The sequence below is a fragment of the Saccharothrix sp. HUAS TT1 genome, assembly GCF_040744945.1.
Lineage (GTDB): Bacteria > Actinomycetota > Actinomycetes > Mycobacteriales > Pseudonocardiaceae > Actinosynnema.
In genome coordinates this window covers 1,022,565-1,136,632 of sequence record NZ_CP160453.1, presented here as the reverse complement: position 1 = coordinate 1,136,632, position 114,068 = coordinate 1,022,565, and the positions used below count along the sequence as shown (strand labels likewise).

The window sequence follows — 114,068 nt, the reverse complement described above, 5'->3', positions numbered from 1 at the left end:
TCGTTCGCCACGGTGCCCAAGACGCCACCGCAGCTCGACGCGAACGACCCGGCCAAGCTCAAGGCCGACATGGGCGCGTACATGGGCCAGATGGCCGACGCCTTCACCCAGACCGCGACCGGGCTGCGCGGCGTCGGCCCGTCGCCGGTGGCGGGCGGTGACGAGCAGGTGGAGCAGATGGCGGTGACGTTCACCGGGATCGCGAAGAACTTCTCCGACGCCAAGGCCGCCATCGAGGCCGCGGACGCCAACGACCCGGTCGGTGGGCTCCAAGCCGCGGGCGAGGCCATCACTCGACTGGATGATTTCGTCGCGCCGCTGAAGCAGCTGGAGGCGTCGCCGGAGCTGTCCGAGGCGGCCGAGAAGGCCGAGTCCTGCCAGGGCCTGCGGACGCTGAGGCCGTCCGAGTCGGCCGCACCCACGTCGTAGTAGGTTGCCCCCTCACCTTTTTCACCATTGGGGGCATTCGTGAAGCACCGCGTCGCGCTTGCGGGCGTGTTCGCCGCCGTACTGGTCACCTCCGCGTGCGGCGGTGGCGGTTCGTCCTCGTCGGGGTCGTCCACCGCCGCCGCCACCACGACCACGACCGCGGCGGCGAGCGCTGACCCGGTCGAGTGGACCGGCACGTTCTGCGACGGCGTCGGGCCCACGGTCGAGGGCCTGATGACCCCTGCTCAAGACGATGTTCGAAGGCGGCGCCGAGGACACGGCGCTGCAGAAGACCGCGATGCTCGACTACACCGCGAGCGCGGGCAAGGCGTTGACGGAGTCCGGCGAGAAGCTGGCGGACCTGGGCGCGCCCTCGGCGGAGGCGCAGCAGCTGCACGACGAGCTGGTCAAGTTCTTCCAGGACTCCGGCGAGGAGCTGGGCAAGGCCAACACCGAGCTGGCCGCGCTCGACCCGAACGACCCGGAGTTCAGCACCAAGCTCGGCGAGCTGGGCGGCGACCAGGCCGAACCGTCGAAGCTCCAGGAGCAGATCAAGAAGCTCCAGGAGGACCCGAAGCTGGCCGAGGCGTTCCAGAAGGCGCCGCAGTGCGCCAAGATGGCGGAATCGCTGAAGTCCCTGGGCAGCTGACACCGGTGGGACGGCTGAGGCTGATGGGGTACGTGGTTCAGCCCTTCGGAGACTGGCCGTGGTCGAACGTGTGTTCTACGCTGCGTCTTCGTGGGGCAACTGTCCTTCTACTCGGCCGAGGCGCGCCAGCCTTGCGTCGGTGACCTGGCGGGCCTGCTGTGCGGGCCCGGCCAGGCGCTGGGCTTCGCCCGCGGACGTGCGGCCCGGGTGTCGGTGGGAGTCGACACCCGGGACCGGGCCGCCGCCGTGCTGGCCGTGCTGGCCGAGCGCGGGGTGCAGGCGCGCGTCGAGCTGGTCCGGGTGGCGCCGGCCCAGGACGAGCCCGCCGGGGAACCGCCCGCGGCCGAGGTCGCGCACGACCTGGTGGCGGAGGTCGAGGCCGAACCGCCGGACGAGCCGGTCGAGCCGGCCGACGACGAGTCGGACGGGTTCCAGCCGGTGGTGATCGGGTCGGGCCGCAGCGGACCGGCCGCCCCCGAACCAGACCCGACCGAACCAGACCCGACCGAACCAGACCCGACCGAACCAGACCTGGCCGAACCCGACCCGACCGAACCCGACTTGGTCGCGCCCGACCAGGCCGAAGCCGATCCGACCGAGGCCGAAACCCGGGTCGAACCCGAGGCGGAGGCCGAAGCGGAGGCCGAACCCGAGGTCGGGCCCGAAGCGGGACCCGAAGCCGGCGCGGAGCCGGAGGTCACCGAGTCCTGGCAGGTCATGACCCCCTTCCGGGCCGACCTGGCCGGGTTGGCCGGGCAGTGGTTCGACGGCTGCCGCAAGGTCGTCCCACCCGACTTCACCCTCGACGGCGGCGCGCTGCGGCTGTGGGCGCTGGCGGCCGGCCGGTGGGTGGAGTCCGGCTCCGGGTACCTCCTGGGCCTCGACCCGACCGCGCCCGACACGCACGAAACCCTCCGAAAAGCGTTGGCCACGTCGGGCCTGCCCTCGACACTCTTGTCCGACGGAGCCGGGGGACCGGCGCTGCGGGTGGTCGGCAGACGGCGGCTCGAACGGCTGGCGGAGCTGGTCGGACGGGCGCCGCGGGGCGTTGCCGAGCGCACCTGGCCGGCCGCGTAGCGCGTCCTCCTGGCGGAGGATCCGGCACAGTTGTGTCACCCTGTCCCGACCAGGGCTGCCCAGCGGCGACATAGGACAGTGCACACTGGCGGGTCGGGACACAGTGTTCGAAGAGAGCGGGACGGCGTGGCTGGATCGACACGGGCGAGGAAGACAAACGGGGGATCAGCGAGCGGCAACCGGCGGTTGGTGATCGTCGAGTCGCCCACGAAGGCGCGGAAGATCGCGTCCTACCTCGGCAACGACTTCGTCGTGGAGTCATCCAAGGGGCACATCCGGGACCTGCCCCGGGGCGCCGCCGACGTGCCCGCGAAGTACAAGGGCATGCCGTGGGCCCGGCTGGGCGTGGACGTGGACCACGACTTCGAGCCGCTGTACGTCGTCACGCCCGACAAGAAGGCGACCGTCGCCGAGCTGAAAGAGCTGCTGAAGGACGTCGACGAGCTCTACCTCGCGACGGACGGCGACCGCGAGGGCGAGGCCATCGCCTGGCACCTGCTGGACACGCTGAAGCCGAAGGTCCCGGTCCGGCGGATGGTGTTCCACGAGATCACCGAGCCCGCGATCCTCGCCGCCGCCGCGAACCCGCGCGACCTGGACCAGGACCTGGTCGACGCCCAGGAGACCCGCCGCATCCTCGACCGCCTCTACGGCTACGAGGTCAGCCCGGTGCTGTGGAAGAAGGTCATGCCGAAGCTCTCGGCGGGCCGCGTGCAGTCCGTGGCGACCCGGATCGTGGTCGAGCGCGAGCGGGAGCGGATGAAGTTCGTCACCGCCTCGTACTGGGACGTCTCGGCGACCATGGACGCGGGCGCCGACGCCTCGCCGCGCACGTTCGGCGCGCGCCTGGTCGCGGTGGACGGCACGCGCCTGGCCGCCGGTCGCGACTTCGGGCCCGACGGCAGGCTGAAGGCCGGGCCGGGCGGGGCCACCCCCGACGTCCGGGTGCTGGACGAGGCGCAGGCCAGGGCCATCGCCGAGGGCCTGGTCAACGCCACCATGACGGTGTCCTCGGTCGAGGAGAAGCCGTACTCGCGCAAGCCGTACGCGCCGTTCATGACGTCCACGCTCCAGCAGGAGGCGGGCCGCAAGCTGCGCTTCTCGGCGGACCGCGCCATGCGCACCGCGCAGAAGCTGTACGAGAACGGCTACATCACCTACATGCGCACCGACAGCACCACGCTGTCGGAGACCGCGATCGCGGCGGCGCGGGCGCAGGCCACCGAGCTGTACGGCTCGCAGTACGTGTCCAAGGAGCCCCGCCAGTACACCCGCAAGGTCAAGAACGCGCAGGAGGCCCACGAGGCGATCCGCCCGGCGGGCGAGGTGTTCCGCACCCCCGGCCAGGTCGCCCGCGAGCTGGAGTCCGACGAGTTCAAGCTGTACGAGCTGATCTGGCAGCGCACGATCGCCTCCCAGATGGCCGACGCCAGGGGCAACACGACGTCCGTGCGCATCACGGGCGCCACGGCGGCCGGCGAGGAGGTCACGTTCGCCGCGTCCGGTCGCACGATCACCTTCGCGGGCTTCCTCAAGGCGTACGTGGAGACGGTCGACTCCGAGGCCGGCGGCGAGTCCGACGACGTCGAGTCGCGCCTGCCGCAGCTGGCCAAGGACCAGTCGGTGTCGGCGGCCGAGCTGTCCCCGGACGGCCACTCGACCTCGCCGCCGCCGCGCTTCACCGAGCCCAGCCTGATCAAGACGATGGAGGAGCTGGGCATCGGCCGCCCGTCCACCTACGCCTCGATCATCAGCACCATCCAGGACCGCGGCTACGTGTGGAAGAAGGGCTCCGCCCTGGTCCCGTCGTGGGTGGCGTTCGCCGTGGTCGGGCTGCTGGAGCAGCACTTCGGCCGGCTGGTCGACTACGACTTCACCGCCGCGCTGGAGGACGAGCTGGACGGCATCGCCGCCGGTCGCCAGGAGCGCACCACGTGGCTGTCCGGGTTCTACTTCGGCGGCAACGTCGGCCCGGAGTCCTCGGTCGGCCGGTCCGGCGGGCTGAAGAAGCTGGTCGGCTCCAGCGTCGAGGAGATCGACGCGCGCGAGGTCAACTCGATCCCGCTGTTCTCCGACGTGGAGGGCCGCACGGTCTACGTCCGGGTCGGCCGGTACGGGCCGTACCTGGAGCGCGAGGTCGAGGGGCCGGACGGCGCGGCGAGCGCGCAGCGGGCGAACCTGCCCGACGACCTGCCGCCGGACGAGCTGAACCGCGACATCGCGGAGAAGCTGTTCGCCACGCCGCAGGAGGGTCGCTCGCTGGGCAACGACCCGGTCACCGGGCACGAGATCGTGGCCAAGGAGGGCCGGTTCGGCCCGTACGTGACCGAGGTGCTGCCGGAGGCGGCGGAGGGCGCGAAGAAGGCGCCGAAGCCGCGCACCGGCTCGCTGTTCAAGTCGATGTCGCTGGACTCGGTGACGCTGGACGACGCGCTGAGGCTGCTCTCGCTGCCGCGCGTGGTCGGCAAGGACCCGGAGACCGGCGCGGAGATCACCGCGCAGAACGGCCGGTACGGGCCGTACCTGAAGAAGGGCACCGACTCGCGGTCGCTGACCAGCGAGGACCAGCTGTTCACGGTCACCCTGGACGAGGCGCTGAAGATCTACGCCGAGCCGAAGAAGCGGGGTCGGGCGGCGGCCGCGCCACCGCTGAAGGAGCTGGGCGCGGACCCGGTGTCCGGCAAGCCGATGGTGGTCAAGGAGGGCCGGTTCGGCCCGTACGTGACCGACGGCGAGACCAACGCCTCGCTGCGCAAGTCGGACAGCGTCGAGGGCCTGTCCGACGAGCGGGCGGCCGAGCTGCTGGCCGAGAAGCGGGCCAAGGGGCCGACGACCAAGAAGAAGGCCCCGGCGGCCAAGAAGGCGCCCGCGCGGAAGAAGGCCCCGGCGAAGTCCAAGGGCTAGGGGAGGCGACGCGGTGGACGGTGGTCTGTTCGGCCGGGACGGGACGCAGGCCGCCCCGCCACCGCGGGTGTTCCCGGACCCGCTCGCCGGGTTGGTGACGGGCGAGCACCGCTACCGGCCGGCGGGGGCGCCGGTCGCGCCGCCGGTCGTGGCGCCGCCGCCCGCCCCCGTCCCGCCGGCGCCGCCGATCCGCCGCGCACCTGCTCGTCGGGCGGCCCGACCGGCGTCCGGGCACGTGACGGGCACGCCCGCCGCGCACGTCCCGCACGCCGGCCTGGCCCGCCACCAGCCCGACCGGGCCGACCGCCCCGACCCGAAGAAGGGCCGGGGCGCGCTGGTCGGGTGCCTGATCGCGCTGGCCGCCCTCGGGGGACTGCTGTTCACCGTGCTGCGCGAGATCGTCGAGGCAGTGGTCGACCTGGTGCGGTGATCCCGTTCCGGTCACCCGAACGGCCCAGGTGGTCGGTCGCGTGAATCGGTCCGGCTACCCTTACGTCCTGCACCATCGGCGGGGGTGAGCACCATCCAAGACGGCGGCACAGCGGCCTCGACCAGCCACCGGATTCGCAGCGTGTTGGCGATCCGGCCGTTCCGCAGGCTCTGGGGTGTCACCTTTCTGTGCAGCGTCGGTGACTGGTTGTCGTTGCTGGCCCTGACCGGCTTGGTCACCAAGATGATGGACAGCTACCAGTGGCAGAGCTTCTCGCTCAGCCTGGTCGTGCTGACCCAGCTGCTGCCCGGCATCCTGTTCGCGCCGCTCGGCGGCGTGCTGGCGGACCGGTTCGACCGCCGCAAGATCATGGTGGTCTGCGACCTGCTGCGGGGCGGCCTGTTCATCTCGATCGCGCTGGTCGGCACCGCGTGGTGGCTGTTCATCGCGAACTTCCTGGTCGGCTGCTGCGCGATGCTGTGGATCCCGGCCAAGGACTCGGCCGTGCCGAACCTGCTGCGCCGGCCCGACCAGGTGGAGACGGCCAACCAGCTCGGCCTGGTGATGACCTACGGCATCTCGGTCATCTCCGGCGCGGGCCTGTACTCGATCATCTCCGGCATCCCCGGCTACCTGGGCCTGCAGAACAGCGACCTGGAGTTCCGGATCGCGACCATCGCGGTCATGGTGAACGGCGCGCTGTACGTGACGTCGGCGATCATCGTCGCGACCCGCATCCCGGAGCTGTCCGGCCGGATCGCCGCGGTCAAGCGCACCCGGGAGGACGGCGAGGCGCCCGGCTTCTTCGCCATGCTGCGCGACGGCATGAAGTACGCGGCCCGCACGCCGCTGGTCCGCGGCCTGGTCATCGGCATGATCGGCGCGTTCGCCGCGGCCGGCGCGGTGATCGGCACGGCCACCCCCTACTCGCTGTCGCTGCTGGGCGGCGACTCCGCGTTCGGCCTGCTGTTCGTGGCCGTGTTCGCCGGCCTGGCGCTGGGCATGGCGACCGCGCCGCGGATGGCCCGGCGGCTGCCGTACGACCGGCTGTTCGGCGTGACGATCCTGGTCGCGGGCCTGAGCCTGCTGTTCGTGGCGTTCGCGCCGCACCTGTGGGTGGCGCTGATCGCGGTGGCGTTCGTCGGCGCGTCGGCGGGCATGGCGTTCCTGACCGGCCTGACCATCGTCGGCGCGCAGGTCGAGGACGCGATGCGCGGCCGGACCGTGGCGCTGCTCCAGTCGCTGCTCAAGGTGGTGCTGTTCGCCTCGTCGGCCACCGCGCCGCTGCTGGTCACCCTGGTGCAGAAGCGCACGATCACGATCTTCGACCACCCGATGCAGGTGGACGGCACCCGGCCGGTGCTGTTCGGCGCGGGCGTGATCGCCGCGCTGCTCGGGCTGATCGCCTACCGGCAGATGGACAACCGGCGCACCGAGCCGTTCCTGTCCGACGTGCTGGCCGCGCTGCGCGGTCGGGCCCGGCGGACCGGCGGTCTGCTGATCGCCGTCGAGGGCGACACCCGGCAGGACACGTCCGTGCAGGCCAGGAGGCTGGCCGAGGCGTTGCGCGAGACCGGGCGCGAGGTGGTGCTGGCCTCCGACCCGGACCTGGACGAGCAGCGGCTGCGCAACCTGCTGACCACCGCCGACCTGGCCGGGGTGCGGGCGCACGCGCTGGTGTCGGCGGCCGTGCGGGCGGACGTGGTCGAGCGCGAGGTGCGGCCGGCGCTGGACAACGGCGCGCTGGTCGTCATGGAGCGCTACGTCGACAGCCCGCTGGCGCACTTCAGCGCGGCGGGCAGCGTGGAGCCGCGCGAGGTGGAGGGCCTGGTCGACTGGGCCACCGGGCGGCTGCGGCCGGACGTGACCGTGCTGCTGGACCGGACGCCGTCGCAGGTCCGGGCCTCGGGCGGCACGCTGGACACGGTCGAGCACCACTGGCGGGTGCAGAAGCTGCTGACCGACATGGCGTCGGCCGACCCGGAGCGCTACGTCGTGGTCGACGCCGACGGCACCGAGGACGAGGTGGCCGAGCGGGTGCGGACCGCGGTGCTGCCGCTGCTGGCCCGGCGGACCAGGATGCCGGTCAAGCCGGTGGCGGGGACGTCCTGACGGATCGGTACGGTCGCCCGGTGAACCGTGGTGTGTGGGGCGACGTCGTCGGTCAGCCCGAGGCGGTCGCGGTGCTGTCGGCGGCGGCGGAGGCCGCCGCGTCGATCGTGGCGGGCGGCTCGCCCGCGCCCGGCGCGATGACGCACGCGTGGCTGTTCACCGGACCTCCCGGCTCGGGGCGCTCGGCGACGGCCCGGGCGTTCGCCGCGGCGCTGCAGTGCACCGCCGCGGACGACCGGCCCGGCTGCGGCTCGTGCGCGGGCTGCCACACGACGTTGGCCGGCACGCACGCCGACGTGCGGGTCGTCGCGCCCGAGGGGCTGTCGATCCCGGTGGCCGAGATGCGGTCGCTGGTGCAGGTGTCGGCCCGCCGGCCGACGTCCGGGCGGTGGCAGGTGGTGATCATCGCCGACGCCGACCGGCTCACCGAAGGCGCGGCGAACGCGCTGCTCAAGGCCGTCGAGGAGCCGCCGGCGCGGACCGTGTTCCTGCTCTGCGCGCCCTCCGACCACCCCGAGGACGTGTCGGTGACCATCCGGTCCCGGTGCCGGATCGTCTCGCTGGCCACGCCGCGCGCGGCGTCGATCGCGTCGGCGCTGGAGCACGAGGGCGTGGCGCCGGAGGTGGCGGCGTGGGCGGCCTCGGTGTGCGGCGGGCACGTCGGCCGGGCGCGCCGGCTGGCGACCGACGAGCAGTCCCGGGCGCGGCGCGAGGCCGTGCTGCGGATTCCGATGGCGCTGCGCCGACCCGCCGACATCTTCACCTGCGCCGACCAGCTCGTGTCGGCCGCCGAGGGTGACGCGCAGACCGCGAACGAGGGCCGCGACCAGGCCGAGCGCGAGGCGTTGGAGACCGCGATGGGCGGTGGTGGCACCGGCAAGGGCACGGCCGCCGCCACCCGCGGCGCCAAGGGCGCGTTGAAGGACCTGGAGAAGCGGCAGAAGTCGCGGGCCACCCGGACCCAGCGCGACTCGCTGGACCAGGCGCTGGTCGACCTGGCCGCGTTCTACCGGGACGTGCTGGTGACCGCGACCGGCGCGGCGGCCGTGCTCAACCACCCGGACCGGGCCGAGGACGCCAGGTCGGCGGCGGCGTCGTGGACGCCGGAGTCGACGCTGCGCCGGCTGGAGGCCGTGCTCGGCTGCCGGACCGCGCTGGAGCTGAACGTCAAGCCGCGGATCGCCGTCGAGGCGATGCTGACCACGCTCCAGCGGGGCTGAGGTCCGGCCCGCGCGCTAGGCCGAGGGCGGCGGCTCGGGCGACCGGGTCGTGGGGCGGGCGGCCGGGCGGCGGCGGGTCGGCAGGGCGCCGACCACGACGGCGCCGACCAGCAGCAGCGCGGTGCCGGTCCAGAAGATCGGGACGGTCTTGTAGGCGGCGTTGGTGTAGGCCAGCTGCCGGCCCTGCGGAGGTGGGGTGGCCTGGCCGCCACCGCCCGGCGGGGTCTGCGCCGGAGCGCACACCACGCCGCCGTTCGGGGCCGCCGCGCGCACGATCTGCTCACCCAGGGACACCTGCGCCAGCGCCGATGGCAGGTTCGGCAGACCGAGGACGTCGGTCGGCAGCAGCTGGAGGTCGAGCAGGCGCGCGGTGGCCCCGATCATGAACCCGTTGACGGTGGGGCCGCCCTGCTGGAGGGGGCCGTCGATGACCATGTCCTTCTGGTTGAGCTGCGCGACCTGGAGCCGCAGCACGCCGATGTCCAGCTTCGGCAGGCCGTCCGCCACCGCGCCGACGAGCGGCAGCCGCTGACCGGCCGCGACGCCGATCGGGACGTCCAGCTTCGGGTTGGCCGCGTCGATCGTGCCCAGCTCCCTGCCGCCCTGGCTGACCCGGAGGACCGGCGCGGTGTAGGTGACCTTCGAGGTGGCCTGGTCGCCGGTGGACAGCGCGACGAGGGTGGGTTGGCCGACGACGTCGACGCGGATCTCCGCCGGGGTGCCCGCGAGGAGCCGGACACCGGCCGCCTGGAGGGTGGAGGTCGAGCGGATGGCCTTGTTGGCGCTGCCCGGGATCTCGACCAGCTCGACCGTCGAACGGGCGCTGAGGGTGTCCGGCAGGCTGAGCAGCGAGCCCTGCGCGCCGGTGTCGGGGGTGCCGGAGAGCAGGCCGCCGAGGCTGCTCAGCGGCGCGGTCAGCTGCTTGACGTTGTCGATCAGCGACTGGCGCGCGGCGGCGTCGAGCTTCGGGGTGTCCCCGGTGAGCAGGCCGGTGAGGTCCGGGGTGCTCGGCAGGGTGGGGATGGCGTTGAGGACGCTGAGCGAGGCGACGGAGGTCCTGGCGTCCGCGAGCGGCTGCACGCACGGGCCCAGCTCGTCGTCCCAGCGGGCGTGCACGCTGCCGTTCAGCACACCGACCTTGAGCAGGGCGTCCAGCGGCGTGGCGGGCGGCGTGAGGCCGCCGGTGATCGGCTCGGCGTTGTCCGGTGACGCGGTCTGCACCAGCGTGCCCGGTGTCTGCGGCGCCCGGCCCCGCACCGCGAAGCCCAGCGGCGACGCCTGCGCCACCGACCGCTCGTAGGACAGGAACGCCTCGGTGTTGGCCTGCGCGGACGCCAGCCCGACGCCGAGCTCGGCCGCCGACTGCTCGGGCAGCCGCTCGCCGAAACCGGGCAGGATCGTGCCGGTGCCGGTCGAGTCCGGGGCGAGCCGGACCACCGCCAGCCCGGTGCCCGCGTCGCCGATCGCGTGCGCCCGCGGGGTCGGTCCCGCCGACACGGGCGGCTGGTTCGGGTCGCGCGGACCGGGGACCGGCGTCGTCGTCGGCTGGGCGAGGGCGGGCCCGGCGCAGAGCGCGACCAGCACGGCGGCGGCGGGCAGGGCCATCAGGCGCATGTGGGTCGGACCTCCGGTGCCGGCGGCGACGTCGTGCGACGGCACGTGAGCGCCGTCACTCCTGCTCCAACGACCCAACCCCCGTGCGGTGACGGTCCCGGCTTGGGCTATAGTTGTCGCGTCTCGCCGCCTTAGCTCAGTCGGCCAGAGCGGCTCACTCGTAATGAGCAGGTCATCGGTTCGATTCCGATAGGCGGCTCAGGTGAGATGCGGGTCAGGCCCGGTGCGCACCAGCGCACCGGGCCTGATCTGTTCCCGCACGTCCTTGCCGGCTGCGGCCCGTGTCCGTGATGCTGCTCCATCAGGGTGACGTTTTCCCCATTGGCGTCAGGTGTGGGCGACGGTGACGTTGCCACCGTGGAGGTGATGGCGATGGTGACGATGGTCGTGCTGACGGTGCTGGCCCTGCCGTTGGCCGTGCTCGCGGCGCGCGTGGGGCGTCGGTGCTGGGTCCGGCAGCGGGCCGTGGCGCGGGCGCGGGCGGAGCTGTTCCGGCACTGGGTGCGGGACGAGCCGAGCGGTCGGCACCTCATCCGGTCCTGATCACCGGCGCCGCGACCCTGGTGATCACGTCGCCGTAGCGGCGGGTCAGCTCGGCCCTCGCCTCGGCGGGCGTGCCCACGACGGCGAAGGCGGCCAGGACCTCGTCGGTGACGGCGGCGGCCATGTCGTCCCACAGCCGGCGCCGGGACAGCCGGTGCAGCTCCTCGTGCAGCTCGCCCCAGCCGTGCAGGTCGAGCACCTTGCGGTAGGCGGGCGTCGAGCCGTAGAACGCGATCTGCCGCCGCACGTCGGCGACGGCCGCCTCGTCGCACGCCACCAGCGACGGGCCGCTGACCTCCAGCCCGGCCACCGGCTTGCCCGCCCTGGCCCGACCGCGCGCCAGCGCGGGCAGCGTCACCTCGCGCAGGTAGCGCTCGGTGGTGAAGCTGTGGCACAGGAACCCGTCCGCCACCTCGCCCGCGACCTCGGTCATCAGCTCGCCGACGCCCGCCAGCCACACCTTCGGCGGTCCGTGCGGGTTGGGTCCCGGGTCGAAGAACGGCGTCATCAGCGTGTGCGTGTAGAACTCGCCCCGGAACCGCAGCCGCTCGCCGGTGGCCCAGGTGTGCCAGATGGCGCGCACCGCCAGCACGAACTCGCGCATCCGCGCGGCCGGTCGCGACCACGGCATGCCGAACCGCTTGGTGACGTGCGGCTGCACCTGCGAGCCGAGGCCGAGGTTGAACCGACCGCCCGACAGCAGCTGCAGGTCGTTGGCCTGCACCGCGGTGCTCATCGGGTTGCGCGCGAACGCGACCGCGATCGCCGTGCCCAGCTCGACCCGCTCCACCCGCCCGGCCACCTGCCCGAGCGCCAGGAACGGGTCGTGCCGCGTCTCCGCCACCCAGAACCCGTCGCAGCCGCCGGCCTCCGCCTCCCGCGCCGCGTCGAGCGCGGTCCGCGGGTCGAGGTCGATCTCCAGTCGGTCCACCTTCACGGCGGTCGAACCTACCCGGCGCCCGGCCCGCGCGAGGACGGGTCGGGGCGGCGGGGTGCTCAGCGGTTCGGGCGCAGGGTCCACACGACGGTCATCTGCCCGGTCGTCACGCCCGCCGCGTCGGTGATGGTCACGGCGACCGGGAACTCCGGACGGGCGCCCGCCGCCAACTCGGCCACCACCTCGGCCGCCGGGCGGCCCAGCACGGCCTCGGCGCGCAGCACGCCGAGCGCCAGCTTCTTGTAGGCGATCTCCGACCGCGCCACCAGCGGCGTCACCTCGGCCAGGTGCCGCGCGAACGCGGCCATCACCACGGCGCCGGACGCGGTCTCGGCCAGGCCGAACATCATCGCGGCGTGCGGGCCGCCGACGTGGTTGCGCAGTTCCTCGCGGTCGGGCAGCTCGGCGACCACCCGGTCGCCCGCGACCTCGGGGAACTCCACGCCCATCGTCTTGACCCACGGGACTGCCTGCTTCATCGCTTCGGCGACGAACGAGTGGTCAGCGCTCATGCGCCGGATGCTACCGGCCGGTAACCACGAGACGCGAGTCACCGGCAATTCATTTGCCGCGGCGCCGGCCGAGGTGCATGCTTGTACTCAGCAACTAGTTGGTTGATGCAAGCAAACGGAGTGTGCGATGGTGACCCCGGTGGGTGACGAAGTGCGGGTCGAGGAGCTCGCCCTGGCCGACCGGCTGGGCATGGCCCTGGTGCGCATGAACAAGATGCACGCCTGCGTCGCCGCGCACATGAGCAAGTCCGGTCTGGACAAGGCGTCCTTCGTGCTGCTCGCGAACCTCAACCACCTCGGCCCGTCACGGGCGGGCGCGCTGGCGGAGGCGGTGTTCTCCGACCCGTCCACGGTCAGCCGCCAGGTGGCGACGCTGGTCCGGGACGGCCTGGTGGAACGCCGGGCGGACCCGGTCGACGGCCGCGCGAGCGTGCTGGCCGTGACCGAGGCGGGCGCCCGGCTGCTGGCCGAGCGCCGCGCCCGGCGCAACGAGTTGCTGGCCCGGCTGTTCGCGGACTGGCCCGCGGCGGAGTGGGACCGGTTCATCGAGTACTTCGAGCGCTTCGTGGGGGACTACGAGAAGGCGCTACCGGATTTCATCGCTGAGAGCGGACTGGGGCCGCGCTCAGAAGGGGAGAAGTGATGTCGGAGACGACAACCCGAGCGGACGCGCCGCCACCCGGCGCCGCCCTGCTCACCCACCGGCAGATCCTGACGATCCTGTCGGGCCTGCTGCTCGGGCTGTTCCTGGCCGCGCTCGACCAGATGATCGTGGCCACGGCCATGAAGACCATCGCGGACGAGCTGCACGGCCAGACGTTGCAGGCGTGGGCGACCACCGCCTACCTGATCACCGCGACGATCTCCACGCCGCTGTACGGCAAGCTGTCCGACATCTACGGCCGCAAGCCCATGTACCTGACCGCGATCTCGCTGTTCCTCGCGGGCTCGCTGCTGTCCGGCATCGCGAACTCGATGTACGAGCTGGCCGCGTTCCGCGCGGTGCAGGGCCTCGGCGCGGGTGGCCTGATGTCGCTGGCCATGGCGATCCTGGCGGACATCACGTCGCCGCGCGAGCGCAGCCGCTACACCGGCTACTTCATGGCCGTGTTCGGCGTCTCCAGCGTCGCGGGCCCGGTCGTCGGCGGCCTGTTCGCCGGCATGGAGTCCTTCCTCGGCACGGCCGGCTGGCGCTGGGTGTTCCTGGTCAACGTGCCGATCGCGCTGGTCGCGCTGGTCGTGGTCGCCAAGGTGCTCAACATCCCGCACCAGCGGGTGAACCACCGGATCGACTTCGTCGGCGCGGGCCTGCTGACCACCGGCCTGGTGCCGCTGCTGATCGTGGCCGAGCAGGGCCGCGAGTGGGGCTGGGCGTCCGGCACGGCGATCGCCATGTACGTCGTCGGCGTGCTCGGCCTGGTCGGCTTCGTGTTCACCGAGAAGCGGATGGGCGACGAGGCGCTGCTGCCGCTGCGGCTGTTCAAGCGGCAGACGTTCTCGCTGGGCAACACGATCAACTTCGTCCTGGGCGTCGGCATGTTCGGCGCCATGGTGTCGCTGCCGCTGTACCTGCAGATCGTCAAGGGCTACTCGGCCACCCAGTCCGGCCTGATGATGCTCCCGCTGACGCTCGGCATCATGACCGCGGCGGGCACCAGCGGCAACATCACCGCGAAGACCGGCCGCTACAAGGTGTTCCCGGTCATCGGGTTCGGCCTGATGTCGGTCTCGCTGTTCCTGTTCAGCACGGTCGGCACGGACACGGCGATCTACCAGCCGCTGGTGCTGATGTTCTTCACCGGCGCCGGCCTCGGCCTGTGCATGCAGACCCTGCTGGTGGCGATCCAGAACGACGCCGAGCCGCGCGACATGGGCGTGGCGACCTCGTCGGCCACGTTCTTCCGCCAGATCGGCGGCACGGTCGGCACCGCGGTGTTCCTGTCCATCCTCTTCAGCACGGTCGGCGACAAGATCGGCAACGCGCTGCGCGCGGCGTCGGCCACGCCCGACTTCCAGGCCGCGCTGGCCCGGCCGGAGAACCGCGAGTTCGCCGCCGGGCTGCAGAGCGGCAGCGGCTTCGACCTGGACAACACCGAGTTCCTGGCCAAGCTCGACCCGGTGCTGGCCCGGCCGTTCCTGGACGGCTTCTCCAGCTCGATCGACCTGGTGTTCCTGGTCGGCGGCGTGGTGACGCTGATCGGCTTCGTGATCATCTGGTTCCTGCGCGAGATTCCGCTGTCCAGCCGGTCCGGCCTGGAGCGGGTGCAGGACGCGAACTCCGAGGGCGATCAGCCCGCGCCGGTCGCGATGCACTGACCCCGTGAACGCCGAGAGGCCCGCTCCCCGGACGGGGGCGGGCCTCTTCGCACGTCAGCTCAGTGGTCCTCGCCGCGCGCGACGGCGTCCTTGAGTCGCTGGTACGAGCGGATGATCTCGGCCTCGGCCTCGGTGCGGCCGACCCACGTCGCGCCCTCGACGCTCTTGCCCGGCTCCAGGTCCTTGTAGACCTCGAAGAAGTGCTGGATCTCCAGCCGGTAGAACTCGTTGAGGTGGTGGATGTCGCGCAGGTGCTCCGAGCGCGGGTCCTCGGCCGGGACGCACAGCAGTTTGTCGTCCCCGCCCTTCTCGTCGGTCATCCGGAACATGCCGATCGCGCGGGCCTTGATCAGGCAGCCGGGGAACGTCGGCTCCTGCACCAGCACGAGCGCGTCGAGCGGGTCGCCGTCCTCGCCGAGGGTGTCGTCGACGAACCCGTAGTCCGCCGGGTACTGAGTGGCCGTGAACAGGGTGCGGTCCAGCCGGATGCGCCCCGTCTTGTGGTCCATCTCGTACTTGTTGCGGACCCCCTTGGGGATCTCGATCGTGACGTCGAACTCCACTGCGCGGTCCTCGCTCGTCTTAGCCGTTCGTTACGCCACTAGTGTGGACTACGACGTCTCGTCAACCCCTTGCCGAGGGTGTGACGTTGCCCGTACTCGACCGCGGAGGACTGCGTGCCCGACGAGCCATCGTGGCCGACCGTTGACGGCGACGAGGTCGACCGCGAGCCGCCGACGGTGCAGGTCAGACGGCCTGACCCGCCCACGATGCGGATCGCCGTGCCGCCGCCCGCCCAGCCCGCGCGGGTGCGGCCGGAGCGCGTCCCGCCCGCTCCGGCGCCGCGGGCGGAGCCCACGACCGAGATCAAGTCGGAACCTGATCCGGCTCCTGAACCGATCACGGAACGTGAAGAACCGGCCTCTCCGCCACCTGCTCCGCCCACCCCTCCCACCACGTCCGCGACGCCTGCCGCGCCGGCGCGCCGGCGGAAGCGCCCGTTCGTGCTCGCCGCCGTGGCGCTGCTGGTGGTCGCGCTGGCCGGCGCGGCGGTGGCCGGCACCCGGATGGGCTGGTTCGACACGACGCCCGCGGCGACGACGGCCGCCCCGCCGCCGCCCGCGCCGGTGACGCTGTCGGTGCGCGGCATCGGCGTGGAGGGCGCCCCGCCGACGGCCGCCGGCGTGCGGGCCGTGCTGGCCGGCCCGGTGGCGAACGCCGTGCTGGCGCCCGTGTCCGGCTCGGTGGTCGACCCGGCGACCGGCACGCTGCTGTGGAACCAGGGCGAGACGACCCCGCTGACCCCCGCGTCCACGATCAAGGTCCTGACCGCGGCGGCGGCGCTGCTGACCCTCGACCACACCTCCCAGCTGTCGACCAAGGTGGTGCGCGGCGCGCAGCCGGGGTCGATCGTGCTGGTGGGTGGCGGCGACCCGACCCTGTCATCCCTGCCCGCGGGACAGCGGACGGTGTACCCGGGCGCGGCGACGATCGACGACCTGGTCGCGCAGGTGCGCGCGTCGGGCGAGCAGGTGACCCAGGTGCAGTACGACGTGACGCGGTACGCCGGACCGGGCACGGCCCCCGGCTGGGACCCCGGTGACGTGCCGGGCGGGTACGTCGCGCCGATCGAGCCGGTGATGGTGGACGGCGGGCGCGAGGACCCGACCAGGGACGAGGTGCGGCGCACGTCGACCCCCGCCGCCGCGGCCGCCGGTGCGTTGGCGCAGCGGTTGGGCGTGACTGCGGTGGCGGCGGGCGTGGCGTCACCGGGCGCGGCGGTGCTCGGCGAGGTCAAGTCGGCGCCGGTGGACCAGCTGGTCGAGAACCTGATGCAGATCTCGGACAACGTGCTGGCCGAGACGATGGCCCGCGAGGTGGCCAAGGCGCGCGGGCTGGAGCCGTCGTTCGAGGGCGCGGCCAAGGCGGTGCGGGACGTGCTGACCGAGAACGGGTTCGACCTGTCGGCGGTGACGATGGTGGACGCCAGCGGGTTGTCGCCGAACGACAAGGTGCCGACGAAGCTGCTGACGGACGTGCTCGCGGCGGCGGCCAAGCCGGACGCCTCGGACCCGAGGACGGCCAAGCTGCGACCGTTGCTGACCGCCCTGCCGGTGGCGGGCGGCAGCGGCACGCTGGCGGGCCGGTACGAGCAGTGGGGCGCCGACGGCCGCGGTTGGGTGCGGGCCAAGACCGGCACCCTGACCAGCCTGAACTCGCTCGCCGGCGTCGTCGTGGACGTGGACGGCCGGCTGCTCGTGTTCGCGTTCATCTCGACCAGCCCCCACCAGGACGTCCCGGTGGTCCGCGGCGCCCTGGACCAACTGGCCGCCGCCCTCCGCACCTGCGGCTGCTGACCCCCGAACGTAGAACTCGGGGTACGCGGGTGTTCGACTCGCGGGCCCTGAACGTTCGACTCGCGCGCGAGTCGAACGCCCGCGTACCGCGAGTCGAACGTTCGGGGTGCCCGAGTTCTACGTTCGGGCGGGTTGCGCAGGTAGCGTCAGGAGGGTGAACCCGGCGACGCAGGACCGCAGTGCCCCGGTCGATTGGGACCTGGCCGTCACCACGGCGACCAGGCTCGTCCGCCCCGGCCCGATCGTGCCCAGAGCCGAGGCGGACGTCGCCGTGCACCGCCTGCGGGAACTCGCCGTGGACGCCGAGGTGCACGTCCGCGAGCTGACCGGCCTCGGCCACGGCCTGCCGCTCAGGCAGGGCGAGGTGGTCGACCGGCCGGGGTGGGTGCGGGCCGCCGTGCAGGGCCTCGCCGCGCTGACCGACGGCGCGCTGCCCAAGCAGTCCGGCGCGCTCAGCGGCGTCCTCGCGGGCACGGCGGGCGTCCAGGCGGGCGTCGTCGTCGCGTTCCTCAGCGCCCGGGTGCTCGGCCAGTACGACCCGTTCTCCGACGGCGGCCGGCTGCTGCTCGTGGCGCCGAACATCGTCGGCGCGCAGCGGGCGCTGGACGTCTCCGGCGAGGACTTCAGCATGTGGGTCTGCCTGCACGAGGGCACGCACCGGCTGCAGTTCACCGCCGTGCCGTGGCTCGCCGAGCACTTCGAGGGCCTGGTCGCGACCCTGCTCGGCAGCATGGACGAGGGCTCGGCGCCACGCCTGCGCGACCTGCCGAAGCGGCTGCGCGAGGCGGGCGGCCTGATCGAGCTGCTGCAGAGCCCCGGCCAACGCGAGGTGCTGGACCGGCTGATCGCCCTGTCCACCCTGCTCGAAGGCCACGCCGACCACGTGATGGACGCCGTCGGCCCGGACGTCGTGCCGTCGGTCCGCACGATCCGCGAGCGCTTCACCGTCCGCCGCCAGGGCGGTGGCGTGCTGGACCGCGTGCTGCGCACGCTGCTCGGCGTCGAGGCGAAGGTGCGGCAGTACGCGGAGGGTGCGGCGTTCACCGGGCACGTGGTCGACGCGGTCGGCATGGAGCGCTTCAACACCGTCTGGACCAGCGCCGACACGCTGCCCACGCGCGCCGAGATCACCGATCCGGCCGGCTGGCTGCGGCGCGTCCAGCCGTAGGCGGGCGGGCGTGAACGGACCGGTGGCCGAGGTGCGCACGGCGGTCAGGCGGTACCTGGCCGAGCACCGGCCCGAGCGGGTGGCGGTGGCGGTGAGCGGCGGCGCGGACTCGCTCGCCCTCGCCGCCGTCACGGCCGGGCTGACCGACGCGCGCGCCGTCGTGGTCGACCACGGCCTGCAGCCGGGCTCCGCCGACGTCGCCGAACGGGCCGCGCGGACGTGCCGGGAACTGGGCCTGACGGCTGAGGTGCGCCGCGTCGACGTCACCGGATCGGGTGGACCTGAGGCGGCGGCGCGCCGGGCCAGGTACGCCGCGCTGCGACCGGACCGCGGCGTGGTCCTGCTCGGCCACACGCGGGACGACCAGGCCGAGACCGTGCTGCTGGGCCTCGGTCGCGGCTCCGGGCCGCGCAGCATCGCCGGGATGCGCCCGCACGACCCGCCCTGGGGCCGACCGCTCCTGCGCGTCTCCAGGGCCGTGACCAGGGCCGTGTGCGACGAACTCGGCCTGACGCCGTGGGACGACCCGCACAACGGGGACCCCCGCTACACCAGGGTCCGGCTGCGCCGCGAGGTCCTGCCGCTGCTCGAAGAGGTGCTGCAGGGCGGGGTGGCCGACGCCCTCGCCCGCACCGCCGCCCACCTGCGCGAGGACAACGACGCGCTGGACGAGCTGGCCGAGGCGTTCGACGGCGACTGCCGCTCGGTGGCCGACGTCGGCGTGCTGCCGACCGCGCTGCGCCGCCGCGTCCTGCGCCGCTGGCTGCTGCGCGAGAACGTGCCCGAGTTGTCCGACTCGCACCTGCGCCGGGTGGACGCCCTGGTGAGCGAGTGGCGAGGTCAAGGCGGTGTGTGGTTGCCGGGCGGCTTTGTGGCGCGCCGCGCGCATGGCAGGCTGCGAGTGGAACCAGTGCAGTCATGACAAAAGGGGAACCGTCCGTGTACGACGGCGACATCAGTTCCGTGCTCATCACCGAGCAGGAGATCAGCGACAAGGTCACCGAGCTGGCCAACAAGGTCGCGGCTGACTACCCGGCCGACGGTGGGAACGACCTGGTGCTGATCACCGTGCTCAAGGGCGCGGTGATGTTCATGACCGACCTGGCCAGGGCGCTGCCGGTGCCCGTGCAGCTGGAGTTCATGGCGGTCAGCTCCTACGGCTCGTCCACCTCGTCGTCCGGCGTGGTGCGCATCCTCAAGGACCTCGACCGGGACATCGCGGACCGCGACGTGGTCATCGTCGAGGACATCATCGACTCCGGCCTGACGCTGTCGTGGCTGCTCAAGAACCTGGCGTCGCGCAAGCCGCGGTCGCTGGAGGTGTGCACGCTGCTGCGCAAGCCGGACGCGGTGAAGGTCGAGGTGCCGGTCAGGTACGTCGGGTTCGAGATCCCGAACGAGTTCGTGGTCGGCTACGGCCTGGACTACGCCGAGCGCTACCGCGACCTGCCCTACATCGGCACGCTGGACCCGAAGGTCTACTCCAGCTGACGAGGTGGGGGCGGCTCGCGCGAGCCGCCCCCGGATCAGCAGTTCGGCCGGCAGCGGCGCTGGGAGATGCCGTCCAGCAGGACGCCGCGGATGTCCTCGGGCTCCATCGCCTGGTACGCCTTGCCGCCGGTGGCCTCGGCGATCTGCCGCAGCGCGTCCATGTCCGCGTCCGCGCCCAGCCCGACCATGATCATCGGCACCGGGCGGGCCGGGTCGGCCTCGCCGGCCAGCGTGGCCAGCAGGGCGGGCAGGTCGATGCTGGAGATGTCGTCGTTGCTGCCGTCGGTGATCAGCGTGACCGAGTTGATCTTCGACGGGTCGTAGGTCTTCTGGATGTGCCGGAACGCCGCCAGCGCCGTCTCGTTCAACGCCGTGCCGCCGCCGACCAGGGCGGGCAGGTTGCCCGCGCCCTTCTGCAGCTGCACCCGGCGCGGCGCGCCGCCGATCGGCTCGCCCAGCGGGCCGACCGGCACCAGCTCGATCCAGTCGTTCGGCGGCTTCTTGTCCGTCGAGAACGCCCACAGGCCGATCTCTGAGGTGTCGGGCAGCATGCCCAACGCGGTCAGCGCCGCCTCCCGGGCCGCCTCGACCCGGGTCTGGCCGTTGCTCATCTTCTCGGCCATCGAGCCGGACACGTCCAGCACGGCCAGCATCCGGGTGTCCAGGCTGACCGCGCCCCACGTGCGCAGCAGCTCGGAGACCTGGTCCGGGTCGGGCGTCCTCAGCCGGGCGACGTCGTCACCGCGCACGCCGTCCCGCTCGTTGGTCCACCCGCCGGGCGCGACGCCGTCGGCGGTGCGGAAGCCCGCTTCGGCGAACCGCTGGGCGGTCCGCTCGGTGCGCAGCGCCCGCACGAAGCCCTCGGCCGCCTGCGAGGTGCCCGCCTGCTCGCCCGCCCGGTTCACCCGCACCACCGGGTAGTCGAACGAGATGGTGCCCTCCTTGGGGTAGGAGGCGACGACCCGGCGCGAGCCGGCCGCCCGGTTCGCGGCCAGCACGGACTGCTCCGAAGCGGTGAACACCGGCGCGTCCTCGTCGCCCTGCACGACCTTGCCGAACGCGTCGCGCACGGACGGCAGCGCCTCGCGGCCGACCCGCAGCAGCGCGCCGATCAGCTCCGGCTTGGGCGTGCCGTCCGCGTTGCCGAGCTGCGCGCGGATGACCGCGAGCGTGGCCAGGCCCTCGGTGGACGTGGTCGGGTCGCTCAGCGTGACCTGCACCTTCGGGTCGACGACCCGCGCCCAGGTCACCGGCGCGATCGGCCAGCCGAGCGCGGTCATGGACCGCTCCGAGCCCGCGATGACCAGCGGCGAGCTGGCCAGCGAGCCGAGGTCGTCCAGCCTCGGCGCCTCGGCGCCCTGGTCGCCCGCCTGCCGCTGGGTCTCGGCGGCCCACATGGACGAGTCCGGCACCCACAGCGCGGGCGGGTTGATCTGGGCCGTCGGCAGCTCGTTGGCCACGTCCGCCGCGCCGCGCGCCTCCACCTGCACCTGCACGCACTTGCCGTCGACCATCGGCTGGGTGGCCTGGTGGTCGTCGGCCGCGCCGCGCACGACGTCCTCGACCGCCTGGGTGACCGCGATCTTGAGCGGGAGGGTGCCCTGGCACTCGGGGCCGCTGGTGGCCCGCAGCGCCACCACGGTCACGCCGGCGGCGGCGACCACGCCGAGCAGCGCGCCGACGGGCAGGAGTGCGCGGCGGAGGCGACCGGGGCCGTCCGGGTTGCGAGCTGACATGCTTCGTACCTTCGGTCGGTGTTCACCCTTTCGGGTGCGCGAAGAACACACAGTGTCGGCCGAGGATGACACGGCCCCTTCACGTGACAAACTCTCGTGTTCTATGTCACTCGAATGGCCCTCACGTTATCGCTACCTGCTAGTAACAGGACACCCCCAGTGAGCGTTACGGGGCGGAACACCTCCCGGTTCATGATCGAATCAGTCGACCGGTTGAACCCGATTGACCTGCGACGCGTGTTCGCGGTCACCGCGGGAACACCGGAGCCCTCTCACCCGTTGGTCCGGCAAGACGCGACAGGGCCCGCACGCGGAGCGCTCCGCCCGAGCCATGGGCGGTAGTCTGGTCGGACGGGTGTGCCCGTCTGCGCCCGTCGACAAGTCAGGGAGGGTCGAGGCCGCCCGCCGGCCGTAAGTGCATGGACCGCAAGCGCCTGCTTCGCAACCCGCTGCTGTGGATCGTGGCGGTGTTGTTGCTCTTTTACGCCTTCAACGTGCTCTTCGACGACAACCGGGGCTACACCCCGATCAAGACGTCCCAGGCACTGCAATCGATCCGGGACGGCCAGGTCAAGGAAGCCACGATCGAGGACAAGGAGCAGCTGCTCAAGCTCACCCTCAACGACGGGGTGACCGTCGAGGGCAGCAACCGCGTGCGCGCCCAGTTCCCGGCGAGCAGCACCGACGAGGTCTTCACCATCCTCGACCAGGCGGGCAACAAGCCGGTCGTCGAGACCAAGGTCACCCAGGACTCGTTCCTGATGCAGATGCTGCTGTACATGATCCCGCTGGGTCTGCTGCTGCTCCTGCTGATGTGGATGATGAACAACGCCCAGGGTGGCGGGAACCGCGTCCTGAACTTCGGCAAGTCCAAGGCCAAGCAGCTCTCCAAGGACATGCCCAAGACGACGTTCGCCGACGTCGCGGGCGCCGAGGAAGCCGTCGAAGAGCTGTACGAGATCAAGGACTTCCTGCAGAACCCGGGCCGCTACCAGGCCCTCGGCGCGAAGATCCCCAAGGGCGTGCTGCTGTACGGCCCGCCCGGCACCGGCAAGACGCTGCTCGCGCGCGCCGTGGCCGGCGAGGCCGGCGTGCCGTTCTACTCGATCTCCGGCTCGGACTTCGTCGAGATGTTCGTCGGCGTCGGCGCCTCGCGCGTGCGCGACCTGTTCGAGCAGGCCAAGCAGAACGCGCCGTGCATCATCTTCGTCGACGAGATCGACGCGGTCGGCCGCCACCGCGGCGCCGGCATGGGCGGCGGGCACGACGAGCGCGAGCAGACGCTCAACCAGCTCCTGGTCGAGATGGACGGCTTCGACTCGCGCGGCGGGATCATCCTGATCGCGGCCACGAACCGGCCCGACATCCTGGACCCGGCGCTGCTGCGCCCCGGCCGGTTCGACCGGCAGATCCCGGTGTCCGCGCCGGACCTCAAGGGCCGCAAGCAGATCCTGCGCGTGCACGCCAAGGGCAAGCCGCTGGCCCCCGAGACGGACCTGGACGGCCTGGCCAAGCGCACCGTCGGCTTCTCCGGCGCCGACCTGGCCAACGTGGTCAACGAGGCCGCGCTGCTCACCGCCCGCAAGAACGGCACCGTCATCACCGGCGTCGAGCTGGAGGAGTCGGTGGACCGGGTGATCGGCGGTCCGGCCCGCAAGAGCCGGATCATCTCCGAGAAGGAGAAGAAGATCACCGCCTACCACGAGGCCGGGCACGCCCTGGCCGCGTGGGCCATGCCGGACATCGACCCGGTCTACAAGGTCACGATCCTGGCCCGCGGCCGGACGGGTGGTCACACCCTGTCCGTGCCCGAGGAGGACAAGGACCTGATGACCAGGTCGGAGATGATCGCCCGGCTGGTGTTCGCGCTGGGTGGCCGCTCCGCCGAGGAGCTGGTCTTCCACGAGCCGACCACGGGCGCGTCCAACGACATCGAGCAGGCGACCAAGATCGCCCGCGCGATGGTCACCGAGTACGGCATGTCCGCCCGGCTCGGCGCGGTCAAGTACGGCCAGGAGCAGGGCGAGCCGTTCCTCGGCCGCACCGCGGGCCGGCAGGCCGACTACTCGCTGGAAGTCGCGCACGAGATCGACGAGGAAGTCCGCGAGCTGATCGAGGCCGCGCACACCGAGGCGTACGAGGTGCTGAACACCTACCGCGACGTGCTCGACGCGCTGACGCTGGAGCTGATCGAGAAGGAGACCCTGCACCAGAAGGACCTGGAGCGGGTCTTCGCCGGCGTCGAGAAGCGGCCGCGGATCACCAAGTTCAACGACTTCGGCCACCGCACCCCGTCGGACAAGCCGCCGGTCAAGACCCCGGCGGAACTGGCCAAGGAGCGCGGCGAGCCGTGGCCGCCCGCGATCGAGGACACCCTCGACGAGGAGCCGCCCCCGCTCGGGGACCCGACGCCGACGCCGCCCAACGGCACCAACGGCGCGCCGGTCCAGCCCTACCAGCAGCCGCAGCCCTACCAGCAGCCGCAGCAGCCGTACCAGCAGCAGCCGCAGCAGTCCTACCCGCCGCAGCCGCAGCACCCGTCGTCCGGCCCGCCGAACTACGGCGCGCCCCCCGGGTGGACGCCGGCCACCGTGCCCGGCGGCGCACCGCAGCCACCGCAGTGGCAGCCGGAGCCGACGGACGCGGAAGCGGGGAAGCGGTCCTTCGACACGGATCCGGACAACCGCAAGTGACCGAGCACTTCCCGCAGCTCGACCAGACCGGCCTCTCCGCCAACGGGGGGGCCGGTCTCGCGCGCCGGCCCTTCGACCAGAAGCGGGCCGAGGCGGCGGTGCGCGAGCTGCTGCTCGCGTGCGGCGAGGACCCGGAGCGCGAGGGCCTGCGGGACACGCCGGCCCGGGTCGCGCGGGCGTACCGGGAGCTGTTCGCCGGGCTGCACACCGACCCGGACAGCGTGCTGGCCAGGACGTTCGACGAGAGCCACGAGGAGTTGGTGCTGATCACCGACATCCCGATGTTCTCGTTCTGCGAGCACCACCTGCTGCCGTTCCACGGCGTCGCGCACGTCGGGTACATCCCGAACGAGCACGGCCGGGTGACCGGGCTGTCGAAGCTGGCCAGGCTGGTCGACCTGTACGCCAAGCGGCCCCAGGTGCAGGAGCGGCTGACGTCGCAGGTCGCCGACGCGCTGATGCGCCGGCTCGAACCGCGCGGCGTGATCGTCGTGGTCGAGGCCGAGCACCTGTGCATGGCCATGCGCGGCGTGCGCAAGCCCGGCTCGCGGACCACGACGTCGGCGGTGCGCGGGTTGCTGCGCGACTCGCCGCCGTCCCGCGCTGAGGCCATCGAGCTGATCAAGGGACGTTCGAGGTGAGCGTCCCCAGGCCGGGGCACTGCGTGGTGGTGGGGGTGCTGAACGTCACCCCCGACTCGTTCTCCGACGGTGGTCGCTACCTCGGGTTCGACGACGCCGTGGCGCACGGCGTGGCCATGTTCCGGCGCGGCGCGGACTTGGTCGACGTCGGCGGCGAGTCGACCCGCCCGGGCGCGGAGCGGGTGTCGGCGTCGGTCGAGGCGGGCCGGGTGGCGCCGGTGATCCGGGCGCTGGTCGCGGAGGGCGTGCCGGTCAGCGTGGACACCACGCGGGCCGAGGTGGCGCTGGCCGCGCTGGACGCGGGCGCGTCGATCGTCAACGACGTGTCCGGCGGGCTGGCCGACCCGGACATGGCGTCGGTGGTGGCCGAGGCGGGCGTGCCGTACGTGCTGATGCACTGGCGCGGGCACAGCAGGCGGATGGACCGGCTGGCCGTGTACGACGACGTGGTGCGCGACGTGCGCGACGAGCTGTGCAAGCAGGTCGACGCGGCGCTGGCGGCCGGTGTGGCCGCCGACGACGTCATCCTCGACCCCGGTCTGGGCTTCGCCAAGAACGCCACCCACAACTGGCAGTTGCTGCACGGCCTGGGCGCGTTGCTGGAGCTGGGGTTCCCGGTGCTGGTCGGCGCGTCCCGCAAGCGCTTCCTCGGCGCCCTGCTGAGCGACCCCCTGCTGGGTGACCGGGCGCCCGACGGGCGGGAGGACGCCACGGCGGCGGTGTCCGCGCTGGCGGCGTTCACCGGCGCCTGGGGCGTGCGGGTGCACGACGTGGAGCGCACCCTGGACGCGGTGGCCGTGGCGCGGGCTTGGAGGCTGGGACGTGCGTAGCGACGTGGGTGGTTCGGACCGGATCTCGCTGCGCGGCCTGCGGGTGCGCGGCTTCCACGGCGTGTTCGAGCACGAGAAGCGGGACGGCCAGGACTTCCTGGTCGACGTCACCGCGTGGCTCGACCTGTCCCGGGCGGCGGCCACCGACGACCTGCGCGAGACGCTGCACTACGGCGAGCTGGCCGAGCGGGCGGCGGCGATCGTGGCCGGCGGGCCGTACGACCTGATCGAGACGGTGGCGGGCAAGGTCGCCGACGAGGTGATGACCGACCTGCGGGTCCGGGCGACCGAGGTGACGGTGCACAAGCCGGCCGCCCCGATCCCGCTGGCGTTCGGCGACGTCTCGGTGACGATCAGGCGCACGCGTGACTAGGGCGGTGCTGTCGCTCGGCTCCAACCTGGGCGACCGGCTCGGGCACCTGCGGCTGGCGGTGGCCGGGTTCGCCGACGTGCTGGTGGCGGTGTCGCCGGTGTACGAGACGGCGCCGTGGGGCGTGACCGACCAGGACGACTTCCTCAACGCGGTGCTGGTCGTGTCCGGCGACGTGGACGAGTGGGGCTGGCTGCGGCGCGGCCAGGAGCTGGAGCGGGCCGCCGGGCGGGTCCGGGAGCGGCGCTGGGGGCCGCGCACGCTGGACGTGGACGTCGTGACGGTGGACGGCGTGCGGTCCGCGGACCCCGAGCTGCTGCTGCCGCACCCCGGCGCGCACGACCGGGCGTCGGTGCTCGTGCCGTGGCTGGACGTGGAGCCGGGCGCGGTCGTGCCGGGTCACGGCCCGGCGCGCGACCTGCTGGCGGGGCTGGACGTCGCGGGCGTGACGCGGCGGGACGACCTCGGGCTGGTCTGACGCGGCGCTCCCGCGCCGGCCCGGTCGCCGGTGTTCGGCGGGCGCGACTCGGCCCTGGTCGAGCGGATCGGGGACGATGGTGGGGTGAGGTTCACCCGACCCCGTGACCTGCTCGCCGCCGGCCTCGTCGCGGGCGTGCTCGCGCACCTGCTGATCAGGCTCTCCTACGACACGCTGCCGCCGCTGCCGACGTTCGCCGGGTTCACCCTGCTGGTGATCGCGGTGGTCAACCTGTGGCTCGCGGTCACCCTGCGGGCCCGCATCCTGCGCCGACCCGGCTCCCGGGCGGTCGAGCCGCTGACCGCGGCGCGGGCGGTGGCGTTCGCCAAGGCGTCGTCGCTGCTCGGCGCGATCATGCTCGGCGCGTGGGGCGGCGTGCTCGTCTACGTGCTGCCGGCGCGCGACGAGTTCGACGCGGCCGAGCACGACGTGGTCAGCGGCATGGTCGGCGCCGCGTGCTCGGCGCTGCTGATCGCCGCGGCCCTGTGGCTGGAGCGGTGCTGCCGGACGCCCGACGACCCGCACCGCGATCAGTGAATACCGAGGCGGAGGTCTCAATCGGGTAACTGACCGGTACGGTAGACGCCATGACCGGGCGAGGCGCGTCGGACGATGACGAGCAGCAGGACCACGGTCGTGGCTCCGGGCGCCTACTGCTGGTAGCGGCATTGGCGCTCGCGCTCGGCGCCGCGGCGGTGCTGGTGCTGAGCGACAACGCCCGCTGGCTGAGGTTGGCCGTGGTCGCCGCCCTGTGGGCCGCGCTGGTCGGCGCGTTCCTCGCGGCGCGCTACCGCAAGCAGATCGCCGAGCGCGACGACGAGGTGGCCGACCTGCAGTCGGTCTACGAGCTGGAGCTGGAGCGCGAGATCGCCGCGCGGCGCGAGTACGAGCTGGAGGTCGAGGCCGAGACCCGCAAGCGGGTGCAGGACGAGGCCAAGGACGACCTGGACGCGCTGCGCGGCGAGCTGCGGGCGCTGCGGGAGAACCTGGAGGCACTGCTCGGCGGCGAGGTGCTGGTCGAGCGGGTGGCGCTGCGCGCCGAGTCGACCCGGATGCGCGCCCTGTCCGACCAGTCCCGGCTGATGGCGGTGGGCGACAAGCGGATCATCAACGCCGGCCCGGTCGCGCCCGTCACCACGAAGGCCGCGGAGAAGCCGCAGGTCGACCGCACCGAGCTGATCGAGCGGGTCAACGTCGAGACGCCGCGCAAGGAGCAGGTCCGGCGCCCCGAACCCGCGCGCCCCGAGCAGCCCGCGCGGCGCGAGCCGACGCCGCCGGTGCGCCGGGAACCGGCCAGGGCCGCGGCGCAGCCACGCCCGACGCCGCCGGTGGTCGTGCGGCGGGAGGCGGCTCAGGTGGACCCGACGGAGCGGGTGAGCCGGGAAGCGGCGGCGCGGTCGACGCCGCCCGCGCCCGCCGGTCGACCGGCGGAACCCGCCGAGCGGTCCCGGCCGGCCGAGCCGTCGAAGACCGAGCACACCGTGCAGCGGCGCAGCCGGGTGGCCGAGCGGACCGAGATGATCAGCCGGGACGCGCTGGCCGAGGGCGCGGCGCGGCGGCCCGAGGTGACCGGTGGCGCCGTGCGGCGGACGCCCGGTCGGCCGGAAGCGCCCGCCGAACGGGCTGCCGGCGCTGCCGGTGAGGCGCGTCGGCCGTCGACCGCGCGGGCGGAGCTGACCGGCGAGCACCGGCCGGTGGAGGTGCGGCGGCCTGCGACGCGGGCCGAGTTGACCGGTGAGCACCGCCCGGTGGTGCGGGCCGAGCCGGTCGCCGACCAGGCCCGTCGACCCGCGGCACGGGCCGAGTTGACGGGCGAGCACCGCCCGGTCGAAGCGCGTCGGCCCGCGGCACGGGCCGAGTTGACCGGTGAGCACGTGCCGGTGGTCGTGCGGCCGGAACCGGTGGTCGGGCGGCCGGCGGAGCCGGTGCGCCGGACGGGTGGCGAGGACGTCGGCGGGTCGCGCCGGGCGGCCGAACCCGCCGGTGGGCACCGCCCCGTGGCGGGCAAGCCGGAGCCGACCGGTGGGCGGGCGGCCGACGCCGCCGTCGCGTCGAGCCCCGGGGCCGCCGGCGCGGCGTCGTCCGAGGGTCGTCGTCGGGCGGCCGAGGCGGCGGTGGTCGAGCCGGCGGGCGAGTCGGGCGGTCGTCGTCGGGCCGAGGAGCACTGGGACTCGTGGGAGGACGGCGCCAAGCCGGCCGGCAGGCGCAGCGCGCCGGAGCCGGTCGAACCGGCCGGGGCGCACGCGGACGGCAAGTCGGTCAGCGAACTGCTCGCCGCGTTCGGCGGGGCGGACTCACCGCGCCGCCGTCGCCGCCGCGACGACTAGCCCTACTTGTCGATGTCGCCGACGACCACGGCGAACGACCCGAGCACGGCGGGCAGGTCGGCCACCGCCGTGCCGGGCAGCAGGGCGGACAGCGCCTGGACGTTGTTGAACGACGGCGTGCGCAGCTTCAGCCGCCACGGCGTCTTCTCGCCCCGTGACGACAGGTGGACGCCGGACGTGCCCAGCGGGGCCTCGACCCACGTGTAGACCGAGCCCTCCGGCGCCTTGATCGCCTTGGGCAGCCGCAGGTTCACCGGACCGCCCGGCAGCCGGTCCAGGCACTGGCGGGCGAGGGCGACGGACCGGTGGACCTCGTCCACCATGCAGCGGACGCGGGCCAGGGCGTCGCCCTCGGTCCGCACCACGGGCCGGACGTCCAGGTCCCGGTAGCCGGGCAGCGGGTCGTCGCGGCGCAGGTCGAAGTCCACTCCGGACGCCCGCCCGATCGGACCGGTGACGCCGAACGCGAGCGCGGCGTCCCGGGTCAGCACCCCGATGCCCGCCAACGCCTCCGGCGCCACACCGGGGTCCACAGTGGACAGGACGTCGCGCACCCGGTCGGTCCAGCCGGCGGGGACGTCCTCGCGCAGGCCGCCGATCCGGTTGAACATGAAGTGGATGCGACCGCCGGACGCCTCCTCCAGCACGGCCTGCACGGCGTCCCGGTCGCGGGCGCCGGTGAGCGGCGCGAGGAACACCAGGTGCGCCATGATCCGGTTCAGCTCGCACAGCAGCACGCGCAGCGCCTGGGCGCGGGCCGGGACGTCCATGCCGGTCATCCGCTCGACGGCCAGGGCGACGGCCAGCTCGTTGCAGAACGCGGCGAGCCAGTCGTGCCGGTTGGCGAGGGTGAGCACCTGCCGGTAGTCGCGGACCTCGAACAGCTTCTCCGCGCCCCGGTGCAGGTGCCCGACCAGCGGTTCGGCGGCGGTGATCACCTCGTCGTCGCGGACGGTGAGCCGCAGCCGGTACGCGCCGTGCGCCGACGGGTGCAGGGGGCCGAGGTCGACCACCCGGTCGACCCCGAGGTGCCGCGCGCCCGCACCGACGCCAACGGTGATCTCCACCCGGCCATCGTCGCACGGTCGCGCCGTCGTGCCCGGTCAGGGCCGGTCGGCGGTGATGGCGAACAGGAAGCAGCCGTGGGAGGCGCTGCGCACCTGGACCTCGGCCACCTCGGGGTCGTCCAGCAGCGCGGTGACGCGGTCGGCGAGGTCGGCCGGCCGCGCGACCTCGCCGCCGCGGATGCGGCCGTCGGCGGTGTAGGCGCGCAGCGTCCTGGGCGCGTGGCGGAACGCCTCCGGGAACTCCGCCGTGCTCGCCGGCCCCTCGCACGGCTCGGCGTGCGCGAACACCGGACCCACCTCCTCGTACGGGCCGACGCCCGCGGTGGGGGTGTGGCGGAACAGGACGACCGGCTCGCCCGGAGCGGCTTTGCGCAGGCAGCAGCGCAGCGGCGCGCCGGGGGAGTCGGGGTGCAGCTCGTGGTGCTCGTCCGTGCCGGCGAGTCGGCGGGCGCGGTCGAGGACGTCGGCCGGCAGGGCGTGGATTCTCATGCGCTCGACCCTGGTGCGGGACGCGCGACGTCGCCGGCGGTCTTCGGCCGTCGGGGTCACCAGACCGGGCGGATGCCGCCCTCGGCGCCGGCCAGGTAGGTCTCCATGCCCTCGCGCAGGGCGGCCAGCCGCTCGGCGCCGACGAGGTCGGCGAACTCCTGCTCCAGCTCGGCCCACAGCTCGTCGGCGAAGCGGAGGTAGGAGCGGCCCTTGCCGGTCAGCCGCAGGGAGTGCGCGCGGCGGTCGGTCGGGTGCGGGGTGCGGTGGACGTAGCCCCAGTCGACCAGCTCGGCGACGGTCCTGGTCGCGGCCTGCTTGGAGACGCCCAGGTGCGCGGCGAGGTCGACGGCGGTGGCGGAGGGCTGGGCGGCGAGGTAGCGGAAGACGAAGCCGTGCGCGGGGCGCAGCGGTTCGAGGTCGCGCTCGGCCAGCCGGTCGTGGAACCGGTCGGTCATCGCGCGGAACGTCCTGGCCAACAGCATCGACACGGGTTCCACGGTCGCCTAGTCTGCAACTAGACAACCAAGTTGACTAGTTTGGAGAAGGATGTTCGAGCGCCACGGCTTCGTGTTCCACCCGCACGCCACCCCGTCCCGGGGTGGCAGCACGCAGATCGCCCTGTGGACCGTCGAGGTGCCGGCGGGGGCGGTGAGCGAGCGGCACCAGGTCGACAAGGAGGAGGTGTTCCACGTGGTGGCGGGTCGGGTGACCGTCAACGACGTGGAGGCGACCGCCGGTGACACCGTCGTGGTGCCGCCGGGCGTGGAGTTCCAGCTGGTCGGCGGACCGGCCAGGGTGCTGGTCGCCACGTCGGTCGGGATCACCGGGTCGGTGGGGGACCGGCGGATCACCCCGCCCTGGTCGCTGTAGGGCTCACGGCCGCCAGGGCGGCAGGGGCGGGAGCAGGGACGACACGGGCACGCCGACCCCGTGCAGCAACCACCCGAACGACCCCAACCCGCCCTCCGCCCGCAACTCCGCCACCCGTGAAGCCCTCTCCGCCGCCACCAGCCACGCCGCCCCGCCCGCCGGGCTCAACCGCACCCCCGATCCCGCCTCCGCCCCACCCCGAACCCCGACCATCTCTGTCCCGCCCCGAGCCCCGATCACCTCTGTCCCGCCCCGAACCCCGGCCGCCGGACTCGGCCCGCTCGACCTGCCAGGCCCGGCCGCCGGGTTCACCCTCCCGTCCAACCCCAGCGCACCCAGCGCGTCCCGCTGCGACACCAGCACCCACTCGCCACCAACCGCCTCGGCGCACGCGTCCAGCGCCACGTGCGCGGTCAGGTCGCAGCTCCCGTCGAACACCGGCTCCACCCGCCGCCCACCCCGGTAGGCCGCGAACGTCCCCGCCGCGTACCGCCCCGCGACCCGGTCCGCCCGCACGTGCCCGTAGTCCACCGCCAACGCCGCCCCGCGCACCACCCGCGCCACCGCGTCCGCCCAAGCCGCGTCCCGCGGCGAGCCGATCTCCGCCCTCTCCCCCTCCCGCACCGGCCACCACCGATCCAACCAAGGATCGGACAACGGCCCCGTGACCACCGGGCAAGGCACCGCGTCCAGCCACTCGTGCCCCACCAGCAGCCCGCACACCGACGACGGCAGGTCCGACCGCCACCGCACCCCCGCCACCGACCGCGCCGGCCCGACGTCCACCGCCGTCACCACCAGCCGCGCCCCCAGCGACCCCGGCCCCGACGACCCCGGCGCCAGCGACCGCACCGCCGCCGACAGCTCCCCACCGCCCGCCCCGACGTCCACGAAGTCCAGCCGCGCGGGCCGGCCGAGGGCGAAGTCCACCCGATCGAGCAGCACGAGCAGCGCTTCGGCCAGCTCAGGACCGACCAGCGGCGCGGTGCGGAAGTGGTCGGCGGGCACCTCGCCGCGGGTGAAGAAGCCCGACGGCCCGTACAACGCCTCACGCCACAGGGCTTCCGGGTCAACCATCGGTCAAGTGTCCCTTTAGAGTTCCCCTCCGTGACCACTCCCGCCCGCAAGCGCGTCGACCAGCACCGCTGGACGGTCCTGCTCCCGGTCTTCGGCCTGATCGCGCTGGGCGTGTGCGGACTGGTCCTCTTCGGGCTCGGCACGAGCCGGACCGGCCTGCTGCCGATCCTGGTGGGCGCGCTGGCCGCGCTGCTGCCGGTCCTCGCGGTGATCGGCGCCTACCTGTGGATCGACCGCTGGGAGCCGGAACCGGCGAGGATCCTGCTCTTCGCCTTCGCCTGGGGCGCGTGCGGCGCGACGGTCACCTCCCTGGTGTTCAACCAGACCGCGCACGTGCTCGGCCAGCTGATCAACGGCGGCGACGGCAGCACGTTCGCCGCCGTGATCGGCGCGCCGATCACCGAGGAGGCCGCGAAGGCGGCGTTCATCGTGTTCCTGTTCCTGCGCCGCAGGCAGGAGTTCGACGGCGTGGTGGACGGCGTGGTCTACGCGGGCGTGACGGCCGCCGGCTTCGCGTTCACCGAGAACATCTGGTACTTCGCCCGCGTCTTCTCCGACAGCGGCTTCGGCGACCTGAGCAGCGGCGTGATCGCGCTGTTCATCCTGCGCGGCGTGCTCTCGCCGTTCGCGCACCCGCTGTTCACGTCGATGACCGGCATCGGGATCGGCATCGCGGCCATGACCGCGAACCGCGGGCTGCGGGTCGTGGCGCCGGTCCTCGGCTACCTCGGCGCGGCCGGCCTGCACTCGCTGTGGAACTTCTCCACCACGGTCGGCACCGGCTCGACGTTCATCAACCTGTACTTCCTGATCATGGTGCCGATCTTCGCGGGCATGGCGCTGATGGTGGTCTGGCAGCGCCGCCGCGAGCAGCGGATCGTCGCCGGGCAGCTGCCCGCCATGGCCGCCAACAAGTGGATCGCCTCCAGCGAGGTCACCCTGCTGGCGAGCCTGCAGGGCCGCAGCCGGTGGCGCCGCACGGTCAAGCGCAAGGTCGGCGACCAGGCGGCCAAGGCGGTCGCGGGCTACCAGGTGGCCGCCACCGAACTGGCGTTCCTGCGCCACCGGATGGCCAACGGCACCGCGGGCCCCGGTGCGGAGGAACGTCACGCGAAGCTGCTCGCCGCCCTCGTCGCCGCACGTCAGGCCGCCGTCGAGGCGCCGGGCGCGCTGAAGGCCGCGGGTGGCGTTCGTCGCAGTTGACGGTCTGCCACAACGCACCGGATTACGCTCGCGGCCGTCGTCCGGTACCCGAGCATCGGGCCTGGAACGCCGCTCTGAAGGAGTACGTCGCATGGACGCGACCCCCCGCCCCGCGCGGTTGGCCGTGGGAGTGGTCTCGGCCGGCCGGGTGGGTTCGGTGCTCGGCGCCGCGCTGTCCCGGGCCGGACACGTCGTGAGCGCCGTCGCCGCCGTCTCCCGCGACTCGCTGCGCCGCGCCGAGGAACTGCTGCCGGACGTGCCCGTGCTGCCGCCGCCGGACGTCGCCGCCGCCGCCGACCTGGTGCTGCTGGCCGTGCCGGACGACGAGCTGCCGGGCCTGGTCCGCGGCCTGGTCGCCACCGGTTCGCTGCGCGCCGGGCAGATCGTCGTGCACACCAGCGGCGCCCAGGGCGTCGAGGTGCTGCGGCCCGCCGCCGAGCTGGGCGCGCTGTGCGTGGCGCTGCACCCCGTCATGACGTTCACCGGCCGCCCGGAGGACGTGCAGCGGCTGAACGCCTGCTCGGTCGGCATCACCGCGGCCGACGGCGACGAGATCGCCTGGAGCGTAGGCGAGGCGCTGGTGGTGGAGATGTCCGCCGAACCGGTGCGGGTGCCCGAGGCCGCCCGCCCGCTCTACCACGCCGCCCTCGCGCACGGCGCGAACCACCTGATCACGCTGGTCGCCGACTGCGCGGACCTGCTGCGCGACGCGGGCATCGGCGACGCCGAGCGGATGCTCGGCCCGCTGCTGTCCGCCGCCCTGGACAACGCCCTGCGGCACGGCGACCGCGCCCTGACCGGTCCCGTCGCGCGCGGCGACGCCGGCACCGTGGCCAAGCACCTGGCGGTGCTGGCCGACAGCGACACCCTGCCCGCGTACCGGGTCCTCGCGCTGCGCACCGCGGCGCGCGCCCGGGCCGCCGGGCTCCTCAAGCCCGAACTCGCGTCCGAAGTCCGCACCACCCTAGAGGGACAGGCATGACCAAGCCGCTCACCAAGGACGACTACACGCCCGGCGACGTGACGGTGCACCGCGACCCGGACCGGCTGCGCCGCGTCACCAGGGCGTTGAAGGCGGCGGGCCGCAACATCGCCCTGGTGCCGACCATGGGCGCGCTGCACGAGGGCCACCGCAAGCTGATCCGCGAGGCGCAGGTCATGCAGAACACCGTGGTCGTCGTCTCGATCTTCGTGAACCCGACCCAGTTCGGGCCGGACGAGGACTTCGACCGCTACCCGCGCAGCTTCGACTCCGATGTGGACACCTGCCGCGAGGAGCGGGTCGGCCTGGTGTTCGCGCCGTCGGTGGACGACATGTACCTGCCCGGCAGCACGGTCACCGTGCACCCCGGCCCGCTCGGCGACGAGCTGGAGGGCCGGACCAGGCCCGGCCACTTCGCCGGCGTGCTGTCCGTGGTCGCCAAGCTGTTCAACGTCGTCCAGCCCACCTACGCGGTGTTCGGCGAGAAGGACTACCAGCAGCTCACCCTGATCCACCGGATGGCGCGCGACCTGAACTTCCCGCTGGACGTGGTCGGCGTGCCGACCGTGCGCGAGCCGGACGGCCTGGCGCTGTCCTCGCGCAACCGCTACCTGTCCGACGAGGAGCGCGCCGCCGCGACCGCGCTGTCCGCCGCCCTGGTGGCGGGCGCGTACGTCAGCGGCCAGGGTGCGGACGCCGTGCTCGGGGCCGCGCGGGACGTCCTCGCCGCCGCGCCCGGCGTCGACCTCGACTACCTGGAGCTGCGGGCGCCCGACCTGGGCCCGGCCCCGGAGAACGGCGACGCCCGTCTGCTGGTGGCCGCCCGCGTCGGCTCCACCCGACTGATCGACAACGCCGCCGTGCTGCTCGGCGCCGGTGACGAGTAAGGGGACCGCCATGTTCCGCACCATGCTCAAGTCGAAGATCCACCGGGCCACCGTCACCCAGGCCGACCTGCACTACGTCGGCTCGGTCACGGTGGACGAGGACCTGATGGAGGCCGCCGACCTGCTGGCCGGCGAGCAGGTCGCGATCGTGGACGTCACCAACGGCGCCCGGTTGGAGACCTACGTCATCCCCGGCGACCGGGGCACCGGCGTGATCGGCATCAACGGCGCGGCGGCGCACCTGGTCAAGCCGGGCGACCTGGTGATCCTCATCGCCTACGGGCAGATGGACGACGCCGAGGCGCGGGTGTACGAACCGAAGGTGGTCTTCGTCGACGCCGGCAACAAGGTCGTCGAGCTCGGCGCGGACCCGGCCCACGCCCCGGAGGGCTCGGGGCTGGTGAACGGGTCGACGTCCGCGCCGGAAGCGGCGCCGGCGGAGACCGAGGACGCGGCGGCGCTGGACGCGTTGATCCAGGCCGAGGACTAGTAGGGGGACCACGCAGTGCTGCTCGCCATCGACGTCGGCAACACCAACATCGTGCTCGGCCTCTACGACGGCACGGGCGACTCCGCCGCGCTGGTCCGGGACTGGCGGATGCGCACCGACGCCCGGATGACCGCCGACGAGCTGGCGCTGACCATGCGCGGCCTGCTCGGCGAGTACGCCGACGAGATCACCGGCATCTCGGCGCTGTCCACCGTGCCCGCGGTGCTGCGCGAGCTGCGGGTGATGCTCGGCCGGTACTACTCGGCGGTGCCGAAGGTGCTGGTGGAGCCGGGCGTGCGGACCGGCGTGCCGCTGCTGGTGGACAACCCCAAGGAGGTCGGCTCCGACCGGGTGATCAACACGCTGGCGGCGCACCACCTGCACAGCACGGCGTGCGTGGTGGTCGACTTCGGCACGTCCACGAACCTCGACGTGATCTCCGCCAAGGGCGAGTTCCTCGGCGGCGCGCTGGCGCCGGGCATCGAGATCTCGGTGGACGCGCTGGCGGCGCGCGCCGCGCAGCTGCGCAAGGTCGAGCTGGTGCGGCCGCGGTCGGTGATCGGCAAGAACACCGTGGAGTGCCTGCAGTCCGGCATCGTCTACGGGTTCGTCGGCCAGGTGGACGGCCTGGTCCGCCGGATCGTGGACGAGCTGCAGCTCAGCGAGCCGGGCCCGGTCGCGGTGATCGCGACCGGCGGCCTCGCGCCGCTGGTGGTGTCCGAGTCGGCCACCATCCAGTCGCACGTCCCGGACCTGACCCTGCTCGGCCTGCGCCTGGTGTTCGAGCGCAACCGGGCCTGACGGTCAGGCGACGCGCCGGCAGCGCTTCACGTAGGTGGTCAGCGGGAACCCGAACTCGCCCTCGGCGGTCTCGGGGCGCGACTTGAGGAAGCCGAGGACGCGCTCGTTCAGCGCGTCCCGCTCCTCGGCCGGGATCACCAGCAGGTGCGAGTGCGTGTTGATGGTCGCCACCGCGGACTCGGCGGTGCGCCGGTGCACGTGCTTGAAGACGCGGTTCTCGGCGTCGGAGAACAGCTCGTGCTCCGGCACCGGGTCGGTCCGCACGTCGGGCACGGCCACGCTGCCCCGGGCGACCTCGATGAACTCCGCCACCCATGGCACCGACTCGTCGAAGTCGTTCCACAGCGCGGCGAGCACGCCGCCCGGCCGCAGCACCCTGGCGATCTCCGCCATCGCCCGGTCCGCGTCGAACCAGTGGAACGCCTGCCCGACCACGACCGCGTCCACCGTGCCGCCCGGCAGCGGGATCCGCTCCGCGCTGCCGGGCAGCGCGCGTGCCGGGCCGTGGTGGCGCACCAGTTCCGACAGCATCCCCTCGTTCGGCTCCACGGCCGTCACGTGGTGGCCCTCGGCGAGCAGGCCGCCGGTCAGCTTGCCGGTGCCGGCGGCCAGGTCCAGCACGTCGCGCGGGCCGTCGCCCAGCGGTTCGAGCGACCACCGGATGGCCTCGGCCGGGTAGCCCGGCCGGTGTTCCTGGTAGGCGGAGGCGTGCGCGCCGAAGGAGTTCGCGCGCAGGGCCCGCAAGTCGTCTCCCGTCACCGCACCGAGCCTAGTGAGATCCGGTTCGATTTCCCGAGTGGTCTTTCCGTACCCTGCGTCGTGTGAGTGAGCAGCCAGCGACCGGTTCCGCGACCAGCGACGACGATCTCCCCGAGCAGCTGAGGGTGCGCCGGGAGAAGCGGGCGCGACTGCTGGAACGCGGCGTCGATCCCTATCCGGTCGAAGTCCCGCGCACGCACACCCTGCGAGAGGTGCGCGACGCTCATCAGGGGTTGGAGCCGGACACGTCGACCGGCGAAGTGGTCGGGGTGACCGGCCGCGTCATGTTCATCCGCAACACCGGCAAGCTGTGCTTCGCCACGCTGCGCGAGGGCGACGGCACCGAACTCCAGGCCATGCTGAGCCTGAACGGCGTCGGCGAGCGGGCGCTCGCCGATTGGAAGTCCGACGTCGACTTGGGCGACCACGTATTCGTGCACGGCGAGGTCATCACGTCCCGGCGCGGTGAACTCTCCGTGATGGCCGACGCGTGGGCGATCGCGGCGAAGGCGCTGCGGCCGCTGCCGGTCGCGCACAAGGAACTCGCCGAGGAAACCCGCATTCGGCAGCGGTACGTGGATCTGATCCTGCGCGAGCAGGCCAGGAACACGGTCCGCAACCGGGCCGCGGTGGTGCGCTCGTTGCGGGAGTCGTTCCACCGGCGCGGTTTCGTCGAAGTCGAGACGCCGATGTTGCAGACGTTGCAGGGCGGCGCCTCCGCCCGGCCGTTCGTCACCCGCTCGAACGCGCTCGACATCGACCTGTTCCTGCGGATCGCGCCGGAGCTGTACCTGAAGCGGTGCGTGGTCGGCGGTATCGAGAAGGTCTTCGAGATCAACCGCAACTTCCGCAACGAGGGCATGGACTCGTCCCATTCGCCCGAGTTCTCGATGCTGGAGTACTACGAGGCGTACGCCACCTACGACACCAACGCCGTGCTGACCCGGGAGCTGATCCAGGAAGCCGCGCTGGCGGTCGCGGGTTCGCACGTGGTGACGTTGGCCGACGGTTCCGAGTACGACCTCGGCGGCGAGTGGACGACGTTGAGCATGTACGAGTCGTTGTCCGACGCGGCCGGTGAAGAAGTCACGCCCGAAACTTCTTCGGAGCGGCTGCGAGCGCTCGCCGACAAGCACGGCCTGGAGCCGGACCCGAAGCTCGGGCACGGCAAGCTGGTCGAGGAGCTGTGGGAGCACCTGGTCGGTGACGCCCTGCACGCGCCCACGTTTGTCCGCGATTTCCCGGTGGAGACCTCGCCGCTCACCCGTCAGCACCGCAGCCGGCCGGGTGTGGCCGAAAAGTGGGACCTGTACGTGCGCGGTTTCGAGTTGGCCACGGGATACTCGGAACTGGTGGACCCGGTGGTGGAGCGGGAGAGGCTGGAAGCCCAGGCCCGCCTTGGCGCGACCGGTGACGTCGAGGCCATGCCGGTCGACGAAGACTTTCTGCGATCACTGGAGTACGGAATGCCACCGAGCGGCGGTGTCGGAATGGGCATCGACCGGCTGCTGATGGCGCTCACCGGTCTCGGTATCCGGGAGACGATCCTGTTCCCCCTCGTGCGCCCGGAATGAGTAACTTCTCGGACTCCGGGCGGCGCATTCCAGCAGTTGTGCGCTAACCTGCACTCGCCAATGCTTTAGGTCGCGGTCGGGGAGCAACACCGCGCATTCGAGTCCAGGAGGATACGCATGGCGCAGAAGGTCACCGTGACCCTGGTCGATGACCTGGACGGTGGGAAGGCGGAGGAGACGGTCGGCTTCGGATTGGACGGTGTGTCCTACGAGATCGACCTTTCCGCGGGCAATGCGGGCAAGCTCCGCGACGCTCTCGCCGACTTCGTCGCCAGTGCCCGCAAGGCGGGTGGCCGCAAGCGCGGTCCGGGTCGTCCGGCCGGTGTGAAGGCGGCTCGTCCCGCTTCGGCGGATCGTGAGCAGAACCAGGCCATTCGGGAGTGGGCGCGCAAGCAGGGGATGAAGGTCTCCGATCGCGGGCGCATCCCGGCCGAGGTGCTGGAGGCTTACCACCAGCAGGGCTGACGAAGTCATTGACGTGGCGCAGACCACGGCAATTACGTCGATCGACGAAGGGGCGCCGGATTCCTCCGGCGCCCCTTGGTTGTTTTTCGCCACCTTCCAGGGGTGGTCGAAGATCCATTTCGCGGACGCGCCGGGTGATCTCCGGTTCGACCGTTCGGCGGCACGCTCCGTGCCCGGTGGGGACCACACCGTGTTCGGTTAGGCTCACCTCACCAGATGTCGGGTCGCCGTGGGAGGAGCAGCGCCTTGGCCCTCCGCAGCGCCCGGCTGGCCCTGCTCGTCGGGCTCCTCGCCCTGGTAGCGCTCGCCAGCGTGGCCATCGGCGCGAAGGACATCCCGATCGCCGACGTCTGGCACGCGCTGACCGCGCCGACCGGCGCGGAGAACGACCTCGTCGTCCGCGAGCTGCGGGTGCCGCGCACGCTGCTCGGCATCGCGGTCGGCGTCGCGCTGGGCGTCGGCGGCGCGCTGATGCAGGGCCACACCCGCAACCCGCTGGCCGACCCGGGCATCCTCGGCGTCACCCAGGGCGCGGCGTTCGCCGTCGTGCTGTCGATCTTCACGCTGGGCGTGAGCAGCCTCTACGGGTACGTGTGGTTCGCGTTCGCCGGCGCGCTCGTGGCCAGCGTGGTGGTGTTCCTGCTCGGGTCGGGGCGGTCCGGGCCCACGCCGGTGACGCTGGCGCTCGCCGGCGCGGCGGTCAGCGCGCTGATGCAGGGGCTGGTGTCCGCGCTGGTGCTGCTCGACCGGCAGAGCCTGGACGCGTTCCGGTTCTGGCAGGTCGGCGGGCTCGCCGGGCGCGACCTCGCGCTGCTGTGGCAGGTGCTGCCGTTCCTGCTGCTCGGGCTGGTGCTGGCGGCGGCCAACGCGACCGGGCTGAACGCGCTGTCGCTCGGTGACGACGTGGCCAGGTCGCTCGGCCGGCGGGTGGCGCTGACCAGGGTCGTCGGGGTGGTGGCGACGACGTTGCTGGTGGGCGGCGCGGTGGCGGTGTGCGGGCCGATCGGGTTCCTCGGGCTGGTCGTGCCGCACGCGGCGCGGGCGTTGACCGGGCCGGACCACCGGTGGCTGCTGCCGTTCGCCGGGGTGATCGGCGCGATCGTGCTGCTGGTCGCCGACGTCGTCGGCCGGGTGGTGGCCAGGCCGGGTGAGCTGGAGGTCGGGGTGGTGCTGGCGCTGGTCGGCGCGCCGTTCTTCATCGCGCTGGTGCGGCGGCGGAAGCTGGTGCGGCTGTGAGCGCGGGTTTCCGGCTGGGGCCGGTGTCCGGGCCGCTGCGGTGGCGGCCGTTCGCCGTGGTGGTCGTCGGGCTGGCGCTGGTGGTGCTGGCGGGCGCGGTGGGCGTGGCCCGCGGCGACTACCCGATCCCGCTGGGGCAGGTGTTCGACGTGCTGCTCGGCGACGGGGCGCGCGGGCAGCGGTTCATCGTGCTCGACCTGCGCCTGCCCCGGGCGTTGACCGGGGTGTTCGTCGGCGCGGCGCTCGGCGTGGCGGGCGCGGTGTTCCAGTCGATCGCGCGCAACCCGCTGGCCGGCCCGGACATCCTCGGGGTGACGTGGGGGGCGGGCGCCGGCGCGGTCACCGTGATCACGTTCGCCGGGTCGTTGGGCGCGGTCGGCGGGGCGACGGCCTCCGTCGGCGTGCCGCTGGCGGCCCTCGGCGGCGGGCTGCTGGCCGGGCTGCTGGTGTACGGGCTGGCGTGGCGGCGGGGGATCGAGGGGTTCCGGCTGGTGCTGGTCGGCATCGGCATCACGGCGGTGACCGGCAACTTCACCCACTACCTGCTGACCGTCGGCGACGTCACCGACGCGGCGCGGGTGATGGTGTGGATCACCGGGAGCCTGAACGGGCGCGGCTGGGAGCACGTCGTGCCGGTTGGGCTGGCGCTGGCGGTGCTGATCCCGGCGGCCCTGGTCGGGACCCGGCTGCTGGGCGCGCTCCAGTTCGACGACGACACCGTGCGCGGGCTCGGCGTGCGGCTGAACGGCGCCCGGACCGCGATGCTGCTGATCGCGGTCGTGCTGGCGGCCGTGGCGACGGCGTCCGCCGGTCCGGTCGCGTTCGTGGCGCTGGCGTCGCCGCAGATCGCGCTGCGGGTGGCCGGGACCGCCACGCCGCCGCTGCTCGGGTCGGCCGTGGTCGGCGGGCTGCTGGTGGTGGTGTCGGACCTGGTCGCGCGGCTGGCGTTCGGCGGGTTCGAGCTGCCGGTCGGCGTGGTGACCGCGGTGCTCGGCGCGCCGTACCTGATGTACCTGCTCGTCCGCAGTCGCCGGGAGGCACGGGTATGACCGCTGTTCGGCTGCAGGCGCAGTCGCTGTCCGTCGGGTACGGCGAGCGGCTGGTGGTGTCGGAGCTGGACCTGGACGTGCTGTCCGGTTCGGTGACGGCGGTGATCGGGCCCAACGGGTGCGGCAAGTCCACGTTGCTGCGCGCCCTGGGTCGGCTGCTGCCCGCCCGTTCGGGCGCGGTGGTGCTGGACGGCAAGCGGATCGACCGCACGCCGACCCGCGAGGTGGCGAAGGTGCTGGCGACGCTGCCGCAGTCGCCGCAGGCGCCCGAGGGGCTGACGGTCGCCGAGCTGGTCGCGCGCGGGCGGCACCCGCACCAGGCGTGGTACCGGCAGTGGTCGCCGGAGGACGAGGCGGCGGTGGCGTCGGCCCTGGAGATGACGGGGATGGCGGAGCTGGCCGAGCGGACCGTGGACGAGCTGTCCGGCGGGCAGCGGCAGCGGGCCTGGATCTCGATGGCGCTGGCGCAGGGGACCGACCTGCTGCTGCTGGACGAGCCGACGACGTACCTGGACCTGGCGCACCAGGTCGACGTGCTGGACCTCGTGCAGCGGCTGCACCGGGACTTCGGCCGGACCGTGGTGATGGTGCTGCACGACCTGAACCTGGCCGCCCGCTACGCCGAGCGCCTGGTCGCGATGAAGGACGGCCGGATCGTGGTCGCCGGACCGCCCGCCGACGTGCTGACCGAGCCGAACCTGCTGGACGTCTTCGGCCTGGACGCCCGCGTCGTCCCCGACCCGGTCTCCGGCACCCCGCTGGTCATCCCGATCGGCCACCGCCACCGCCACCCCGAACGCTGACCCGCGAGTCGAACGCTCACGTCCCGCGTGTCGAACGCTCAGGACCCCCGAGTTCAACGCTCACGTCCGGGCAGGCGTGGTCCTGAGCGTTGAACTCGGGGGTCCTGGAGGTTCGACTCGCGGGACGTGGAGGTTCGACTCGCGGGTCAGCAGACGCGGGGGCAGGTGGCGCAGGCTTCGGCGTTCGGCAGGACGTAGTGGAAGCAGCAGCTCTCGCGGCGGCGGGTCCAGCCGGTGTCGGTGGCCCTCAGGGTCGAGCCCGAGGTGAACGGGTCGAGCTTGGCGGGCAGCAGCAGCGCCGCGTCCAGCACGCCCGCCGTCTCGTCGCCGCACAGCTGCCCCGCCGTCCACGCCGCGCTGTCCAGCGCGTCCGTGGCCGCCGCCCACAGCATCCGCCGCCCCAGCCGCACGGTCGGCCCGAACGCGCCGACGAACTGCGCGCTGTGCGCCGCGAACCGGGCCCGCAGCAACGCCGCCAGCGCCGTCTCGTCGGCCACCACGCTCGCCGTCGGGTGGTCGGCCTCCGGGTCGTCGGGCAGGCACGCGAAGTCGTCGTTGAGCAGCGCCACGCCGATGACGTGCGGCCGGCCCTCGGCCGGCAGCTTCACGGCCAGGTCGGCGGGCCGCAGCGACGGCACCCGCCGCGCGGCGTGGAACAGCAGCCCGCCCAGCACGCCGACGACGTTGAGGTACCAGCTCATCACGTACCCGGCGGTGGTGCGGTCCGGCGCCTCGCCGTACTGCTCGCGCAGCCACTCGGCCAGCGCCTTGCGCCAGGCGTCGAACCGCTCCGGCTGGCCCATGAAGTCCGCGCACGGCACCCAGTCGCCGCGGTCGGCGGGCAGGCCGAACCTCAGTTCGAAGCCCTCGTACACCGACACGCCGGCCAGGGTCCGCGCGACGGGCGCCGTCACGTCGCCCTCGGTGGCCTGCAGCGGTACGGTCATGTCCAGAAGGTCCTCGTCGGCTCGAACGGGTTGAGGCTTGCCTAACCTTACCCAGGTTCGCCTAACTCGCACCCGGTCGGTGACCCCGGTCACCCCCGATGTCGCCGAACGGTTGAATGTTCGCGTTCAGCGGACAAAGCCCGATTCGTGGAATCTGCCTGGCAGATCACGCGTTGGTACCGATGTCAGAGATCCCCGAAGACGGCTGCCTGCGATCGGGAACTGAGAGTGGCGGGACTGACGACTACAGTGGTCCCACGGTGCCGCGCTCTCCACGGTCAGCCAGACGGTCAGCCAGTGGTGAGCCCGAGGACCGCCGGCGCAGCAGTCAGGGAGTGCGAATGTTCGAAAGGTTCACCGACCGCGCGAGGCGGGTGGTTGTCCTGGCCCAGGAAGAGGCCAGGATGCTCAACCACAACTACATCGGCACCGAGCACATCCTCCTGGGGTTGATCCACGAGGGTGAAGGTGTCGCCGCCAAGGCGCTGGAGTCGTTGGGGATCGCGCTGGAGGGCGTCCGCCAGCAGGTCGAGGAGATCATCGGCCAGGGTCAGCAGGCCCCATCCGGCCACATCCCCTTCACCCCGCGCGCCAAGAAGGTGCTCGAGCTGTCGCTGCGCGAAGCGCTGCAGCTGGGGCACAACTACATCGGCACGGAACACATCCTGCTCGGCCTGATCCGCGAGGGCGAGGGCGTCGCGGCGCAGGTGCTGGTCAAGCTCGGCGCCGACCTCAACCGGGTGCGCCAGCAGGTCCTCCAGCTCCTGTCCGGCTACTCCGGCGGCAAGGAGCCGGCCGAGTCCGGTGGCCGCGGTGAGGGCACCCCGTCCTCGTCCCTGGTCCTCGACCAGTTCGGGCGCAACCTGACCGCCAGCGCGCGGGAGGGCAAGCTCGACCCGGTGATCGGGCGCACCAAGGAGATCGAGCGGGTCATGCAGGTGCTGTCCCGCCGCACCAAGAACAACCCGGTCCTGATCGGCGAGCCCGGCGTGGGCAAGACCGCCGTGGTCGAGGGCTTGGCCCAGATGGTGGTCAAGGGCGAGGTGCCCGAGACGCTGAAGGACAAGCAGCTCTACACGCTGGACCTGGGTTCGCTGGTCGCGGGCTCGCGCTACCGCGGTGACTTCGAGGAGCGCCTGAAGAAGGTGCTCAAGGAGATCCGCACGCGCGGCGACATCATCCTGTTCATCGACGAGATCCACACCCTGGTGGGCGCCGGCGCGGCCGAGGGCGCGATCGACGCCGCGTCGATCCTCAAGCCCATGCTGGCCCGCGGTGAGCTGCAGACCATCGGCGCGACCACCCTCGACGAGTACCGCAAGTACGTCGAGAAGGACCCCGCCCTGGAGCGCCGGTTCCAGCCGATCCAGGTCGGCGAGCCGTCGCTGGAGCACACGATCGAGATCCTGAAGGGTCTGCGGGACCGGTACGAGGCGCACCACCGCGTCTCCATCACCGACTCCGCGCTGGTCGCCGCCGCCACGCTGGCCGACCGGTACATCAACGACCGGTTCCTGCCGGACAAGGCGATCGACCTCATCGACGAGGCGGGCGCGCGGATGCGCATCCGCCGGATGACCGCGCCGCCGGACCTGCGCGAGTTCGACGAGAAGATCGCCGACGTGCGCCGGGACAAGGAGTCCGCGATCGACGCGCAGGACTTCGAGCGCGCCGCCAAGCTCCGCGACCAGGAGAAGACGCTGCTCGGCCAGAAGGCCGAGCGGGAGAAGCAGTGGAAGGACGGCGACCTCGACGTCGTCGCCGAGGTGGACGACGAGCAGATCGCCGAGGTGCTGGCGAACTGGACCGGCATCCCGGTGTTCAAGCTCACCGAGGAGGAGACCACCCGTCTGCTCCGCATGGAGGACGAGCTGCACAAGCGGATCATCGGCCAGACCGATGCCGTCAAGGCCGTCAGCCAGGCGATCCGCCGCACCAGGGCGGGTCTGAAGGACCCGAAGCGCCCGTCGGGCTCGTTCATCTTCGCCGGCCCGTCCGGCGTCGGCAAGACCGAGCTGTCGAAGGCGCTGGCGAACTTCCTGTTCGGCGAGGACGACGCCCTGATCCAGATCGACATGGGCGAGTTCCACGACCGCTACACGGCGTCGCGCCTGTTCGGCGCCCCTCCCGGCTACGTCGGCTACGAAGAGGGCGGCCAGCTCACCGAGAAGGTGCGCCGCAAGCCGTTCTCCGTGGTGCTGTTCGACGAGATCGAGAAGGCGCACCAGGAGGTCTACAACACGCTGCTCCAGGTGTTGGAGGACGGCCGCCTGACCGACGGTCAGGGCCGGACGGTGGACTTCAAGAACACCGTCATCATCTTCACGTCCAACCTGGGCACGTCGGACATCAGCAAGGCCGTCGGCCTCGGCTTCACCTCGGGTCAGGACACCGCGTCCAACTACGAGCGGATGAAGAACAAGGTCAACGACGAGCTGAAGAAGCACTTCCGGCCCGAGTTCCTGAACCGCATCGACGACATCATCGTCTTCCACCAGCTCACGCAGGACCAGATCATCAAGATGGTGGACCTGATGATCGCCCGCGTCGAGCAGCAGCTCAAGAACAAGGACATGGCGATCGAGCTCACGGATCGCGCGAAGATGCTGCTGGCCAAGCGCGGGTTCGACCCCGTGCTGGGCGCCCGGCCGCTGCGTCGCACGATCCAGCGCGAGATCGAGGACCAGCTGTCGGAGAAGATCCTGTTCGGGGAGATCCAGCCCGGCCAGATCATCATCACCGACGTCGAGGGCTGGGACGGCGAGTCCGAGGCCGACGACAAGGCGCACTTCACCTTCCGCGGCGAGACCAAGCCGCTGCGGGTGCCGGACGCCCCGCCGGTCGACCTCGCGGCCTCCGGTGGCGACTCGGGCGGTGACGCGGACTCCGAGTCCGCGTGACGACCGACACCTGACGCGCTGCGCAACGCCGAAGCGCCCCCTGGGACCTCCTGGGGGGCGCTTCGGCGTGTGCGGGCGAAGTCAGTGCAGGGTGCCGGCGGTGGTCCGCAGGTCGGCGGACGTGGTCAGCGACGTGCGGACGATCAGGTCCAGCGCCCGCGCCGTGGTGGCGACCGGCAGGCTCGGCTGGTCGCGCCCCTCGGCCTGCTCCGGCGAGAACGGCACGTGCACGAACCCGGCCCGCACGCCCGGGTGCTCGGTCGCAACTAGGTGCATCAGCCCGTAGAACACGTGGTTGCACACGAACGTGCCCGCCGTGTGCGACACCGACGCCGGGATGCCCGCCGCCTCCACCGCCGCCACGCACGCCTTGACCGGCAGCCCGGTGAAGTACGCCGCCGGCCCGCCGGGCACGACCGGCTCGTCGACGGGCTGCGCGCCCGCGTTGTCCGGTATCCGGGCGTCGTCCAGGTTGACCGCGACGCGCTCCGGCGTGACGCCGACCCGCCCGCCCGCCTGGCCCACGCACACCACCAGGTCGTACCGGCGGGCGGCCAGGGCCTCGCGCAGCGCGGCGAGCGAGTCGCCGAACGCGCACGGCAGGCGCAGGGTCGTCAGCCGGTAACCGTCCGGTTCCACCGCGTCGACCGCGTCCCACGACGGGTTGGCGACCTCGCCGTCGAACGGTTCGAAGCCGGTCAGCAGCACGTCCACTCGGGCAGACTAGATCGCGTGGTCGACATCGAGGAACGCCGCACCAAGCGCAAGGGGACCACCTTCCTGCTGGTGTCGGCGGCCATCGCGTTCCTGCTCGCGGCGTTCACCCGGCTGCTCGGCATCGACGGCACCCGGCACATGCTCGCCACCACCGCCCTGACCCCGTACTTCACGGCGGCCGGCGTGGCGCTGGGCCTGCTCGCGCTGCTGCTGCGCCGGTGGGCGGTCGGCACGGTGGTGCTGCTGGTCGCGGTGGTGCTGGTGGCCGCGGTCGCGCCGCGCGCGTTCCCCGACTCGCGGCCGGTCGGCGTCGGCCGGGAGGTCACCGTGATGGCGTCGAACCTGCTGGTCGGCAAGGCCGAGGCGAAGGCGGTCGTGGCGGCGGTGAGGGCGCACGACGTCGACGTGCTCGCGCTGCAGGAGCTGACGCCGGAGATGGTGCTCGACCTGGACCGCGCCGGCCTGGGGGAGGTGCTGCCCCACCGGCACTTCCTGGACGAGCCGGGCGGCTCCGGGTCCGGCGTCGCGTCCCGCTACCCGCTGTACCCGCGCCTGCTCACGCCGCCGAGCACGCTGCGGCAGGCGGGCGCGCTGGTCGACCTGCCGGGCGAGGACCTGGAGGTGCTGTCCGTGCACCCCATGCCGCCGGTGGTGGATGACGGGCCGGAGGACTGGCAGCGGGACCTGGCGGGCCTGCCGGAGCGGGAGCTGGGCGGTCCGGTGCGGGTGCTGGCGGGCGACTTCAACGCCACCCTGGACCACGTCGGCCTGCGCAGGCTGCTGAACAGCGGTTACGTGGACGCGGCCGACGAGGTCGGCGAGGGCCTGAACCCGACGTGGCCCAGCGGCGCGGTGTGGCCGCCGCCGGTGGCCATCGACCACGTGCTGGTGGACGCCCGGTGCCCGGTGGACGAGTTCACCGTGGTGGACATCCCCGGCTCGGACCACCGGGCGGTGGTCAGCCGATTCGTCGTGCCAGCTCCGTGATGGCGGCGAGCGCGCCCATCGGCAGCGACACCCCGCGCCCGTGCCGCACCTCCGGCTCGCGCGGGTTCACCCTGATCAGCGCGCCCGAGGCGGCCGACGCCAGCTCGGCCTGGCGGCGCACCGCGGGCAGCGCCTGACCCGCGCCGAACTCCAGCACGACCAGGCCGCGCTGGGCCCGCCGCCACTGCGCCAGCGCGTCCAGCGCCTTCTGCGACGGCCCGCCGACCCACGACCAGTCGCCGAACATGAGGATGTTCGGCCGCGCCAGGCCACCGCAGTTGCGGCACGACGGCAGCGGCCCGGTGGCGCGCATCGACGCCGGGTCGACGTCCACCACGACGTCGTCGGCGGGCCACACGTCGTCCGTGCACGGCTCCACGCACTGCAGGTGGTGGATCGACCCGTGCACCTCGGCCACGTCGGCGAACCCGGCCCGCTGGAACTGCCCGTCCACGTTCGACGTGAACACCCGCGCGCCCCACTCCCGCAGCACGCGGAAGCCGTCGTGCGGCACGGTGCGCCGGTACAGGTCGAGCCGGTGCCCGTAGAAGCCCCACGCGAGCGTCGGGTCCGCCGCGAAGTGCGCCGGGTCGGCCAGCTCCTCGAACCGCAGCCCGAGCCGCTCGTAGGGCGGGTACGCCTGCCAGAAGCCGGTCGAGCCGCGGAAGTCGGGCAGGCCGGAGTCCACGCCCATCCCGGCCCCCGCGCACACCAGCAGCGCGTCGGCGGACTCGATCAGCTCCGCCGCGCGGTCCAGCGCCTCGTTCACCCCCGCCGGGTCACTTCTTCGCGTGGGAGCTGAGCACGACCTCGAACTCCAGCAGGTCCGAACCGGTGCCCACGGGCTTGGCGCGCTCGCCGGAGTGCGCCTCCTTGGCCCGGCCGCCCATCCAGTTCTGGAAGTCCTCCTCGGACTCCCACTGGGTCACCACGAAGTACCGGTCGTCGCCCTTGACCGGCCGCAGGAGCTGGAAGCCGAGGAAGCCGGGCTCGGAGTCGACCGCGCCGAGCCGCGCGGCGAACCGCTTCTCCAGCTCGGGGCCGGAGCCGTCGGGCACGTGGATCGCATTGATCTTCACAACCGCCATGACCTCGACGTTACCGCAGGACGCCCGGGTCAACGACGCAGCGGGCCGGGGAACAGGTGCTCGTCGGCGGGAACCTCGTCGCCGCGGAACCAGGCGGCGAAGAAGCCGTCCAGGTCCTGGCCCGAGACCTGCTCCACGTGCGCCTCGAACTCGGGCCACGACGCGTTGCCGTCCCGGTTCGCGGTCGTCCAGTCCTCGAGCACCCGGTCGAACGCCGGGTCGCCGACTTGGCGGCGCAGCGCGTGCAGGGCGAGCTGGCCCTTGTCGTAGACGCCCTTGAACTCGTTGCCGCGGCCCATGTCGTAGAGCTCGCGCCCCCAGTACGAGTCCCGGTCGCCGACCCGCTCGACCTCGGCGAGGTACCGCTCGTCCAGGTCAACCCCCTCCTTCGCCTCGGCCCACAGCCACTGGGCGTAGGAGGCGAAGCACTCGTTCAGGCAGATGTCGGCCCAGTTCTCCACGGTGACCGAGTTGCCGAACCACTGGTGCGCGTTCTCGTGCACGACGGTGTCCAGGTCGGCCCACCCGGCGTAGATCGGCCGGGTCTGGGTCTCCAGCGAGAAGCCGATGTCGTCGGCCAGGAAGATCCCGCCCGTCGCCTCGAACGGGTACGGCCCGAACTTCTCGGCCAGGAACGCCAGCACCTCGGGCAGCCGCTGCTGGTGCCGGCGGGCGTTCTGCGCGCCCGGCGCGTAGGCGTCCACCACGGGCGTGCCGTCGGGCAGGGTGGAGCGCTCGACGGTCCACCTGTCGATCGCGACCGTGGTCAGGTAGGTGGCCATCGGCCGTTCGGCGACCCAGCGGAACGACGTCCAGCCGTCCGCGCTGGTCGAGCCCCGCTCGACGCCGTTGGACACCGCCGACCAGCCGTCCGGCACGCGCGCGGTCACCGCGAACGCCGCCTTGTCGCGCGGGGTGTCGTTGGCCGGGAACCAGGTGGTGGCGGAGTGCGGTTCGCCGGCCGCGAACGCGCCGCCGCCGGCGGAGACCTGCCAGCCGCTGCGGCCCAGCGCGCGGTCCTCCACCACGGTCGGCTCGCCGCCGTAGGTGACGGCGGTGGTGAACTCCTCACCGGCGCGCAAGGGGGTCCGGGGCTCGACGACCAGCTCGTGGTCGCCCTCCTGCCGGAAACCGGCGTCCTGCTCGCCCACGGTCACCCCGGTGACCTCCAGCCGGTGCAGGTCGAGGTTGAACCGGGACAGGTCGGCGGTCGCCCTCGCGGTGATCCGCGCGACGCCGTCCAGCCGCCGGGAGGGCGGGTCGTAGCTGATCGACACGTCGTAGGCGGTGACGTCGTAGCCGCTGTTGCCGTCCTGCGGGTAGTACGCGTCACCGGCGCCGTCGCCGCCCTCGGCGTTCACCACCGACGGCGTGGCGCCGCCGGTCGTGGTCGGCGTCGCGGCCGGTCGGTCCCGGGGCAGCCTGGCCACCACGATCCCGGCGACCACCAGCACCAGGACGAGGACGAGGAGGTACGGGCGCGCCTTGGAGCTGATGGCCATGCCGACATGATGCACGCATGAGCGTTGCGGAGTTCGGGGGATCGGGGCAGGGCATCCTGCTGCTGCACGGGCTGATGAGCAGGGCGAGCACGTGGTGGACGGTGGCGCAGTGGCTCAAGCCGCACGGGAGGGTGGTGGCGCCGGACGCGCGCGGGCACGGCCGCAACCCGGTGCGCGGGCCGTTCCGGACGGAGGACTTCGTCGCCGACGCGGTCGAGGTGATCGAGCGGCACGACCTCGCGCCCGCGGTGGTGATCGGGCACTCCATGGGCGGGCTGCACGCGTGGGCGCTCGCCGCGAGCCGGCCCGACCTGGTGCGCGCGGTGGTGGTCGAGGACGTGGTGCCGGACAACACCGGCCGCACGGTCGAGGACTGGAAGTGGTACTTCGACGCGTGGCCGGCCGCGTTCGAGTCGTTGGCGCACGTGCGGACGGTGGTGGACGTGCCGCGGGTGGAGGAGATGTTCGAGGAGCGCGAGGACGGCTGGCACCTCATCGCGCACCTGCCCGACCTGTACGAGATCGCCTCCGAGTGGGGCGAGCGGTCCTACTGGGACGTGGTGGCGGCGGTCCGCTGCCCGATGCTGGTGGTCGAGGCCGGTCGGGGCGGGCTGCGGGCCGGGCAGATGGCGGAGGTGGCGCGCCGGACCGGCGCGTCCTACGTGTTCGTGCCGGAGTCCGGGCACGTCGTGCACGACGAGGCGCCGGAGGTCTACCGGGGCGCGGTGGAGGCGTTCCTGAGCGGGTCGATCGCGCCGGTCTGAGTGTCCACGACGGCCAGTTCGCGGGTCTTGGCCCGGATCGGGGTGATCGGGTGCAGCTCGGCGAACGCGGCCCGCACGTCCTCGTCCTCGCCGTCGAGGAGCCGGCAGTGCGGCACCCAGTTGCCCGGCAGGTGCTGCGCGGCCGGGTGCTTCACCCGACCGGCGAGGACGTCGTGCACGGTCGAGTGCACCGCCAGCAGCTCGCCGTCCACGACCGCGCCGAGCTGGAGGGCGGTCCCGGTGGCGCTGAGGGTGTGCAGCCAGACGTCGGGCAGCCACAGCCGGGACAGGTCCTCGCGCAGCTCGGCGCGCACCTTGGGCCCGATCGTGCCCGCCGCCGCGTAGGTCAGGTGCGGCGGCAGCTCGGACCGCGCGCCGATCCGCCGCCACAGCGCGCGCACGGCGCTGTCCGCCTCGGCGTCGAAGAACACCACCAGCGCGTGCACGGTCAGTGCTCCCCGGGCAGCGCGAACAGGCCCGCGGCCGTCTGCTCGACCAGGCCGTCGACCAGCAGCGAGTGCAGGCACCGGTCCCGCTGGCCCGCGTCCGACCACACCAGGTCGAGCCGGTCCTTCGCGACCGGCTCGGCCGTGCCGCGCAGCACGTCCAGCAGCAGGCCGCGCACCTGCCGGTCGGTGCCCGCGAACTTCTGCACGGCCTTGGCCGGGCCGTCGTAGGCCGGGCGGCCGTTCAGCTGCCACGCGCACTCGGCGAGCACCGGGCAGTCGGCGCACTTCGGCGCGCGGGCCGTGCAGACCAGCGCGCCCAGCTCCATCAGGGCGGCCGAGTAGCGGGCGGCGTGCTCCTCGGGCAGGAGGGCTTCGACATCGCGGAGGTCCTTCGAGGTCGACGGCGGGCCGGCGTCGCCCGCGCCGTGCACGGCCCGCGCCACGACCCGGCGCACGTTGGTGTCGACCACCGGGCACTTCTGGCCGTAGGCGAACGCCGCCACCGCCCGCGCCGTGTACGCGCCGATGCCCGGCAGGGCGAGCAGCACGTCCACGTCGCTCGGCACGACGTCGCCGTGCTGCCCGGCGATGGCCTGGGCGGCGGCGTGCAGCCGGAGGGCCCGGCGCGGGTAGCCGAGCTTGCCCCAGGCGCGCAGCACCTCGCCCTGGCTCGCCGCCGCCATCGCCGACGGCGTCGGCCAGCGGGCCAGCCACTGGAGCCAGATCGGCTCCACCCGGGCCACCGGGGTCTGCTGCAGCATGATCTCGCTGACCAGCACACCCCAGGCGGTGCACTCCGGCCGGCGCCAGGGCAGGTCGCGGGCGGTGTCGGCGAACCAGTCGAGGAGTAGTTCGGCGTCCAGGCTCATAGCGCCGAACAGTGTCCCACGGCGGTCAGACGACCTCGGTCAGCTCTCCGGTGTGCACGTCGTAGACGAAGCCGCGCACGTTGTCGCGGTGCGGGAGGAAGGCGCTGGCGCGCACCCGGTTCACCGAGCCGCGCACGCTGTCCTTGACCTCGCGGAACGCCTCGACCGACCACGTCGGCCGCAGGCCGGAGTCCTGCTCCAGCTCGTCCTTGAAGTCGTCCTCGGTGACCAGCTGGAGGCCGCAGTTCGTGTGGTGCACCAGCAGCACCTCGCGGGTGCCGAGCTTGCGCTGGCTCAGCGCCAGGGAGCGGATCACGTCGTCGGTGACGACGCCGCCCGCGTTGCGCAGGACGTGCGCCTCGCCCTGCTTGAGGCCGAAGATCTCGAACACCCGGATGCGGGAGTCCATGCAGGTCAGGATGGTCACCTGCATCGAGGGCTTCGGCGACGACCGGTCGCCGGGCACGATGTTGCCCAGTTCGTCGTTGCGGCGGAGCAGCTCGTCGATCGCGGTCATCGCAAACCTCCCGTGTTTCCCTGGGATTGGAACCCGACTCCCGGATGCCGGCAAGCCGATCGGGGCGAACCTCACGTCCACCACATCGGGTGACCGATGCCTGACCGAAGATTCCACCTGACCGGGATAGCTTCACACCCGTGATCGAGCCCGCAGGCCCGCACCCGCGGTCGGTGTACCGGCGACGTCGCGCGCTGGCCGTCGCCGGATCGGTGGTCGCGCTGGTCCTGGCGGTCTGGTTGGTGGGCGCGGTGGTCGGGCGCGAACCGGAGCGCGTCGCGCAGCGGGCCGCGGCCTCCACCCCGCCGCCGCCCCCGCAGCGGCCGGTCGCGCCTCCCCCGTCCTCCTCGTCACCCGCGCCCGCTCCCGAGTCCCCGCAGCCGACGCTGCCGCCGGGACCACCGCCGCCGTGCGAGGACGCGCAGGTGGCCGTGACGGCGGAGGTGGACCAGCAGGACGGCCGGGCGCCGCGCTTCGCCGTCGTGGTCGCCAACACCGGTCCGCTGCCGTGCACCAAGGAGATCGGCCGGCGGGTCCGGGAACTGGTCGTGACCAGCGCCGACGGCGGCACGCGCCTGTGGTCCAGCAACGACTGCTTCGCCACCGAGGGCTCGGAGGTGCGGGTCATGCGACCGGGGGAGAGGTTCACCTACGACCTCCGGTGGCCCGGCAGCACCTCCGCACCCGGCTGCCGCTCGCAGACCCGGCTGGGCGGCGGCGACTACCTGCTGACGGCGGTCGTCGCGGGCCGGGCGAGCAACCCGGTCATCTTCCGCGTGACGTGAAGCAGGGGTCCCCCGGGCGGGGGACCCCTGCGAAGCGTTCGGGGGTGGGGACGGTCAGGGGGTCACGGGCCGAACCAGCGCTCCTCGGCGGTGCCGCGCGGCGCGGCGGCGGTGGTGCCGAGGACCAGTTCGGTGGCCAGGGTGACCGCGCGGGGACGGGTGCGCTCGGCCGAGTCGAGCAGCAGCTTGCCCGCGGCGCGGCCCTTCTCCAGGACCGGCTGGCGGACCGTGGTCAGGCCCGCCTGCTCGGCCTCGCGGATGCCGTCGAAACCGGTGACGGTGATGTCCGCCGGCACCCGCATGCCCCGCCGCCGGACCTCGGTGAGGGCGCCGAGGGCCAGTATGTCCGACGTGCAGATCAGCGCGGTGATCTGCGGGTCGCGCTCCAGCACCTGCGCCGCCGCCGACGCGCCGGACGCCATGGTGTGGTCGAACCGCTCGGCCACCGGCACCGTCGCCCAGTCCACGCCGACCGACGCGAACGCCTGCGCCAGCCCCGCCAACCGGGCCCGCTGCACGTGGAAGTGCGCCGCCTGCTGCCGCTCCGGCACGACGAAGTCGTCGTTGCGGTCGCGCGCCAACCGCATGCACACCACGCCGATCCGCCGGTGCCCCAGCGAGATCAGGTGCTGCGCCAGCGCGTGCATGGCCGCCTGGTCGTCGATGCCGACGCGGTCGACGTTGTCCAGGTCCGGCTGGTCGCACACGACGGTCGGCACGGGCCGCTCCAGCACGGCGGCCAGGTGCGGGTCGTCGTCGGGCACCGAGTAGACGACGAAGCCGTCCACCCCCGCCCGGTGCACGGCCGCCACGTCCTCGCGCTCCGGGTTCGCGGGCACGAGCAGCAGCCCGGTCCCGGCGTCCTCGCAGGCGAGCGCCAGGCCCTCCAGGAACCCGATCGCCGCCGGGTCGCGGAACGCGTAGGACAGGTTCTCGGTGAGCAGCAGGCCGACCGCGCCTGCCTTCCTGGTCCGAAGGGAACGGGCCACCGGGTCGGGCCCCGGGTACCCGAGTCGTCTAGCTGTCTCCAACACCCGGCGTCGCAGCTCCGGCGAGAGCTGGTCGGGACGGTTGTACGCGTTGGACACCGTTGTCCGGGAAACACCCAGCTCCGCCGCCAGTGAAGCGAGCGTCGCGGGGCGTCGCACATGCATCGACCGCGCCATGAAGTGACCGTAACGGTTCAGAACCAATTACAGAAGTGGGGGTGACGGGCGTCCCTCTAAATCTCCATCAGTGCAGCTAGAAATAGGTTACTCCGGAGTACAATGGTCTAAACCAATGCGGGCGCCGCGGACGACTCGCGGATCACCAGCCGAGGCCGGAAAACACGCGTGTAATTGCCCGCCGGACGCCTGCGCCGATCGGGGTCCAGCCGGTGCACCAACTCGTCCACGGCCGCCGCCGCCATCTCCTCGATCGGCTGCGCCAGCGTGGTCAGCGACGGCGAGCAGTACGACGCCAGCGGGATGTCGTCGAAGCCCACCACGGACAGGTCGCCCGGCACGGTCAGCCCGCGCCGGTGCGCCTCCCGCAGCACGCCGATCGCCATGTGGTCGGACGAGCAGATCACCGCCGTCGGCCGCACGGTGTCCAGCAGCGTCGCCACCGCCCCGGCCCCGCCCTCCGGCCCGAACGGCGCGTGCGCGACGAAGTCCGACGTCGCGGGCAGCCCGTCCTCCTCCAGCGCCGCCGCCCACCCGGCCCGCTTGAGCCGCGACGGCAGCGACCGCGCCGGACCCGACACGAACCCGATCCGCCGGTGCCCCAGCTCCACCAGGTGCCTGGTCGCCGCGTACCCCGCGTGCTGCTCGTCCACGGTCACGTCCGGCACGTCCAGCGACGGCGTCGCCCCGTTGAGGAACACCATGTGCACGCCGTCGGCCAGCAGCTTCGCGTAGTACGACGGCCGCGGCGCCTGGCCCAGTGGCACCTCGACGTTGGTGATCTCCGGCGACACGAACACCATGCCCTCGACGCCGCGCGCGAGGAGCATCCGCACGTACTCCTCCTCGCCCATCGCGCCCGCGCCGGTGGCCCGCGTGTTGCACAGCAGCGACGAGTAGCCCAGCCGCGCGGCCCGCACCTCCAGCGCCTCGGCGAACGCCGGGAACACCGGGTTGGACAGCTCCGGCACGAGCAGCCCGATCACCCCGGTCCGCTGGAGGGCCCCGAGCCCGCGCGGCGTGTAAGGCATTTCCGCAAGCACCGCGAGCACGCGCTGGCGCGTCTCGTCGTTCACGCCCGCCCGGCGGTTGAGCACCCGGCTGACCGTGGAGATGCTCACCCCGGCTGCCCTGGCGATCTCGGACAGACCGGACACCGTGCCTCCTCGCAGACTTGTGGGTGACGTGCAGCCTGCCGTCAGCGGCAAATTTTTGCAACGCCAACCTCGGTTTCCGCCGTGGCCGCCGGGCCGTTACGGCTTGGTTACGTCCAGCCCCTTGACCCGGCCCTGGTCGGCGGGATGAAATCCGCGTCAACAATTTCGCAAGTTCTTGCAAGAGCTCTCACCCACGGTGGGGGCGCAGGAGGGACGACAGCAACGATGCGACGTACCACCCTCGTGACCGCAGTGGCGGCAGCTTCCGCCCTCGTCCTCACCGCATGCGGTGGCGGCGACGGTGGCTCGGCGTCCGGCGACTCCGGCGAGATCACCTTCTGGGACACCAGCGGCCCGAACGAGAGCCCGGTGTTCACCGCGATCGCGCAGGACTGCGCGACCAAGGGCGGCTACAAGGTCAAGACCGAGACGGTCGCCTTCGACCAGGCCCTCAACAACTACCGCACCGCGGCCCAGGGCGGCCAGGGCCCGGACGTCTTCCGCGCCGAGGTCGCGTGGGTGTCCCAGCTGGCCAAGCTCGGCTACGTGGTCGACCTGGCGGGCACCGAGCTGGCCAACGACACGTCCGACTTCCTGGACACCCCGCTCGGCTCCACCAAGTACGACGGCAAGACCTACGGCGTGCCCCAGGTGACCGACTCGCTGGCGCTGTTCTACAACAAGAAGCTGCTGGCCGACGCGGGCGTCGAGCCGCCGAAGACGTGGGACGAGGTCAAGACCGCCGCGGCCAAGCTCGGCGGCGAGAAGACCATCTTCATCAACAACGACGCGTACTACGCGCTGCCGTTCATCTACGGCGCGGGCGGCGACCTGGTCGACGCCGACGCGAAGAAGATCGTGGTCAACTCCGCGGACAACGTGAAGGCGCTGGAGACCGCCAAGGGCCTGCTCGACGCCAAGGCCGCCAGCACCGCGCTGGACCCGGCGAACTCGTACAACAACATGCAGGCCGCGTTCACCGCGGGCGAGGTCGCCATGGTCGTCAACGGCCCGTGGTCGGTCGCCGACTACCTCAAGGGCGCCGCGTTCACCGACGCCGCCAACCTGGGCATCGCGCCCGTCCCCGGCGACACCGCCGGCAAGGGCTCCGCGCCGGTCGGCGGCCACGACTACGTGATCCGCCAGGGCACCAAGGCCAAGGACTCCTCGGTCAAGTTCATCGCCTGCATGAGCAGCGTCGAGTCGCAGGTCCGCATCGCCAAGGAGCTGGGCCTGCTGCCCACCCGCAAGTCGGCCTACGAGAACGCCGACGTCAAGGCCAACGCGGTCGTCTCGGCGTTCGAGCCGGTCGTCACCGCCGCCCACCCCCGCGCGTGGATCCCCGAGGGCGGCCAGCTGTTCGACCCGCTGAAGATCGCCTACGCCGACGTGCTGGCGGGCAAGAAGGACGCCAAGGCGGCGCTGGACGAGGTCGCCAAGGCGTACAAGGACACCGTCGTCCCCGAGTACACGGTCGGCTGACCATCCCCCTCGGCGCCCGCCCCGTTCACGGGCGGGCGCCGCGGGGCGGCGAAGGGAGACTTCGGTGCGCAGGTTCCTGGACCGGCACTGGTACGCGTACGCGATGGTGCTGCCGGTCGTGGTGGTCATCGCGGTGTTGGTGCTGTTCCCGCTCGCCCAGGGCGTGTTCTTCACCTTCACCGACATCAACGAGGGCAACATCGCCAACCCGATCCTGGACCGACCGGCGACCTACGTCTCCGTTGGCCTGGACAACTACCTGAACGTCCTGTCGGGTGACGCGAGCTACGGCGCGTTCTGGTCGACGCTGGTGCGCACGCTGATCTGGACGTTCGGCTGCGTGTTCTTCCACTACGCGATCGGCCTGGCGCTGGCGCTGCTGCTCAACCGGGAGGTGCGCGGCCGGGCGGTGTACCGGGTGCTGCTGATCCTGCCGTGGGCGGTGCCCGCGTTCATCAGCGCGTTCGCGTGGAAGTACATGTTCAACGCGCAGTACGGGATCATCAACCAGTTCCTGCGCTTCCTCGGCCTGGACGACCCGCCGGTGTGGCTCGGGCAGTCCGACTGGGCGCTGGTCGCGGTGATCATCGTCAACGTGTGGCTCGGCGTGCCGTTCATGATGGTGGCGCTGCTCGGCGGCCTCCAGTCGATCCCCGGCGACCTCTACGAGGCGGCCGAGGTCGACGGCGCGACGGCGTGGCAGCGGTTCCGCAACGTGACGCTGCCCGGCCTGCGGTCGGTGTCCAGCACGGTGGTGCTGCTGGGCATCATCTGGACGTTCAACATGTTCGCGATCATCTACCTGATCACCGGGCCGAACCCGAACACCCGCATCCTGGTGACCTACGCGTTCGAGCGGTTCTTCTCCGGCGCGTCCCGCGACTTCGCGGTGGCGTCGACCTACGGCGTGCTGATCCTGTCCGTGCTGCTCGTGTTCGCGGGCGTGTACCGGCGCGCGCTGCGCAAGCAAGGCGAGGTGTGGTGATGACGGTCGAAGCCGCTTCGTTGAAGGCGGTCCCGCAGGCCCGCGCGCGGCAGCGCTCGAAGCGGTCGCCGCTGGCCAGCGCCGGGCTGCACGGCGCGCTGGTGGTGGCGTCGCTGATCGCGGTGTTCCCGGTGTTCTGGGTGCTGGTGACGTCGTTCAAACCGGACGCCAAGGCCGTCGAGACCACGCCGCAGCTGGTCAACGACTCCAGCCTGGACAACTACGCGCGCATCCTCGGCGGCGAGAAGGGCGACTTCCTGGCGTGGTTCGGCAACTCGGTGCTGATCGCGCTGCTGACCACGGTGCTGGCGGTGTTCCTGTCCGCGACGACGGGTTACGCGGCGTCGCGGTTCCGGTTCCCGGGCAAGCGGTCGCTGATGCTGTCGTTCCTGGTCGTGCAGATGTTCCCGTTCGCGGTGCTGATCGTGCCGCTGTACAACATCCTGCTGGCGCTGGGGCTGCAGGGCACGTCGCTGGGGCTGGTGCTGGTCTACTGCACCACCGCCGTGCCGTTCTGCACGTACATGCTGAAGGGCTACTTCGACACCATCCCGAACGACATCGACGAGGCCGGGAGGGTGGACGGGCTGTCGCCGTTCGGCGTGTTCTGGCGGCTGGTGCTGCCCCTGGCCCGGCCGGGCCTGGCGGTGACCGCGTTCTACGCGTTCCTGACGGCGTGGGGCGAGGTGGCGTTCGCGTCGGCGTTCCTGTCGGCGGCGGACGAGTCGAAGACGCTGGCGGTCGGGCTGCAGGTGTTCGTGCAGCAGAACCGGACCGAGTGGGGTCACCTGGCGGCGGCGTCGATCCTGGTCGCGATCCCGGCGATCGTGGTGTTCTACCTGGTGCAGCGGTTCCTGGTGACCGGCCTGTCGTCGGGCGCCGTGAAGGGCTGAACCGGCCGGGGGCCTCCGTTCCGGCGGAGGCCCCCGCTCAGACCTCGATCACCTCGACCAACGACTCCAGGCCGACGAAGTCCTTCGCGTTGCGCGTGTAGAGCGGCAACTGGTGGCACGAGGCGGTCGCGGCGATCATCAGGTCGAACTCGCGCGATCGCGGGCTGCGACCCGCCGCGATGGTCAGTCCGACCAGGCTGCCGTACCGCGTGGCCGCCAGTCGGTCGAAGGGCAGCGGCTCGAAGTTCTCGATCGCGATGCCGAGCCGCCCGGTGCGCGCCTCCCGGGTGGCCGCGTCCTTGGCCATCGGCAGGCCCTGGTGCAGCTCCGCCAGGGTGATGACCGACAGTTCGGGGATCTCGGGGAGCAGCGCGGGGTCCAGTTTCGCGAGGTCGATGTAGACGTTGGTGTCGAGCACGCCGAACGGCCGCCGTTCAGTCACGGTCACGCCTCCACGAGCCATCGGCGTGCTGGTCGACGCCGAAGAACTCGTCCGCCTCCGCGCGCATCTCCGCGTAGTCCACCTCCGGCAGGTCCCTGACCAGTTCGACGACCTCGGCGGTGGTCAGGCGGTGCGCGGGCGCCGGCGGGCGCAGTTCGAGGACCTCCTCGCCGTCATGGGTGACCTGATACGTCTCGCCCGCCTCGACGGCTTCCAGCACCTCGGCGGGGTTGTCGTGGAACTCCTGTTGGCTGATGACCTTCACGACGGAGAGGCTAGGGAGTCGGAGAACCGCGCGCCAGGAGCAAGACCGCTGGTCAAAGCCTTGGACCGGACGCCCTGACCGGGTGGCCGCGGGCCACGTGCCGGCTCTGCCGCGCCTCGTCTGAACCGATGCGGAATTAGACCAATTCACCCGTTCCCGTAAGCGCTTGCAATGCCTAGCGTTGCGACAAAGCTTGAGCAGTGAAAGGTGCGTGGCATGGCTGAGGTCGCCTACGTCAAGGCTTCGCGGATCTTCTCCGGCAACCCGCCGGTCCGCGCGGTCGACGAGCTGTCGTTGGACGTCACCGACGGCGAGTTCCTGGTCCTGGTCGGTCCGTCCGGCTCCGGCAAGTCGACCGCGCTGCGCATGCTCGCGGGTCTGGAGGACGTGGACGAGGGCGCCATCCACATCGGCGGCAAGGACGTCACCAACGTCCCGCCGAAGGGCCGCGACATCGCCATGGTGTTCCAGTCCTACGCGCTGTACCCGCACATGACCGTCGCCGAGAACATGGGCTTCGCGCTCAAGCTGCGCGGCGTGAACAAGGCCGAGATCAAGGAGAAGGTCGCCGAGGCGGCCAAGATGCTCGACCTGACCAAGTACCTGGACCGCAAGCCGAAGGCGCTGTCCGGCGGTCAGCGCCAGCGCGTCGCGATGGGCCGCGCGATCGTCCGCGAGCCCTCCGTGTTCCTCATGGACGAGCCGCTGTCCAACCTGGACGCGAAGCTGCGCGTGGAGACCCGCGCGAACATCGCCGCCCTCCAGGCGCGGCTGGGCACCACCACGATCTACGTCACGCACGACCAGGTCGAGGCCATGACCATGGGCCACCGGGTCGCCGTGCTCAAGGACGGCCTGCTCCAGCAGTGCGACACCCCGCGCGCGCTGTACGACAAGCCGGCCAACGCGTTCGTCGCCGGGTTCATGGGCTCGCCCGCGATGAACCTCAAGACCGTGCCGCTGACGTCGGAGGGCGCGAAGCTCGACGGCATCGTGGTGCCGCTGGAGCGCCGCGCGCTGGACAAGGCGGCCGCCGAGGGCCTGTCCGAGGTCACGTTCGGCATCCGGCCCGAGTCGCTGGCGCTGGTCAGCTCCTCCGAGCAGGGCATGGACATGACCGTCGAGCTGGTCGAGGAGCTGGGCGCGGACGCGCTCATGCACGGCTCGGTCCGCATCGGCGACGTGCCCGAGCGGTTCGTGGTCCGCGTCGACGGCCGCACGCCGCCCACCCTGGGCCAGACGGTCAAGGTCGCGGTGCGCGACGCCGGCGAGGTCCACCTGTTCCACCCGGAGTCGGGCCACCGCCTGACCGACTGACGTCCCCACGCCTGAGGGGCCACCTCCCGTTCCGGCGGGGGTGGCCCCTTTCGTGTGCCGAAACACCCTGGTCGGTGGACGGTTCGGTAGCGGAGCGTTCTAAACTGAACTCGACAACGGTTTCCATTCCCTAGTGACCCACCTGTCGAGGAGTTCCTGATGACCGTCCGCAACGCGATGCTCAGCGCGGTGGCCGCCGCGACCGCCGTCGCCCTGACCGCCTGCGGCGCGCAGGACACCCCCGCCGCGACCGACGACGGCAAGATCAAGGTCGTCGCCTCGACCAACGTGTGGGGCAGCGTGGTCCAGGCCGTCGGCGGCGACGCCGTCCAGGTGACGTCGATCATCGACGACCCGTCCGGCGACCCGCACTCCTACGAGAGCACCCCCTCCGACCTGGCCACCGTGCGCGACGCCAAGCTCGTGATCTTCAACGGCGGCGGCTACGACGACTTCTTCGCCACCCTGCTCGGCCCCGAGACCGAGGGCGCCAAGAAGATCGAGGCGTTCCCCGTCTCCGGCAAGGCGAGCGGGCACGAGGAGCCGGAGGGCGAGGAGGCCCACGCCGAGCCGGAGGGCGAGGAGGGCCACGACCACGCCGTCAACGAGCACGTCTGGTACGACTTCGAGACCGTCCGCAAGGTCGCCGACCAGGCCGCCGCCGACCTCGGCGCGATCGCGCCGGACAAGAAGGCGACCTTCGAGGCCAACGCCGACGGCTTCACCGCCGAGCTGACCGCGCTGGAGCAGCGCGTCGAGGGCAAGGGCGCGGGCAAGAAGGTGATCGCGACCGAGCCGGTGGCCCACTACCTGCTCGACACCGCGGGCGTCGAGGACGTCACCCCCGAGTCGTTCGCCGACGCCGTCGAGAACGAGACCGACATCCCCGTCGCCGCCATCGCCGAGGTCACCCGGCTGATCGAGCAGAAGCAGGTCACCGCGCTGGTCAACAACGCGCAGACCGAGAACGCGGGCACCACCCAGGTCGTCGACCTGGCCAAGGGCTCCGGCCTGCCGGTCGCCGAGGTGACCGAGACGCTGCCCGAGGGCGTCACCGGTTACCTTGACTGGATGACGAAGCAGGTGGACTCGCTGGTGGGGGCGCTCGACGCATGACAGCTCAGGTGACGGACAGGTCGACGCGCGCCGCGGTCGCGTTGCGCGGCGCGCGCCTGTCCTACGGCGACCGGGTGCTGTGGGACGGGCTGGACCTCGACGTCGCCCCCGGCGAGTTCGTGGCCGTGCTCGGGCCCAACGGCTCGGGCAAGACCAGCCTCATCCGCGTGCTGCTCGGCCTGCAGCCGCTGTCCGCGGGCACCGTGCGGGTGTCCGGCGGCAACCGGCGCATCGGCTACGTCCCGCAGCAGCGGGCGCTCGACCCCAGCCTGGTGCTGCGCGGCCGCGACCTGGTCGGCTTCGGCCTGGACGGGCACCGCTGGGGCGTCGGTTGGCGCGGCAGGCGCGAGCGCCGGGTCCGGGTGGACGCGGCGCTGGAGTCGGTCGGGGCGACGCGGTACGCCGACGAGCCGGTCGGCCTGCTCTCCGGCGGCGAGCAGCAGCGGCTGCGGGTGGCGCAGGCGCTGGTCGGCGACCCCGAGGTGCTGCTGTGCGACGAGCCGCTGCTCTCGCTCGACCTCGCGCACCAGCGGGTGGTCAGCGACCTGATCGACGCGCGCCGCCGCGGCGCGGGCACCGCCGTGCTGTTCGTGACCCACGAGATCAACCCGATCCTGCCGCTGGTCGACCGGGTGCTGTACCTGGTCGACGGCCGGTTCCGGATCGGCACGCCCGCCGAGGTGATGACCTCGCGGACGTTGAGCGAGCTGTACCGCACGAACGTCGAGGTGGTCCGGGTCCGCGACCAGATCCACGTGGTCGGCGCGCAGCACCTGTGCGAGGACGAGCCGCACCACCTGGCGGATGAGGGTTGATGGAAGACTTCTTCGACGTCGGGCTGACGCTCGACCTGCTCGGCTACGTCCAGCCGATGCTGATCGCGGGCGCCGTGCTCGGCCTGGTCGCCGGGCTGCTCGGCCCGCTCGTGGTGACCCGCAAGATGGCGTTCGCCGTGCACGGCACGAGCGAGCTGGCGTTCACCGGCGGCGCGGCGGCCCTGCTGATCGGGGTCGGCGTCGGGTACGGCGCGCTGGCGGGGTCCGTCCTCGCCGCCCTGCTGCTGGGCCTGCTCAGCAGGCGCGACTCGGACCGCGACTCGGTGATCGGCGCGATCCTCGCCTTCGGCCTCGGCCTCGGCGTGCTGTTCCTGGCCCTCTACAAGGGCCGCTCGGCGAACAAGTTCGGCCTGCTGACCGGTCAGGTGGTCAGCGTCGGCTCGACCGACCTGTGGCTGCTCATCGGCGCGTCGGTCGCGGTGCTGGTGGTGCTGGCGCTCATCTACCGGCCGCTGCACTTCGCCAGCGTGGACGCCGCCGTGGCGACGGCCCGCGGCGTGCCGGTGCGCACGCTGTCCGTGGTGTTCGCGGTCCTGGTCGGCGTGGCGACGGCGCTGAGCGTGCAGCTGGTGGGCGCGCTGCTGGTGCTGTCGCTGATGATCACGCCCGCGGCGGCGGCGACCAGGGTCACCGCCAGCCCGTTGAAGGCCACCGTGCTGGCCGTGGTGTTCGCCGAGGTGTCCGTGCTGGGCGGGATGGTGCTGTCGCTCGCGCCGGGGATGCCGGTCAGCGCGTTCGTCACCGCGGTGTCGTTCCTGATCTACCTAGTCTGCCGGCTGGCGAGCGGTAAGCGGGAAAGAGTGCACTGACACGTTTGGGGCCGGTCGGAAGTGGGTACGCCCGACTGTGAGGGGGCACCGGGAGGTCCGCCGCGGCGGGCCGTGCGGAAGACGGGTGCCATGCGGACCACGACGTGCACGCTCGCGGACCACCGCTCCGGCGGTGGCAGGCCGAGCCGTGCCGCCTGCCGCAGGCCCAGGTCCGCGCGTGGCCGCCGTGCAGCCCCAGGCGCTTTACGCGGTGCGGGTGACTTCGGGGGCTTCCTGCTCGGCGGCGCCGTCCACCGCCTGGTCCACCCGCGGCGCGGGCAGCAGCCGGATCTCGCCGGCGGCGACGCGCACCTGGTTGCGGCCGTTCTCCTTGGCCGCGTAGAGCGCCGCGTCCGCGCAGTGCTGCGCGTCGGTCAGGCACTCGCCGTTGTCCGGCAGCACGGCGACGCCGATGGACGCCGAGATGGCGCGCACCTCCGGGCCGTCCGGCGTCAGCGGCAGGTTCCGGCCCCGCAGGGTCACCGTGTTGCGGTGCTTGTCGGTGGTCACCACGGACATCTGGCCGATCGCCTCGCGCACCCGTTCGGCGATGGCCGTGCCCTGCGCCAGCCCCGTGTCGGCGAGCACCACGACGAACTCCTCGCCGCCGTCGCGCCCGGCCACGTCGCCCGGCCGCAGCTTCTCCCGCAGGATCCGGCCCACCTCGGCCAGCACGGCGTTGCCCGCCGGGTGGCCCCAGGTGTCGTTGATCCGCTTGAAGTGGTCCAGGTCGATGGCCAGCACGGTCACCGGCTGCCCGTCGTGGCGGCAGCGGTCGGTGAGCCTGCCCGCGTACTCGGCCAGGCCGTTGGTGTTGAGCAGCCCGGTCCGGTAGTCGGTGTGCGCGTCCTCGGCCAGCCGCGCCTGCAGCTGCTCCTGCTCGCGCAGCAGCCGTTCGAGGTGCGCCCGCCGCTGCGCCGCGTGGTACAGCAGGGCGTTGACCAGGATCACCGGGAACACCAGCAGCAGCGGGCCCACCCAGTGCGTGGTCATCAGCATGCCGAGCATGGCGCCCGCGCCGAGCGTGCTCAGCTCCAGCATGTTGTCCGCCCGCGAGCCCAGGAACTCCTGGATGCGGGTGTGCGGGGTGACGATCTTCAACGCGATGGCGATGTTCATGCCCTGCGCGCCCCAGTTCACCAGGGCGGCCGCGATGAGCACGAGCACCAGGCCCAGGTCGGTCGGGATGACGCCGGTGGCCAGCAGCGACAGCCCGGACAGGTGCACCACGGCCCAGGCCAGCATGGTGCCGCCGAGGATGCTCGCCGAGCTGAACACGAACCGGTACGGCTGCCGGCGCGCGATCGGCTGGATCAGGATGCGCATCCACACCGTGACGAGCACGGCCAGCGCGCCCGGGAGCGCGATGGCGGCGGCGAACGTCCACACCGACGTCAGGTCGATGTGCGGTCCCGCGGACTCGTTGCGCCGGGATTCCTCCGCGCGGCGCACGATCATCAGGTGAACGGTGAGGGCGAACATGACCGCGCCGAACCGCAGCCAATCCGCGTCCGAGACCGCTCCCAGACCGGTGAGCAGCCAAATGGCGGCAGCCGCTACGGCCGATTCGATGAGGAAGAAGTACACCAGCGCGGCCGGTGGCAACGTCCACACGTCCCAGTTGCGAATCGAGGGCCGGCCGACTGCCACAGAAGCCTTCTGGTCAGTCAAACTGTTCTTCACCACGACCCCCTACCCTCTGCCCGGCGCCGCGTGGCGAACGCCGTTCGCAGCGGCACGTCCGTGCCCGAGACGCGCATCGAGGAGGTGTTCGCCATGCGCAACCGCGACATGTGAGCCCTCCCTCCACCCCGGACCGAATGTTCACCGTACGTGCCCGCGGGCTAGCGGGCCGCAGCCGAGGGGTCCTTCATGTTTGACAATCGCGATATGTGATGAGTCCGTTTCAGATCGCCACCGCCTTCGGATCGTTCCGGGTGCGGGCCCGTCGCCAGGCTACGGTCGCCTGCGTGGCGAGCAACAGCCCGATGCCGCCTGCACCCGCGATCGTCGCCGTCACCGAGCCGATCGAGTGCGCCACGACGCCGGCGAGCGCCATGCCGCCGCCCTGCGACGAGCGCAGCGCGGCACGGCCGATGCCGTACGCCCGACCGCGGTAGGCGTCGGGCAGGATGCGCATCCACGCCGAGCGTGCCGGCGTGTGGTAGGCGCCGGCCATACCGGCGATGACCAGCAGGACGATGGTCCAGGTCAGGTTCGGGTCGAGCGCGAACATGACCAGCGGGGCCAAGGACAGTATGGCGAGCGGACCGATCAGGCGCTCGCGTTTCGCGGGATCGCGCACCAGCCTGAACAGGACGGCCACGCCCAGGACGTTGGCGGCGGGTTCGATGGCCAGGATCAGGCCGACGGACCACACCGCGTCCAGGCTCGCCGCCAGGGGCACCGCGAGTCCTTCCGGGACCATGGCCAGGCCCGCCAGCAGGCGCATGCCCATCAGGCTGCGCAACCGGGGTTCGGTGACCAGCAGCCTGAAAGCGCCCTTGGGGCCTTCGGGATCCCGCTTGGCCCCGCGCGGGTCGGCGGCGGGCCGGTGCTTGACCGACAGCTGCACCAGGATCGCCACCCACACGAACGTGGCGGCGTCGACGGCCAGGGCGACGTTCGCGCCCGCGCCGGTCACCAGGAAGCCCGCTGCGGCCAGGCCGGCCATCTGGGCGACGTCGACCGACGTGCCGAACAGGGCCACGCCGTCGTCGTAGCGCTTCTCGGGCAGCACGTGCGGCAGGCTCGCCTCCTGGGCGGCCAGGAACGGCGACGAGATCATCAGCACCAGGACGAGCAGCACGATCATCAGCCACAGCGGCGCGCCGGGCAGCGCCATCAGGCCGACCAGGGCGGCCTGCAGCCACGCGCACCACACCATCACCGTGCGACGGGGGAACCGGTCCGCGAGCCAGCCCAGCAGCGGGCCGGAGACCAGCGGCGGGAACAGCGTCAACGACCACGTCAGCGCGGTCCAGGCAGGCGATTGGGTGCGCTCGAACACCAATAGCGACAGCGCGACCGCCGCCAGCTGGTCGCCGACGGTGGACACCGTCGAGCCGATCCACATGCCGCGGAACTCGCGGTTGCCCACGAGCGCGCGGACGGTCCCCCCGGAAGTCACGAGTGCCCCAGGTCGGTCGGCCCCGATGAGTGAGTCACGTTACCCCCACCCGAAGTAACAATTCCCTCGGTTAGCACGGTAGAAGCTGCCGGATGTGCGATCTCTGTCCTACCACACTGTGTACCCGAACGGAGCAGGTCGGTTACATAAAGTAGTTACAGAGGCGAAAAATCAACCACTTATTCTTGACAGTTGACGGTAGGTGACCCGCCGTGAGCAATCCTCGCCTACCCTACGTCGACCAGGGCCGCCATTGGGAACGGGGCCGCTGGGCCGACCGGGTCAGCGCGTTCCTGCCGCCGCCGACGGGTGCGCCGCCCGTTCGTGCGTCAATTGTTGAACAACGGCCGCGAGTCGATCTTCAGAACTGGTAGTACAGGAACGGGCTGAAGGTGCCACTGGCCACCAGGACGGCCGCGTAGCCGACGCCGACCGTCATCAGCGAGACCCGTGCGACGGTGGCGATCCGGTCCCGGGAAGACTCCAGGTAAGGACCGCTCACCGGGTGGTCCGGCATTGCGACAATTGCCAGAGCCAGCACCAGCAGAACAATGCGCTGATTGGTCGCCGCGGCCGCGACGGCGTCGGTCAACCCACCGAAATCCGGCAACAACATGTGACCGATGATTGTGAATGCCACGCCGAGGTCGGGGGACCGGAAGAACACCCAGCCGATAACCACGAGCAGCATGGTGCCGACCCGCCGGGCAATTCGGGCGCGGGTGTCGACCGGGGCCGAATCCCAGCCGAATCGGCGTTCCAGGACGAGCAGGCCGCCGTGGAAGGCGCCCCAGACGAGGAACGTCCAGTTGGCCCCGTGCCAGAAACCGGTGAGGATGAAAACGATCGACAGGTTCCGGTAAGTCTGCGACACCCCGCCCCGGTTGCCGCCCAGCGGGATGTAGACGTAGTCGCGGAACCAGCGCGACAGCGACATGTGCCAGCGCCGCCAGAACTCGGTGACGGTGACCGAGGAGTAGGGCCGGGCGAAGTTCTCCGGCAGCCGGAAGCCGAGCATCCGGCCCAGGCCGATGGCCATGTCGGAGTAGCCGGAGAAGTCGAAGTACAGCTGGAGCGCGTAGCCGATCGCGCCCAGCCAGGCGATCGACCAGGTCATCTGGTCGGCCGGGGTGGCGAAGCAGGCGTCGACCACCGGCGCCAGCGAGTCGGCGATGATCACCTTCTTGCACAGGCCGAGGGCGAACCGGGGGAAGCCCGCCGCCACGTCGTCCCAGCGGTGCAGGCGCTCCTGCGGCAGCTGGTCGGCGATCTCCCGGAAGCGCACGATCGGGCCGGCGACGAGCTGCGGGAACATCGCGATGTAGGTGACGAACGCGACCGGCTCGCGCAGCGCCGGCCGTTCGCCGCGGTACACGTCGACCACGTAGGAGATGTGGTGGAACGTGTAGAACGAGATGCCGATGGGCAGCGCCAGCTCCACCACCGGCAGGTCCGCGCCGACGAGCGCGGCGACGTCGTGCAGCTGCTGCGTCGCGAACCCGGCGTACTTCCAGACCAGCAGGACGCCCAGGTTGACCGCGATCGCGCCGACCAGCACCAGCCTGCGGTCGCCCGGCGTGCCCGGCTCCAGCCGCCGCCCGGCCAGGTAGTTGACCAGCATGCAGCCGACCAGCAGCAACGTCGTCCCGCCCGCGCCGGAGACGTAGAACAGCAGGCTCGCCACGGCGACCACGCCGTTGCGCCAGCTCCTGGGCGTGCCGAGGACCGCCGCGAGCACGAGCGGCAGGAAGAACCACAGGAACAACGGGCTGGCGAAGGACATCGCCGCAGACCTTATCGGCCGCTCACGCGCCGGGGAGCCGATCGCCCCACAATCCGCCCCACCTCACACCACCCCGAGAGTCCAACGCTCAGACCGCGAGAGTCCAACGCTCACGGGCGGTGAATTCAACGTTCGCGCGGGCGGCTCCCGGAGCTGAGCGTTGAACTCACGTTGCCTGAGCGTTGGACTCTCGGGCGCTGGAGGTTGGACTCTCGCGGGTGCGAGGGTCAGGGGCGGGCGTCGAGGCGGCGGCGGCGGGCCACTTCGGCCAGGACGACGCCGGCGGCGACGGAGGCGTTCAGCGACTCCACGCCGGCGGACATCGGGATGGACACCGTCTGGTCGCACGTCTCCTTGACCAGGCGCGACAGGCCGCGGCCCTCGGAGCCGACGACGACCACCAGCGGGCCGGTGGCCAGGTCGAGGCCGTCCACGTCCACGTCGCCGTCCGCGTCCAGGCCGATGATCATCAGCCCGGTCTCGGCCCACTCCTTGAGCTGCCTGGTCAGGTTCGTCGCCACGGCGATCGGCATCCGCGCCGCCGTGCCCGCGCTGGTCCGCCACGCCACCGCCGTGATCCCCGCCGAACGGCGCTGCGGCAGCACGATCCCGTGCGCGCCGAACGCCGCCGCCGAGCGCACCACCGCACCCAGGTTGCGCGGGTCGGTCACCCCGTCCAGCGCCACCAGCAACGGCTGCGTGCCGGACTGGTTCGCGATCTTGAGCAGGTCGCGCGGCTCGGCGTACTCGTACGGCGGCACCTGGAGCCCGAGCCCCTGGTGCATCGCGCCACCGGTGATCCGGTCCAGCTCGCCGCGCTGCACCTCCAGCACCGAGATGCCGCGGGTGGCCGCCAGCTGCACCGCCTCGGCGACCCGGTCGTCGGCGTCGATGCCCAGCGCCACGTACAGCGCCGTCGCCGGGATGCCCGCCCGCAGGCACTCGACCACCGGGTTGCGCCCGGCCACGGTCTCCGGCCCGTTCTCCGCGGCCTTGCGCCGCTGCGAGCGGACCTGCTCGGCCTTCGCCGCCGCGTTGGCCCGCTTGAACGCGGGGTGGTTCGGTCGCTCGGTCGCCTTCGGCGTCGGGCCCTTGCCCTGCAGGCCCTTCGACTTCTGCCCGCCGGAACCGACGACCGCGCCCTTCTTGGAGCCCGGGTTGCGCATCGCGCCCCGGCGCTTGGAATTACCAGCCACGAGCTAGTCGTCCTTCAACGTCCACAACGGACCGTCGGGGGTGTCCTCGACGGCGATACCGGCCAGGAGCAGGTGATCGCGCAGCACGTCCGCGCGCGCGAAGTCCCGGTCCTTGCGGGCCTGCGACCGCTCTTCCAGCAGTCGATCAACCAGCACGCCCAGCGCGCGCCTGCCCGCGCCACCCGCCGCGGCGTCGTGCCACCGCGGTGACAGCGGGTCCAACCCGAGCACGGCGGTCATCGCCCGCACCGACTCGGCCGCCGCACGCGCGCCCACGTCGTCACCGGACTCCAGCGCCGTGTTGCCCTCGCGCAGCCGCTTGTGGATCGCGGCCAGCGCCCCCGGCGTGCCCATGTCGTCGTCCATCGAGGCCACGAACGCGGGCGACAGCTCGCCCTCGTCGCCGACGGCCCCGGTGCGCTCGACCACGCGCCGCAGGAACGACTCGATCCGCCGGTACGCCGACACGGACTCGTCCAGCGCCTCGGGCGAGTACTCGATGGTCGACCGGTAGTGCGGCCCCACCAGGTAGTAGCGCAGCTCCGGCGCCCGCACCCGCTCCAGCATCGCCGGGATGGACACCGTGTTGCCCAGCGACTTCGACATCTTCTCGCCGCTGAGCGTCACCCAGGCGTTGTGCATCCAGTACCGGGCGAACCCGTCGCCCGCCGCCCGCGACTGCGCCTGCTCGTTCTCGTGGTGCGGGAAGATCAGGTCGATCCCGCCGCCGTGGACGTCGAACGTGCCGCCCAGGTACTCGGTCGCCATCGCCGAGCACTCCAGGTGCCAGCCCGGCCGGCCGGGGCCCCACGGCGTCGGCCACGACGGCTCGCCCGGCTTCGCGGCCTTCCACAGCGTGAAGTCGCGCGGGTCGCGCTTGCCGGTCGCCGCGGACTCGCCCTGGTGCACCTCGTCCAGCTTCTGCCCGGACAGCGCGCCGTACTCCGGGAACGACCGCACCGAGAAGTACACGTCGCCGTCGGCGGCGTAGGCGTGGCCCTTCCCGATCAGCCGGTCCATCAGCTCGACCATCTGCGTGACGTGGCCCGTCGCGCGCGGCGAGGTGGAGACGGGCAGGCAGCCGAGCGCGTCGTAGGCGTCGTCGAACGCCCGCTCGTGCTGGTAGGCCCACTCCCACCACTCGGCGCCGTGCTCGGCGGCCTTCGCCAGGATCTTGTCGTCGATGTCCGTGACGTTGCGCACCAGCCGGACGGTCGAGCCGTCCCGGCCCAGCCAGCGCCGCAGCACGTCGAAGTTGAGGCCGCTGCGCACGTGCCCGATGTGCGGAACGCCCTGCACGGTGGCCCCGCAGACGTAGATCGACGCCGTTCCGCTGACCTGCGGGACGAACTCCCGCATGGACCGGGTCGCGGTGTCGAACAGGTGGAGGCTCACGTGGGAATGGTACGGGCGTTGACCAGGCGGGGTTGAATCGCCCGGTCAGATGTGCTTGCGCAGCACCTGCAGCAGCGCGTCCGGCCGGCGGTGGGTCGGCAGCGGCTCCACGATCTCCACCGCGCACCCGATCGCCGCCGCGCCGCCGTCGGCCTCCGGGCTGTCGCCGATCATCAGCGCCTCGCTGGGGTGCACGCCCAGCCGGTCGCAGGCGATCCGGAACATCTTCGGGTCCGGCTTGGCGAAGCCCTCCTGGTAGGAGAGCACGAACTCGTCCACCCGGTTCTCGATGCCGTGCCGGGCGAACACCGCGCGGACGTCCCAGGCGATGTTGCTCACCACCGCGGTCGGCACCTCGGTGCCCAGCGCCTGCGCGGTGTCCGGGTACGCCTGCCAGAACGCCGGGCTGATCAGGTCGGCGTAGAACCGCGCCGGGTCCTTCGCGCCCGCCTTCGCCAGCACCGCCAGGTGCAGCTCGCGGTGCGAGTCGGCGTCGAGGTCGCGGCGTTCCCACTGCTCGGGATCGACGTCCAGGCCCTCGGCCACGCCGACCGGCGCGGTGAGCGCCTGTATCAGGTCGGCGTGAGCGTTCAGCGAGTCGTGCTCCAGGCGGAACAGGGTGCCGGAGAAGTCGAACAGCACGGCGCGGATCGTCACATAACGCACGTTACGGGATTAGGACATCGGAGGTCTCGGGAAGGCCGGTAAACCGAGACGGGACTCACCGCGATAGCCGCACCGCCCGTCGTCACACGGCGCTGCCGGTGACCTTCGTCGGCGTCAACCGCAGCACCACGCGCACCTGGTCCGGACCGGGCGCGGGGAAGTCGCGGCCGTAGTACTTCCGCGCCAAGGCGTTCATCACGACGAAGCCCTCGTCCACCTCGACCGTCACGGTGCCGCGGATCTCCGCGTACCGCTCCGGGTCCTCGCTGCTCCACACGCTCACGCTGGCCCGCGGGTCGCGCACCAGGTTCCGCGCCTTGGCCCGGTCGCGCAGCGTCGAGAACAGCAGGTCGTCACCGTCCCGGGTGACCCACAGCACCGATGTCTGAGGGCTGCCGTCCGGGTTCACCGTCGCCATCGCGGCGAAGTTCTTCCCGTCGACCAGGGCGCGCGTCGCCGCGCTGAGGGTGATCGCCATGCCGGTCAGGCTAGTGGCACGAGCAGCGCGGTCGCCACGGCGGCGATGCCCTCGCCGCGCCCGGTCAGCCCCAGGCCGTCCGTGGTCGTGCCGCTGACCGACACCGGTCCGCCGACCGCCTCGGACAGCACCCGCTGCGCCTCGTCCCGGCGCTTGCCGACCTTCGGCGCGTTGCCGATGACCTGCACGGCGGCGTTGCCGACCCGGTAGCCCGCTTCCTCGACCAGCCGGCGGACCTCGGCCAGGAACTCGACGCCGTGCCGACCCGACCACCGCGGGTCGCTCGTGCCGAACACCGCGCCCAGGTCGCCCAGCCCGGCGGCGGACAGCAGCGCGTCGCACAGGGCGTGCGCGGCCACGTCGCCGTCCGAGTGCCCGGCGCAGCCGTCGACGCCGTCCCAGCGCAGCCCGGCCAGCCAGCACTCCCGGCCGCGTTCCACCTGGTGGACGTCCGTGCCGATGCCGACCCTCGGGATCACGTCGCTCCTCCGCCGCCGACCAGCAGCGCCTCGGCGACCGCCAGGTCGAACTTCGTGGTGATCTTCATGGCGTCCGGGTGGCCCGGCACGGTGACGACCGGCACGCCGAGCCGTTCGACCAGGCCCGCGTCGTCCGTCGCGCCCACGCCCGCCTCGTGCGCGGCCTCGTGCGCGCGCAGCAGCACGGCCGCGTCGAACCCCTGGGGCGTCTGCACGACGCGCAGCGCCGAACGGTCCGGTGTGGCGATCACCACGCCGGCCGCGTCCACCTGCTTCACCGTGTCGGCGACCGGCAGCACGGGGATCACAGCGCCGTGACCTGCGGCGACGGCGTCCACCACGGCCCGCACCACGGCCGGTGGGGTGAACGCGCGGGCCGCGTCGTGAACGAGCACGATCGAAGTGTCGGGGATCTCACCCAGCGCGTACGTTAGAGCCAGGCGCACCGAGTCCGACCTCTCGGCGCCGCCGGGCACGACGTGAACCGCCCCGTCGGCTGGGGCCAACGGGGCGGTGACGGTACTCACGATGTCCACATCGGATGGAGGGGCGGCGATCACCACGTGCCGCACGCGACCGGAGTCGAACAGGCCGCGCACCGCACGCACGAGCAGCGGAACGCCGTCGACCGGCACGAGCGCCTTGGGCATGCCGTAGCCCAACCGCTCACCCCGGCCCGCCGCGGGCACGAGCGCGACCACACCCATGTTCGCGGTTTCTTCGTGGGTGGAAACGATCAGGACGCGGTGGCCAGGACCTCGTCGAGGAGCACTTCGGCCTTGTCCTCGTCGGTGCCCTCGGCCAGCGCCAGTTCGCTAACCAGTATCTGTCGAGCCTTCGCCAGCATCCGCTTCTCACCAGCGGACAGTCCGCGATCCTTCTCGCGCCGCCAGAGGTCGCGCACCACTTCGGCCACCTTGTTCACGTCACCGGACGCGAGCTTCTCGAGGTTGGCCTTGTACCGCCGGGACCAGTTGGTCGGCTCCTCCGTGTGGGGAGCACGCAAGACCTCGAAGACCTTGTCGAGACCCTCCTGGCCGACGACGTCGCGCACGCCCACGATCTCGGCGTTGTCGGCGGGGACGCGGACCGTGAGGTCGCCCTGGGCAACCTTGAGGACGAGGTACTTCTTCTCCTCGCCCTTGATCACACGGGTCTCGATCGCTTCGATGAGAGCGGCACCGTGGTGCGGGTAGACGACGGTCTCTCCGACCTTGAAAACCATGTGTCCTCTGCCCCTTTCGCTAACCCCATCCTAACACGCCGAGCAATCCCCTCTTCGGCGTCCGGAGATCGGTTCGCGCTGGTCAGGGCCGCGTGGGGGGTTGACAAATCACCCGGTCGCATGCAACGCCCGAGGTCGATCTTGCTCCACTGTGGACGAGCGGGGCGGTGGCGGGAGGCCCTGTGGGGCACCACGTGCCGCAGGTCCGGGCGTGCCCCGTTAGGCTCCGGCTGGTGGTCGGACCCGTTGCTACCGGGTACGACCCGCCTCGTCAGCACACCGGGAAGGATCCGAGCAGCCGTGGGTCGCGCACTCCAGAAGTCCACAGCGCCGCGCCGTCTGGCCGTCGTGGCCGCCCTGGCGACGGGCCTCGGCTTGGTCGCCGCAGGTTGCAGCGCCGGTCAGGTCACGCAGACGGACACCCAGGTGGCCGCCGTCAACGGGGCGAGCGGGCAGGTGGGGGACGTCGCCGTCCGCGACGCCCAGTTCCCCTTTCCGGTCGCGCACGGGTCCTTCGAGGAGGGCGACGACGCGCCGATCACGCTCGTGATCGCCAACAACGGCTTGACCGCGGACCGGCTGATCGGCGTGACCAGCGACTCCTCCTCGCCCGCCGAGATCACCGGCGACACCGAGCTGGAGCCGACCTCGGCCGTCATCGGTCAGGCGGACGAGGACGCGGGCAGCCACGCGAGCACGACCGGCCGCCCGTCGGGCTCGGCCTCGGCCTCGGTGTCCACCACGACCACGCCGTCGGCGCCCGGCTCGGCCACGTCCGGTTCGGCCGCCACGACGACCGGCTCGGCCTCGACGGCCGGTTCCGCCACCACCACGACGGGCAGCGGCACGTCGATCTCCGCGCCGCCGACCACCGCCACGAAGCTGCCGTCCTCGGTGGACCCCAGTGAGCCGGGCGTGGTGCGGATCGTGCTGAAGAACCTGAAGAAGCCGCTGCGGCCCGGTGAGACGATCCGGGTCACGTTCCTGTTCGAGAAGGCGGGCGAGCTGACCCTCGACCTGCCGATCGGCGCCACCACCGAGCCGCGGCAGGACGCCCCCGCGGAGCACTGAGCGCCACCGAGCACCGCCGAACAGGGGTCCCCGTCCGGGGGCCCCTGTTCTGCTTCCGCTGTCGGGGGTGGCCGCTAGCCTCCCGGACGTGGCGAAGACAGCGCGGGTGGCCAAGCCGACGTACCGCTGTGCCGAGTGCGGGCACGAGGTGGCCAAGTGGGTCGGGCGCTGCCCGGAGTGCCAGGCGTGGGGCACGGTCGAGGAGCGGGGCGCCTCGGCGGCGCCGCGCTTCCTGGCGGGCACGCCCAGCAGCGAGGCGCGCCCCATCGCGCAGGTCGACATCGAGTCCGCCCGCGCCGTCTCGACCGGCGTCCTCGAACTGGACCGCGTGCTCGGCGGCGGGCTGGTGCCGGGCGCGGTGGTGCTGCTGGCGGGTGAGCCGGGCGTCGGCAAGTCGACCCTGCTGCTGGAGGTCGCCCACCAGTGGGCGCTGTCGGTCGGCCGCTGCCTCTACGTCACCGGCGAGGAGTCGGCCGGGCAGGTGCGGCTGCGCGCGGACCGCACCGGCAACCTGCACGACGAGATCTACCTGGCCGCCGAGAGCGACATCTCCGCCGTCCTCGGCCAGGTGGACGCGGTCAAGCCGAGCATGCTGATCGTGGACTCGGTGCAGACCATGTCGTCACCGGCGGTGGACGGCGCGCCCGGCGGGGTCAGCCAGGTCCGCGCCGTCACGGCCGGCCTGATCGCGGTCGCCAAGGAGCGCGGGCTGCCGGTCGTGCTGGTCGGCCACGTCACCAAGGAGGGCTCGGTCGCCGGGCCGCGGGTGCTGGAGCACCTGGTGGACGTGGTGCTGCAGTTCGAGGGCGACCGGCACTCGACGCTGCGGCTGCTGCGCGGGATCAAGAACCGGTTCGGCCCGGCCGACGAGGTCGGCTGCTTCGAGCTGCGCGACGACGGCATCGCGGGCGTGCCCGACCCGTCCGGGCTGTTCCTGCACCGCCGCGAGCAGGCGGTGTCCGGCACCGCCGTCACGGTCGTCGTGGAGGGCAAGCGGCCGATGCTGGGCGAGGTGCAGGCGCTGGTCACGCCGACCGCGCTGCCCGCGCCCCGGCGCGCGGTGAGCGGCCTGGACTCGGCCCGGCTGGCGATGGTCCTGGCGGTGCTGGAGAAGCGCGGCCGGGTCGCGCTGGGCAACAAGGACGTGTTCACCGCCACCGTCGGCGGGATGAGGCTCACCGAGCCCGCGGTGGACCTGGCGGTGGCGCTGGCGGTCGCCTCGGCGGCCACCGACCTGGCCCTGCCGCACGACCTCGTGGTGGTCGGCGAGGTCGGCCTGTCCGGTGAGCTGCGCCGGGTCGGCGGTGTCGGCCGCCGGCTCACCGAAGCCGCCCGGCTCGGCTTCACCAAGGCCCTGGTGCCGCCGGACGCCGGTCCGCTGCCGCAGGGCACGCGGGCGCTCGTCGCGCACGACCTGTTCGACGCGCTGCAACTGCTCAAGCTCACGAAATAGCGAACGGCGCCCAGCGAATGGCTGGACGCCGTTCACGAACAGGCGCTTACCTGCTGGCCGCCAGCAACTGGGCGCAGCGGATCAGCCCCAGGTGGCTGTACGCCTGGGGGTGGTTGCCCAGGGAGCGCTCCGCGATGGGGTCGTACTCCTCGGGCAGCAGGCCGGTGGGGCCGGCGGCGTCGACCATCTGCGCGAACAGCTCCTCGGCCTCGGTGCGGCGGCCGGTGAGCAGGTAGGACTCGATCATCCAGGCGGCGCAGAGGTGGAAGCCGCCCTCGTCGCCGGGCAGGCCGTCGTCGCGCCGGTAGCGGTAGACGGTGGAGCCGGAGCGCAGCTCGGCCTCGATCGCGGTGACGGTGGCCTGGAACCGGTCGTCGGTGGGGTCGATCAGGCCGGACAGGCCGACGTGCAGGGAGGCGGCGTCGAGGTCGTCGCCGTCGTAGGCGGTGGTGAACGACTGCGCGTCGTCGCTCCAGCCGTGCTTGAGCACGTCGGTGGAGATGGTGTCGCGCAGCACCGGCCAGGACGGGTCGATCTCGCGCCCGTAGGTCTCGGCCAGCCGCACCGCCCGGTCCAGGGTCACCCAGCACATGACCTTGGAGTAGACGTGGTGGCGCGGCGCGTGCCGTTCCTCCCAGATGCCGTGGTCGGGCTCGTGCCAGCGGCGGGCGACCGCCTCGGCCATCGCCTGCACCATCAGCCAGTCGGGGTCGGTCAGCGAGCCGCGCGAGGCGGCCAGCTGCACGACCAGGTCCACCACGGGGCCGAACACGTCGAGCTGGACCTGCTGGTTGGCCAGGTTGCCCACGCGCACCGGCCGCGAGCCCGCGTAGCCGGGCAGGGTGTCGATGACGGCCTCGGCGCCCAGCATGGTGCCCTGCAGCGTGTACAGCGGGTGCAGGCGCTCCGGGCCGGGCAGGGTCGACAGCACCCCGTGCACCCAGCCGAGGAACGCCTCGGCCTCGCCGACCGACCCGACCGACACCAGGGCCTGCGCGGTCAGCGCGGCGTCGCGCAGCCAGCAGTAGCGGTAGTCCCAGTTGCGGATGCCGCCCAGCTCCTCGGGCAGCGAGGTGGTGGCGGCGGCCATGATCGCGCCGGTGTCGTGGTGCACCAGGCCCTTGAGCGTCAACGCCGAGCGCAGCACCAGGTCCGGCTCCACGGCGGGCACCTTCAGCGTGGCCGCCCAGTCCGACCAGAACGCCCCGGCCCGCGCGCGCCGCTCCGGCTCGCCCAGGGTGGCCTCGGACAGGTCGTCGGTGCCGCAGCGCAGCTCCAGCAGGATCGGCGCGCCCTCACGGGGCCGCACCACCGCCGTGGCGGTCTCCTGGATGCCGTCGGAGGTGATCTGCCAGTCGACGCCGGGGGAGCGCAGCACCATCGGGTCCGACGTGCCCACGACCCGCAGGCCCTCGCGCTCGCGCAGCAACCTGACCGGGACCTGGCCGAACTCCGGGCGCGGCGCGAAGGTGATCACCGCGTTGGTCGACCCGGAGATCCGCCGGATCAGGTCGGTGCGGTGCGAGGCCAGCTCGTGGTCGAGGTAGTCGGTGACCAGCAGCCGCGACCAGCGGGTCTCCACGATCATCGTGCCCGGCACGTAGCGCTGGCCCAGCGGCAGCGAGCCGTGCTCGGGCTTGATCGAGAAGTGGCCCGCGGCCGGCCCGCCCAGCAGGTCGGCGAACACCGCCGCCGAGTCCGGCTCCGGGTGGCACAGCCAGTTCAACCGGGCGTCCGGCGTCAGCAGCGCCACCGACCGCTCGTTGGCCAGCATGGTCAACCGCTCGATCGGCACGGCCTGGTCGCCGTGCAGCCAGGCGCGGCGCTCCTCCAGCAGGAACGCCAGCACGGTCGCCACGTCCAGCGTGTCGGAGACGGAGTACTGGGCCAGCGACTCGCCGTCACCGACCTTGATGCCGACGTCCGGCCCGGACAGCCGGGCAAACGCTTTCTCGTCGGTCACGTCGTCACCGACGAAGACGGCGGCGGTCGCCGACGCGCGGTGCCGCAGGACGTCCAGGGCGTGGCCCTTGTCCGTCTGCACCACGGCCAGCTCGATCACCGCCTTGCCCTCGGTGACCTGCACCCCGTCCCAGGTGGCCGGACCGGTGCGGACGGCGGTCAGAACCCGCTCCCCCACGGCGGGGTCGGCCCGGCGCACGTGCACCGCGATGCTCGCGGGCTTGACCTCCAGGCCGACGCCCTCGTGGCCGGCGACGACCCCTTCGAGCTCGGTCTCCAGGCGGCGGTGGAGTTGTTTGGCGTCAGCGTCCAGAGCGTGCACGAAACCGACGTCGAACTCGGATCCGTGCGAACCCACCAGGTGCACCTCGGACGGCAGCCGCGACAGCGTCGCCAGGTCGCGCAGGGCGCGCCCGGAGATCACGGCGGTCGTCGTCTCGTGCAGACCGGCCAGGGAGCGCAGCGCGCCCACCGACTCGGGCAGCGGGCGGGCGTCCTCTGGGTTGGCCACGATCGGAGCCAATGTCCCGTCGTAGTCGCAGGCGACCAGCAGGCGCGGTGTGCGCGCCAACTGCACGATCGCACGACGAAGTTCGGCGGGGAGGGCCTCGGCGGTCAACGCCCCTCCTCAATGCTCGGTGGGACAAGGTCAGGAATCATTGATCTGAGCAGATCCAGATCGTGGACTACGCGCCCAAGGCATCAAGGAACGATCGAGCCCAGCGGTCGACGTCGTGCGTGAGGACTTGGCGGCGCAGCGCGCGCATCCTACGGCGGCCCTCGGCCGGATCGAGCGTGAGGGCGGCCTCCAGGGCGTTCTTGACCCCGTCCAAGTCGTGGGGATTGACCAGGAACGCGCTCGTCAACTCGGCCGCCGCGCCCGCGAACTCGGAGAGCACCAGCGCGCCGCCGAGGTCGTAGCGCGTGGCGACGTACTCCTTGCAGACGAGGTTCATGCCGTCGCGCACCGGCGTCACGACCATGACGTCGGCGGCGGTCATGAACGCGGTCAGCTCCCGCCGGTTGACCGATTGGTGCAGGTAGTGGACCACGGGGTGGCCCACGGTGGAGAACTCGCCGTTGATCCGGCCGACGGCCTGCTCGATCTCGCCGCGCATCTGCTTGTAGTGCTCGACGCGCTCGCGGCTCGGCGTGGCGAGCTGGATCATGGTGACCTCGCCGGGGTCCACCCGGCCGTCGGCGAGCAGCTCGTGCAACGCGCGCAAGCGCACGTCGATGCCCTTGGTGTAGTCGAGCCGATCCACCCCGAGCAGGATCCTCTTCGGATTCCCGAGGTCTTCGCGAATTTGTTTCGCGTGCTTTTGGACCTCCTTATCACGGGCGAGCGCATCCAGGCCCGCGGAGTCGATAGAGATCGGAAATGCCCCGACCCGAACCGTGCGGTCGCCGACCTGGACGACACCCGGCCTGGTGCGCACGCCGACCGCGCCGCGGCTGGGCTCCAGGCCGACCAGGCGGCGGGCCAGCCAGAGGAAGTTCTGCGCGCCGCCGGGCCGGTGGAAGCCCACCAGGTCCGCGCCGAGCAGGCCGCGGATGATCTCGGTGCGCCACGGCAGCTGCATGAACAGCTCGACCGGCGGGAACGGGATGTGCAGGAAGAAGCCGATGCGCAGGTCCGGGCGCAGCTCGCGGAGCATCGCGGGCACCAGCTGCAGCTGGTAGTCCTGCACCCACACGGTGGCGCCCTGGGCGGCGACCTTCGCGGTCACGTCGGCGAACCGCTGGTTGACCCGCACGTAGGCGTTCCACCACCGCCGGTGGAAGGCGGGCGGCGCGACCACGTCGTGGTAGAGCGGCCACAGCGTGCCGTTGGAGAAGCCCTCGTAGTAGTCCGCGACCTCGGTGGCGCTCAACGCCACCGGGTGCAGCTGGAGGCCGTCCTCCTCGAACGCCTCGACCTCGGCGTCCGCGATGCCGGGCCAGCCGACCCACGCGCCGCTGTGCGTGCGCAGGAACGGCTCCAGGGCGGTGACCAGGCCGCCGGGGCTGTGCTTCCAGCGCTGCGTGCCGTCGGGCAGGCGCTCCAGGTCAACCGGTAGGCGGTTGGCCACGACCAGGAAGTCCGCGCCGTTCTCGCCAATGCTGCTCACCGGGTAGCGCCTCCTAAGAGATTCGTCTCGCCCACCGTCGAGGTTAGTGGGAACCCGCAGGTTGGATGCCCTGTCGTCGGCCCCGTCACACAGTGTTGACTTGACGAAAGCCGGTCAGGTGGGCGATCTCACGTGGAAAGCCGGTGTTCAGGCGCTCACCTCCGGGAACGGGCCCGCAACCGGCCGAGGCCGGTGCGCACCGGCCGCCCCAGATGTTCACCCAGGACGACGCCGCTCGCCAGCGCGAGGGCCGTCGCGGCGGCCAGCACGAGCGTCGACAGGCCGCCCGCGTCGCCCTCCGCGGTGAGCTGGTAGAGGCCGCGGTAGATGGTCCAGCCGGGCAGCAGCGGCACCATGCCCGCGACCGCGACCAGCAGCGGCGGCGTGCCCAGCCGGCGCGACACGATCGTGCCGCCGAAGCCCACCACCGTGGCCGCGGCGGCGGCGCACGTGATGGGGTTGACGCCGAGCAGCGTGAGAAGGCCGAAGGTGGTCGTGCCGACCGCGCCCGCCGCGACGGCCACCGGCAGCGCCCGCACCGGCGCGTAGTTGGCCAGGGCGAAGAAGCCCGCCGTGGCCGCGCCCGCCGCGAGCTGCACCGGCACGTCCGAGATCAGCGGCGGCAGCGGGTCGGCCAGGCTCGTCCGCACCCCGAACCGCACGCCGGCGCGCAGCGTCAGCACGATGCCCGCGACCAGGCCCGCGGTGAGCAGCGCGATCTCCACCGTGCGGCCGGCGGCGGTGACGTTGTAGCCGGTGATGGCGTCCTGGACGGCGCCGACGAAGGACAGCCCGGACAGCAGCACCACGATGCCGGTGGCGATCAGCAGCGACGGCCGCACGGTCGGCGTGGCGTCGGTCGCGTGCATCACCACGGCGACCGTCGTCGCCAGGGCGCCCCCCACCACCTGCTGGAAGAAGAACGGCAGCTGCCGCCGGTTCAGCACCCGGCCGACGCGGTCGATCAGCGCGGTCACCGCGGCGGCGACGCCCGCCAGCAGCGGGCCGCCGCCGACCAGGAACGCCACCGCGCCCGCCATGCCCGCCCACGCCAGCGTCGCCACCCAGCGCGGGTAGGGGTGGTCGGCGCGGCTGATGCGGTCGATCTCGGCCGACGCGGCCGCGGCGGACAGGCCGCCGTCGGTGATCCGCCGGACCAGCTCCTCCACGGCGGTCAGCCGGGTGTAGTCGACGCTGCGGCCGTGCACCACGCGCAGGGAGGTGACCGGCGCGGCGTCCGTGCCCCGGTGGCAGGCGACGGTGATCGACGTGTAGATCACGTCCACCTCGGTGTGCGGCAGCCCGTACGCGGTGGTCACCGCGACGATGGTGGCGGTGACGTCCGCCGCGCCCGCCCCGCTCGCCATGTGCGTCTCGCCGACGCGCAGCGCCAGGTCGAGCACGAGGTGGACGGTCGAGTCGTCGGGGAGGGCCGGTCCCTCGACGGGGCGTGCCCGACCGGTGTGCTGGAACCGCCGGCGCCACCACCGCACCCGGCGCCACCTCCCCTCGCCACGCCGACCGTGTCGGATTCGAGGCTGTGTCATCCGCCACCCCTGGAAGGGGTACCCGACCCAGGTGACTTGATCACTGTGCGTTCAATACTGTTGATACCGCTGGCCAGGGGTTTTGCCGGTTCCCGGAGCCACCCGGACGGTACCCGCGACCTCCGGATGGACCAACGCGGGCCCACCGCGAGCAGACCGTTCGCCGCAGGTGGCACCCCGTGCCGGCGCTTACGATGTTCCCGGCCTCCGGGCCACGCCGGTGTAGCTCAATTGGCAGAGCACTCGCCTTGTAAGCGAAAGGTTAGGGGTTCAAGTCCCCTCACCGGCTCCGAGTGGATCATCATCGCACGCCCGGCCGGGGCGCGCGGACCGCCGTCGCGCGTGCCAGGGTGGGCCGATGGCCTACCTACCCGACGCCTCGCGGTACGACCGGATGACCTACCGCCGCTGCGGGCGCAGCGGTCTCAAGCTGCCCGCCGTGTCGCTCGGACTGTGGCACAACTTCGGCGACGACCGGCCCCACGAGACGGCCCGCGCGATCGTGCTCCGGGCGTTCGACCTCGGCGTGACGCACTTCGACCTGGCCGACAACTACGGCCCGCCCTACGGCTCGGCCGAGGTCAACTTCGGCCGGGTGCTCGCCGACGACCTGCGCCCGCACCGCGACGAGCTGGTGGTCTCCACCAAGGCCGGCTACGACATGTGGCCCGGCCCGTACGGCGAGTGGGGCTCCCGCAAGCACCTGCTGTCCTCGCTGGACCAGTCCCTGACCCGCCTCGGCCTGGACCACGTCGACATCTTCTACTCGCACCGCTCCGACCCGGACACCCCGCTGGAGGAGACGGTCGGCGCGCTGGTCAGCGCGGTGCAGCAGGGCAAGGCGCTGTACGTCGGCATCTCGTCCTACTCGGCGACCAAGACCCGCGAGGCGGCCGAGCTGCTGCGCTCGGCGGGCGTGCCGCTGCTCATCCACCAGCCGTCCTACTCGATGCTCAACCGCTGGATCGAGGAGGACCTGCTCGACGCGCTCGGCGAGCTGGGCGTGGGCTGCATCGCCTTCTCGCCGCTGGCGCAGGGCATGCTGACCGACAAGTACCTGGACGGCGTGCCGGCGGGCTCCCGCGCCACGCAGGGCAAGTCGCTGTCCGAGGACCTGCTCAGCGACGTCAACCTGGCGCGCGTGCGGGCGCTCAACGACATCGCCGCCGCGCGCGGCCAGTCGTTGGCGCAGCTCGCGCTGACCTGGGCGTTGCGGGACGAGCGGGTCACGTCGGTGCTCATCGGCGCCAGCAGCGTCGCCCAGCTGGAGGCCAACGTGGCCGCGCTGGACGGCCCGCCGCTCACCGACGACGAGCTGGCGCGGGTCGACGTGCACGCCGTCGAGTCGGGCATCGACCTGTGGGCGCGGTCCTCGAACGCCGGCTAGCGCGGCAGCGTCACCGTGAACACGGTCGAGCCCGGCCTGGTGGTCAGCTCGACCGCGCCGCCGTGCGCGGCGACCAGGGAGTGCACCACCGCCAACCCCAGCCCGCTGCCGCCGCGGTGGCGGGTCCGCGAGTCGTCCACCCGGTAGAACCGGTCGAAGATGCGGGACCGGTCGGCCGCCGGGATGCCGGGACCGGCGTCGCCGACCCGCAGCACGGCCGACCCCGGCGGCGTGGCGACCGACAGCGACACCGCCGTGCCCGCGGGCGTGTGCACGGCGGCGTTGGTCAGCAGGTTGTCCACCACCTGCCGCAGCCGCAGCGGGTCCAGCGCCAGCCGCACCGGCCCGTCCGGCACGGTCACCGCCAGCGGGTGCGTCGGGCGGGCCACCCGGAACGCGTCCGCCGCCTCCCGCGCCAACGCCGCCAGGTCGCCGTCGACCAGCCGCAGCGGCGTCTCCACCTCCGCCGAGTCCAGCCGGGCGAGCAGCAGCAGGTCTTCCAGCAGCACGCTCATCCGCGCCGCCTCCGACCGCAGCTTCTCCAGGTGCGCCTCGCGCTCCTCCGGCGCGTTCGCCGCCGCGTACCGGAACAGGTCCGCGTAACCCCGGATCGACGTCAACGGCGTGCGCAGCTCGTGCGACGCGTCCGCGATGAACCGCCGCAGCCGCTGCTCGGCGGCGGTGCGGGCGGCCAGCGACGTGTCGATGTGGTCCAGCATCGTGTTGAACGCCGTCCGCAGCTCCTCGACCTCGACACCGCCGCTGCCGCCCTCCGCGCGCATCGGCAGCCGGGCCGAGTCGGTCAGGTCGTGCGACGTGATGTCGTGCGCGGTCCGGGCCATGTCGCTCAACGGCTGCAACCCGCGCCGCAGCACCGCCCGCCCGATCACCACGAACGCGACCAGCGCGAGCACGAACGCGACCACCTCCACGATCACCAGCTGCCGCACGGTGGTGGCGATGTCGTTCATCGGGGCCGCGCTGACCAGCACCACGCCGTCGGTCACCGCGCACGCGCGCAGCCGGTACGTGCCCTCGCCGCGCAGGTACCCCGTCCGGTAGGCCGGGCTGCGGCCGTTGACCTCCACCGCCAGCGCGGCCAGCTCCGCGTCGTCCTCGGGCAGCTCCTCGCGGGTCCTCGGCGTCGCCTTGCCGTCGCGCACCTCGTAGACGGCCGAGAACCAGTTGTAGGCCGAGCCCTTCAGCTCGCCGCTGCGGACCAGGTTCGTCTCCAGCGAGATCTGGGTGGTCGCCATCTGCTGGTCGAGCCGGTCCTCCAGGTAGACCTGCATGCTGCGCGCCATCACCGTGCCGACGACCGCGAACACCGCCAGCGCCAGCGCGCCCAGGCCCAGCGCCAGGCGCGTGCCCAGCCGCAGCCGGCGGCGCGTCACTCCGCGGCTCGCCGCAGCACGTAGCCGACGCCGCGGACGGTGTGGATCAGCGGCTCGCCGCCGCCGTCGTCCAGCTTGCGCCGCAGGTGCGAGACGACCAGCTCCACCACGTTGGACCGGCCGCCGAAGTCGTACTCCCACACGTGGTCGAGGATCTGCGCCTTCGTCAGCACGGCGGGCGAGCGGCGCATCAGGTAGCGCAGCAGCTCGTACTCGGTCGGCGTGAGCGTGACCAGCCGCCCGCCCCGCCGCACCTCGCGGGTGTCCTCGTCCATCGCCAGGTCGGACACCTTCAGCACCGACCGCTTCCACGCCGGCCCGGTCGACCGCCGCAGCACGGCCCGCAGCCGCGCCATCAGCTCCTCCACCGAGAACGGCTTGACCAGGTAGTCGTCACCGCCGCGGGTCAACCCCGCGACCCGGTCCGCGGTGCCGTCGCGGGCGGTGAGGAACACCACCGGCACCATTGCGCCCTCCGACCGCAACCGGTCCAGCACGGTGAAGCCGTCCAGGTCGGGCAGCATCAGGTCGAGCACCACGATGTCCGGCTGGAAGTCGGCGGCGGTCGTCAGCGCGGCCTCGCCGCTGCCCGCCGTCACCGCCTGCCACCCCTCGTACCGCGCCACCGTCGCCACCAGGTCCGCGATGTGCGGCTCGTCGTCCACCACGAGCAGTCGAACCGATGTGCCCTTGTCCACGTGCCCATGGTGCGGCACCCGCGACCCGGCGGGCGACGAGCCGACCGGCCCGACAGCCGATCAACAGCCAGTCGACAGGTTCCGACGACGTGCCGGGATCCGGTAGACAGTGGTGGGTGACAGGCGTGACTCCCCGGCCCCCTCGCGGTTTCCAGGCGTTGCTGGGGGAGGCGAAGTGGCAGGCGTTGCTCGACCGCGGCTCGACCCGCGTGCACCCACCGGGCGCGTTGCTGCTGCGCCAAGGCGACCCGGGTGCCACTGTGCTGGCGCTGGTGTCCGGCCGGGTGAAGGTGCTCGGGACCGAGCCGGACGGCGGCCAGTTGCTGATCACCCTGCGCGGCCCTGGCGCCCTGCTCGGCGAGATCGCCGTCCGGTCGGCCAGCCCGCGCACCGCGACCGTGCGCGCGATCGACCGCTGCACCACCCGGGTGCTGACCGCATCGGCGTTCGACGCGTTCCTGGACGACCACCGCGCGCACGGCGAGTTGGCCGACTACGTCGTGTCGAAGCTGTCCCAAGCGGTGCCCTACCAGGTCCAGTTGGTGCACTTCGCGCCCGAACGCCGCATCGCCCGGCTGTTGCTGGAGATCGTGTCGCTCGCCGACGACGGCAGCCCGCACGTGCCGTTCTCGCAGCGCGAGGTGGCTGACGCGTTGGGCCTGGCGCGCAGCACCGTGGCGCTGCACCTGCAGCGGTTGAAGGAGACGGGCGCGTTGAAACCTGGCCCGCGTCTGGTGGTCGCCGACCTGGGCACGCTGAAGCAACACGCAGGAGTGTGACCTGAGTCATCTTTGATGTGTCCGGCGGCGGACAACTCACCCGCGGTGAAGTCGGAACCCTCCAAGTCGCGAGTCGAGCGACGAGGAGGGGACCGTGGAGCAGGACCGGGCGGAGCTGCCGCCGTACCGCGCGCTGCTGGTGGTGGACGTCAAGGACTTCAGCGGCCTGAAGAGCAGGCACCACGCAGAGCTGACCGACGCGATCCCGGGCATCCTGCGCGGCGCGTTCGAGCGGTGCGGAGAGGTGGAGGTGTGGCGGGACCGGCGGTTCGGGGAGTCCACCGGTGACGGCCACGCGGTCGGGTTCCCGTCGGCAGTGCTGCCGTTGCTGCTGAACCCGTTCCTGCGGTCCCTGCAGGACGAGCTGGACTACCGCGCCACGGTCGGCGCGCACCCGGCGGAGCTGCGGATGCGGGCCAGCGTGACCGTCGGACCGATCACCGATCCGAACCGCGACGGGGTCAGCACGGGCAGCGGCCGGGCGCGGATCGAGAACCACCGGCTGCTCGATGCCGAGCCGGTCAAAGAGCTGCTGACCCGCTCGGGACCGACCACGCGGGTTGCCGCCATCGTGTCCGAACGGGCGTACGAGGACGCGGTGCTGTCCGGCTACGCAGCCGACCCGCCGGAGCTGTACGTACCGGTGCCGGTGCGGGTGAAGACGTTCGAGGGCACGGCCTACCTGCGGGTTCCGTCGCCCACGGGCGGCCTGCTGCGCGATGGTTTCCTGCCGCGGCCCGCCGCGACGGAGGAACCGCGGCGACCGGAGCCGGAGGAGCGGCCGGACGCGTGGAACAGCGTGGGCACCGTCCACGGCGACGTGCACCAGAGCCGGGACCACGTCCAGCACGGCGGCACCAACTTCCACCTGCGCGGTCAGCGGTGACCGGCTGGAACACCGCCGGGGACGTCCAAGGCGACGTGCACCAGAGCCGCGACCACATCCACCACGGTGACATCACGACCTACACCATCCGCGGCGAGCACGTCACCAACCACATCTACGAGGTGCGCCGCAGGCGGCGTGAGGCCAGGCTCGTCGCCGACGACCTCGTCCGCTGGCTGGCCGAGCGGTTCGTGCCGCCCGGCCGGTTCCCCGTGCACGCCCTCATCGCACCCGGAACGGTCGTGCTGACCGGCCCGGACGGCGCGGGCTTGCGCACCGCGGCCCTCATGCTGCTCACCCGGAACGGTGAGACCGGCCTCACCGAGCTGCGCGAGCTGACCGACCGGGCCGAGGATGACGAGCCCGCGCTCGACCCGGCCGAGATCGCCGAGGACGAGCGGCTGCTGCTCGACCTGACCGGTACCGACTCGGAGCGGCTGGACCGGATGCGACCCGAACTGGAGGCGTACCGGGCGGCGGTGGCGGCCAAGCGCGCGCGGTTCGTCGTCATCGTGCGGCTGGACCAGCGGCACCTGTTGGCCGACTCGCTCACCGCGCTGGTCGCGTCGGTCGACCCGCCGTCGGGCGACCGCGTGCTCAAGGCGCACCTGCGGGTCGGTGAGTTCGAGGTGCCTGCCGACGTCCGGGAGCACCTGGCCACCGCCTCCCCGCGCGAGGTGGCCGAACTCGCGCGGTTGGCGCTGGAGGCGAGGGACGCCGACCCCGGCGGCACGGTGGAGGAGTGGCTCCGGGCCGCGACGTCCGCGCAGGTCCGCCGGGACGCGGAAGCTGCGGAGCTGTTCCAGAAGCACCAGGACGGCGGGACGCGGGCGTTGATAGTGGTCGCGGCGTTCTTGTCCGGAGCGCCGCTGGAAGCGCTGGTCCAGGCCGAGGCCGCGTTCCGCAAGCAGGTGGAGCTGCCCGAAGAGGACTTCCACGCGCTCGACGGCGCCTACCTCGCCGAGCGCATGACGCGAATCGGCCTGCGAACCGGGGGCGCGCGCACGGTCTCGTTCACGTCGCTCGGGCTCGACCGCGCGGTGCGCACCCACTTCTGGACCTACTTCCCCGACCTCCGCGACCGGGTGCCGGACTGGGTGGGGTCCGCCGTCGTGCTGCGCGACGTGGACGACCGGACCGCGACCGACCTCGCGGCGCGGTTGGCCGAGCAGGTCCTGGCCACCGGGCGGCTGGAGCACCTCACCGGTCTGGCCCAGCGCTGGGGTTCGGGTGCGCGGCCGGACCTCGCGCTGCGGCTGCTGACCGCCGGGCTGGAGGACGTGCGGTGGTCCTGGGCCTTCCGCAAACACGTCTACGACCGGTCGCGGGCCACCGACCTGGCGCCGGAGTACGCCCAAGTGCTGATCACCGCCTGTGCGGTGGCGATCGCGCCCAACTGGCCGACGCAGGCCCTGGTGCGCCTGCACAACCTCACTCGACACCGCGACGACGAGGTGCGCGGTGAGGCGCGGCAGGCGTTGCTGGACCTGGTGCACCGCCGGAAGTTCCAGCGCCGCCTGTTGCAGCGGTTCGTCGAGCGCGGCCTGCGGCCCGAGGACCACGCGATCCTCTTCGACCTCGACGTGCCACCGCACCTGCTCCAAGGGCACTTCACCCGCCGGAACCTGGCTACCGCCTGGGGGCAGGTGCTGGCGTCGGGCGCCGAGGCCGTGCCGCCACCCGTGCTGCGCCACTGGCTGGACCGGGACGTCGGGCTGCTGGTGACGGCCTGTGGTGGACGGCCGCGCCTGCTCAACGACCTGTACCTCGCCGCGCGGGCGTCGGGCGACGCCGCCCTGCTGCGACCGCTGATCGACTCGGAGCTGGGCCTGAACCGGCTCGCCGGGGTGACGAACGTGGAGGACCACCGATGACCGATGACACGACCGAAGCCGCGGTGGCAGTCGCCGCGTCGCTGGTGCTGCCGATCACCGTCGGCGTCGCAGCCGGCTGGCCGACGTGGGTGATCGCCCTGGTCGCGGTGGTGCTGTCGGCTGTCTCGGTGGTGGCGGTGGGACAGCGCAGGCAGCGGCGCGAGCAGCGGGAGCTGCGGGCGGCGGAGCTGCGCCACCAAGCGCGGCACGCCGTGCCGCCCGAGCCCGAGCCGGTCCGTGCCCTGGACCGGCCACTGACGGCGGTGAGCCTGCCGAGCGCGCTGTCCGACTACAGGTTCACGTTCGCCTGCACGGTGCACTGGCAGTCCCACCCGAACGCCGTCGACCACGCGGAGCCCGCAGCCGTGGCGACGGATGCCGTGGTGCAGCGCGCCCTGCGGTTCACCGCCGGCCGTCGCCCGGAGGACGAAGGCGCCGCACACGCCTTGGCCGCTGTTCTGGGGCAGCGGGAGAACGACCCGAGTCGGCGGGTCGTGGCCTGGGCGACCGACGTCCGCCTGGAGCTCGAACCGGACGACCGCGATCGACTGCGGCGGGTGGCGGACATGCGCAAGCAGCAGCAGGTGTGGGAGCAGGAGGTCGCCGCCGAGCGGGCCGTCCGCGCCTACCTCGGGCAGGACGTGCTGGCCACCACCGGCAGCACGGTGGTGTGGTGGCTGGCCCGCAACACCGGGCAGGTGCGCGAGGCCGTGGACCTGATCAGCACGTTCGCCCGGCTCTCGGCCGCCGCCGGCGACCGTGAGGTGGACGAGCTGTTCCGGCGGAGCCCGGTCGACGGCCCGCCTGCGGCGTCGTTCACCGTCAACGGGCACGGGATCGTCACCGAGGACGTGCCCGCACCTCACGACGATGTGCTGCTCGACCCCGACGACCACCCGGTGTTCGGCCACCAGCTCGCAGCGTTGCTGGAGCAGCACGAGGCTCCGGACCGCGCCCAGCGAGCACGTGAGCGCTATGGGGTGTCCGAGTGGAACTCCGATGACGAACCGCCCGAGTCGGCGCGGGGTGATGTCTGAGCGGTCGGCGACGTCGCGCCTGTCCGGAGTGGTCAACAGCCGGATCCACCGGTACTGGACCAAGCTGGGCAGACGTGGGCCGCGCGTGTTCGCCCACACGCGCTCTGCTACGGTTCCGCCACGGGTTTTCCCGCTCCACGGCCAGGTCAGCCGAGTTCCGCGCTCGGGGCGTGTCCTCGTGCAGACCGCGTGGAGAGCCGGCCTCGGTCGCACGCTTTCGGGAACGTGCGTGCCGAGGCCGGCTTCACCCGTACCGGGCGAAGTCGAACTCCTGACCCGTCACCGAGCGCCCCAGGTCCGCGCCCAGCTGGGTGAGCAGGTCCACCAGCTCCAGCCCCGCCAGCCAGTCCCGCGGCAGCGCCGCCGTGCCGTGCATCGCGCCCAGGACGTTCCCGGTCAGCGCCGCCGTCGCGTCGCTGCCGCCGGAGTGGTTGGCCGCCGCCCGCAGCGCGTCCACGAACTGCGCCCGCTTCGGGTACACCAGCACCGTGTGCACGGCGATCGCCAGCGCCTCCGGCCCGGTCCAGCCGCTGCCCAGCCGGTCCACCCGCACCGAGTCGAACCCGAGCGCCCGGTGCTCGTCGGCGAACACCACCGCCCGGTTCAACGTGTTCGCGGTGTACGGGTCGTCCCGCAGCACCCGTCCGATGACCTGGTCCACGGCCTCCCGGATCGGCCTGCCGCGCACCGCCAGCAGGTGGATGAGCAGCGAGAACGCCCCACCGGACACCCACCCGCCGGTGCCGCCGTGGGTCAGCGCGGCGAACCGGCACCCCAGGTCGTAGGCGATCTCGGCGCTCGGCGCGAACCCGGCCGGCGCGGTGCGCGTCACGCCGTTGCAGCCGGACGACTCGTTGTGCGGCTCCTCCGGCGTCGGCGGCACGTCGGCGGCCAGCGCGCGCAGGCACGTCAACCCCGGCGACCGGCTGGAGTACAGCCGCTCGTCGCCGATCAGCCCGGCCGACCCCGGCTCGGGCGCGGCCACCTGCTGGGTGACGAGCCACCGCCGGTAGCTCTGCCAGACCACCTCGATGGGGTCCCACTCGCCGGTCGTCCGCCCCCGCACCCACGCCCGCAGGTAGCCGTCCGCGGTGAACAGCGTCAGCTGCGTGTCGTCGGTGACCAGCGCCGGGCGCGGCGGCTCCAGCACGCCCTCGGGGCCGTGGTCCCGCTGGATGTCGGCCCACCCCAGGTACTGGATGGGCGCGCCGAGGGCGTCGCCCAGCGCGCCGCCCAACAGGCAGGCGGCGCCACGGTCGACCACGTCCATCGGCTCGCGCGGCACTCGCCCTCCTGCACTCGCTCCGGGAGGAGAACCCTAGCCGTCGGCCGGCCGTCCGGTCATGGGAGCACGACTAGTTGAGCAAGCAACATCTACTCACAGGTATCCAACGGGCGTCCGGACGTACCTGATCCAGTGACCAGCCGTGGGGGTGCGCGAGCGGGGGAGGGGCATGGCTGACCGGAGCAAGAGCGGGTTGGAGTTCGGCGTCCTCGGACCGTTGCAGGTGCTGGCGGACGGCCGACAACTCGTCATCGGCCGCAAGGGGATGCGCGGCCTGCTCGCGATGCTGGTGCTGCAGGCCAACCGGGTCGTCCCGATCGACGAGATCGTGGACAGCCTGTGGACCGACGAGCCGCCCGCCACGGCCAGGACCATCGTGCACGGCTACGTGTCGCGGCTGCGCCGGATGCTGGAGGAGGCCGACCCGGCGGGCTCGGCGCGCATCCTCACCACCCCGCCGGGCTACCAGCTGTCCGTCGACCCGTGGCGGCTCGACTTCCACCGGGCCAGGCAGCTCGTGTCGAGCGCCAGGGGCAAGCCCGCCCCGATCCGCGCCCAGCTGCTGCGCGAGTCGCTCGGCCTGTGGCGGGGCCAGGTGCTGTCGGACGTGCCGGGCGACCCGGTCACCACCGACCTGGAGGAGCTGCGGCTGGCGGCGCTGGAGGAGCGCATCGAGGCCGAGCTGGAACTGGGCAGGCACCTGGAACTGGTCGGCGAACTGCGCCAGCTGGTCAACGAGTTCCCGTACCGCGAACGGCTCGTCGCGCACATGATGCGCGCGCTGTACCGGTCGGGCCAGCGCGCCGACGCGCTGGAGGCCTACCAGCGCTTCCACCGCCGCGTCGTGGACGAGCTCGGCATCGACCCCGGCCCCGGCCTGCGCGTGCTGCACGAGCAGGTGCTGCGCGACGACCCGGGGCTCAGCTCACCGGGTCTCGCCGAACCAGCCCTCGTGCCGCCGCGCCCCGGCGTCGTCGTGCCCGCGCAGCTCCCCGCCGCCGCGAGCGGCTTCATCGGCCGCGACGAGGAACTGGCCTGGCTGGACCGCCTGTGCGACTCCCGCGACCTGGCCACCACCACCATCGCCGTGGTCAACGGGGCGCCCGGCATCGGCAAGAGCGAGCTGGCCGTCACCTGGGGCCACCGCCGCGCCGAGCAGTTCCCCGACGGCCTGCTGTTCGCGCCCCTCAACGGCTTCGCGCCGGGCCGGGCGCCCCAGGAGCCGACCGAGGTCCTGGCCAGGTTCCTGCTCGCGCTCGGCGTGCCACCCGACGGCCTGCCCCGCGACCTGGACGACCGCGTCGGCCTCTACCGCTCCGTCCTGGCCAAGCGCCGCGTCCTCGTCGTCCTGGACGACGCGTGGGACCCCGAGCACGTCCGGCTGCTGCTGCCGCCCGGGGCGGGCTCGGTGGCCCTGGTGACCAGCCGCCGTCGCCTGGAATCACTGGTCGTCAGCAACGGCGCGAGGATGTTGACCCTCGACACCCTGTCCGACGAGGAAGCCGTGCGGCTGGTGGACGAAGTGGTGGGGAAGCCGCTCTCCGACCAGGAGCCGTCCGCCGTCCGGATGCTGGCGGAGCTGTGCGGCAACCTGCCCCTGGCCCTGCGCATCGCCGCCGCCAAGCTCGTCTTCAGTCCCGAGTGGACGGTCGAGGCCCTGGTGTCCCAGCTCTCCGACGACGCCGCCCGCCTCCGCACGTTGGACCTCGCGGACACCGGCGTCGGCGTCGAACGCGCCCTCGCCGTGTCCTACCGCAACCTCCCACCGGAACTGGCCGAGACCTTCCGCGCCACCGGCCTGGTGCCGGGCCGCTGGGTGAGCCCGCACGCCATCGCCGCCGTCTGCGACATCGACCTGACCACCGCCGCCGCCCGCCTGGCCGACCTCGCCGACGCGCACCTCGTCACCGAGCAGTGGCGGGGCGGCTTCGTCCTGCACGACCTGGTCCGCCTGTACGCGCGTGGCGTCGTCGAACACCACGAACGCGGCCTGCGCCGGCTGATGGGCCACTACCTGTGCGCCTGCGACCACGCCCGCCGCCTGATCCGCCCGGTGTCCGACGGCCTCGACTTCACCGGCGGCCACACCGCGCCCAGGCCCGCCACATCCGACCAGGCGCTGTCCTGGTTCGACAAGGAGTGGTCCAACATCATCGCCCTGGTGCACGCGGGCGCCGAGGCGAGCCTGCACCGGCAGGTCTGGCAACTCGTGCGACTCGTGCACACCTACTGCGTCACCAGGCACGTTCGGCGGGAATGGCGCGGCATCGCCGAATTCGGCCTGGCATCAGCCCGGGTGATCGGCGACAGACGCGGCGAAATGCTCGTGCTGCACGCCATGCACGACATCAACAACCGGGCCGGCGTCCTGCGCGGAACACTGGAACAAGCACAAGTCGCGCACCGCATCGCAATGGACCTGGCCGAACCCCGCTACCTCGTGATGACCCTCGACCAACTGGCACTGGCACTGGTCGCCGAAGGACGCGTGGAAGAAGCCCTGCAACACCACCGCGAAGCCGTCGACCTGGCCCGCCGCGACGGCGACGCCCTCGGCGAAGCCACCGTGCTCAACAACCTCGCCCAGGTCGAACAACGCCTGGGCCAGCCCGAATCGGCCGCCCGGCACCAGTTCCAGGCAATGGAGATCTACCACCGCAGCGGCGACGAACGCGCGTACGCCGTCGCCATGAACAACCTGGCCGAGCTCTACTCCGAACTGGGCCTCCTCCCCGAAGCCGAAGAACACGCGAGGCAGGGCGTCGAACTGACCCGGGGCGGCTCGATGCAGTTCGAAGAGGCGTTCGGCCGCCAAGTGCTCGGATCGGTCCTGGCCAAACGCGGAGAACGAGTCGCCGCACAAGCGGAGCTCGCGGAATCGCTTCGGTTGTTCGAACGCCTCGGCTCACCCCGCGCGATGTTGGTCCGAACGGCTCTTGAAGCCGTGACCACCGGGGTTTAGCCGCTGTTTAGCTCGAACGCACGAAGTCGTGGGAACTTGGAGGCGCGCTGATCAAGCGAGTCGCGGTCAGCGCCGGGTGGCTCTTGGTAGGGGGAACCAGGGGGGAAAGCCACCCAACCCGCTGGGCCGGCGTTCGGGGGAGAGCACCGGCCCAGCGGCCTGTCCACCCAACTCTCGCCACCCAGCCACCCATCCGCAACGCCCCGCAGAGGCTTGATTTGACATGGGTTCGGGTGCCATAGGCTGGTCGAAGCCGGCAGGCCTGGCGGGACGCTCTTCCCCGCCGGGCCTGCCGGCTTTGGCCTGCATAGGGTGCCCGTAAGGGCCCCATGTCAAATCAAGCCGGACCCTCCCCGACCCCTGACCTCGAACCCGAACGTAGAACTCACCGATCCCCAACGTAGGACTCTCGCACTCCCAACGTAGGACTCTCGCGCCCTGAACGTAGGACTCTCACGTCCCGAACGTAGGACACGCGGTACGCGAACGTTCGACTCGCCCGACGTGAGCGTTCGACACGCGGGGCGTGAGGGTTCGACTCGCGCCGGGTCAGTCGCAGACGGGGAGGAGTTCGGGGCGCTTGGGGACGACCCCGTCACCCATGGACTCACCGCGCAGCTGCCGCCCGATCCACGGCACCACGTGCTCCCGCGCCCACTTCAAGTCCTGCCGCCGCTGCGTCATCCAGTGCTCGCCCACCAACGGCGGCCAGGGCGCGTTCCACTCCTCCTCCGTCTCGAACCCCAACACCTGAGCCGCCCGCAGCGCCACCCGCCGGTGCCCCTCCGGCGACAGGTGCAACCGGTCCTCGCTCCACGCCCGCCGGTCGTGCAGCACCGACATCGACCACAGGTCGACCACCTTGCAGTGGTACCGGTCCGCGACCGACCACAGGTGGCTGTTGTAGATCGCGATCTTCCCGCGCAACGACCGCAGCAGCGGCGTGTGCTTCGGGTCGAACCCGGTGAAGATCAGCACCTCCGCGCCGGCCGCCCGCAGGTCGGCCACCGCGATCTCGTACACCTCGGCCAACGCGTCCGCGTCGCTGCCGGGCACCAGGATGTCGTTGCCGCCGCCGCACAGCGTGACCAGCCCCGGCCGCAGCGCCACCGCCAGCGGCACCTGCTCGTCCACGATCTCCTGGAGCATCCTGCCCCGCACCGCCAGGTTGGCGTACCGGAAGCCCTGCTGCCGGGCCGAGATCATCCCCGCCAGCCGGTCGGCCCACCCCACGTAGGTGCCGTCGGGCGCCGGGTCGTCCATGCCCTCGGTGAAGCTGTCCCCCACCGCGACGAAGCTGTCCAATCCCTGCATCGTCCCCTCCGCTCCGCGCGACACCCCCATGACCGCGCAGACCAGAATGCAACGCCACGTCCGTCCGACGCCACCACGGGTTGGCAACGCTGTTACCAAGGTGTCACTCGCCGGTGTGAACGGATGTCGGCAATGGGGTGGTTCACCGCATTTACCCCGACCGAGTGAGTCGCACATCACCCCCAACGCCGTACTCCGTCCGCAGCCGCACCTCGGCCCCCGGCGACGCGCCGAGCGCGTCCAGCCCGAGCAGCGCCGCCCCGACGACCGGTGGCACGTCCACCACCCGCACCCGCGCCGCCGGTGCGGACTCCCGAAGCCTCGTCGCGACCGCGTCGACCACCACCCCGCCCGTCCCGGTGAGCACGCCGCCCCCGAGCACCACGTCGACCGGCTCCGCCAGCAGCCCCAGCCGGGTCAGCGACACCCGCGCCAGCAGCTCGACCTCCTCCACCAGCCGGTCCACCACCGACCGCGCCACCGCGTCACCACCCGCCGCCACCTCGAACAGCAGCGGGCACAGCACGTGCGGGTCGAACTCGACCTCCTCGAAGTGCAGCCGCTGCACCGCCTCGGCGACCGTCGCCGTGCCGTAGTGCGCGACCACCGCGTCCAGCAACGCCGTCGGCTCGCCGCGCCCGTCCTCGGCCCGCGCCGCCAGCCACAACGCCTCCGACCCGATGTGCGCGCCGCCGCCCCAGTCACCCGAGATCCGCCCCAGCGCCGGGAACCGGTGCGTCCGCCCGTCCGGCGCGACCGCCACGCAGTTGATCCCCGCGCCGCACACCACGGCGACCCCGACGCCGTCCGCAGTCCCCGCCCTGAGCAGGGCGAACGTGTCGTTCCCCACCACCGTCGTCGCCGACCACCCCCGCGCCTCGAACGCCGCGCGCAGGTCGTCCTCCTCCTTGGGCAGGTCCGCGCCGGCCAGGTACGCCGCCGTGTGCGCGGCGACCTGGCCACCCCCCACCCCCGCCAGCTCGGCGACCTCCCGCACCAGCTCGCCGAACACCTCCAGGCTCCGCTCCAACCCCACGTTCTGCGGTGACGCGCCGGGCCCGCGCACGTGGGCGAGCACCCGCCCGTCCACGTCCACCAGCGCCATCGCCGTCTTGCTGTTCCCGCCGTCGACGGCGAGCACCCGCTCCGTCACGCCATCCCCTTCGCCCACGGCAGGAAGTCGGCGTTGCGCGCGACCAGCTCGTCGGCCAGCCGCTCGGCCACCGCGTGCTGCCCGATCAACGGGTGCGCGAGCAGCGCGTCCGCCACCCGGTCGCGCCCGCCCCGCACCGCCGCCTCCAGCGCCAGCAGCTCGTAACCGGTCACGTGCGCGATCAACCCCGCCGCCGACGGCGGCACCGGCGGCACGGGCAGCGGCACGGCGCCACCGCCGTCCACCACCGAGGGCACCTCGATCACGGCGTCGTCCGGCAGGAACGGCAGCGTCCCGCCGTTGCGCACGTTCACCACGTGCTGCTCCGCGCCACCGCCGCCGGTCAGCGCGTGCACCAGCTGCACCGCCGCCTCCGAGTAGTAGGCGCCCCCGCGCTGCGACAGCTGCTCGGGCTTGGTCACCACCCCGACGTCGCCGTACACGTCCAGCAGCTCCTTTTCCACCCTGGCCACCACCTCGGCCCTGGGCGGTTCGGTCTTCTGCTTCCGCACGACCTCGTCGTGCTCGTAGAAGTACTTCAGGTAGTAGGACGGCACCATCCCCAGCCGCCGCACGAACGACCCGGGCAGCCCGACGTGCTCGCCGAGCGCGTCGCCGTGCCGGTCCAGCAGCTCGGGCAACCGGTCGACGCCGTCCACGAACACGCCGGTCTCCCAGCTCAGGTGGTTGAGCCCGACGTGCTCCAGCCGCACCGACTCCGGCTCGACGCCCAGCAGCGCCGACGTCCACCGCTGGAACGTGATCGCCACGTTGCACAGCCCCACCGCGCGGTGACCGGCCTGCAGCAGCGCCCGCGTCACGATCCCGACCGGGTTGGTGAAGTTGACGATCCAGGTGTCCTCGCCGGCCACCGCGCGCACCCGTTCGGCGATGTCCAGCACCACCGGCACGGTCCGCAGCGCCTTGGCCAGGCCGCCCGCGCCGGTCGTCTCCTGCCCGACGCAGTCGCACACCAGCGGGAACGTCTCGTCCGACGCCCGTGCCGTCTGGCCACCCACCCTGAGCTGCAACAACACGGCCGACGCGCCCTCGGCGCCCTCCTCCAGGTCCGAGGTGGTCGTCACCCTCGCGGGGTGCCCGGCGTGCTCCAGCAACCGCCGGGAGAACGCCCCCACCACCTCCAGCCGCGAGGCGTCCGGATCGACCAGCGCGATCTCGTCGACCACGAGGCTCGTCCGCCGGCCCGCGATCCCGTCGACCAGTTCCGGCGTGTACGTCGACCCGCCGCCGACAACGGTGAGCTTCACCCCTTGACCCCCGTGAAAGTGATGCCCCGGACGAACGAGCGCTGCGCGAGCACGAACAGCACCACCGCCGGGATCATGATCAGCAACGTGACGGCCATCGCCAGGTTCCACTGCACGTGGTGCATGCCCCTGAACGAGGACAGCGCCAACGACAGCGTCCACCGGTCCGGCCTCTCGCTCGTGTAGAGCAGTGGTCCGAAGTAGTCGTTCCACGTGTACAGGAAGCAGAACAGCGCGGTCGCCGCGATCCCCGGCCGCGCCATCGGCACGACGACCCGCACCAGCGCCTGGAACTCGGTGCAACCGTCCACCCGCGCCGCGTCCACGTAGGACTGCGGGATCGTCAGGATGAACTGCCGCAGCAGGAAGACGCTGAACGCGTCGAACAGGAAGTACGGCACGATGAGCGGCCACAGCGTCCCGGTCAGCCCGAGGCTCGACCACGTGTCGTACAGCGGCACGGCGACGACCTGCGGCGGCAGCATCATCGCGGCCACCACCAGCAGGAAGACCACGTTGCGCCCGCGCCACCGCAACTTCGCCAGCGCGTAGGCCGCCGGCACCGACGACAGCAGCATCCCGGCCGTCGCCAGCAGCGAGTACAACAGGCTGTTGCCCAGGTACCCCAGCAGCGGCGCCTTGTCGAACACCTCCAGGAAGTTCCCCCAGTGCCACTCGCGCGGCCACAGGTCCTTCGTGAACGCCTGGTCGTCCGACATCACCGCGGTCAGGAAGACGAACAGGACCGGCAGCGCGAACATCAGCCCCAGCGCCAACCCGAGGCTGTGCACCGCCACCCACTCCAGCGCCTTGCGCCACCGGACACCCGCCACCACCGAGCCCGCCGAGCCCGCCACACCCGCCGATCCCGTCGAGCCCGCCGTGCCCGCCGTGCCCGCCGTCATGACTCCTCCTGGTGCGACGCCCTGCGCATCCGCTGCACCAGCACCGCCGTGGCCGCGAACGAGATCACGAACAGCACGGTCGCCATCGCCGCCGCGTACCCCATGTCGAAGTACCGGAAGCCCTGCGTGTACAGCCACATCGGGAACGTCAGCGTCGAGTTCTCCGGGAAGCCGAGCACCTTCGTCGACCCGGTCACGTCGGCCGACCCGCTGGCCGCCGACCCGGCCACCACCGCCTGGGTGAACAGCTGCAGCGCCAGGACGATCGAGTTGACCACCCCGAACAGCAGCACCGGCGAGATGGTCGGCAGCGTGATGTGCCACCACCGCCGCACCACGCCCGCGCCGTCCAGCTCCGCGGCCTCGTGCTGCTCCCGCGGCACGTCCAGGATCGCCGCCAGCACGATGATCATCAGGTCGCCGGACACCCACAGCACGACCGCCGCGATGCCCGGCTTGGCCCACGCCGGGTCGGCGAACCACAGCGGCCCCTCGATCCCGAACCACCCGAGGAACGCGTCCAGCGGCCCGCCGTTGGGCCGCATGACCAGGAAGAACACCAGCGTGGCCGCCACCGGTGGCGCCAGCGACGGCAGGTAGCACAGCGTCCGGACCAGCCCGACGCCCGTCTTCAGCCGGGCGATCACCGACGCGACGCCGAGCGCGAAGACGACCCGCGCGACCGTCAGCACCACGACGAACCACAGCGTGTTGTGCACGGCGGTCCGGAACAGCTTGTCGGAGAACATGTAGGCGTAGTTCTCCCAGCCGACCCACTCCGGCGGGTTGATCAGGTCGTACCTGGTGAAGGAGAACCCGATCGTGGCGACCAGCGGGTAGCCGAAGAACAGCAGGAAACCCACCAGCGCGGGCGCCATCAGCGCCAGCACGGTCAAGCGGTGGCGCGCGCGGGAACGGGACCGCCCCTTGGCCGGGGCGGTCCGCGTCGCGCCCACGCGGTCCAGCGTGGCCGTCATCCCTACTTGCCGCTCTTCGCGATCCGGTCGTCGATGTCCCGGTCGACCTCGCGCAGGCCCTCCATCAGGTCGGGCACCTTGCCCGCCTGCCAGGACGTGGCGAAGTCGCCGACCGCCTTGATGTGCGCGTCACCGATCGGCGTGACCGGGTTGCCCTGCAGCTTGCCCGAACCGGCCAGGTCGATGAACGTCCTGAAGTTCTCGTCCACCTCCAGCCGCGGGTCGGCCAGCGCGGCCTTCGTGCTCGGGATGTTCTTGATGCCGTTGGCCAGGTCCACGATGGTGTCGGTGTCGAACGACAGGTGCTTGACCAGCTCCCACGCCGCGCCGGGGTTCTTCGCGCCCTTCGGCACGCCCATGATCGTCCCGGCGGTGAAGCCGGTGCCGTACAGCTCGGGCTTGACCACCGGGAACGGCGCGGTGCCGAACCGCACGTCCGGAGCCTGGTCCTCGAGGAACGCCGTCCGGTACTCGCCGTCGATCATCATGGCGATCTTCTTCCGGTGGAACGCGTGGTCGGACGAGTACTCCTGGCCGAGCCCGGCGCGGAACCGCTCCAGGTTGTCGTAGCCGTAGAAGTCGACCAGCTCCTTCTGGAACTCCAGCATCGCGGCCCACTCCGGCGCCGCCAGGCCCGACTTGCCGTCCGGGGTCTCCCACTTCGCGCCGAAGTTCGGCGCCCAGATCGGCGGGCGGTTGGCGTAGAACAGCATGGTCGGCACGAAGCCCGCGACCTCGATCGAGCCGTCCGCCGCCTTCTTCGTGGTGCGCTTGGCGAAGTCCAGCAGCTCGGCCGTCGTCCTCGGCGGCTCGGTGATGCCCGCCTCGGCCAGCATGTCCTTGTTGTAGTACAGCCCGTAGACGTCGCTGAGCAGGGGCATCGCGCAGCGGTCGCCCTCGTGCTCGGTGTACGAGCGCACGGCGTCCGGGATCTGGCCGAGGTCGACGCCGTCCCGCTCGATGTAGGGCTCGAGGTCCTGGAACGAGCCGCTGGTGCAGAACTGGCCGAGGTTGTCCGTGGTGAACGACATGGCCACGTCCGGCGGGTTGCCGCCGCGGATGCCCGCGGTGATCTTGTCGTCGTCCTGGCTGCCCTCGTGCCTGATCTCGGCGTTGGGGAACTTCTCCTTGAAGCTCTCCAGCGCCTTGGTCACCTCGGCCTGCTCGCGGCCGGAGTAGTTGCTCCAGACGGTCAGGGAGAACGCGTCCTCCCGGCCGGGGGCCGCCGCCGGCCCGGACTGCCCGGTGTTCCCGCCGGAGCCCGCCGCGCAAGCGGTCAGGGACACCGCCGCGGCCACGCACAGCAACGCTGCGCGGTGGAGCTTGCGCATGTGCTCTCCTTCATCTCGACGTGCTCGGTGCGGTCGCGTCCTGCTGGTTCGGACCGCGGAAGGGCTCGGTCGTGGCGGCGGGCAGACCGAACACCTGTTCCCTGACGACCGACAGCGCGGAGTGCAGCGCGCCGGAGCGCACCGGTTTCCCGGTCACCAGGGCGAGTTGGACGGGGGTGCGGGGCACCACCAGGCGGCGCAGCTCGGCCGCGACGAGGTCGGCGAGCGCCGTGCCGCCCGCCTGCGCGATCCCGCCGGAGAGCAGCACCAGTTCGGGGTCGAGCACGGCGACCACGTTCGCCACGCCGGTGGCGATCCGGCGGGCCAGGTCGACCAGGAACTCCCGGCCGGCCGGGCCCTCGCCCAGCGCCTTCGCCACGGCGGCCTGGCCGGTGCGGGCGGAGACGCCGTGCGCGCGGGCCAGGCGGGCGATGGCGGGGCTGTCCAGCAGCTCGCCGTAGCGGCTGCCGGTGCGCGCGGTGCCCGTGTCGGCGTGCGCGTGGTCGGGGACCTGCATGGCGTCGATCTCGCCCGCGCCCCCGGTCGCGCCCCTGATGAGCACGCCGTTGACCACGACGGCCGCGCCGACCGCGTCGGCGGGCCAGAGCAGCACGAAGTCCCGCACCCCGACGGCCCGGCCGGCGATCATCTCCTCCAGCGCGACCAGGTTGACGTCGTTCTCGACGGTGACGGGGGTGTCGAGGAGCGCGGCCAGCTCGCGGGGGATGTCCAGGTCGGCCCAGCCCGGCATGTGCGGCGCGTAGTTCAGCCCGCCGGTCGCCGGGTCCACCGCGCCGGGGCTGCCGACGACGACGTGGTGCAGCGCGTCGGTGGTCAGGCCCGCCTGCGTGACGGCCTTGGTGAACGCGCCGCGGAACGCCTCCAGCACGTCGGTCCGCGGCATCGGGGCGCGGTGCTCGGTGAGCGTGGCGCCGGAGATGTCGGCGATGGCGATGTCGACCGAGTCGGGGGTGAGGTCGACGGCGGCGACGTGGGCCAGCGCGCCGTTGACCGTCCAGAGCTGGGCCCGCGGTCCGCGCCCGCCGCCGCGCAGGCCGTTGCGCAGGACCGTGCCCTCTTCTTCCAGTCGGGTCAGGAGCTGCGCGGTCGCCGGCTTGGACAGGCCGATGATCCCCTCCAGCTCCGCCCTGGTCAGCGGACCGCTGCGGAGCAGCGCCTCGATGGCCGCGCGGTCGTTGATCTCGCGCAGCAGCCTCGGGCTCCCGGCTCGCATCGGCACTCCTGTCTGTTAACTTTCCAGACGATTTCGGGATGACGGTAGTGACGGGCCTCACGGCGGTCAATGGGGCGACACGGGTCCGTTACCTGGGTTAGGCAGGCCTAAGGCACCCTGGAGGCATGACCGACACGCGTCAGGAGTCGCTGGCCTCGTTGCTGGGCGGGCGGGGTGGCGCCCTGGACGCCTCGCTGCCGCCGCTGGCGTTCGTGGTGGGGTGGCTGCTGGGCGGGAACTCGGTGATGGCCGGCGCGCTGGCGGCCGTGGCGTGCGGCGTGGTCGTCGGTGTCGTCCGGCTGGTGCGGGGCAGCCGGCCGCGCGCCCTGCTGGTGTCGGTGTCGCTCGTGGTCGTGGCCGCGTACGTCGCGGTGCAGACCGGCCGGGCCGAGGACTTCTTCCTCGTGCAGATCTTCCTGAACGCCGCTTCGACCCTGGTGTGGGCCGCGTCCATCGTGGTCCGCTGGCCGCTGCTCGGCGTCGTCGTGGGGCTGGTCACCGGCCAGAAGTTCCGCTGGCGCCGCGACCCGGACCTGCTGCGCGCCTACCGCTACGCCTCGTGGCCGTGGGTGGGCCAGTACCTGCTGCGCGTCCTCGTCTTCGGCGCCCTCTGGCTGGCGGGCGAGGTCGTCCTGCTGGGCATCATGCGCGTCGCCCTGACCTGGCCGCTCCAGGTCGCCTGCATCGCCGTGAGCTGGTACGTCCTCCGCCGCACCCTCCCCGCCACCCACCCGGGCCTCCGCCACCCCCGCTCGTGATCTCCGCGCGAGTCGAACCTCCACGTCCCGCGTGTCGAACACTCAGGACCCCCGAGTTCAACACTCAGGTCACCGGCAAACTGCCCTGAATGTTGAACTCGGGGGTCCTGGAGGTTCGACTCGCGGGACGCGAGTGTTCGACTCGCGCGGGTTAGTGGGGGCGGGGGGTGGTGGGGCCGTGGAGGGTGACGGCGGCCAGCCAGGCGGCGCCGGCGGCGCCCTCGGTGGCGACGGTGACGGGGGCGGTGGTGCGGGCGGCCAGCTCCCGCCGCAACCGGGCGCCCAGGGGGTGGGCGTGCACGAGGCTGCCCATCAGCACGACGGGGGTGTCGTCACCGGCGGGCCTGGCCGACTCGGCCAGGTCGGCCAGGACGCGCACGGCGGACGTGATCACGCGGTCGGCGGACGGCGCGGTGTGGTGTGACGTCACGAGGGGCGCGTAGGTCGCGAGGGCGATCGGCGGCGCGTCGTTGGCGGCGGTGATCAACCGGCGCCAGCGGTCGCGCGGCGGCCCGTCCGGCACGCCCGCCCGGGCCAGCACGGCGATCGACAGGTCGTCCAGGGAGCCCCGCTCCACCGCCTCCCGCTCCAACGCGACGAGCGTCGCCCGCACGGCCTCCCGCCCCAGCCAGAACGCCGAACCCTCGTCACCGAGCAGCCAGCCGTACCCGCCCACCGTCGACACCAGCCCGTGGTCCGCGATCCGCGCCGCGATCGACCCCGTCCCCGCCACCAGCACGGTGCCGTCCGGCGCCGCCGAGCCGGACGCGAACGCCGCCTCGCAGTCCGTCACCACCCGCATCGGGCAGCGCAGCCCCGCGCCGCGCCACGCCTGCTCGAACAACGCCGCCACCGCCGGGTCGGTCAGCTTGCTCGACCCGGCCATGCCGAGCACCCCGGCCTCGACCTTCGCCGCGTCCAACCCGTCCAGCGCCGCCGTCAACGCCTGCCGGACGTGCCCGGCGGCCAGCTCCGGCGGGTGCGAGTTCGGGTTGGCGCCACCCGCGACCCCGGTGCCCAGCCGGGTGCCGTCCAGGTCGAGCACCAACGCCCGGGTGCTCGTGCCGCCCGCGTCCAGACCCACCACGAAACCCATTCGCCCGAGTATGCCCAGCGCGCACCGGGGCCGGCACACCCAACCGGGTTGTGCCGGACCCCGTCCGCGTCACGGTGCGCTCGGTGCGATCACCTGCGCCCGGTCGCCCGACGCGTTGTGGTGGTGCAGCAGGAGCAGGCTGTCCGCGCCGTCCGACGCCGACGCCCCGGCGTCACGCCGCACGCGCAGCACCGCGCCCGGCGCCGCGACGAACGACACCGAGCCCTCCACCGCGAGCCCCGGCCGCAGCGGGTCGAACGACATCGGCGCGTCGATCCGGTCCACCAGCCCGTCCAGCACGCCGGGCGGGGTGTACTGCCCGGTCACCACGGCGGTGTACGCCAGCCGCGCGCTCGTCGCCGCCGGGTCGATGCCCAACGCCGCCAGCGTCACCGGCAGCACCACCACGTCGGTGTCCATCACGTTGGTGTCCACGTCGCCGTACCGGCCGTTGAGCGGCTGCTCGTCCACCACCACCCCGTCGGCCACCCGCACGGTCCGCGCCAGCCACACGTCGGCCGTCACGACGTCGGACGTGGTCGGCTTGACCGCGTCCACGGCGTAGTCGGCCACGCCGTCGCCGGTGGTGTCGATCCTGATCCCGGGGCTGTTCGCCACCCCGAGCGTCACCCAGTCGTGCCAGGTCACCACGCCGAACGACAGCACCCCGTCGGCCGCCGCCGCCCCGACGTGCCGCAGGTCGCCGCCGCGCGCCGACTCGTTCACCGCGCAGTCGACCAGCACCTCGCCCCCGCAGTCCGGCAGCCGCGGGCTGGACCCGTGCAGCTCGAACGCGCTCAGCAGCGACCGGTACGCCTCGTCGCCCTCGCCCTGGTCCAGCCCGCGCCCCCGCAGCTCCAGCGCCCCCGCGCCGAGGTCGACCGCCTCCACGTCGGCGACCGGCTCCGGCGCGGCGTACACCGGCACCCGCAGCACGGTGTCGCCGGACCGCACGAGCAGCCGGCCGGACGCCTCGGCCAGGAACTGCCTGGCCACGCCCGCCTGCTCCTTCGCCACCGTCGGGTCGGCCACCTTGCGCAGCTCGTCGGGCTCGACCGACAGCGTCACCCGCGTGGTCCCGGACCCGCCGGGCGGCACGACGAGCGTCGTCGGCCACACGTCGAACCGCGCGCCGGGCACGGTCGTCGCGGCTTCGTAGGACACCGACACCAGGCGCGGCCGGGACGACTTGTTCACCACCTCGACCGTCTTCGCCACCGACATCGGGGCCGCCGCGCCGACGGGTCCGAACGACACGCCGACCGCGCCCCGCTCGTCCCGCACCATGGCCAGCAGGTCGACGTGCACCGCGTCCAGGGCGTCGACCCGGCCCGCGCCGACCCGCATGGGCGCCTCGGGCGTCCCGGTGGTGTGGTCGTCGCCGTCGGTCACGTCGCCGCGCGCGGTGTTCATGATCGCGGCCTTGACCTCCTCGACCGTCCACTCCGGGTGCGCCTCGCGGACCAGCGCGGCGATGCCCGCCACGTGCGGCGCGGCCATCGACGTGCCACCCATGCTGACCGAACCGTCACCGCTGCCGGACGCGGCGGACGTGATCGTGTCGCCGGGCGCGGCCACGTCCGGCTTGGCCGCCGTCGCCCCGCGCGCGCCCCGCGCCGACGACGGCGTCAGCGTGTCGGCCAGCGCGGGCGTCGTGTTCGGCACGGCGTTGCGCAGCGAGCCGAGCATCCGCACCTCCAGCGTCCCGTCGGCCAGCGCGGGCCGCAGCGCCTCGGTGGCAGCCCTGGTGAACTGGAACGCCGGGATGCCCGCGTTGCCCGCGATGGCCGCCTTGAAGTTGTCGGCGGTGGTGGTGAGCAGCACGCCCTCCGCGCCGGCCGCCTCGGCGTTGTCGGTCCGCACGGCCGAGCCGCACGCCCGCGTCGCGTCGTCCTCGTCCCACTCCAGCCAGGCGAACCGGCCGGTCAGGTCCTCGGTGATGGGCGCGCACCCGTCCAGGTTGGTTTGGTCGGACACCGGCGCGACGGGCAGTTCCAGGTCCAGCGAGTCGTAGCCGGTGTAGTCCTTGCCGTACTGGCCGGCCCGCCGCGTCCCGGCCACCTCGACGCCGTCGAGCACCACGTGCGCGTCGCGGGTGTTCGCCACCGCCAACGCCTCGGGCGTGTTCGCGGGCGAGACGCCGACGTCGTAGAAGTCGCCGCCGTTGCCCGCCGACGCGACCACCACCACGCCGTGCTCCACGACCTTGCGGACGAACAGGCTGTCGGGGTCGTCCTGGGCGCCGAAGTCGGTGCCCAGCGACAGGTTCACCACGTCGAGGTGGTCGCCGAAGTCGCCGTCGCCGTCCGGGTCGAGCGACCAGTCCAGCGCCGGCCCGACGAGTTCGGTGGCGCCCGTGCAGCCGAAGACCTTCAACGCGTACAGCGACGCCTTCGGCGCCACGCCGGGGCCGATCCGCATCCCGGCCACCGCCTCGGGCGTCAGCGCCCGGTAGTCGCCGGTGAACGTGGTTCCGTCGGCGTCCTCGCCGTACCCGGCGGCGGTGCCGGCGACGTGCGTACCGTGGCCGTGGCAGTCCAGCGGGTTCGGGTCGGGCGCGGGGACGGCCAGCTCCGGGGTCATCGCGTCGTAGTCGTCGCCCGCGAAGTCGTGGCCGCCGACGACCTTCGCGTTCGGGGTCCACGGCGCGGTGCGGTCGACGGCCTCGTGGGCGGCGGTGGTGCCGGGGCCGCCGAAGTCGGCGTGCGTGTAGTCGATGCCGGTGTCCACGATGCCGATGCGCAGGCCCTCGCCGTGCCGGCCGGTGTCCCGCCACACCTGCGCGGCGCGGGTCAGCTCCACCGCGCCCGCGTTGCGCACGGTCTTGGGCACGGTCCGCCGCACGGCCCGGACCTCAGGCAGCGCGGCCAGCCCGCGCAGGCTCGCGGCGTCGGCGGTGACGACTACGCCGGGCACCGCGTTGCGGGTGGTGGCGACCTCGCGGGTGGCGGAGCCCTTGTGCCGCAACGCTTCCAGCACCCGGTCGACCTGCGCGTCGACGTGCCGCCGGGCCTCGCGCGCCGCGCCGGCCGGGTCGCCGCCCCGGGCCTTCTCGTCGCCGTACGCCCGCGCGGCCGGGGTGCCGGTCAGCTCGACGAACGCGGTGACCGGCCCGGTGGCCCGGTCGAGCGCCGACCCGGCCCGTTCGGACGACCCGCCGCGCACGTGGTCGGCCGACACCGGGGGCAGCGGTTCGGCCTCAGGGCCGGCGCCGGGGCCGACATCGGGGCCGGCGGACGCCGGAGCGCCGACCAGCAGCGAGGCGAGCAGTGCGGCGGCAGGCGCCCACACCGCGCGGTGGAATGTCATCGCAACCCTTCGTGACCGGAATTCATCGGATCAATAATCGGACAACCTCTAGACGGGCCCTGGTCGGAGCGCTATACATCCGATCTGTCGACCGGTTGCTGAGGAGGACCTGCCGTGCAGTTGCTGCGCCTGGGACCGTCGGGTTCGGAACGACCCGCCGTCCGTGCCGACGACGGCGTCACGTACGACCTGACCCCGGTGACCGACGACGTGACCGGGGCGTTCCTGGCCGCCGACGGCATCGCCCGCGCCAGGGCCGCCCTCGCCGCCGGAGAACTCCACCCGATCGTGGACGACGGCGAGCGCGTCGGACCCCCGGTCGCGGACGTCGGCAAGATCGTCTGCATCGGCCTCAACTACCGCGACCACGCGGCGGAGGTCGGCGCCCCGCTGCCGGCCGAGCCGGTGGTGTTCCTCAAGGCCGCCGACACGATCGTCGGCCCGAACGACGAGGTGCTGGTGCCGCGCCGGTCGACCAGGACCGACTGGGAGGTCGAGCTGGCCGTCGTCATCGGCCGCGAGGCCAGGTACCTGGAGTCGACCGAGGAGGCCCTGACCTGCGTCGCCGGGTACGCGGTGTCCCACGACGTCAGCGAGCGCGAGTTCCAGCTCGACCGCGGCGGGCAGTGGGACAAGGGCAAGAACTGCGAGACGTTCAACCCGCTCGGCCCCTTCCTCGTGCCCGCCGACGAGGTCGAGGACCCGCAGGCGCTGAGCGCGCGGCTGTGGGTCAACGGCGTGCTGCGCCAGGACTCCTCGACCAAGAACATGATCTTTCCGGTGGCCGAGCTGGTCCGCTACCTGAGCTGGTTCCTCGTCCTCCGACCGGGGGACGTCATCAACACCGGCACGCCGGCCGGCGTCGCGCTCGGCCAACCGGAGCCGAAGCCGTACCTGCGGGCCGGTGACGTGGTGGAGCTGGAGGTCGAAGGGCTCGGCAGGCAGCGCCAGACGTTCGGGCAGGCGTGATGACCGCCGGCGCGGACCGCGCCGGGGGAGGGCGGATCGTGGCCCTGGACGTGCTGGACGTCCGGTTCCCGACCTCGCGCGAGCTGGACGGCTCGGACGCGATGAACCCCGACCCGGACTACTCCGCCGCCTACGTCGTGCTGCGCACCTCGGCCGGTCCGGACGGGTACGGGCTGGCGTTCACCATCGGGCGCGGCAACGACGTGCAGGCCGCCGCGATCCGGTCGCTGGCCCACCACGTCGTCGGCCGGCCGGTCCCGGAGACCGCCGCCGACCTGGCCGCGCTGTCCGCGGAGCTGGTCGGCGACTCGCAGCTGCGCTGGCTGGGCCCGGAGAAGGGCGTCGCGCACATGGCGCTGGGCGCGGTGGTCAACGCCGCGTGGGACCTGGCGGCCAGGCGGGCGGGGCTGCCGCTGTGGCGGTTCCTGTCCGGGATGACGCCGGAGGAGGTCGTCGGCCTGGTCGACTTCCGGTACCTGTCCGACGCGCTCACGCCGGACGAGGCGCTGGCGATCCTGCGCCGCGCCGAGCCGGGGCGCGCCGAGCGCGCCGCCGCCCTGGTCCGGGACGGCTACCCGGCCTACACGACGTCGCCGGGCTGGCTCGGCTACCCCGACGACAAGCTGGCGGGCCTGGCCGGGCAGGCGCTGGCCGACGGCTTCGACATGATCAAGCTGAAGGTCGGCGCGAGCCTGGACGACGACGTGCGCCGGGTGAAGCTGGCCCGCGAGGTCGTCGGCGACGGCGTGCGCATCGCGGTGGACGCCAACCAGCGGTGGGACGTCGGCACGGCCATCGCGTGGGTGCGCGAGCTGGCGCCGTTCGACCCGTACTGGGTGGAGGAGCCGACGTCGCCGGACGACGTGCTCGGGCACGGCGCGATCGCCAGGGCGGTGAGCCCGGTCAAGGTCGCCACCGGCGAGCACGTGCCGAACCGGGTGGTGTTCAAGCAGCTGCTGCAGGCGGGCGCGGTGGACGTGGTGCAGCTCGACGCGTGCCGGGTCGGCGGGGTCAACGAGAACGTGGCGATCCTGTTGCTGGCGGCCAAGTTCGGCGTCCCGGTGTGCCCGCACGCGGGTGGCGTCGGCCTGTGCGAGCTGGTGCGGCACCTGGCGATGTTCGACTACGTGGCGGTGTCCGGGTCGCTGGAGGGCCGCGTGATCGAGTGGGTGGACCACCTGCACGAGCACTTCACCGACCCGGCCGTGGTGCGGGGCGGCCGGTACGCGGCGCCCACCGAGCCCGGGTTCTCCGCGCGGCTCAAGGACGAGTCGCTGGTGGCGTACAGCTACCCGGACGGTCCGGTGTGGACGGAACTGGAGGCGCGGTGAGCGAGTTCGAGGGGTTGGTCGCGGTGGTGACCGGCGGCGCGTCGGGCATCGGCCTGGCCACCGCGCGGCTGCTGGCCGCCCGCGGCGCGACGGCGGTGGCGCTGGACCTGAACCCCCGGGTCGACCCGCCGCTGCACGGCATCGGGGTGGACGTGTCCGACGACGCGTCGGTGCGCGCGGCGGTCGCCGAGGTGGTCGAGCGGTTCGGCCGGCTCGACGTGGTGGTGAACAACGCGGGCGTCGGCGCGCAGGGCGACGTGGCCGCGAACCCGGACGACGAGTGGTTGCGGGTGCTGGACGTCAACGTGGTCGGCATGGCCCGGGTCGCCCGCGCCGCCCTGCCGCACCTGCGCCGGTCGCCGTCGGCGGCGATCGTGAACACCGGCTCGATCGCGGCCTGGGCCGGTCTGCCGCAGCGCGCGCTGTACTCGGCGAGCAAGGGCGCGGTGCACGCGTTGACGCTGGCCATGGCCGCGGACCACGTGCGCGAGGGCATCCGCGTGAACGCGGTGGCCCCCGGCACGGCGGACACCCCCTGGGTGGGCCGCCTGCTCGACTCGGCGCCGGACCCGGCCGCCGAGCGGGCCGCCCTGGAGGCCAGGCAGCCGCACGGGCGGCTGGTCTCGGCGGACGAGGTCGCGGGCGCGATCGCCTACCTGGCCGGTCCGCTCTCCGGCTCCACCACCGGGACCGTCCTCGCGGTCGACGGCGGCATGCACGGGCTGCGGCTGCGCCCGAAACCCTAGCCGCACCAACGCGCCGCACGGCGCGGTGATCATCGTGGCGCCGGCGGAGGCCGGGCCGCCACGGGGAAGGCGCAGCAGTGATCCCCTTGTCCCGGTGGGGTTTCGGCGGCGGACCGATCGGCAACCTGTACGCGGAGGTGTCCGACGCGGACGCGCTCGGCGCGCTGGAGGCCGCCTGGGACGCCGGGGTCCGGTACTTCGACACCGCGCCGCACTACGGGCTCGGGCTGTCCGAGCGGCGGTTGGGCGAGTTCCTCTCCTCCAAGCCGCGGGACGAGTTCGTGGTGTCCACCAAGGTCGGCCGGGTGCTGGAGCCGTGGTCCGGCGGCGGCGACGACCTGGCGAGCGGGTTCGCGGTGCCCGCGTGGGCGCGGCGGCGGTGGGACTTCAGCGCGGACGGCGTGCGGCGGTCGTTGGAGTCCTCTTTGGACCGGACGGGGCTGGACCGGTTCGACGTGGTGTACGTGCACGACCCGGACGACCACTGGGAGCAGGCGTCCGCCGAGGCGGTGCCCGCGCTGGCGGCGTTGCGCTCGGAGGGGGTCGTCGGGGCGGTCGGGGTCGGGATGAACCAGTGGGAGCTGCCCGCGCGGTTCGTCCGGGAGACCGACGTCGACGTGGTGCTGCTGGCCGGGCGGTACACCGTGCTGGACCGGGCGGGGGAGCCGCTGCTGGACCTGTGCGCGGCGCGGGGCGTGCCGGTGGTGGCGGCCGGGGTGTTCAACTCCGGGCTGCTGGCCCGGCCGGAGGTCGGCGACACCTACGACTACCGGGCCGCGCCCGCCGAGCTGGTGGAGCGGGCCCGGCGGATCGCCGCGGTCTGCGCGCGGCACGGCGTGACGCTGCCGCAGGCGGCGGTGCGGTTCCCGCTCCGGCACCCGGCCGTCGAGTCGGTGCTGCTGGGCGTGCGGACGGCGGAGGAGGTCCGGGCCGATGCGGCGGCGGTGTCCGCCCCGGTGCCGGACGCGCTGTGGGAGGAGCTTCCATGATCGTCGACGCGCACCACCACGTGTGGGACCTGGCCGTGCGGGACCAGGACTGGATCACCGACCCGCCGATGGGCGCGATCCGGCGCTCGTTCTCGCTGGCCGACCTGGCGGCGGCGGCCCCGTCGGTGACGAGTTCGGTGCTGGTGCAGACCGTGCCGGTGGCGGGGGAGACGCCGGAGATGCTGGCGCTGGCCGCGTCGGACCCGCTGGTGGGCGCGGTGGTGGGGTGGACGGACCTGACGTCCGGCGCGGTCGGTGACGCGCTGGCGGGGTTGCGCGCCGGTCCGGGCGGCGAGTGGCTGCGCGGCATCCGGCACGTGGTGCAGGCGGAGCCGGACCCGGAGTGGTTGTGCCGCGCGGACGTCCGGCGCGGGCTGGCGGCCGTCGGGCGGGCGGGGCTGGTGTACGACCTGCTGACGGCGCCGCACCAGCTGCCCGCCGCCACGCGCACCGCCGCGGCGCTGCCGGACGTGCCGTTCGTGCTGGACCACTGCTCCAAGCCGCCGATCCGGTCGGGGGACCTGGGCGCGTGGGCGGCGGACGTGCGGGCGCTGGCGGCGTGCGAGAACGTCACGTGCAAGGTGTCCGGGCTGGTCACGGAGGCGGACTGGCGCGAGTGGGCGGTGGCCGACCTGCGGCCGTGCTTCGAGGTGGTGCTGGAGGCGTTCGGGCCGGAGCGGCTGATGTTCGGGTCGGACTGGCCGGTGTGCCTGCTCGCCGCGTCGCACGCCGAGGTGCTGTCGGCGGCCTCGGCGCTCACGGAGTCGTTGTCCGGGTCGGAGCGCGCGGCGATCTTCGCCGGCACGGCGAGCCGGGTGTACGGGCTGGGCCGTTCGGCCTGACGCCGGTCAGGCCAGGTCGGAGAGCCACTGCTCGACGCCCGCGACGTGCACGGTCGACCAGGAGCGGGCGAGTTCGGGCTGGCGGGCGGCCAGGGCGTCGACGATGGCGCGGTGCTCGGCGACGGTCCGGTCCACCGCGCCGCCCTGCGTGATGCCGCGCCAGGTGCGGACCCGGACCGTGGGCCCGGCCAGCGTGTCGAGCAGTTGGGCCAGGTAGGCGTTGCCGGAGCCCTGCGCGATGGCGCGGTGGAACTCCAGGTCGTGCTCGACCAGCTCCTCCACCGACCGGGCCGACTCGGCCGCGTCGCACAGCGCCCGCAGCGCCGCCACCTCCTCGGGCCCGACCCGCTGCGCCGCCATGGCCGCGGCGGCGGGTTCGAGGATGCGGCGCACCTGGAGGACTTCCAGGACGGAGTCCTCGCCGCGGTGCAGGTCCAGCACGAACGACAGCGCGCCGAGCAGGTCGTCG

The 114,068-nt window shown here is 72.6% G+C and carries 106 protein-coding genes and 2 tRNA genes (2 of these 108 cut by a window edge); 60 read left to right on the top strand and 48 right to left on the bottom strand.

Annotation, left to right across the window (positions count from 1 at the left end; translation table 11 throughout):
* The 7 genes from AB0F89_RS05545 to AB0F89_RS05515 form a co-directional block, all read left to right on the top strand.
* Positions 1-429 carry the 3' portion of a hypothetical protein gene (locus tag AB0F89_RS05545; RefSeq protein WP_367133218.1) on the top strand. The gene continues 147 nt to the left of window position 1, outside the view, so only the last 429 of its 576 coding nucleotides appear in the window; the start codon falls outside the window, past its left edge; its stop codon occupies positions 427-429.
* Positions 430-682: 253 nt separating this feature from the next.
* Entirely contained in the window at positions 683-1,078 is a 396-nt protein-coding gene (locus AB0F89_RS05540; protein ID WP_367133216.1) for a hypothetical protein, read from the top strand.
* Between the two features lie 90 nt (positions 1,079-1,168).
* Complete coding sequence (locus AB0F89_RS05535; RefSeq protein ID WP_367133214.1) at positions 1,169-2,155, top strand: hypothetical protein; 987 nt, start codon at positions 1,169-1,171, stop codon at positions 2,153-2,155.
* Between the two features lie 126 nt (positions 2,156-2,281).
* Positions 2,282-5,059, top strand: coding sequence for a type I DNA topoisomerase (topA, locus tag AB0F89_RS05530; RefSeq protein WP_367133212.1), 2,778 nt, complete (start codon positions 2,282-2,284; stop codon positions 5,057-5,059).
* Between the two features lie 13 nt (positions 5,060-5,072).
* The gene (locus tag AB0F89_RS05525; RefSeq protein WP_367133210.1) at positions 5,073-5,489 is read left to right on the top strand and encodes a hypothetical protein; all 417 of its coding nucleotides are present in this window, start codon (positions 5,073-5,075) and stop codon (positions 5,487-5,489) included.
* Positions 5,490-5,573: 84 nt separating this feature from the next.
* A complete protein-coding gene (locus AB0F89_RS05520; protein ID WP_367133208.1) occupies positions 5,574-7,601 on the top strand; it encodes a bifunctional MFS transporter/dTMP kinase in 2,028 nt (675 codons plus the stop codon).
* A gap of 20 nt (positions 7,602-7,621) precedes the next feature.
* Positions 7,622-8,821, top strand: coding sequence for a DNA polymerase III subunit delta' (locus AB0F89_RS05515; protein ID WP_367133206.1), 1,200 nt, complete (start codon positions 7,622-7,624; stop codon positions 8,819-8,821).
* 15 nt (positions 8,822-8,836) lie between these two features.
* On the opposite strand, the gene AB0F89_RS05510 is transcribed toward AB0F89_RS05515, so the two are convergent.
* On the bottom strand, positions 8,837-10,435 hold the full coding sequence (locus tag AB0F89_RS05510; RefSeq protein ID WP_367133204.1) for a hypothetical protein: 1,599 nt from the start codon (positions 10,433-10,435) through the stop codon (positions 8,837-8,839).
* A 125-nt stretch (positions 10,436-10,560) separates the two neighbouring features.
* On the opposite strand from AB0F89_RS05510, the gene AB0F89_RS05505 reads away from it, so the two are divergent.
* Together AB0F89_RS05505 and AB0F89_RS05500 are read left to right on the top strand one after the other, a co-directional pair.
* A tRNA-Thr gene (locus AB0F89_RS05505) sits at positions 10,561-10,634 on the top strand.
* 167 nt (positions 10,635-10,801) lie between these two features.
* On the top strand, positions 10,802-10,978 hold the full coding sequence (locus tag AB0F89_RS05500) for a hypothetical protein (RefSeq protein WP_367133202.1): 177 nt from the start codon (positions 10,802-10,804) through the stop codon (positions 10,976-10,978).
* Here AB0F89_RS05500 and AB0F89_RS05495 read toward each other — a convergent pair.
* Positions 10,965-11,915 (bottom strand): TIGR03617 family F420-dependent LLM class oxidoreductase, encoded by a 951-nt coding sequence (locus tag AB0F89_RS05495; protein WP_367133200.1) that lies wholly within the window; start codon positions 11,913-11,915, stop codon positions 10,965-10,967. The two genes, AB0F89_RS05500 and AB0F89_RS05495, sit on opposite strands and share 14 nt — an antisense overlap.
* Before the next feature lie 59 nt (positions 11,916-11,974).
* Positions 11,975-12,427, bottom strand: coding sequence for a DUF4442 domain-containing protein (locus AB0F89_RS05490; protein WP_367133198.1), 453 nt, complete (start codon positions 12,425-12,427; stop codon positions 11,975-11,977).
* A gap of 139 nt (positions 12,428-12,566) precedes the next feature.
* On the opposite strand from AB0F89_RS05490, the gene AB0F89_RS05485 reads away from it, so the two are divergent.
* Both AB0F89_RS05485 and AB0F89_RS05480 read left to right on the top strand, forming a co-directional pair.
* On the top strand, positions 12,567-13,070 hold the full coding sequence (locus AB0F89_RS05485; protein WP_367133196.1) for a MarR family winged helix-turn-helix transcriptional regulator: 504 nt from the start codon (positions 12,567-12,569) through the stop codon (positions 13,068-13,070).
* Complete coding sequence (locus AB0F89_RS05480) at positions 13,070-14,743, top strand: MDR family MFS transporter (RefSeq protein WP_367133194.1); 1,674 nt, start codon at positions 13,070-13,072, stop codon at positions 14,741-14,743. Before AB0F89_RS05485 ends, AB0F89_RS05480 begins: the two co-directional genes overlap by 1 nt.
* A gap of 59 nt (positions 14,744-14,802) precedes the next feature.
* Here AB0F89_RS05480 and AB0F89_RS05475 read toward each other — a convergent pair whose 3' ends face one another.
* Complete coding sequence (locus AB0F89_RS05475; protein ID WP_367133192.1) at positions 14,803-15,306, bottom strand: inorganic diphosphatase; 504 nt, start codon at positions 15,304-15,306, stop codon at positions 14,803-14,805.
* A gap of 114 nt (positions 15,307-15,420) precedes the next feature.
* On the opposite strand from AB0F89_RS05475, the gene dacB reads away from it, so the two are divergent.
* From dacB to hpt, 4 genes are all read left to right on the top strand, one after another.
* Positions 15,421-17,100, top strand: coding sequence for a D-alanyl-D-alanine carboxypeptidase/D-alanyl-D-alanine-endopeptidase (dacB, locus tag AB0F89_RS05470; protein ID WP_367133190.1), 1,680 nt, complete (start codon positions 15,421-15,423; stop codon positions 17,098-17,100).
* A gap of 154 nt (positions 17,101-17,254) precedes the next feature.
* The gene (locus AB0F89_RS05465; protein ID WP_367133188.1) at positions 17,255-18,268 is read left to right on the top strand and encodes a zinc-dependent metalloprotease; all 1,014 of its coding nucleotides are present in this window, start codon (positions 17,255-17,257) and stop codon (positions 18,266-18,268) included.
* A gap of 10 nt (positions 18,269-18,278) precedes the next feature.
* Complete coding sequence (gene tilS / locus AB0F89_RS05460; RefSeq protein ID WP_367133186.1) at positions 18,279-19,190, top strand: tRNA lysidine(34) synthetase TilS; 912 nt, start codon at positions 18,279-18,281, stop codon at positions 19,188-19,190.
* A gap of 17 nt (positions 19,191-19,207) precedes the next feature.
* Positions 19,208-19,759, top strand: a complete 552-nt coding sequence (gene hpt / locus AB0F89_RS05455; RefSeq protein WP_367133183.1) for a hypoxanthine phosphoribosyltransferase — start codon at positions 19,208-19,210, stop codon at positions 19,757-19,759.
* Between the two features lie 35 nt (positions 19,760-19,794).
* On the opposite strand, the gene AB0F89_RS05450 is transcribed toward hpt, so the two are convergent.
* Complete coding sequence (locus AB0F89_RS05450; protein ID WP_367133181.1) at positions 19,795-21,495, bottom strand: substrate-binding and VWA domain-containing protein; 1,701 nt, start codon at positions 21,493-21,495, stop codon at positions 19,795-19,797.
* 419 nt (positions 21,496-21,914) lie between these two features.
* Between AB0F89_RS05450 and ftsH the strand changes: the two genes are divergently transcribed.
* The 7 genes from ftsH (at position 21,915) to AB0F89_RS05415 (ending at position 28,834) form a co-directional block, all read left to right on the top strand.
* Complete coding sequence (gene ftsH, locus AB0F89_RS05445) at positions 21,915-24,188, top strand: ATP-dependent zinc metalloprotease FtsH (RefSeq protein WP_367133179.1); 2,274 nt, start codon at positions 21,915-21,917, stop codon at positions 24,186-24,188.
* A complete protein-coding gene (gene folE, locus AB0F89_RS05440) occupies positions 24,185-24,829 on the top strand; it encodes a GTP cyclohydrolase I FolE (protein ID WP_367133177.1) in 645 nt (214 codons plus the stop codon). The genes ftsH and folE overlap by 4 nt, the downstream gene beginning before the upstream one ends.
* Positions 24,830-24,858: 29 nt before the next feature.
* Entirely contained in the window at positions 24,859-25,659 is an 801-nt protein-coding gene (gene folP / locus AB0F89_RS05435) for a dihydropteroate synthase (protein WP_367138719.1), read from the top strand.
* Positions 25,652-26,032 (top strand): dihydroneopterin aldolase, encoded by a 381-nt coding sequence (gene folB / locus AB0F89_RS05430; protein WP_367133175.1) that lies wholly within the window; start codon positions 25,652-25,654, stop codon positions 26,030-26,032. Before folP ends, folB begins: the two co-directional genes overlap by 8 nt.
* Positions 26,025-26,507 carry a 2-amino-4-hydroxy-6-hydroxymethyldihydropteridine diphosphokinase gene (gene folK / locus AB0F89_RS05425; protein ID WP_367133173.1) on the top strand — a complete coding sequence of 161 codons (483 nt, stop codon included), beginning with the start codon at positions 26,025-26,027 and terminating at the stop codon, positions 26,505-26,507. Before folB ends, folK begins: the two co-directional genes overlap by 8 nt.
* An 84-nt stretch (positions 26,508-26,591) precedes the next feature.
* Positions 26,592-27,044 carry a DUF3180 domain-containing protein gene (locus AB0F89_RS05420; protein WP_367133171.1) on the top strand — a complete coding sequence of 151 codons (453 nt, stop codon included), beginning with the start codon at positions 26,592-26,594 and terminating at the stop codon, positions 27,042-27,044.
* A 50-nt stretch (positions 27,045-27,094) separates the two neighbouring features.
* On the top strand, positions 27,095-28,834 hold the full coding sequence (locus AB0F89_RS05415) for a DUF6779 domain-containing protein (RefSeq protein WP_367133168.1): 1,740 nt from the start codon (positions 27,095-27,097) through the stop codon (positions 28,832-28,834).
* A gap of 2 nt (positions 28,835-28,836) precedes the next feature.
* Here the strand turns inward: AB0F89_RS05415 and AB0F89_RS05410 are convergent, their stop codons facing one another.
* Genes AB0F89_RS05410 through AB0F89_RS05400 form a run of 3 tightly spaced genes read right to left on the bottom strand, consistent with a single transcriptional unit; the run spans position 28,837 to position 30,872 of the window.
* Entirely contained in the window at positions 28,837-29,901 is a 1,065-nt protein-coding gene (locus AB0F89_RS05410; RefSeq protein ID WP_367133166.1) for an NADH-quinone oxidoreductase subunit D, read from the bottom strand.
* 36 nt (positions 29,902-29,937) lie between these two features.
* Positions 29,938-30,390 carry a DUF1203 domain-containing protein gene (locus tag AB0F89_RS05405; RefSeq protein ID WP_367133164.1) on the bottom strand — a complete coding sequence of 151 codons (453 nt, stop codon included), beginning with the start codon at positions 30,388-30,390 and terminating at the stop codon, positions 29,938-29,940.
* Between the two features lie 56 nt (positions 30,391-30,446).
* Positions 30,447-30,872, bottom strand: a complete 426-nt coding sequence (locus tag AB0F89_RS05400) for a MarR family winged helix-turn-helix transcriptional regulator (protein WP_367138717.1) — start codon at positions 30,870-30,872, stop codon at positions 30,447-30,449.
* Between the two features lie 64 nt (positions 30,873-30,936).
* On the opposite strand from AB0F89_RS05400, the gene AB0F89_RS05395 reads away from it, so the two are divergent.
* On the top strand, positions 30,937-31,260 hold the full coding sequence (locus AB0F89_RS05395) for a cupin domain-containing protein (RefSeq protein WP_367133162.1): 324 nt from the start codon (positions 30,937-30,939) through the stop codon (positions 31,258-31,260).
* 3 nt (positions 31,261-31,263) lie between these two features.
* Here AB0F89_RS05395 and AB0F89_RS05390 read toward each other — a convergent pair whose 3' ends face one another.
* Positions 31,264-32,337 (bottom strand): SAM-dependent methyltransferase, encoded by a 1,074-nt coding sequence (locus AB0F89_RS05390; RefSeq protein ID WP_367133160.1) that lies wholly within the window; start codon positions 32,335-32,337, stop codon positions 31,264-31,266.
* 30 nt (positions 32,338-32,367) lie between these two features.
* On the opposite strand from AB0F89_RS05390, the gene AB0F89_RS05385 reads away from it, so the two are divergent.
* From AB0F89_RS05385 to AB0F89_RS05365, 5 genes are all read left to right on the top strand, one after another.
* Entirely contained in the window at positions 32,368-33,540 is a 1,173-nt protein-coding gene (locus AB0F89_RS05385) for a PrsW family intramembrane metalloprotease (RefSeq protein ID WP_367133158.1), read from the top strand.
* A 91-nt stretch (positions 33,541-33,631) separates the two neighbouring features.
* Positions 33,632-34,522, top strand: a complete 891-nt coding sequence (locus tag AB0F89_RS05380) for a Rossmann-like and DUF2520 domain-containing protein (protein ID WP_367133156.1) — start codon at positions 33,632-33,634, stop codon at positions 34,520-34,522.
* On the top strand, positions 34,519-35,409 hold the full coding sequence (panC, locus tag AB0F89_RS05375) for a pantoate--beta-alanine ligase (RefSeq protein ID WP_367133154.1): 891 nt from the start codon (positions 34,519-34,521) through the stop codon (positions 35,407-35,409). The genes AB0F89_RS05380 and panC overlap by 4 nt, the downstream gene beginning before the upstream one ends.
* Positions 35,410-35,419: 10 nt before the next feature.
* Complete coding sequence (panD, locus tag AB0F89_RS05370; protein ID WP_367133152.1) at positions 35,420-35,899, top strand: aspartate 1-decarboxylase; 480 nt, start codon at positions 35,420-35,422, stop codon at positions 35,897-35,899.
* 15 nt (positions 35,900-35,914) lie between these two features.
* Positions 35,915-36,700, top strand: a complete 786-nt coding sequence (locus AB0F89_RS05365) for a type III pantothenate kinase (protein ID WP_367133150.1) — start codon at positions 35,915-35,917, stop codon at positions 36,698-36,700.
* A 3-nt stretch (positions 36,701-36,703) separates the two neighbouring features.
* Here AB0F89_RS05365 and AB0F89_RS05360 read toward each other — a convergent pair whose 3' ends face one another.
* Positions 36,704-37,459, bottom strand: a complete 756-nt coding sequence (locus tag AB0F89_RS05360; RefSeq protein ID WP_367133148.1) for a class I SAM-dependent methyltransferase — start codon at positions 37,457-37,459, stop codon at positions 36,704-36,706.
* 62 nt (positions 37,460-37,521) lie between these two features.
* Here AB0F89_RS05360 and lysS point away from each other — a divergent pair, with 62 nt between their 5' ends.
* From lysS to AB0F89_RS05330, 6 genes are all read left to right on the top strand, one after another.
* Positions 37,522-39,033, top strand: a complete 1,512-nt coding sequence (gene lysS / locus AB0F89_RS05355; RefSeq protein ID WP_367133146.1) for a lysine--tRNA ligase — start codon at positions 37,522-37,524, stop codon at positions 39,031-39,033.
* A gap of 117 nt (positions 39,034-39,150) precedes the next feature.
* The gene (locus AB0F89_RS05350; RefSeq protein ID WP_367133144.1) at positions 39,151-39,498 is read left to right on the top strand and encodes an Lsr2 family protein; all 348 of its coding nucleotides are present in this window, start codon (positions 39,151-39,153) and stop codon (positions 39,496-39,498) included.
* Positions 39,499-39,511: 13 nt separating this feature from the next.
* Positions 39,512-39,700, top strand: coding sequence for a hypothetical protein (locus AB0F89_RS05345; RefSeq protein WP_367133142.1), 189 nt, complete (start codon positions 39,512-39,514; stop codon positions 39,698-39,700).
* A 14-nt stretch (positions 39,701-39,714) separates the two neighbouring features.
* Complete coding sequence (locus AB0F89_RS05340) at positions 39,715-40,734, top strand: FecCD family ABC transporter permease (protein ID WP_367133140.1); 1,020 nt, start codon at positions 39,715-39,717, stop codon at positions 40,732-40,734.
* On the top strand, positions 40,731-41,783 hold the full coding sequence (locus AB0F89_RS05335; RefSeq protein WP_367133137.1) for a FecCD family ABC transporter permease: 1,053 nt from the start codon (positions 40,731-40,733) through the stop codon (positions 41,781-41,783). Before AB0F89_RS05340 ends, AB0F89_RS05335 begins: the two co-directional genes overlap by 4 nt.
* Positions 41,780-42,586: an ABC transporter ATP-binding protein gene (locus tag AB0F89_RS05330; RefSeq protein WP_367133135.1), complete on the top strand. Its 807-nt coding sequence runs from the start codon at positions 41,780-41,782 to the stop codon at positions 42,584-42,586. The genes AB0F89_RS05335 and AB0F89_RS05330 overlap by 4 nt, the downstream gene beginning before the upstream one ends.
* 146 nt (positions 42,587-42,732) lie before the next feature.
* On the opposite strand, the gene AB0F89_RS05325 is transcribed toward AB0F89_RS05330, so the two are convergent.
* On the bottom strand, positions 42,733-43,533 hold the full coding sequence (locus AB0F89_RS05325; protein WP_367133133.1) for a (2Fe-2S)-binding protein: 801 nt from the start codon (positions 43,531-43,533) through the stop codon (positions 42,733-42,735).
* 341 nt (positions 43,534-43,874) lie between these two features.
* Here AB0F89_RS05325 and AB0F89_RS05320 point away from each other — a divergent pair, with 341 nt between their 5' ends.
* A complete protein-coding gene (locus AB0F89_RS05320; RefSeq protein WP_367133132.1) occupies positions 43,875-46,433 on the top strand; it encodes an ATP-dependent Clp protease ATP-binding subunit in 2,559 nt (852 codons plus the stop codon).
* Between the two features lie 81 nt (positions 46,434-46,514).
* Here the strand turns inward: AB0F89_RS05320 and pcp are convergent, their stop codons facing one another.
* Entirely contained in the window at positions 46,515-47,147 is a 633-nt protein-coding gene (gene pcp, locus AB0F89_RS05315; RefSeq protein ID WP_367133130.1) for a pyroglutamyl-peptidase I, read from the bottom strand.
* Between the two features lie 18 nt (positions 47,148-47,165).
* Between pcp and AB0F89_RS05310 the strand changes: the two genes are divergently transcribed.
* Positions 47,166-48,137 carry an endonuclease/exonuclease/phosphatase family protein gene (locus AB0F89_RS05310; protein ID WP_367133128.1) on the top strand — a complete coding sequence of 324 codons (972 nt, stop codon included), beginning with the start codon at positions 47,166-47,168 and terminating at the stop codon, positions 48,135-48,137.
* Here AB0F89_RS05310 and AB0F89_RS05305 read toward each other — a convergent pair.
* From AB0F89_RS05305 to AB0F89_RS05295, 3 genes are read right to left on the bottom strand one after another with little or no spacing between them, the layout of a single operon-like run.
* Positions 48,109-48,906 carry an NAD-dependent deacetylase gene (locus AB0F89_RS05305; RefSeq protein ID WP_367133126.1) on the bottom strand — a complete coding sequence of 266 codons (798 nt, stop codon included), beginning with the start codon at positions 48,904-48,906 and terminating at the stop codon, positions 48,109-48,111. The two genes, AB0F89_RS05310 and AB0F89_RS05305, sit on opposite strands and share 29 nt — an antisense overlap.
* Positions 48,907-48,916: 10 nt before the next feature.
* Positions 48,917-49,225 carry an antibiotic biosynthesis monooxygenase gene (locus tag AB0F89_RS05300; protein WP_367133124.1) on the bottom strand — a complete coding sequence of 103 codons (309 nt, stop codon included), beginning with the start codon at positions 49,223-49,225 and terminating at the stop codon, positions 48,917-48,919.
* 29 nt (positions 49,226-49,254) lie between these two features.
* Positions 49,255-50,727: a M1 family metallopeptidase gene (locus tag AB0F89_RS05295; RefSeq protein ID WP_367133122.1), complete on the bottom strand. Its 1,473-nt coding sequence runs from the start codon at positions 50,725-50,727 to the stop codon at positions 49,255-49,257.
* A gap of 17 nt (positions 50,728-50,744) precedes the next feature.
* On the opposite strand from AB0F89_RS05295, the gene AB0F89_RS05290 reads away from it, so the two are divergent.
* Entirely contained in the window at positions 50,745-51,491 is a 747-nt protein-coding gene (locus AB0F89_RS05290; protein ID WP_367133120.1) for an alpha/beta fold hydrolase, read from the top strand.
* On the opposite strand, the gene AB0F89_RS05285 is transcribed toward AB0F89_RS05290, so the two are convergent.
* From AB0F89_RS05285 to AB0F89_RS05275, 3 genes are read right to left on the bottom strand one after another with little or no spacing between them, the layout of a single operon-like run.
* Positions 51,440-51,937: a 2'-5' RNA ligase family protein gene (locus tag AB0F89_RS05285; RefSeq protein WP_367133118.1), complete on the bottom strand. Its 498-nt coding sequence runs from the start codon at positions 51,935-51,937 to the stop codon at positions 51,440-51,442. The genes AB0F89_RS05290 and AB0F89_RS05285 overlap by 52 nt on opposite strands.
* 2 nt (positions 51,938-51,939) lie before the next feature.
* Positions 51,940-52,809 carry an A/G-specific adenine glycosylase gene (locus AB0F89_RS05280; RefSeq protein ID WP_367133116.1) on the bottom strand — a complete coding sequence of 290 codons (870 nt, stop codon included), beginning with the start codon at positions 52,807-52,809 and terminating at the stop codon, positions 51,940-51,942.
* 25 nt (positions 52,810-52,834) lie between these two features.
* A complete protein-coding gene (locus tag AB0F89_RS05275) occupies positions 52,835-53,326 on the bottom strand; it encodes a beta-class carbonic anhydrase (protein WP_367133114.1) in 492 nt (163 codons plus the stop codon).
* A 140-nt stretch (positions 53,327-53,466) separates the two neighbouring features.
* Here AB0F89_RS05275 and AB0F89_RS05270 point away from each other — a divergent pair, with 140 nt between their 5' ends.
* On the top strand, positions 53,467-54,111 hold the full coding sequence (locus AB0F89_RS05270) for a hypothetical protein (protein ID WP_367133112.1): 645 nt from the start codon (positions 53,467-53,469) through the stop codon (positions 54,109-54,111).
* A 62-nt stretch (positions 54,112-54,173) separates the two neighbouring features.
* On the opposite strand, the gene AB0F89_RS05265 is transcribed toward AB0F89_RS05270, so the two are convergent.
* Complete coding sequence (locus AB0F89_RS05265; protein WP_367133110.1) at positions 54,174-55,277, bottom strand: LacI family DNA-binding transcriptional regulator; 1,104 nt, start codon at positions 55,275-55,277, stop codon at positions 54,174-54,176.
* Positions 55,278-55,384: 107 nt separating this feature from the next.
* Positions 55,385-56,434, bottom strand: a complete 1,050-nt coding sequence (locus AB0F89_RS05260; protein ID WP_367133108.1) for a LacI family DNA-binding transcriptional regulator — start codon at positions 56,432-56,434, stop codon at positions 55,385-55,387.
* Positions 56,435-56,659: 225 nt separating this feature from the next.
* Here AB0F89_RS05260 and AB0F89_RS05255 point away from each other — a divergent pair, with 225 nt between their 5' ends.
* From AB0F89_RS05255 to AB0F89_RS05245, 3 genes are all read left to right on the top strand, one after another.
* Positions 56,660-57,916 (top strand): extracellular solute-binding protein, encoded by a 1,257-nt coding sequence (locus AB0F89_RS05255; RefSeq protein WP_367133106.1) that lies wholly within the window; start codon positions 56,660-56,662, stop codon positions 57,914-57,916.
* Between the two features lie 103 nt (positions 57,917-58,019).
* A complete protein-coding gene (locus AB0F89_RS05250) occupies positions 58,020-58,901 on the top strand; it encodes a carbohydrate ABC transporter permease (protein ID WP_367138715.1) in 882 nt (293 codons plus the stop codon).
* Positions 58,901-59,794: a sugar ABC transporter permease gene (locus AB0F89_RS05245; RefSeq protein ID WP_367133104.1), complete on the top strand. Its 894-nt coding sequence runs from the start codon at positions 58,901-58,903 to the stop codon at positions 59,792-59,794. Before AB0F89_RS05250 ends, AB0F89_RS05245 begins: the two co-directional genes overlap by 1 nt.
* Positions 59,795-59,831: 37 nt before the next feature.
* Here AB0F89_RS05245 and AB0F89_RS05240 read toward each other — a convergent pair whose 3' ends face one another.
* Together AB0F89_RS05240 and AB0F89_RS05235 are read right to left on the bottom strand one after the other, a co-directional pair.
* Positions 59,832-60,236 carry a type II toxin-antitoxin system VapC family toxin gene (locus tag AB0F89_RS05240; RefSeq protein WP_367133102.1) on the bottom strand — a complete coding sequence of 135 codons (405 nt, stop codon included), beginning with the start codon at positions 60,234-60,236 and terminating at the stop codon, positions 59,832-59,834.
* Entirely contained in the window at positions 60,229-60,501 is a 273-nt protein-coding gene (locus AB0F89_RS05235; RefSeq protein ID WP_367133100.1) for a type II toxin-antitoxin system Phd/YefM family antitoxin, read from the bottom strand. Before AB0F89_RS05235 ends, AB0F89_RS05240 begins: the two co-directional genes overlap by 8 nt.
* A 216-nt stretch (positions 60,502-60,717) precedes the next feature.
* Here AB0F89_RS05235 and AB0F89_RS05230 point away from each other — a divergent pair, with 216 nt between their 5' ends.
* From AB0F89_RS05230 to AB0F89_RS05215, 4 genes are all read left to right on the top strand, one after another.
* The gene (locus tag AB0F89_RS05230; RefSeq protein ID WP_367133098.1) at positions 60,718-61,818 is read left to right on the top strand and encodes an ABC transporter ATP-binding protein; all 1,101 of its coding nucleotides are present in this window, start codon (positions 60,718-60,720) and stop codon (positions 61,816-61,818) included.
* A gap of 159 nt (positions 61,819-61,977) precedes the next feature.
* Entirely contained in the window at positions 61,978-62,934 is a 957-nt protein-coding gene (locus tag AB0F89_RS05225) for a zinc ABC transporter substrate-binding protein (RefSeq protein WP_367133095.1), read from the top strand.
* Positions 62,931-63,749 carry a metal ABC transporter ATP-binding protein gene (locus AB0F89_RS05220; RefSeq protein ID WP_367133093.1) on the top strand — a complete coding sequence of 273 codons (819 nt, stop codon included), beginning with the start codon at positions 62,931-62,933 and terminating at the stop codon, positions 63,747-63,749. Before AB0F89_RS05225 ends, AB0F89_RS05220 begins: the two co-directional genes overlap by 4 nt.
* Positions 63,749-64,579: a metal ABC transporter permease gene (locus AB0F89_RS05215; protein WP_367133091.1), complete on the top strand. Its 831-nt coding sequence runs from the start codon at positions 63,749-63,751 to the stop codon at positions 64,577-64,579. Before AB0F89_RS05220 ends, AB0F89_RS05215 begins: the two co-directional genes overlap by 1 nt.
* Positions 64,580-64,783: 204 nt before the next feature.
* Here AB0F89_RS05215 and AB0F89_RS05210 read toward each other — a convergent pair whose 3' ends face one another.
* The 10 genes from AB0F89_RS05210 to AB0F89_RS05165 all read right to left on the bottom strand — a co-directional run bounded on the left by AB0F89_RS05210 (position 64,784) and on the right by AB0F89_RS05165 (position 74,931).
* Complete coding sequence (locus AB0F89_RS05210; protein WP_367133089.1) at positions 64,784-66,229, bottom strand: GGDEF domain-containing protein; 1,446 nt, start codon at positions 66,227-66,229, stop codon at positions 64,784-64,786.
* A gap of 256 nt (positions 66,230-66,485) precedes the next feature.
* Positions 66,486-67,709: an MFS transporter gene (locus tag AB0F89_RS05205; protein ID WP_367133086.1), complete on the bottom strand. Its 1,224-nt coding sequence runs from the start codon at positions 67,707-67,709 to the stop codon at positions 66,486-66,488.
* 361 nt (positions 67,710-68,070) lie between these two features.
* The gene (locus AB0F89_RS05200; protein WP_367133084.1) at positions 68,071-69,492 is read right to left on the bottom strand and encodes an MBOAT family protein; all 1,422 of its coding nucleotides are present in this window, start codon (positions 69,490-69,492) and stop codon (positions 68,071-68,073) included.
* Positions 69,493-69,719: 227 nt separating this feature from the next.
* Positions 69,720-70,688 carry a 23S rRNA (guanosine(2251)-2'-O)-methyltransferase RlmB gene (gene rlmB, locus AB0F89_RS05195; protein ID WP_367133082.1) on the bottom strand — a complete coding sequence of 323 codons (969 nt, stop codon included), beginning with the start codon at positions 70,686-70,688 and terminating at the stop codon, positions 69,720-69,722.
* 3 nt (positions 70,689-70,691) lie between these two features.
* Positions 70,692-72,083, bottom strand: a complete 1,392-nt coding sequence (gene cysS, locus AB0F89_RS05190; protein WP_367133081.1) for a cysteine--tRNA ligase — start codon at positions 72,081-72,083, stop codon at positions 70,692-70,694.
* Positions 72,084-72,128: 45 nt separating this feature from the next.
* Positions 72,129-72,740 carry an HAD family hydrolase gene (locus AB0F89_RS05185; protein ID WP_367133079.1) on the bottom strand — a complete coding sequence of 204 codons (612 nt, stop codon included), beginning with the start codon at positions 72,738-72,740 and terminating at the stop codon, positions 72,129-72,131.
* A 91-nt stretch (positions 72,741-72,831) separates the two neighbouring features.
* Positions 72,832-73,227 carry a PPOX class F420-dependent oxidoreductase gene (locus AB0F89_RS05180; RefSeq protein ID WP_367133077.1) on the bottom strand — a complete coding sequence of 132 codons (396 nt, stop codon included), beginning with the start codon at positions 73,225-73,227 and terminating at the stop codon, positions 72,832-72,834.
* Between the two features lie 5 nt (positions 73,228-73,232).
* Positions 73,233-73,706: a 2-C-methyl-D-erythritol 2,4-cyclodiphosphate synthase gene (gene ispF, locus AB0F89_RS05175; protein ID WP_367133075.1), complete on the bottom strand. Its 474-nt coding sequence runs from the start codon at positions 73,704-73,706 to the stop codon at positions 73,233-73,235.
* Complete coding sequence (ispD, locus tag AB0F89_RS05170; RefSeq protein WP_367133073.1) at positions 73,703-74,413, bottom strand: 2-C-methyl-D-erythritol 4-phosphate cytidylyltransferase; 711 nt, start codon at positions 74,411-74,413, stop codon at positions 73,703-73,705. Before ispD ends, ispF begins: the two co-directional genes overlap by 4 nt.
* 29 nt (positions 74,414-74,442) lie before the next feature.
* Entirely contained in the window at positions 74,443-74,931 is a 489-nt protein-coding gene (locus tag AB0F89_RS05165) for a CarD family transcriptional regulator (RefSeq protein ID WP_012782996.1), read from the bottom strand.
* A 300-nt stretch (positions 74,932-75,231) separates the two neighbouring features.
* Between AB0F89_RS05165 and AB0F89_RS05160 the strand changes: the two genes are divergently transcribed.
* Together AB0F89_RS05160 and radA are read left to right on the top strand one after the other, a co-directional pair.
* Positions 75,232-76,002 (top strand): hypothetical protein, encoded by a 771-nt coding sequence (locus AB0F89_RS05160; RefSeq protein WP_367133071.1) that lies wholly within the window; start codon positions 75,232-75,234, stop codon positions 76,000-76,002.
* A gap of 88 nt (positions 76,003-76,090) precedes the next feature.
* Entirely contained in the window at positions 76,091-77,455 is a 1,365-nt protein-coding gene (gene radA / locus AB0F89_RS05155; RefSeq protein ID WP_367133069.1) for a DNA repair protein RadA, read from the top strand.
* A gap of 46 nt (positions 77,456-77,501) precedes the next feature.
* On the opposite strand, the gene otsB is transcribed toward radA, so the two are convergent.
* The 3 genes from otsB to AB0F89_RS05140 form a co-directional block, all read right to left on the bottom strand.
* Entirely contained in the window at positions 77,502-80,036 is a 2,535-nt protein-coding gene (gene otsB / locus AB0F89_RS05150; RefSeq protein ID WP_367133067.1) for a trehalose-phosphatase, read from the bottom strand.
* 67 nt (positions 80,037-80,103) lie between these two features.
* Positions 80,104-81,528, bottom strand: coding sequence for a trehalose-6-phosphate synthase (locus AB0F89_RS05145; protein WP_367133065.1), 1,425 nt, complete (start codon positions 81,526-81,528; stop codon positions 80,104-80,106).
* Positions 81,529-81,683: 155 nt separating this feature from the next.
* On the bottom strand, positions 81,684-83,021 hold the full coding sequence (locus AB0F89_RS05140; protein ID WP_367133063.1) for a threonine/serine exporter ThrE family protein: 1,338 nt from the start codon (positions 83,019-83,021) through the stop codon (positions 81,684-81,686).
* A gap of 270 nt (positions 83,022-83,291) precedes the next feature.
* Between AB0F89_RS05140 and AB0F89_RS05135 the strand changes: the two genes are divergently transcribed.
* Together AB0F89_RS05135 and mgrA are read left to right on the top strand one after the other, a co-directional pair.
* A tRNA-Thr gene (locus tag AB0F89_RS05135) sits at positions 83,292-83,364 on the top strand.
* Between the two features lie 69 nt (positions 83,365-83,433).
* Positions 83,434-84,462 carry an L-glyceraldehyde 3-phosphate reductase gene (mgrA, locus tag AB0F89_RS05130; protein WP_367133061.1) on the top strand — a complete coding sequence of 343 codons (1,029 nt, stop codon included), beginning with the start codon at positions 83,434-83,436 and terminating at the stop codon, positions 84,460-84,462.
* Here mgrA and AB0F89_RS05125 read toward each other — a convergent pair.
* A complete protein-coding gene (locus AB0F89_RS05125) occupies positions 84,459-85,856 on the bottom strand; it encodes a sensor histidine kinase (protein WP_367133059.1) in 1,398 nt (465 codons plus the stop codon). The genes mgrA and AB0F89_RS05125 overlap by 4 nt on opposite strands.
* A complete protein-coding gene (locus tag AB0F89_RS05120) occupies positions 85,853-86,554 on the bottom strand; it encodes a response regulator transcription factor (RefSeq protein WP_367133056.1) in 702 nt (233 codons plus the stop codon). Before AB0F89_RS05120 ends, AB0F89_RS05125 begins: the two co-directional genes overlap by 4 nt.
* A gap of 125 nt (positions 86,555-86,679) precedes the next feature.
* On the opposite strand from AB0F89_RS05120, the gene AB0F89_RS05115 reads away from it, so the two are divergent.
* The 4 genes from AB0F89_RS05115 to AB0F89_RS05100 all read left to right on the top strand — a co-directional run bounded on the left by AB0F89_RS05115 (position 86,680) and on the right by AB0F89_RS05100 (position 91,130).
* On the top strand, positions 86,680-87,333 hold the full coding sequence (locus AB0F89_RS05115; RefSeq protein WP_367133054.1) for a Crp/Fnr family transcriptional regulator: 654 nt from the start codon (positions 86,680-86,682) through the stop codon (positions 87,331-87,333).
* 94 nt (positions 87,334-87,427) lie between these two features.
* Positions 87,428-88,219 (top strand): hypothetical protein, encoded by a 792-nt coding sequence (locus AB0F89_RS05110; protein WP_367133052.1) that lies wholly within the window; start codon positions 87,428-87,430, stop codon positions 88,217-88,219.
* The gene (locus AB0F89_RS05105; RefSeq protein ID WP_367133050.1) at positions 88,216-90,093 is read left to right on the top strand and encodes a hypothetical protein; all 1,878 of its coding nucleotides are present in this window, start codon (positions 88,216-88,218) and stop codon (positions 90,091-90,093) included. The genes AB0F89_RS05110 and AB0F89_RS05105 overlap by 4 nt, the downstream gene beginning before the upstream one ends.
* On the top strand, positions 90,090-91,130 hold the full coding sequence (locus AB0F89_RS05100; protein WP_367133048.1) for a hypothetical protein: 1,041 nt from the start codon (positions 90,090-90,092) through the stop codon (positions 91,128-91,130). Before AB0F89_RS05105 ends, AB0F89_RS05100 begins: the two co-directional genes overlap by 4 nt.
* A gap of 244 nt (positions 91,131-91,374) precedes the next feature.
* Here the strand turns inward: AB0F89_RS05100 and AB0F89_RS05095 are convergent, their stop codons facing one another.
* Positions 91,375-92,415, bottom strand: a complete 1,041-nt coding sequence (locus tag AB0F89_RS05095) for an ADP-ribosylglycohydrolase family protein (protein ID WP_367133046.1) — start codon at positions 92,413-92,415, stop codon at positions 91,375-91,377.
* A 169-nt stretch (positions 92,416-92,584) separates the two neighbouring features.
* Between AB0F89_RS05095 and AB0F89_RS05090 the strand changes: the two genes are divergently transcribed.
* On the top strand, positions 92,585-95,377 hold the full coding sequence (locus tag AB0F89_RS05090; RefSeq protein ID WP_367133044.1) for a BTAD domain-containing putative transcriptional regulator: 2,793 nt from the start codon (positions 92,585-92,587) through the stop codon (positions 95,375-95,377).
* A 549-nt stretch (positions 95,378-95,926) separates the two neighbouring features.
* Here AB0F89_RS05090 and AB0F89_RS05085 read toward each other — a convergent pair.
* From AB0F89_RS05085 to AB0F89_RS05055, 7 genes are all read right to left on the bottom strand, one after another.
* Complete coding sequence (locus AB0F89_RS05085; RefSeq protein WP_367133042.1) at positions 95,927-96,691, bottom strand: SGNH/GDSL hydrolase family protein; 765 nt, start codon at positions 96,689-96,691, stop codon at positions 95,927-95,929.
* A gap of 151 nt (positions 96,692-96,842) precedes the next feature.
* Positions 96,843-97,844 carry an N-acetylglucosamine kinase gene (locus AB0F89_RS05080; RefSeq protein WP_367133040.1) on the bottom strand — a complete coding sequence of 334 codons (1,002 nt, stop codon included), beginning with the start codon at positions 97,842-97,844 and terminating at the stop codon, positions 96,843-96,845.
* Positions 97,841-99,112, bottom strand: coding sequence for a 6-phospho-beta-glucosidase (locus AB0F89_RS05075; RefSeq protein ID WP_367133038.1), 1,272 nt, complete (start codon positions 99,110-99,112; stop codon positions 97,841-97,843). The genes AB0F89_RS05080 and AB0F89_RS05075 overlap by 4 nt, the downstream gene beginning before the upstream one ends.
* Positions 99,109-100,017 carry a carbohydrate ABC transporter permease gene (locus tag AB0F89_RS05070; RefSeq protein ID WP_367133036.1) on the bottom strand — a complete coding sequence of 303 codons (909 nt, stop codon included), beginning with the start codon at positions 100,015-100,017 and terminating at the stop codon, positions 99,109-99,111. Before AB0F89_RS05070 ends, AB0F89_RS05075 begins: the two co-directional genes overlap by 4 nt.
* Entirely contained in the window at positions 100,014-100,994 is a 981-nt protein-coding gene (locus AB0F89_RS05065) for a carbohydrate ABC transporter permease (protein ID WP_367133034.1), read from the bottom strand. Before AB0F89_RS05065 ends, AB0F89_RS05070 begins: the two co-directional genes overlap by 4 nt.
* Before the next feature lie 2 nt (positions 100,995-100,996).
* Positions 100,997-102,325, bottom strand: a complete 1,329-nt coding sequence (locus AB0F89_RS05060; RefSeq protein ID WP_367133032.1) for an extracellular solute-binding protein — start codon at positions 102,323-102,325, stop codon at positions 100,997-100,999.
* Between the two features lie 10 nt (positions 102,326-102,335).
* Complete coding sequence (locus tag AB0F89_RS05055; protein ID WP_367133030.1) at positions 102,336-103,559, bottom strand: ROK family protein; 1,224 nt, start codon at positions 103,557-103,559, stop codon at positions 102,336-102,338.
* 125 nt (positions 103,560-103,684) lie between these two features.
* Between AB0F89_RS05055 and AB0F89_RS05050 the strand changes: the two genes are divergently transcribed.
* On the top strand, positions 103,685-104,317 hold the full coding sequence (locus AB0F89_RS05050) for a DUF3159 domain-containing protein (protein WP_367133028.1): 633 nt from the start codon (positions 103,685-103,687) through the stop codon (positions 104,315-104,317).
* Positions 104,318-104,468: 151 nt separating this feature from the next.
* On the opposite strand, the gene AB0F89_RS05045 is transcribed toward AB0F89_RS05050, so the two are convergent.
* Both AB0F89_RS05045 and AB0F89_RS05040 read right to left on the bottom strand, forming a co-directional pair.
* The gene (locus AB0F89_RS05045) at positions 104,469-105,413 is read right to left on the bottom strand and encodes an N-acetylglucosamine kinase (RefSeq protein ID WP_367133026.1); all 945 of its coding nucleotides are present in this window, start codon (positions 105,411-105,413) and stop codon (positions 104,469-104,471) included.
* Between the two features lie 69 nt (positions 105,414-105,482).
* Entirely contained in the window at positions 105,483-108,722 is a 3,240-nt protein-coding gene (locus AB0F89_RS05040; protein WP_367133024.1) for a S8 family serine peptidase, read from the bottom strand.
* Positions 108,723-108,836: 114 nt separating this feature from the next.
* Here AB0F89_RS05040 and AB0F89_RS05035 point away from each other — a divergent pair, with 114 nt between their 5' ends.
* From AB0F89_RS05035 to AB0F89_RS05015, 5 genes are all read left to right on the top strand, one after another.
* On the top strand, positions 108,837-109,691 hold the full coding sequence (locus AB0F89_RS05035; RefSeq protein ID WP_367133023.1) for a fumarylacetoacetate hydrolase family protein: 855 nt from the start codon (positions 108,837-108,839) through the stop codon (positions 109,689-109,691).
* A complete protein-coding gene (locus AB0F89_RS05030; RefSeq protein ID WP_367133021.1) occupies positions 109,691-111,022 on the top strand; it encodes an enolase C-terminal domain-like protein in 1,332 nt (443 codons plus the stop codon). The genes AB0F89_RS05035 and AB0F89_RS05030 overlap by 1 nt, the downstream gene beginning before the upstream one ends.
* On the top strand, positions 111,019-111,768 hold the full coding sequence (locus AB0F89_RS05025) for an SDR family NAD(P)-dependent oxidoreductase (RefSeq protein ID WP_367133019.1): 750 nt from the start codon (positions 111,019-111,021) through the stop codon (positions 111,766-111,768). The genes AB0F89_RS05030 and AB0F89_RS05025 overlap by 4 nt, the downstream gene beginning before the upstream one ends.
* Before the next feature lie 77 nt (positions 111,769-111,845).
* Positions 111,846-112,757 (top strand): aldo/keto reductase, encoded by a 912-nt coding sequence (locus AB0F89_RS05020; RefSeq protein ID WP_367133017.1) that lies wholly within the window; start codon positions 111,846-111,848, stop codon positions 112,755-112,757.
* Positions 112,754-113,599: an amidohydrolase gene (locus tag AB0F89_RS05015; RefSeq protein WP_367133015.1), complete on the top strand. Its 846-nt coding sequence runs from the start codon at positions 112,754-112,756 to the stop codon at positions 113,597-113,599. Before AB0F89_RS05020 ends, AB0F89_RS05015 begins: the two co-directional genes overlap by 4 nt.
* Before the next feature lie 6 nt (positions 113,600-113,605).
* On the opposite strand, the gene AB0F89_RS05010 is transcribed toward AB0F89_RS05015, so the two are convergent.
* Positions 113,606-114,068, bottom strand: the 3' portion of a protein-coding gene (locus AB0F89_RS05010; RefSeq protein ID WP_367133013.1) for a FadR/GntR family transcriptional regulator. The gene runs 212 nt beyond the window's last position; 463 of the gene's 675 nt are visible here — the last part of the coding sequence; its start codon lies beyond the right edge, outside the window; the stop codon is at positions 113,606-113,608.

What these genes read in the sequence shown, in the direction of transcription:
- AB0F89_RS05300 (WP_367133124.1), bottom strand. Translation starts at nt 49,225, where the DNA reads ATGGCGGTTGTGAAGATCAATGCGATCCACGTGCCCGACGGCTCCGGC.
- AB0F89_RS05405 (WP_367133164.1), bottom strand. Translation starts at nt 30,390, where the DNA reads ATGAGAATCCACGCCCTGCCGGCCGACGTCCTCGACCGCGCCCGCCGA.
- AB0F89_RS05060 (WP_367133032.1), bottom strand. Translation starts at nt 102,325, where the DNA reads ATGCGCAAGCTCCACCGCGCAGCGTTGCTGTGCGTGGCCGCGGCGGTG.
- AB0F89_RS05180 (WP_367133077.1), bottom strand. Translation starts at nt 73,227, where the DNA reads ATGGCGATCACCCTCAGCGCGGCGACGCGCGCCCTGGTCGACGGGAAG.
- AB0F89_RS05100 (WP_367133048.1), top strand. Translation starts at nt 90,090, where the DNA reads ATGACCGATGACACGACCGAAGCCGCGGTGGCAGTCGCCGCGTCGCTG.
- AB0F89_RS05395 (WP_367133162.1), top strand. Translation starts at nt 30,937, where the DNA reads ATGTTCGAGCGCCACGGCTTCGTGTTCCACCCGCACGCCACCCCGTCC.
- AB0F89_RS05275 (WP_367133114.1), bottom strand. Translation starts at nt 53,326, where the DNA reads ATGACCGCGATCGACGAGCTGCTCCGCCGCAACGACGAACTGGGCAAC.
- AB0F89_RS05215 (WP_367133091.1), top strand. Translation starts at nt 63,749, where the DNA reads ATGGAAGACTTCTTCGACGTCGGGCTGACGCTCGACCTGCTCGGCTAC.
- ispD (WP_367133073.1), bottom strand. Translation starts at nt 74,413, where the DNA reads ATGGGTGTGGTCGCGCTCGTGCCCGCGGCGGGCCGGGGTGAGCGGTTG.
- AB0F89_RS05085 (WP_367133042.1), bottom strand. Translation starts at nt 96,691, where the DNA reads ATGCAGGGATTGGACAGCTTCGTCGCGGTGGGGGACAGCTTCACCGAG.
- AB0F89_RS05290 (WP_367133120.1), top strand. Translation starts at nt 50,745, where the DNA reads ATGAGCGTTGCGGAGTTCGGGGGATCGGGGCAGGGCATCCTGCTGCTG.
- AB0F89_RS05065 (WP_367133034.1), bottom strand. Translation starts at nt 100,994, where the DNA reads ATGACGGCCACGCTGGACCGCGTGGGCGCGACGCGGACCGCCCCGGCC.
- AB0F89_RS05450 (WP_367133181.1), bottom strand. Translation starts at nt 21,495, where the DNA reads ATGTCAGCTCGCAACCCGGACGGCCCCGGTCGCCTCCGCCGCGCACTC.
- AB0F89_RS05015 (WP_367133015.1), top strand. Translation starts at nt 112,754, where the DNA reads ATGATCGTCGACGCGCACCACCACGTGTGGGACCTGGCCGTGCGGGAC.
- AB0F89_RS05350 (WP_367133144.1), top strand. Translation starts at nt 39,151, where the DNA reads ATGGCGCAGAAGGTCACCGTGACCCTGGTCGATGACCTGGACGGTGGG.
- AB0F89_RS05225 (WP_367133095.1), top strand. Translation starts at nt 61,978, where the DNA reads ATGACCGTCCGCAACGCGATGCTCAGCGCGGTGGCCGCCGCGACCGCC.
- AB0F89_RS05480 (WP_367133194.1), top strand. Translation starts at nt 13,070, where the DNA reads ATGTCGGAGACGACAACCCGAGCGGACGCGCCGCCACCCGGCGCCGCC.
- AB0F89_RS05330 (WP_367133135.1), top strand. Translation starts at nt 41,780, where the DNA reads ATGACCGCTGTTCGGCTGCAGGCGCAGTCGCTGTCCGTCGGGTACGGC.
- AB0F89_RS05220 (WP_367133093.1), top strand. Translation starts at nt 62,931, where the DNA reads ATGACAGCTCAGGTGACGGACAGGTCGACGCGCGCCGCGGTCGCGTTG.
- AB0F89_RS05280 (WP_367133116.1), bottom strand. Translation starts at nt 52,809, where the DNA reads ATGAGCCTGGACGCCGAACTACTCCTCGACTGGTTCGCCGACACCGCC.
- AB0F89_RS05415 (WP_367133168.1), top strand. Translation starts at nt 27,095, where the DNA reads ATGACCGGGCGAGGCGCGTCGGACGATGACGAGCAGCAGGACCACGGT.
- AB0F89_RS05325 (WP_367133133.1), bottom strand. Translation starts at nt 43,533, where the DNA reads ATGACCGTACCGCTGCAGGCCACCGAGGGCGACGTGACGGCGCCCGTC.
- AB0F89_RS05055 (WP_367133030.1), bottom strand. Translation starts at nt 103,559, where the DNA reads ATGCGAGCCGGGAGCCCGAGGCTGCTGCGCGAGATCAACGACCGCGCG.
- AB0F89_RS05490 (WP_367133198.1), bottom strand. Translation starts at nt 12,427, where the DNA reads ATGAGCGCTGACCACTCGTTCGTCGCCGAAGCGATGAAGCAGGCAGTC.
- AB0F89_RS05040 (WP_367133024.1), bottom strand. Translation starts at nt 108,722, where the DNA reads ATGACATTCCACCGCGCGGTGTGGGCGCCTGCCGCCGCACTGCTCGCC.
- ftsH (WP_367133179.1), top strand. Translation starts at nt 21,915, where the DNA reads ATGGACCGCAAGCGCCTGCTTCGCAACCCGCTGCTGTGGATCGTGGCG.
- AB0F89_RS05045 (WP_367133026.1), bottom strand. Translation starts at nt 105,413, where the DNA reads ATGGGTTTCGTGGTGGGTCTGGACGCGGGCGGCACGAGCACCCGGGCG.
- AB0F89_RS05090 (WP_367133044.1), top strand. Translation starts at nt 92,585, where the DNA reads ATGGCTGACCGGAGCAAGAGCGGGTTGGAGTTCGGCGTCCTCGGACCG.
- AB0F89_RS05255 (WP_367133106.1), top strand. Translation starts at nt 56,660, where the DNA reads ATGCGACGTACCACCCTCGTGACCGCAGTGGCGGCAGCTTCCGCCCTC.
- AB0F89_RS05380 (WP_367133156.1), top strand. Translation starts at nt 33,632, where the DNA reads ATGGACGCGACCCCCCGCCCCGCGCGGTTGGCCGTGGGAGTGGTCTCG.
- AB0F89_RS05250 (WP_367138715.1), top strand. Translation starts at nt 58,020, where the DNA reads ATGGTGCTGCCGGTCGTGGTGGTCATCGCGGTGTTGGTGCTGTTCCCG.
- panD (WP_367133152.1), top strand. Translation starts at nt 35,420, where the DNA reads ATGTTCCGCACCATGCTCAAGTCGAAGATCCACCGGGCCACCGTCACC.
- AB0F89_RS05245 (WP_367133104.1), top strand. Translation starts at nt 58,901, where the DNA reads ATGACGGTCGAAGCCGCTTCGTTGAAGGCGGTCCCGCAGGCCCGCGCG.
- AB0F89_RS05340 (WP_367133140.1), top strand. Translation starts at nt 39,715, where the DNA reads ATGTCGGGTCGCCGTGGGAGGAGCAGCGCCTTGGCCCTCCGCAGCGCC.
- AB0F89_RS05320 (WP_367133132.1), top strand. Translation starts at nt 43,875, where the DNA reads ATGTTCGAAAGGTTCACCGACCGCGCGAGGCGGGTGGTTGTCCTGGCC.
- AB0F89_RS05165 (WP_012782996.1), bottom strand. Translation starts at nt 74,931, where the DNA reads ATGGTTTTCAAGGTCGGAGAGACCGTCGTCTACCCGCACCACGGTGCC.
- AB0F89_RS05030 (WP_367133021.1), top strand. Translation starts at nt 109,691, where the DNA reads ATGACCGCCGGCGCGGACCGCGCCGGGGGAGGGCGGATCGTGGCCCTG.
- AB0F89_RS05390 (WP_367133160.1), bottom strand. Translation starts at nt 32,337, where the DNA reads ATGGTTGACCCGGAAGCCCTGTGGCGTGAGGCGTTGTACGGGCCGTCG.
- AB0F89_RS05500 (WP_367133202.1), top strand. Translation starts at nt 10,802, where the DNA reads ATGGCGATGGTGACGATGGTCGTGCTGACGGTGCTGGCCCTGCCGTTG.
- AB0F89_RS05230 (WP_367133098.1), top strand. Translation starts at nt 60,718, where the DNA reads ATGGCTGAGGTCGCCTACGTCAAGGCTTCGCGGATCTTCTCCGGCAAC.
- AB0F89_RS05050 (WP_367133028.1), top strand. Translation starts at nt 103,685, where the DNA reads ATGACCGACACGCGTCAGGAGTCGCTGGCCTCGTTGCTGGGCGGGCGG.
- AB0F89_RS05510 (WP_367133204.1), bottom strand. Translation starts at nt 10,435, where the DNA reads ATGCGCCTGATGGCCCTGCCCGCCGCCGCCGTGCTGGTCGCGCTCTGC.
- AB0F89_RS05265 (WP_367133110.1), bottom strand. Translation starts at nt 55,277, where the DNA reads ATGGCGCGGTCGATGCATGTGCGACGCCCCGCGACGCTCGCTTCACTG.
- mgrA (WP_367133061.1), top strand. Translation starts at nt 83,434, where the DNA reads ATGGCCTACCTACCCGACGCCTCGCGGTACGACCGGATGACCTACCGC.
- panC (WP_367133154.1), top strand. Translation starts at nt 34,519, where the DNA reads ATGACCAAGCCGCTCACCAAGGACGACTACACGCCCGGCGACGTGACG.
- AB0F89_RS05400 (WP_367138717.1), bottom strand. Translation starts at nt 30,872, where the DNA reads ATGCTGTTGGCCAGGACGTTCCGCGCGATGACCGACCGGTTCCACGAC.
- AB0F89_RS05295 (WP_367133122.1), bottom strand. Translation starts at nt 50,727, where the DNA reads ATGGCCATCAGCTCCAAGGCGCGCCCGTACCTCCTCGTCCTCGTCCTG.
- AB0F89_RS05540 (WP_367133216.1), top strand. Translation starts at nt 683, where the DNA reads ATGTTCGAAGGCGGCGCCGAGGACACGGCGCTGCAGAAGACCGCGATG.
- AB0F89_RS05200 (WP_367133084.1), bottom strand. Translation starts at nt 69,492, where the DNA reads ATGTCCTTCGCCAGCCCGTTGTTCCTGTGGTTCTTCCTGCCGCTCGTG.
- AB0F89_RS05070 (WP_367133036.1), bottom strand. Translation starts at nt 100,017, where the DNA reads ATGACGGCGGGCACGGCGGGCACGGCGGGCTCGACGGGATCGGCGGGT.